Genomic DNA, 115,343 nt, shown 5'->3' on the forward strand with positions numbered 1-115,343 from the left:
TTTAAATTTTCATAGGGGGGAGAAAAAAATGACAGAAAAAAAACAAAATCTAGAAAAGAAATATGAATTGGCTTGGGACAAATACACTAAAGAGGATATGGAGAAATTAAATGCACTATGTGACAGATATATAGACTTCATGTCTAAGTGTAAAACTGAAAGAGAATGTGTAAACGAATGCATAACTATGGCTGAAAAAGCAGGCTACAAGAATTTAGATGAGCTAGTAAAGGAAGGCAAAACTTTAAAAGCTGGAGATAAAGTTTATGCAAACAACATGGGAAAAACATTGGCTTTATTTGTATTAGGTAAAGAACCATTTGAACAAGGTATGAGAATATTAGGAGCACACGTAGATTCTCCTAGATTAGACCTTAAACAAAATCCATTATATGAAGATTCAGATTTTGCAATGTTAGAAACTCATTACTATGGTGGAGTTAAAAAATATCAATGGGTAACAATTCCACTAGCTATACATGGTGTATTTGTTAAAAAAGACGGTTCTATTGTAAACATGGTAATAGGAGAAGATGAAAATGATCCAGTAGTTGGAATATCTGACCTATTAATTCACTTATCAGCTGATCAAATGAAAAAGACTCTTGCTGAAGGTGTAGAAGGAGAAAATTTAAATGTTACATTTGGAAGTATGCCAGTAGAAGATAAAGAAGCTAAAAACAGAGTTAAAACTAATATATTAAGAATGTTAAATGAAAAATATGGTATAGAAGAAGAAGACTTTGTTTCAGCTGAATTAGAAGTAGTTCCAGCAGGAAAAGCAAGACACTATGGATTAGATAAGAGCATGGTACTTGCTTATGGACATGACGACAGAATTTGTGCATATACTTCTTTTGAAGCAATGATGAAAATAGAAAATCCAGAAAAGACTTGCGTAACTTTACTTGTAGATAAAGAAGAAATAGGAAGTGTTGGAGCAACTGGAATGCATTCAAAATTCTTTGAAAATGCAGTAGCTGAAGTTATGAACTTAGCTGGAGATTATAACGAATTAAAGGTAAGAAGAGCTCTTACAAATTCAAAAATGTTATCTTCAGATGTTAGTGCTGCATTTGATCCAAATTTCCCATCAGTTATGGAAAAGAACAACTGCGCTTACTTTGGAAAAGGTATAGTATTTAATAAATATACAGGAGCTAGAGGAAAAGGTGGATGCAACGATGCTAATCCAGAATTTATAGCTCAATTAAGAAGCATAATGGAGAAACACAATGTTTCTTGGCAAACAGCTGAACTTGGAAAGGTTGACCAAGGCGGCGGTGGAACTATAGCTTACATCCTTGCTCAATATGATATGGAAGTTATAGATTCAGGTGTTGCTCTTCACAACATGCACGCTCCATGGGAAATAGCAAGCAAAGCTGATATATATGAAGCTGAAAGAGCTTACTATGCATTCTTATTAGAAGCGTAATTGTAAATTACAAGTTTAATTATAAGTTGAATTTTAAAGTATAATTAGATTGACAATTATATAATAAATACTAGATAAGTTAATCTCCAATTATCAGTCCCTACTCTCTATCAAGTATCATCACTTTTTAGAGAGTAGGGACCGGTGATTGGAGATTTAATTTTAGATAAAGATTTTATTTAAAAAATTGCTTAAATATTCACCTTCAAGACATACATCACCTAATGCCCCATGATTACTGTCTTTGTCATTTATGCCATGGAAATCGGAGCCGGCGGTTATTAGCTTGCCTGACTCTTTTGCTAAGTTTATAAATTCCTTTTCCTCCTGAGGATTATTAAGAGGATATATGGCCTCGATACCATCAAAGGGAAGCTTTAGCATGTGCTTTATAGGGGTTTTTTTTATTAAAACCGGATGGGCAAGAATAACTACAGCATTGAGATTTTTTAATAGATGAATCCCTTCTTCTGTAGATATTTTTTTATTTGGAACATAAGCTGGGCTATCACTATTTATGATATTTGAGAATATGTATTCCCAGCTGTAGTTATACCCATTTTCAATTATAGCTTTAGCAATATGAGGTCTTGCAACAACACCTTTTGCGTCATGAAGAACCTTTTGATAATCTATATCTATGTTAAAAAACTTCTTTAGATTAGATATTATTTTTTTACTTCTTTCAACTCTAAAATCTTTTATATCTTGAAGAAATTTATTAAGCTCTTTATTTTTATATTGTTCATCTCTAAAATACCCTAGTATATGAATAGTTTCCTCATGATGAATAGTAGAAAGCTCTATACCGGGAATAACTTTTACGCCTAAAGCTTCACCTGTTTTAACTCCATTCTCTAAGGAATCCAATGTGTCGTGATCTGTTATAGATATCACATCAAAGCCTTTCTTGCGGACAATATCTACTAACTGCAAAGGTGACAATCCACCATCTGATGCAGTAGTGTGCATATGAAAATCTCCTTTAGTATACATCATTGTGTCATCCTTTCTAAATAAATGTTAAATGTACTATTGTAATTTGATTTAGGCACATTCAAATAAATAATAAGTCAGTATGCTAGTCTATTTTGCGTCATACTGCGTCAGCAGAACCCACCGATAGTCCTACTAGCGGGAACCTGCTTCCTTGTCTGACACAAAATATACCATCATCTTTGACTTGTTATTTATTTTCATGTACCTTATATAATTTATAAATTCTGCATATAGTATGATTAAACCACAAAAGAATACAATGTGTGGTGGAATTATGAAATTTCATAATTCAAGTAATATAATGCTTTCTGTGGGTTAATCACTTTATATATTATTTATTATATTTTTAGAAAACTTATAGGCTTCATGCGTTATATCTTTTACTTTAAAAATTGAGCTAGGGTCGTTAGCTATGGCAGTAAGAGAAAAATATGGTGGTAATCTAAAGCCTTTATTTATATTTAGAGAACCTATAAGTTGTTTAGCCACTGAATCACTGCCAGAATTCCCAGACACTACAACGGAAAAGAAGCATTTATCATAAAAATTTATTTTTCTGTATAATACAGTGAGGCGATTTATAACAGCAGTTAAGTTTGCAGCTATGGAATCATTATAGTTAGGACAAAGCCAAACAATAATATCAGAATCTTCTATGGAAGGTAGTACTTCCTTTATCATTATACCACCGTAAAAACATTTATTTTCTTTACCGTAGTGCATACAAATGTTATAGTTGCATCCTTTGCAGTCTAGTACTTCTCCATTTTCTATTTGAAGCTCTTTAATAGTGTAGTTTTTTAAATGTTTTGACACCATGTGCCATAAATCTAATGTATTAGACCTTTTATGTGGGCTAGAATATAAAACTAAAATTTTAGGATTTTCTGTTTTAGTAAAGCTATAATCCATAAGTCTGTTGGCAGTTCTAGAACACATTTTTAGGCATAAATCCTCAAGGGGAATGTTAATGGTTTTTTGCCAGGTAGAAAAATTTTTTAAAGAGTTAGTTGCTTCTACTAGTGGATGTCCTATGAATGAGCAACCTAAATTATTAGCTAAAAATATTAAATCCTGAGCAGCTCTTTTAGTACCTAAATCTGAAGGACTGTGCACTAATACCATGGCTGTAGAGCCACTCAGACTATTCCTACCTTTTTTATAAAGCTCTGCAAGAAATTTAATAGTACTTATGTCATAGCCTATATTTTCTAGTTCCAATGCAAAAAGTAATTTTTTGTTTTTTAAATTTAGGTTATTACTTATATGGTCTATTATAATATAATTTATCCCATCTACTGCAGAGTTTATCATTTTATTTAGCATAAGGGAGGGGTTTTTATTTGGTTTTATAACATAAAGTTCTATCAAAGAAACACCTTCTTTATGTACCGAAGTAAAGAATTGCTATTAAAAATAAATTTTTATAGAAATTCTTTACAACGGTTGTATTATATTTATTCTAAATAGTATTCTTGGGTTTTTTAGAATCAATAATTTACTATGTGCAGTTATGATTAGAATATTTTAGCTAATTTTTTGTAATGGATGAATATGTATTTTGTAGTAAAACATAAGTTTCTTGAAGTTTTGTGAATATTTCATAAGGAAGTGGAAGAGTTTCAACTTCTAGTCCAGCGTCTGTAAGTCTATTTTTACAGCCAAAGAAATTTCCACCTATGAATGTAGCACTGTAATTCCAGTTTCCCCTTAAGGTGTCTAATATTGAGATGGCACCAGAGGACAGAGCAGGAGCTATGTATGGCTTAAATCCAACAGCTCTAATTTTTAAGTTAGCTTTTTTTGTTTTTTCAGTAAGCAGAAGAGATGATTGCTCATTGTAATTATTTATGCTATTAGCGATAAATAATCCTTCTCCATGGGGACCAAAGGCCCTACCTTCAGTTTTATATTCTGGAGCTATATCTTTTGAGTAGTATAAGGCTCTTCCATTCATTACACCTAATCCATAACCTCTTATTTGTTCAGGAGCTAATCCTTTAAAGTCCCAATAACCATCTGAATTTATATTGCTGAATTGAAAAACAGATTTACAAAGTAAGTCTACAGGATCTGAAACCACTGCAAAAATACCTTTAAAGTTATTTTTTCTAGCGAGCTTAGCGTAAAATTCTATAATATTATGGTTTCCTCTAAATTGAGTTATTCGAACATCTTCTTTTTCATCACCAACTTTAGGAACTCCTACAGAAACGCAAAATACAAATATATCACAGTTAAATAAGTCTTTTTCTTCTAGCGGTATTATAGTTGGAAAGTTTAGGGTAGTGTCAGCAGAAGCTATGGCATTACATTCAAAATCCCATCTCTTTATTTTATTTATATCTTTATCGTAAATTCCAATTTTATTTATAAACTCTCCGCCTAAAAGCCTAAGACCCGTTATTAAAGTGCCTCCAACATCTCCAAGTCCAACTACATTTATATTTAAATGGGATTTATTATTGCATAGAGGTAGAAAATTATAGTTTAATGAGTCATCCCAGTTTGGATATTCTGTATTAATACCAGTAGCCTTACCTTCTTTTATTTTAGAAATTAGCCAATTAGGTGAATTATAATCTTTACTAGATTCCTTTAATATATCCAAGGTTTCTTCTTTTAAATATAATAGTTTTTCATTGTTTATACAAAAACTTCTCCTTGAATTAAGAGGATTAAGTTTAAATAGTACAAAGACCTTCCCATTAAAATTACAACAGTAATCTTCTGAAACCTTTTTGAAATCTGTTGGTTTTATATTATTATAGTAGTTTATATTATGGTGGCAAACTATTAAATTATTTTTAAAACTATAGTAATGCATAACTACACCTCTTTCTATTATTTCTTAATCATAGTGCTAAATCTTTCTAAAGTGTCTAATTGATTTTTCAAGTAATGAGAAGGACTTAAATTTAAATCATAAACTATGTCATTTCCAAGTTCGGGGCATCTGGGAATAGTGAATACTTCACCTAAAGACCATAGAGTTAAATTCCTTTTTTCTAATCTGTGAAATTCTTCTTCCAGTATAGAAAAAATGTATATAGAATTTTCTAGACAGGTTCTAGATAAATTATATATGGCCTCAAAAGATGAATTTTCTATAAAAGATGGATGAGTATAAGGCATTATAGAATTCACTGAGGGAATTAAATTTCGTGTAGGTTTAACTCCTCTCCAGATAGCATCGCCACCAATAAATGGATATAAGGCGGTTTCGTTAAACCATATTTTAAGTCTTGGTATAAAATAAACACTATCCACTTTGTAGCCTTGTATATCCATTAAATCTTTGCCTTTGCCAGACATAATTCCAACTATTATTTTCTGTATATTTATATTTTCATTCTTAAAAAAAGGATATAGTGCTTTTATTCTATGACCCTTGTGAAGAAGATTATCCACTAGTATAACAGGTCTATTAAAGGATTTTATTGTTTTAACTTGATTTTGGAGAGTTAAATAATAAGGAAATTCTCCTATAAAAAAGTTTTTCATATTAGGGTAAAAGTATTTTTCAGTGTGTAGAGATTTAGTTATTGTATTAGGTATTATATATCTATCTAATAAGTCGCCATAGGGAACACACATGGAGTCTCCTAGTTTTTTAACTTTTAGCTGTTCTAATGACACTTTATTTTCATTACATATTTTTTTTACCATACTACTATAAGTCATATGACAGTGGAAAGATAATACAAGTTCTCCAGGATATAATTTTGTTAAGGCTTTTTGAAGAGTTTTTCTACTACTTATTAGGATATTCTTAATTTTTAAGTTATTTCTAAAGGGTTCCTTTAATAGATTTTCCATATCCAAATTTATTATATATGGATTATTCATATTAACCACTAAAGTTGAAGCTTTATTTGAAGAAGAAATTTCTATAAAACCTTGAAGCTTCAAAATATCGTATATATTTTGAGAGAAAGTTTTAGTTGTGACACATCTATATACGGCATACTGATAATCCTTTGATATACAAAAGGCTAAGGTCTCCGTAATTAAAATTTGTTCTAAGTAAGATATTTTGTCTCTATTTTCTACATATATATTATCTATTAAAATTATCCTGCCTAAACTATGTTCTCTTAAGTATTCTGAAAGTTCCATGTCCTTTAAATCCCCATAAAGCATACTTGAGCGAAGCCAATAGAAACTAGAAAATCCCAGAATATTTTTGGTTTTTCTGTCTCTTAAAATAAGTATTCTTGAAGAAGGTTTTTGGAATAAATGGTGAAAATATTTATCTATTTCTTCTGGAGAAAGATTAATAAAATTTTTAAATTCGTCTAATATATGTGCACTTAAGTTTTCAACTATTTCTACATCTATTGAGTAGTATTCCATAAAGTTTTTATCATCAGGTTCCTTTTGATAAAATCCATATTTATATATATACTGCTCTGTTAGGGGATCAACTAATGTAGAAATATCCCTACTTTCATCGATACAACTTCTTATTTGAGTAGAACTTATATTAGAAAATTGTTTTGGTAATTTTAATATAGTAAATTCATCTAAAATATCTTTAGCGTAATTTTCTAATTTTTTAGTATTTCCTCTTAAAAAAATGATGTGAGGAATTTTACAAAGTATACTTTTCTTTTTATAGCTAGAAGCATTTAAAAGTACATCACTACCTATGGCTATGTGAACTTTGGAATTTTTAAAGCTTTCTTTTAAAGTTTTTAGGTTTTCTTTATTAGCTATATTTATTTGAAAATTGTCAGGATAAACATATATATCTAATTCATCTGATATAGACATTTCTATTATTTTTTTTCTAAGTAAATTAGGTAAGGTTCTTTTAGACCAAGAAAATTCATCTACATTTAGATAAACTTCAAATCCCATGTCTCTTATATGTTTTGCTATTTCTTTGTGGCTTAGTGAAAAAGGGTCAAAAGTTCCTGGAAAAAAGGCTATATTATTCTTAATAGGTAGCTCTAAAGAACCATTTTGAAAGATACATTCACTAATAAATCTATATAAATTATTTAGTACAATGGAATTAGTAAAGAATGATAAATCATTTTGGTTATTAAAGTCCATAAGAGTCAATAATTTTTTACTAGTAGATTTAAATATAAAGACTTTTTCCTGTAAAGATAATATTTTGGAATAGAATATATCTGAGCCATATGAAGTTAAAGAAGCTTGTTTTACAAGAGGCTCGTAATCTCCTACACCATTTAATATAATGCAAAGCATTTTTATAAGTCTAGCAGTAAATATACCTTCCTTTTCATTAGATACATCTTTATATAAAGGGTAATTAGAAATAGAAGTGCTTACAGTTTTAATAAGTAATGTTTTTATATTAGGCTTTGCACTTTTTATTTTAAGGCTTAAATCGTCAATTACTTCGTCTAGCTCTTTAGGTTTAAGGTATAATATTGCTATACCTAAATATTTAGGTATGTATTCTGTAAAACGATGTCCTTCTATTTCTAGTGCACGTAAAAGTTCAACACACACTTCATTTTTTTCTGATATAGACAAATAAGGGAGAAGTTTTAAAATAGACTCTCCAGCTTTATTTCTAACTATTTCACTATCACTTACTTTAAGTAAATTACAAAAATGAAGACAGGTATGAAGCCCTTCGGTTCTTATATGTTCTAAAGCTTCTGCAAGCAATATATCTATTTGAATTTTTTTATTTATCCAACTGGTAGCTGTTTTTAAATTACTTAAGAATATATTCTGTATATGTTCACTAGTATAGTGTGGGTTTTTCTTATAAGAATTTCCCCATGAATTTAAGTTAAAAAGTTTTTTCAACTTAAATACTAACAGAGTTTCAGAAGCAGTTTTAAATAAGTCTTTGCTATTTTCTAATTTATTTTTTAAATTATTTTTTAAATTATTTTGGAAAGGCATTTTTACTAGTAGGTTGTAGCAAGCCTCTAAACTGCATAATCTACAAGTTATATCATTATTATTTAAGGAATTTAAAATAAAGTTAAAAAGTATTTCTACATCTTCATCATAGGGTGTTATTGGTATATATTTACTCATTTCTAAAAGTATTATTTGAAGATTTAAATTTTTATTATTAAAATTTTTATAGAAAGATATAATGACTTCTCTATATCTTAGTAACATATTTTCTTTTGAATGTGTGAAAAGAGAATTTACCATAGCTATGGAGCTTTCCATAATCCAATTTTTATGCTTAGGAATAAATTTATATCCAGGATATAAAAGAGAATCCATACATTCTTGTAATATTCCTATACTCCAAGTATAATTTAGCTTAACATCTTCTGGTAGGTCTTTTCTGTACTCTTCATCTAAATTTGAAATTAAAGAGCCTATGAGTTGAGCACAGTGTTTTCTTATGTCATCTTCTACATGTATTAAATTTTCATAAAGAAACTTTATTGTTTGTATCTTTTGGTTTCCCGTTAAATAAGTTGAATATTCCTCTAAAATTCTTATGTATTGTCTTAACTTTTTCCAGTCTTTTTCACTTCGTGCCATATCTAATATGTTATCTAGGGAATACTCATCTCTTAATTTATACATAAGATTTATATTGTGTTCTATAGATAAAAATTTTAATTTTTTACATATATCATTTCCTTGGAGTAATGAATAATTATGGAGCCTTTTTTCTATATAAGGGCTATTCTGATGATCTAGGTTTATATTAACACCTAAGTATATTAAATAAGCTTCAAAGTCTTTTAACTTACCATAGACTTTTTTATATCTTTTTTCTTTAGCTTCATCTAAATTTTCTAATTTATTTAGTATTACATTAAAAGAATCTTTAAGAGAGAGAATACTCATTTTTAGACTATTATTTTCTATAATATTTTTCACTCTAAAATCGCAATAGATTAAGATTAAAGATTCTAAGGATAGATTTTCCAGTTCTAAATCCCAAGTGGAATGATTTATGGCAATGTTTCTTATGTAGTCTATGCCGTGCTTCTTAAACCATATGTCTGTATAATAATAGTGAAGTCTAGGAACTTTTTTTAGTTCCTGTTGTCTGCAGCCATACTTACCTATATCATGGCCAGCAGCAGCACCAGAAACTCTACCTAAATCTATAGGTATGTCTAAATCCTTAAGTTGACGGGCTATATGCAACGATAGATAGTGTACCCCACAGATATGGTCTAATGTATTAAATCCCACTACTTCTTTGTTTAATTTCATCATTTCATATAAGTAATCTTTTTTAAAGGCCTTTAAAAAGGTATTATATTCTTCTGGTCTTTCTAGAGCTTTTTTTTCTTGGGAGGACAAAAATATTAAGGGATAAAGACTTTGAAAAGAATTGTTTTTGCAGTATTTTTCATATTCATTAATAACTTTAAAAATCCTAAGAAATATTCCGCAAAATAGCGAAAAGCCTTCAGAAAAATCTTCATTTACTGCATTTGGAAAAGACTTTTTCAAGGTGAACTTATAAATTTTTTCTAATATAAAATTTTTGTTTTCTAAACTTATACAATCTGTCATCATATTTTCACATAAAACCACAGTAGTTTTGGCAGAAAAGTCCATGTTATCTACCATATATTTTAATGTTTCTAAATATTTTTCATTGTTTGTGCAGTTATATATAATATCTTCTTTTAATCCCATTCTAGTTAACCATCTAGTGCTAGTTAGCTTTTTATTTATATCTGCATATAAAGTGTTAAAAGAAAGTATTTTCATTTATATCCTCCTAAAACATGTATTATAAACAATTATATACTTATGTATTGTTTTTTTATAGGGGATTTTATAAAAATATAATAATACAATGCTCAATGGATGAATGAACAAATATCAGTTTTAAAAAATCTTCATTAAAATCTGTAATGATAATTAAAAATTCATCAATAATAATTGAGTATTGAGCATTGAAAATTTATCATTGCTTCATTCCATGTCATTAGGGAGTAAATATTTGCAAAAATTATATAAATTATACCCTTTGTACATTTTAGTCATGTCTATATAGTCCATTGGATATTCTCCATCCCAAGGAAATACTGAAATATATTGTTCGTTATACACATTTATAACAAATTTATCTTCATCTAAATTAAAAAACATTTTATACTGTGGTTTTTCAGGAAGTCTTAAAGGTTTCTTTATGAAATACTTTTTATCTAGGGAATTCATAAAATTTAGTATAGTACTTATATCTTCTTCTTTTAATTCTTTAACTTTATAAAAATTAGTATCTAGAATGGTTATTTTATATTTATTGCTTAAAGATATGCTGTTTGCAAGTTCAGAAAAATAGTAATCATCTCTGGTTTTTTCATGATTGAGTTTTATATAATTACATGCAGCTAATGTAAATGAAAGTACTACTAATAAACAAAAGAGAAAAGATTTAATAGTATTCTTCATAACAAATTCCTCCTACTATTTCTATGTTAAAATATGATTTAAAAAAATTTTTTATTACATTATGTAGTGCGAATGTATATTTTTTTTAATAAATGTCCATTAATTAAACATATAGAATTATGAGAAAGAGGGGGATAATATTGAGGATAGGTATTCCTAAAGGATTATTGTATTATAAGTATGAAATATTTATGAAAACTTTTTTTGAAGAATTAGGTTGTGAAGTTATAGTATCTCCAAATACTAATAAAGAAATATTAAATTTAGGGGTTAAATATGCAGTAGATGAAGCTTGCGTGCCTATTAAGGTATTTCATGGCCATGTGGCATATATAAAAGATTCTTGTGATTTTATGCTTATACCTAGGATCATGAGACTTTACCCTAGAGAATTTATATGTCCTAAATTTTGTGGACTTCCAGAGATGATAAAAAATAGTATACCGCATATGCCTCCTATAACTGAGGGAGAAATTTATGCTTATGATGAAAAAAAGTTTTTTAAATATTTAAATGACGTTGGAAAGAATATTACTAGGGACAAAAGAAAAATTTATAAAGCTTATGAAAAAGCTGTAGCACTTCAAAAGGATCATAAAACAATTGTTACTAATATTAATCAGAATATGAAAATAGCATTACTAGGTCATCCATATAATGTACAGGATAGTTTTATGAATATGAATATTGTAAAGAAACTTAATAAACTAGGAGTGGGGATTATTACAGAGGAAAATCTTCAAGATGAAGACATTAATAAATACTCAAAGGAACTTCTAAAAAGACCTTTTTGGACATTTGCTAGAAAATCTTATGGCTGTGCAGTTAAGCTGTGGGAAAGTAAAGAAATTAATGGAATAATTTATCTATCATCCTTTGCTTGTGGGATAGATTCTGTAGTTATAGAACTTATAAAAGATAAAATAGGAGAATTTCCTTTCTTGATATTAAAAATAGATGAACAAACAGGAGAAGGGGGATTTAATACTAGAGTAGAGGCTTTTGTGGACATGATAGAAAGGAGAAAGAAATATGAAGATAACATTTCCCCATCTAGGGAACGCTTACATTGCAGCTAATATGAAGATAACATTTCCCCATCTAGGGAACGCTTACATTGCAGCTAAAATGTTTTTTGATGAAATAGGTGTAGATTATGTAGTTCCGCCCCTTAGTAATAGGGAAGCTTTAAAAATAGGAGCACTATATTCACCAGAGGAGATGTGCTTGCCCTTTAAGATAATGATAGGAAATTATATTCAAGCTATAGAAAAAGGAGCAGACACAGTTATAATAGTTGGAAGTTGTGGCCCCTGCAGATTTGGAGAGTATTGTGAGCTTCAGCTAAAACTGTTAAGAAGATTAGGTTATGATATAAAGTTTATAGTACTGGATCATCCAGGAGATATAGGAATGAAGGAGCTTTTAGCGCGAGGAGGTCAAATAATCCAAAGTAGCTCTAAGAGTAACGGAGAAAAGATAAGATTAGGGCTTAAAGCCCTTAGGGGAATAAATTTAATGGATGAAATAGAAGCTAAAGCACACTATTATGCAGGATATGAAGTTAATAAAGGGGAATGTAAAAGATTACTTCAAAATTGCAGAAAACATGTGGTAGAGGCAGAAAATATAAATACAGCGTTAAATACACTTAAGGAATATAGAAATAAAATATGTGGCATAAAAATGGATAAAAATAAAAAACCTTTAAAAATTTCAATTATTGGAGAAATTTATACAGTAATAGAACCATTTTCAAACTTATATCTAGAAGATAAACTCATGGATTATGGTGTTAGCAGCAGCAGAACTTTAACTCCCAGTTGGTGGGTTAAAGATGCAGCTTTAAAAAATTTTAAATTAAATTCTATTAGTATAAGAAAAGCCTCTAGGGAATATCTACCTTTATACATAGGAGGTCATGCTAGAGAATGCATCGGAGAGGCGGTTTTAGCCAGTAGAAATGGATTTGATGGAGCAATTCAATTATTTCCTATGGGGTGTATGCCTGAAATAGTGAGTAAGGCAATACTACCTAATATATCAAAGGATAAAGATTTCCCGATAATGACTTTAGTGCTAGACGAGATGACTGGGCAAAATGGTTATATAACTAGAATAGAAGCTTTTTTAGATCTTTTGGAGAGGAGAAGAGAAAGATGTATCATTTAGGTATAGATGTAGGGTCTGTAAGTACGGACATAGTTATGCTAGATGAAAATATGGAGATTATTGAAAAAATATATTTAAGAACAAAAGGAAGGCCTATAAGGGCTATTCAGCAAGGATTTAATATGCTTAAGGACAAATATGGAAATGAGGAAATTAAATCCGTAGGAACCACAGGTAGTGGTAGAACCATAGCGGGGTTTTTAGTAGGAGCAGATTCAGTTAAAAATGAAATAACTGCTCATGCAGTAGCAGCATTAGAATTGGATAAAGGAGTAAGAACAATTTTAGAAATAGGTGGTCAGGACTCTAAAATAATAATTTTAAAAGATGGTATAGTTACTGATTTTGCAATGAATACTGTATGCGCGGCAGGTACTGGTTCTTTTTTAGATAGACAGGCAGAGAGATTAGAGATACCTATAGAGAGATTTGGAGAATATGCCTTAAAGTCTAAAACACCCGTGAGAATAGCTGGAAGATGTGCTGTTTTTGCAGAATCTGATATGACACATAAGCAGCAACTAGGTTATGATCCTTCAGATATAATAATGGGATTATGTGAGGCATTGGTTAGAAATTATCTTAATAATGTAGGAAAGGGAAAAGAAATAGAATCCAAGATATTTTTTCAAGGAGGAGTGGCAGCAAATATAGGCATGAAGGAAGCCTTTGAGAGAGCTTTGCAGAAGGAAGTTGTTATACCTCCATATTATGATGTAATGGGTTCTATAGGAGCTGCAATTATAGGAAAAGAAACTTTAAACAAGAAAAAAACTAAAACAAATTTTAAAGGATTTAATATAGCAGATAGTAAGGTGGTATCTGAAAGCTTTCAGTGTAAGGGTTGTGCAAATAGGTGTGAAGTGGTTAAAATTTTAGAAAATGATAAGGAAATAGGTTGTTTTGGAGATATGTGCGGAAAATGGACTGAAAGATTAGTAGTGTAGTTGTGCTATAATTATTGCATAATATTACTAGAAGGTGATTATATGCTAAATGTTTCATTATTGGGCACAGGTGGAACTATGCCTCTTCCAGGGAGAAATTTAACGGCTCTTTTGTGTAAGTGTAAAGGCAGTATGATTTTAATAGATTGTGGAGAAGGAACCCAGGTGGCTCTTAAACAATTGGGATGGGGAATTAAAAATATAGATGTTATTTGTTTAACTCATTATCATCCAGACCATATAGTAGGGCTTCCAGGGTTTTTATCCACATTGGGCAATAGTGAGAGAAGGGAAAAGGTTACTATAATGGGGCCAGAAGGATTACATAAGATTATGGAAGCAGTAATGGTTATAGTACCGTATCTACCATATGATATAGAAATTTTAGAAATACCTATAGGAGGATTAGATAAATTTTCCATAGGTAAGTATTCCATAAAATCTGTGTATTTAGAACATAGTGTTCCTTGTGTTGGGTATTCTATAGAAGTAAAAAGAGGAAGAAAATTTGATCCAGATAAAGCTAAAGAGCTGAATATACCAGTAGAACATTGGAATACACTACAAAAGGGAGGCAGCATAGTTTTAAATGGTAGAAAAATAGAAGGAAATAAAGTCTTGGGAGATGAGAGAAAGGGAATAAAAATAAGTTATTGTACAGACACAAGACCAATAGATAGAATTAAAGAACTTTGCTATAAATCTGATCTATTTATATGTGAAGGTATGTATGGCAGTGATGATTATTTGGAAAAGGCGTTGGGAAACAAGCATATGCTTTTTAGTGAAGCAGCAGAAATAGCTAAGAGTTCAGAAATAAATGAAATGTGGCTTACGCACTTTAGCCCTTCACTAAATGAACCTGAAAAGTATTTAAATGATGTAAGAGATATTTTTGAAAATACTATAATTGGTAAGGATTTATTGCAAAAGGAATTAAAGTTTATATAAATATTCATTAATGTAAGGCACATTCAAATAAATAACAAGTCAGTATGCTAGTCTATTTTGTGTCATACTGCGTCAGCAGAATCCACCGATAGTTCTACTAGAGGCGGAACCTGCTGACGCAGTATGACACAAAATATACCAGCATCTTTGACTTGTTATTTATTTTCATGTACCTAAAGTCAAAGTAATTCCAAATTAAGTAAAATAAGTACATTAGTTATCAATATATACGGGTATAAAAGTAAGGCTTTTGTGGAAGAGTATATTTAATAATAATATTTATGTTTTAAATTAATATTATGAATTATTCTACCCAAAGTATTACATTACTTGAATTATGAAATTTCTCTGTAATGACTTGCATAAGAAGCAAAGGAACTATTTAAATTTAATTTTAGAAATTCTTCTTTTAGACAGATAAAATTATCGCTAGCCTGGCAAGGACGCCAGGCTAGCGAACCTGAGGCAGGACGCTGAATGTGAGCGTTAGATAATTTTATATGGCTAAAAGATTAGAATTTCTTAAATTAAATTTATTGTTTTGAGCTCTTATGCAAGTCATGGAGGAGAAATTTCATAATTCTACTGCATTGTACCTTTTGTGGGTTAATCATATTATGCATTCAAAAATAGTGAATATGCTAGAAAGTAGATGAAGTTATGAAGAAAAAAGCCTTATTTTTTGCAATGTATTTATTTTTATTCTTATTTATATTAAACAATTATTTAAATATTAATAAAACCGCATATACAAAAGTTAATGAAAATGATGTAAAAAGTACAGAAAGTAAGAATATATACTTAACTTTTGATGATGGACCTAGTCCTATAGTAACCGATAAAATATTAGACATTTTAAAAGAAAATAATGTAAAGGGTACATTCTTTTTAATAGGCAATAAAGTAGAAGAAAATACAGATGTAGTTAAACGTATATATAAAGAAGGGCATGGTATAGGGTTACATACTTATACTCACAATTATAAAAAAATATATAAAAGTAGAGAAGGTTTTATTCAAGAGATGCTTCAATGTAGTGATGAAGTGTATGAAGTTACAGGAGTTAAAAGCAATGTAATTAGATTCCCTGGAGGAAGTAATAAGCACTTAGATGAGGAGTTTTTAGCACAGCTCCATGGATATGGATTTAAGATATATGATTGGAATATGCAGTTAAGGGATGGTATAGATTATAGAATTCCTGCTCATAAGCTTTATGAGCAGGGGACTAAAAATAGTGATAAGTTTACAAATATATTTTTATTAATGCATTGCGATGCTGTTAATAAAAATACCTATGAAGCATTACCTGACATAATAAAATATTATAAAAATAAAGGATATGAATTTCAAGTTATAACAGAAGATACTCCGGAAAATCATTTTAGAACACGCAGTATCAATAAATAAGAAAATAAAACCCTAACCCTTATAAGAAAATTTGAGGATTAGGGTTTTATGTTATGGTTCAAAATCAATAGTTAGTCTAAAAATCCTTTTGATTTAAGAAGTTCAGCAGTAAGCACAGAACCTCCAGCAGCGCCTCTTAGGGTGTTGTGAGAAAGACAAACAAATTTATATTGGAATAAGTTATCTTCTCTTAATCTTCCAATACTTATGCCCATGCCTTTTTCTAAATTTCTATCTAACTTAGTTTGAGGTCTATTATCTTCCTCAAAATAAGTTAGAAATTGTTTTGGGGCATTTGGCAAATCTAGAAGTTGAGGCTCACCCTTATATTCTTTCCAGAGTTTTATAATTTCTTCCTTTGAAGGTTTATGCTCAAAAGATACAGAGACAGTAGCTAAATGACCATCAGAAACTGGAACTCTTATGCATTGAGCAGAAATTATAGGTGCAGTGGAATTAATTATCTTATTACCTTCAATATGTCCCCATAATTTTAATGGTTCCAATTCACTTTTTTCTTCCTCACCGCCTATAAAAGGAATAACATTGTCCATTATCTCTGGCCAATCTGAAAATATTTTTCCACTGCCTGATATAGCTTGATAAGTAGAAACTAATATTTTAGTTGGATTAAATTTCATAAGGGCATTTATAGCAGGTACATAGCTTTGTATAGAACAATTTGGTTTAGCCACTATAAAGCCTTTCTTAGTGCCTAGACGTTTCTTTTGATCGTATATTATTTCTAGATGCTCTGGATTTATTTCTGGAATTATAACAGGCACATCAGAGGTTCCTCTATGAGCAGAATTGTTTGAAATTACAGGTATTTCTGCTTTTGCATAAGCCTCTTCTAATTCTCTAATTTCATCCTTTGACATATTTACAGCACAGAATACCAAATCCACCTGGTCTTTAATTTTATCAATATCATGTAAATCTCTTACTGTTATGTCTTTAACCTTTTGGGGGATTTCATCTTCTAACTTCCATCTATTTTTTATAGCATCGTAATAACTTTTTCCTTTTGAATTTTTGCTTGCAGCTAAAATGGATATTTCAAAAAAAGGATGATCATGTAAAAGTGTTACAAGTCTTTGACCTACAAATCCTGTGGCACCAAGTATGCCCACTCTTAATTTTTTATTCATTTTAATACCTCCATAATTTTATATAGTCTAAATTTTCGTAATTACCTATTCGACTTTTGTAATTATAAATTTCAATTTAAAATTTATATTATCCCTATTTATATGATATAGAGAAGAAAAATTATTAGCAAAAGTCCAGTTGAATATTTAATTTCTACAATTTCTATTATATTGAATTCTAATTACTAAAATATATTATTCTTATTATTACATCAATACTATTGTAATTCAATAGTATTTTTTACTTAAATAATTGCAATTTGCATATTGAGCAAATTTTCAATTTTTATTTTATAACTGCGAAAGTTGAGTTAGATATAAATAAGAAAATTTATATCATGATTTTATAAATATATCATTTAGTACTTAGACTTTATTAAAGTACTATAAGTAAAATGTTTTTTAAAAACTGGATATTAGGAATTAGTAGTAACTTATAATATTATTATATAAATATTTTTTGCTATATTTATTGTTAATAGTGCTTGAAATATTGCAAAAAGTGCTATAGCATGAAAATATGCAAAATACATATTAGGCACATTCAAATAAATAACAAGTCAGTATGCTAGTCTATTTTACGTCATACTGCGTCAGCAGAACCCACCGATAGTTCTACTAGCGGCGAAACCTCCTTCCTTGTCTGACACAAAATATACCAGCATCTTTGACTTGTTATTTATTTTCATGTACCTTAATTTAATAGAAGGGAGTGAACTTTAGCTGAGAAAAAGATTCTCTGCTAGAGATAATATATGAGTGAAAATAATAAAAGAGGATATTTAAAAGAGGATTTTAAGTTTTTTCACTTGAAAGATAAGAAAAATTTAGACTTAGAATTTCATTATCACGGTTTTAATAAAATAATAATTTTTCTTTCGGGAAATGTGACTTATTTAATAGAAGGAAAAGCTTACAAATTAAAACCTTGGGACATACTTTTTGTAAGTAGTGGGGAAATACACAAACCACTTATTGATGCACATAGGCTATATGACCGAATGGTTATATGGATAAACCATGAATTTATTGAAAGTCACAATAAAAATGGATGTAACCTTCTTAATTGTTTTAGCTTAACCAAAAAGCGAAAAATAAATATTTTAAGATTAGATAGTAATGGCTTAGAGAATATAAAACATACTTTGGATAAATTGGATGGCACTTTCGCTTCACAGGGATTTGGTAATGAAATACTTAAAAATGCACTTTTTTTGGAACTTATGGTTTATTTAAATAGGCTTTTTATTAATACATATATAGGTGAAAATCAGCAAACAAAGGATATTCAATATGATAAAACAGTAAATTCTCTTTTAGAATATATAAATGAAAATTTAAATAAGGATTTAAGCATAGATAAACTTTCTTCTCTTTTTTATGTTAGCAAGTACTACTTGATGCACAAATTTAAAGAGCAAACTGGTTATACCATACACAATTATATACAGAAAAAAAGGCTAATTAAAGCTAGTGAGTTTATAAAAATTGGAAAACCTGTGACACAGGTGTATTTAGAATGTGGTTTTGGGGATTATTCTAATTTCGTTAGAGCATTTAAAAAGAATTTTGGATATTCTCCAAGAGAATATTATAAAAGGCGAAAGGACTCTTATAATACTATAAAAATAGAAGGGTAGAAATAAAAGAGAAAAAACAAAAGATAGAAAGAAAGTAAGAAGTAAAAACATAAGGCAATGAATAGGGAGTAATTTGACAATAAAGTGAAGGAGAAGAGAAATATAGTTGGCATAAAGAGCTTAGGATAAAGGATTAGGATATGAAAGTAAAAGTATGCATTTAAAAGTTGGTTTTAGCATATTATTAAAGGAAATATTTTTTAGGGGAATAGCTGCATGGATTTAAGATGTTATGAAGATTTAATAAACAAGATGGAATGCAATATGTATCATCTTCAGAAACTAAGACATATGAGTATTAATATTTGTGAAAAGATGTTTTATAATAGCCTAATTCACCAAGAGATGTATAAAGTAAATGTGTTAAAAAATTTTATATACAACATGAGGAGTATGGAAAATGTAATGAGGAACTGCAAAAATGTGAGACAACAAAGTTTTACATTGGAAGAGCTTTTAAAATATGACGGAAAAAATGGCAATAAGGCCTATGTGGCTGTAGATGGTGTAGTTTATGATGTAACTTATAATGCAGCTTGGGCTGCTGGTACACATTTTGGACTTAAAGCTGGAAGGGATTTAACCAAAGAAATTAGTAATTGCCATAATAAAGAGCAGATTTTAAAAGGTTTAGAACAAGTAGGTATAATTACTGGTACTTAATTCACATAAAATAATGCAGTGGAATTATGAAATTTCTCCTCCATGACTTGCATAAGAGTTCGGAACAATAAATTTAATTTAAGAAATTCTAATCTTTTAGCCATATAAAATTATCTAACGCTCACATTCAGCGTCCTGCTTCAGGTTCGCTAGCTTGGCGTCCTTGACAGGCTTACGATAATTTTATCTGTCTAAAAGAAGAATTTCTAAAATTAAATTTAAATAGTTTCTTTGCTTCTTATGCAATTCATTACAGAGAAATTTCATAATTCAAGTAATGTAATACTTTTGTGGGTTAATCATAAAATAAATTTTCCTTAATATATTTATCAATTAATAGGAGGAATTGTAAATGACGTATGATATGTGCCCGGTAGCTAAATCTAAAAATGCTACTGCTAGAGCCTTGGTAGAATCAGCAGTTTCTCAAATAAAAATTGGGAATAAAAAAAAGATGAACTTAGTATGGATTGAGGCTGCAGGTTGTTCTGGAAATATAATTTCTTTGCTGGATGGATGTGCTCCAAATGTAGGCTATTTTTTAACAGACCTAGTGAATTTTAAATATAACAACAGTATTATGAAAGCTCAAGGTGAACAGGCGCAGGAACAATTATTAGATACTCTTAATACAGAATTTATTCTTATAGTTGATGGAGCTATATCTACTAAAGATAATGGAGTTTACAACATAGTAGCAAACTATAGGGGAAAAGTTATAACGGGAATGGAAGAGGTAAAGAGAACGGCAATTAAAGCAAAATATATACTAGCCGTAGGTACGTGTGCATCTTATGGTGGAATTTCAGCAGCAAAACCAAATCCTACTGGATGTATAAGTGTTTTTGATTATTTAAAAGAGGAAATTCATCGGGAAGCTATAAGAGTGCCCGGTTGTCCAGCACATCCTGATTGGATTATGGGAACTTTAGCTCATTTAATATTGTTTGGAGATATGGAACTTGATGAAGATAGAAGGCCTATGATTTTTTACGGAGTTACTATACATGATATGTGTCCTAGAAGGTCATATTTTGAAAAAAGAATATTTGCAAAGTCTGTGGGAGGAAAAGGTTGTATGTTTAAATTAGGTTGTAGAGGGCCCGTTACTAGAACAGATTGTCCTACTAGAAAATGGAATGATTATGTAAATTGGCCTGTAGGAGATAACACTCCATGTATAGGTTGTGCTCAAAAGGGTTTTCCAGATGCTATGGAACCATTTATAAATTTTTAATTTAGATAATATACAAGAGATAAATTATATTAATGAAAAATTATTTTATCTTAAAAAGTATAAAGAAATAGGAGAGATTATATGACGGATAAAGTAGTTATTAATCCTGTAACTAGAATAAGCGGATATCTACAAATAACCGCTTATATAGAAAAAAATAAGATTATAGATGCAAAAAGTCAGGGTATGCTCTTTAGAGGTTTTGAAAAAATGCTAAAAGGAAGACCTCCTCTTGATGCTATTTATTTTACTGAAAGAATTTGTGGCATATGTTCTACAGCACATTCTATGGCTTCTTCAAGAGCTTTAGAAAATGCTTTTAAAATACAGCCTGATAAAAATGAAGAAATGATTAGGGACGTACTTCATGGCAGTGAATTTTTGCAGAATCATTTAAGACATTTTTATCAATATGTTATTCCGGATTATGTTAAAGGTTTTGATATAAACCCAATATATTCAGTGACACATGAGGATTTTAGAATACCTAAAAGAGAAAGTGAAAAAATTGTAAAAGATTATTTTCAGTCACTAATTTATAGTAGAAAAGCCCACGAAATATTAGCTGTTTTAGGAGGAAAAGCTCCTCATAATCATGGAGTTTTCGCTGGAGGAGTTACAGTTAACATAACAGCTCAAAAGATTGTTCAGATAAAAGCATTGGTTACAGAAATTAAAAATTTTATTGAAAATAATATGTTAGAGGATTTAGGCATAATAGCAAAATACTATAAAGATTATTTTAATATAGGTACGGGATGTAAAAATCTAATGACTTATGGGGTATTTGATAGCTATGGAAAAGATGTCTATTATGTGACTCCAGGAATTATTATAGATGGAGTGGAGGAAAAACTAAATATAGAAAATATAAATGAAAATGTATATAGATCATGGTATAAGGCAAAAGGTGATACATTGGATATATCAGATAATAATTGGGAGGTAGATCCTTTTAAGCAGCAAGGATATAGTTTTATAAAAGCTCCAAGATATAAAGGGCATGCAGTACAAGTGGGGCCTCTTGCTAGAATGTATATAAGTGGAGAGTATAGAAGAGGTATTTCAACCATGGATAGAATTGTAGCTAGAGCATTAGAAGCTAAAAAAATAGCAAATATTATGATGCAGCTTTTAGAGAGAATAGTTCCTAAAGATAGTACTAATAAAGCCTTTTCTTTACCTAAAAATGCTGTAGGATATGGATTTATAGACACTACCAGAGGGTCGCTGGCTCACTATGTGAATATTCAACAAGGTGAAATAAAAAATTATACAATAATAACACCAAGTACTTGGAACTTATCTCCTAAGGATTCTAATGGGATATCAGGTGCACTAGAGCAATCATTGATTGGCACACAGGTGGATAATCCTAAAAATCCTACAGAGATAGGGAGAATAGTCAGGTCTTTTGATCCTTGTGTTTCTTGTGCAACTCATGTTTTGAGTAAGGATTTTTCTACCATGGATATAAGAGTGGTGTGACTAAAAGGAAAATAAATAGATATGAATTTTGAGTATTATAATTGTAAATAAATTCATAGTCATAGAAAATATTATGCAATAGTAGAGTATAAAAGTACATTCAGAGAAAACTATAAAAGTAATTTTAAATAAAGTTATGACTATGGAAAAGTTGAGGTAGTTATGGGAAAAAAGGTTATAGCCATAGGAAATAGAATAATGAAAGATGATGCTATTGGAATATTAATTGGAGAAGAGTTAAAGGAGGATTTAGACAAACTAGGCTTTGAAGTGATATTAGGGGAAACAGATGTTGACTATTGTTTAAGCTTTATAGATAAAGAGGATTTTATATTTATTTTGGATTGCACTCTTTATGGAATACAGCCAGGTAAAATTACTGTTTTAGATATTAAGGGGAGTAATAATTTTTTTGAAAAGGGCTACTCGCAGCATCAACTAAGCTTAATAAAACTTTTGAATAGTTATAGCATGAAAAATGTAAAGGGATACATTGTAGGAATAGAAGGCGTGGATGTGAATTATGGAACAGAATTAAGCAGAGAACTTTTGGAGAAATTTCATCATATAAAAAAGGAAGTGTACACTAAAATAGTTACCATGGGTTAAGTTAAATTATAAATTTTACGCTTTATTTCACATTTTAAAATCAAAATTCTAGATTTGAAATTAAAAATATTTTAAATATGCAAAGAAAAATTAGAAATAAGGGATGGGGGGAAAATAAATGCATGATTCATTTTTAATGCAAAACATTTCTAGTGCAGTTAAAGAAATTTGCAGTAGAAATGATTTAAAAAAAGTAAGTAATATAGAAATCTCGGTAGATCATAATAGTCATATAACAGAGGAAAATCTTTTGGAACACCTTATAGATTTAAATAGTCAGGTAGTAGATAAAAATACTAAGATAAAGGTAATTTATGAAGATATGGAGGAACTTATGGCTATTATTAGAAAGGTGGAAGGAGACAAAATATAGAGAACTTATCTATGGTTTAATCATAGCATATAAATTGATAATTGCCACTAGGCAATGAATAAAAGTGAAAGTAAGGGATAGAACAAATTGAAAAACAATGTGGGAAATAATAAAGAAAATAAGTTGAAAAATAGTTTGGAAAATCACGTAGGGTGTATGGTAAAAATATATGGAATTGTTCAAGGGGTGGGTTTTAGACCTTATGTTTATAAAAAGGCAAAGGAATTTGAAATAAGAGGATGGGTTAATAATTGTGATGCATCAGTAATTATTAATGCGGAAGGAGAAAGAAAAAAAGTTCAGAGATTTATAAAGGAGGTAGTGGAAAAGCCTCCTAATCTTTCTGAAATTCAAAAGGTAGAGGTAACTGAAAAGAATTTAGAGGGATACAAAAATTTTACTATAAAAAAAAGTATTGTTTCTGATACAAAATTAAAATTTATCCTCCCAGATATTGCAACTTGTGATAGATGTATTGAAGATATATTTGATGAAAAATCTAAGAGATATAGATATGCTTTTACTAATTGTACTTTGTGCGGCCCAAGATATTCTATAATAAAATCTCTTCCTTATGATAGATGCAATACCACCATGAGAGATTTTAAGATGTGTCCTGTATGTGAGAGTGAATATCAAAATCCTGAAACACGAAGATTTCATGCACAACCTACTTGCTGTATAGATTGTGGACCAGAACTTTTTTTAACAGATAATAGGGCAAAAAGAATACAGTGTGAAGATGACATAAAGGAATGCGCACTGCTTTTAAAGCAGGGAAAAATTTTAGGCATTAAAGGTATAGGTGGGTTCCATATAGTATGTAGTGCTTTTAATGAAGAAGCGATTTTGAAAATTAGAAAGAGAAAGGAAAGAATCCATAAACCTTTGGCTGTGATGATGAAAGATATTGAGATAGTTAAAAAATACTGTGAAGTTAACAAAAGAGAAGAAGAAATTCTTATTAGTAATAAGAGGCCCATAGTTCTTTTAACAAAAAAACATAATAATAATATATGTTCATATGTAGCACCAAATATGAAAAGCTATGGAGTAATGCTTCCATACACTCCAATACATCATTTATTATTTGCAGAAGATTTACCACCACTTGTAATGACTAGCGGAAATTTAAGTGGTAGTCCTATAGAATATACTAATGAGGGAGCACTAAAAAATCTGTCTACTATAGTGGAATTTTTTTTATTTAATAATAGGAAAATAAATACTCCTGTGGATGATTCTGTAGTAAAGGTAGTAGAAGATAAAATTATAATGAGTAGACCTGGAAGGGGATTTTCTCCTTATTATTTATATGGAAATATAAATAACAAAATATTAGCACTTGGTGGAGAAGAAAAAAGCACTTTTTCTTTTTCCTTAGATGGTATGGCATATATAAGTCAATACCTTGGAGATTTAAAGGAGCTAAGGGCTTATAAAGAATACTTAAAATGCATAAAAAATATAAAAAATATATTTGAATTTCAAGAGGAAATTGTAACTTTTGATATGCATCCTAATTATATGTCTGCTATTTACGGAAAGAGTTTAAATGCTATTAAAGTGCCCGTTCAGCACCACCATGCTCACATGGTAAGCTGTATGTTAGAGCACAATATATGGGAAAAGGTTATAGGCATAATATATGACGGCACAGGCTATGGGATGGACAGAAATATTTGGGGTGGAGAGTTTTTCATTGGTAATAGAAGAAAGTTTAAAAGAATAGGACATTTTAAGTACACAAAAATTCAAGGAGGAGATTCCGCTCAAAAAAATATATGGAAAATAGGATTAAGTTATTTAAAAAATATTAAAGATAGAGAAATGATGAATTTGGGATTGAATAAAATAAAATCTGCATTGAAAAAAACAAAATTCCAAGTGGAAAATACCGATTACAATTTTTCAGAACAATTGTGGGAAAAAACTATAGAAAATTTATGGTCAGCATTAGATAAGGATTTGAATTGCTATAAAACTTCTAGTATGGGAAGATTATTTGATGCGGTTAGTTCTATTTTAGGATTGAGGGAAAAAATAAGCTATGATGCGCAAGGGGCTATAGAACTAGAAAATATCTTAGATGAAACAGTTAAGGAGAGCTATCCATATGTAATAAATTGTGTAATAGATAAAAAAGATGATGATAGTATGTATGTAGTAGATTATTTACCCATGCTTATAGAGTTGTTAAAAGATATTCAAAGAAATGTAGCAACCAAAGAAATAAGTGCAAAATTTCATAATACAATAATTAATATTACAGTAGAAATGGCTAAGAGACTAAGAGAACAGTTTAAAATAAATATTGTTGTTTTAAGTGGAGGAGTTTTTGAAAATAGATATATTTTAAACAATACGTATGGAGGTTTAAAAGAGCAAGGTTTTCAAGTGTTCTTTAATGAAAAAATACCTACTAATGATAGTGGAATTTCATTAGGACAAGTTGCCATAGCGGATGAAATAGTAAAACATCAAGTATCAAATAAAAATAAATAGCAAAATATAAATAATGTATAATTTAACTTTGTCACATAAATTTCAATATCTACATTAGATGAATAAAGGAATTGGAAATACAGTTTTTAATTTAAAATTATAATATTTGTTAGAAGGTGGATATTATGTGTCTTGCAGTATGTGGGAAAATAAAAACTTTAGATTTGCCCTTTGCTTTAGTGGATGTTAAAGGAATAGAAACTTGTGTTAATGTGGAACTTTTAGAGAATCTTCAATGTGGAGAATGTGTGTTGGTTCATGCTGGTTTTGCCATTGAAAAGATAGAGGAAGAATATTTTGATTATTTAGATTGTGCTTTAGAAGAAATGTTAGAAGAAGATGGGGAATAGAATGGGTATTAAAAAAGTAGATAATTTGCAAAGGGTCATAAATAATATAAACAAATATGCAGGTCTTATAGATGAAGAAAATATAAATATTATGGAAGTGTGTGGTACCCACACTAATTCAATAGCTAAGTATGGAATAAACAGTGTTATTTCTAATAAAATAAATTTATTATCAGGACCTGGATGTCCTGTATGCGTTACTAATGAAGAATATATAGATGAAGCAGTATATCTTTCTTCAAAGGATGTAACTATAGTAACTTTTGGAGATTTAGTTAAGGTGTCAGGAAATAATTGTAGTTTATCTATGGCAAAATCTAGGGGAAGAGACATAAGGATAGTTTACTCCATAAGTCAAGTGGTTTCCATAGCTAAAGACATGTATCCTAAAGAAGTTGTGTTTTTAGCAGTTGGTTTTGAAACTACTGCTCCGGCTATTGCAACTATTATAAAGAAAGTCTATGAGGAAAAAATCAATAATTTGTCTTTACTAACCTCAATAAAGATAATGCCGCCAATACTGCATAAAATTCTCAGTAGCAAACATAAAAAAATTCACGGCATAATTTGTCCAGGAAATGTGGCAGTAATAGGAGGCGTGGATAGATTTAAATTTATTTACCAAAAGTACAAAATACCTGCAGTGATATGTGGTTTTGAAGGAGAGGAAATATTAGCTTCAATATATTTTTTGATTAGAGATATTTATAAAAAAGATGAAAATAAAAGCCAAATTGGATTTGAAAATTTATATAGAAAATGGGCAAGCCCCCAGGGAAATAAGCTTGCTCAAAATTTAATAAGAGATGTGTTTAACATAGAGGATGTGGTTTGGAGAGGTATTGGTAATGTTAGAAATTCAGCCCTAACCATAAAGGATAAATATTCAACTATAGATGCAGCAAAAAGGTTTGGGTTACAAGAGTATTTTAATGAGAAGTCTTATAGGGATAGATATTTGGTGAAGGATTCATTTAGTAATGAGCATAAGGCTTGTACTAATGATTATAAAGCATGCAAATGTAAAGATGTGTTGCTTGGTAATATATATCCATTTCAATGCGGCCTTTTTAGAAAGGTATGTAACCCTGAAAAGCCTTTGGGTCCGTGCATGGTATCAGAGGAGGGAGCTTGTGCTATTTATTATAAATATCATATAGAAGTTTAATAAATTTTATTTACTAATGAATTTTTAACTAAGAAGCCCTACTTCAGCGTAAGCAACTGGAAAGTACGCGTTTAACAGTCTATAGAATGTTATAAAAAATTGTGTTTTGACTATTGTACATTCTAAATTTTAAATTAAAAACCCTTATTAATCTAATGTAGAGTTTGAACTTTATGTGCGAAAGTTGAGTAAGTAATATATATGTTAAGAATTGGGGGAGGATAAAAAATGGCTGAAGATTGTATACAGCTTATTCAAGGAGAAGGAGGAAGGCATACACAAAAGTTAATACAAGATGTTTTTTATAAAAATTTTAACAATAATATTTTATTAAAAAATGATGATTCTGCACTTATAAATATCCCTTCCAAAAAAATTGCATTTACAACGGACTCTTTTGTGGTGAATCCTATATTTTTTAGGGGTGGGGATATAGGAAAATTAGCTGTTGCTGGCACCGTAAATGACTTAGTAGCTTGTGGAGCAGAGCCTTTATATTTAAGTTCAGCTTTTATTATAGAAGAAGGATTTAGCAAAAATGATTTAATTAAAATTGTAGATTCTATGAAGAACACTTGTGCTATTGCGAAAGTATCTATAGTCACTGGAGACACCAAGGTAGTGCCTAAAGGAAAGGGGGATAAAATATTTATAAATACTACAGGAATTGGAGTGGTAGATGAGTATATACCTAAAGATATAGTACCTGGGGATAAAGTTATAATAACTGGAACTGTTGGAGAGCATGGTACTGCCATTGCTGTAGACAGATATAATTTAAAGGTTACAGGAGACATAAAAAGTGATTGTCAGCCTCTTAACCATATTTTAAAATATTTAAAAAATTACTATCCCCACATAAAATTCATGAGAGATCCTACTAGAGGTGGAGTAGGAGAGGTATTAAATGAAATATCTAAAAAATCTGGTTTAGGTATACACCTTTTTGAAAAAGATATTCCTATACGAAAAGAAGTAGAAGCTATAAATAGTATGCTGGGAATAAATCCTCTTTATTTGGCCTGCGAAGGAAGGATGATAATTGTTGTAGATGAAGAAGCTTCTTTGGATTTGTTAGAGGATTTAACAGAGGAGTGTAACTATCAATGTAGTATTATAGGTGAATTTACAGAGGAGAATTCTTTTGTATTTATTGAAAACTATTTTGGTGGTCAGAGAATATTAGGGGAACTAGATGGTCAGATATTGCCTAGAATATGTTAAATAAAAAAAGACTTTGGATTAATTCTCCAAAGTCTTTTGAGCTTCGTAAAATAGGTGATGCCGGTGGCCGGATTCGAACCGGCACGGTGTTGCCACCGGTGGATTTTTTATAGGAAGTATAATAAAAGCCACAAACCAAAGCTAAAGAGTAAAGTTGACTACATTGAGAAGGTCATGAATAAAATACCGGAACTTTATGAAATAGCTTGTACTAAATAAAAAAGACACCTATTTAAGTGTCTAAAAAGAATGGTTATTCCTAATTTTCTTAAGAATTTTAATATCCATTTCATGAGAGCCAGTAGTGTCTTTAATAACATCAATAGCATCTACAACATCATTTACAGATTTAGAAGTATTGGTGATAGCAAGTTCAATAACATCTAATCTTTCACCTAGAGATTTACCATCTTTATCTTTAGCTCTATCAAGTTGATCTGAGAAAGAGGATTGAACTTCAGCAAGAGTTTTAATATCAGTTTGAATTTTTTCAAGCATTAAAGAATTTTTATTTATTTGAGATTTTATTTCAGAATTAGTTTTTTCTAAATTTGTGAAACGCTGATCAAAGTTTGCATACATTTTTTCAAGTAAATCATAGATTTTGTTTTCCATAGTATCAGCTCCTTGAAAATTAATTATAGTACTATTATATACTACTTAATGGATTTTATGAACTTGGAAAGTAATTCTAGTTGTTCTTAAATCTTTAGCACTTTCTAAAAGAGCTTTAAGTTCTTGAGTTAGTGCTATAGGTTCAGACTCAGTATCAGATAAAAACTGTACTAAGGATATATTTAATGCTTTGCATATAGAAGCAAGTTTTTCAATTGTTGAATTTGTTTTATTACTTTCAATATAGCTTAAGTGAGAAGGAGCAATATTTGAAAGCTCAGCTAGTTTTCGTAAAGAAATACAAGAGTTTTCTCTTAAAGTCTTGATTTTAGTACCAATATCCATAGTGAAAGCTTCTTTCTAAATGTTATATATATACAACACTTTATATAATTAATAATAATTCAAATTCTAAGAAATAACAAGTATTTTATAGAAAAGTTTATTGACTAGATTTTAAAATATTAAAAAGACAGAGTATTAGAAACTGAGATACCAAAGGAGCTGCAGCAAGGCACAAAGCTAGTAGGTATAAGTGAATTAAAAGCTAGAATGGAAAGATATTTGGATGCAGCAGCTATAGTGGTGTTTATTAATATTGGTCCTATAAAAGATGTTTTTCAGGTACTACAGGACTATAAATTGAGAAAAGAATATATTGATAGAGTTCCATTAGGGCAAACAGAGTGTACAGAAGAATATATATCAGCATTAGAGGAATTAGATGAGTGGAGTAAGGCTACTAAAGATAAGCCCTCAAAGGTGATTGGTACTAAATTAAGCTTTGTCCAAGGAATATTAAATAGAGTAAATAAACTAAAGAAAAACACAGTGCTGGAGCTTATGGTTAAAAAAGATACTAAGGGCAATATTAATTTAGCCGAAGAAATACAAAAAGGTAAAGCTATCTTTATAAAAATGCCTGAAAATAAATTTGGAACTCCAGAGGAAAGAGATATTATAACTACTTACTGGCTAACTAAGATATGGCTAGCACTTCAAATTAGAGCTTCTCGTATACCTAATAGATATGATAGGACACAGTGAGTATAATTACTGATGAATTGAATCAGTTAAGTTCTGCCCAGGAGTTTGTGGGAATTAAACTGGATCAGTATGCTAAATTTGGAGGAAAGTTTGTTATATCTACCATGTACATTAACCAGTTAAAGATTAGGGAGAAGTTAAGAACGGTCAACACATCATATATAATAATATCAGGTTCAGATAAGGTTAATTATACTGAATTAAAGGAAGAATTAAATGGTTTTGGATTTACACTAGAGTATCTTATGAATTTAAAGAGATTTCACAGTCTTAATTATATTAAATATGAGAAGGGGTATTCTGCTTTTATAAGTAAGTTGCCACCACCAATAAAATAGGACCTTAATGGGTCCTATTTTATTATAAGTATTAATAAGCATTGATAAGGATTATTTATTCTACTGACATTTTACTGACTTTTTGCAAATAAAAAAGACTTTGGATTAATTCTCCAAAGTTTTTTGAGCTTCGTAAAATAGGTGGTGCCGGTGGCCGGATTCGAACCGGCACGGTGTTGCCACCGGTGGATTTTGAGTCCACTACGTCTGCCAATTCCATCACACCGGCATATCTCACGAAATTTATAATACCATAGATTTCATTTATATGCAAGTAATTTTTATGAAAAGTTTGTGTCAAGTTCTAGTGGGCAATTTTATTTTCTAAAATTTTATCCATTATAATATAGTTTTTGAATTTACTTTTACACTTTTTTAAATTTAATATTTCTAGCCTATATAAGGGGCTACGCCCCAGCCCGAAAGGGCGCACTTCACCTACATAATTTTATACTTTTATTAAATAAATCCTAAGTCATTAAACCCTTTATTTTCAACTAAGGCTCTTATTGCCTTGCGACCATTTGTATTGGCGCAGCCTGTAAATGGCATCTTCCCTTGGTGTATTGGGTATACTTTGCCTTTGCCAACTTTCTTATTTACATCAGCTGCTGTTAATGTAATCATTTCTGTTATTTTTTCTAGCTCATCATCTGAAATAACACTAGAACACATTTCATTTACTACATTGTATATTCTTTTACTTGCCTTTTCAGCTAGTATTTTAGCTAAATTATTAGCACCTCTAATTGACCAACTCATTTTTCTTCCTTTCATTCTTTGAGCTAATACATCACAGATATTATGCTCCATTGTGCCTAAATTTCTGTATTCTAATCCTTCCGGCGCCTTCGGCATTTTAATTTCTTTCCTTAGCTTATATGGCTTTAATCCTATCTTGTTATCAAAAAAATACATGTATAGCTTTTCTAATTTCTTAAATTTATTTTCATCGTCACTATACTTAATCATTAGATTTGTTATATACTCAAAGCTTTCTTCTGCTTTTCCTTCATTTAACATTTTTATTAATTTATGAGCTTCTTTTTTATCTTGTATGGCTCTTATTATAGCCTGACTTCTATGAAATGGATCTAGTTGAAAATACACACCTTCTTCTCCTAAACTTTGTTTTATCCATGATGCTCCATCTCCATTTAAAATTCTTGTATCTATTTCATCTATATTATAAATTTCAGCAATACTAGCATCACTAAGCTCTTTAAATTTTTTACTACTATCAAAACTAGCCCAAGCTATTTTATTTTCAACTACATAAGCATCTTTACTACCATTTCTCTTCTTCCAGCCTTCATAGCTTACTCCAAGCTTCAGTTCTTTCTTTTTAGACTTTTTTCCTTTAGGTCTGTCTTTTCCTTGGATGCTCAACCAGATTCCATCCATTTCTTGAAACAAAACTTCAACTTCTTTCTTACCATTTAACTTTCCTATTTTGTTTAATAATATTTTTCTTTCCTCTTTTTCCTCTATTTTAGAACCTAGTTTTTGTACTACATTCCATACTGCCGTATGGCTGATTTCTTGGTTAGTTAGCTCTTTAATATTTTTTGCAGTGTTCCTATAAGAAACATTAGTCACATTATCTACCATCTTTTCTACTAATGTAGTTGAAATATGTCCTATTGTATCCATTTGCAAATATTCATCTAATAAAAATTTATAAGCTATTTTACCATCATCAGTTTCATACTCATATATACGTCTATCAAACTCTATATTTCCCATGATAGTTTTTAAGCAGGTATGTTTAAAACCTTTATTTCTATAAACCTTAGTATCTCTTTCATCCAACAACCTTCGGTCTAGGTGCGTTAGCACCTTTTTCATGAATCTACATGCTTCCTCACATGCATATTTATATATTTTTTTCTCTAAATCATTGAAAGTTATTGCTTTATCATTTAAACTTATAATGTACATAATATCACCCATTTCTGTATAGTCTCTTCAACTTACATTATAATGGATATATTATGTACATGGGAGATACTTTTTGTATCTCCTTTATTTTTTTTAAACAGTAATTACTACTACCTTCGCCTACTAAAATTATACTCTAAGTTATGAAAATCTTAATTTGTTTATTAGTTTTACGTAATAGGCTGCTAAACTAAGAATAAATACTATAATATATTGTGATAGGTTTAAATTTGCAAAACAATATATTTTATGTAAATTCTTTAATAAAACAGTTCTTTCTTTTAGGTTTACGTGCATTTTTTATAAGTAGTTACCTGAATTAATTAAATCAAATATATTCTAGTCACGATAATTTACTTTCAACATTCTCAAAAAGGATATATAATATATATGGAAATACGCAAAAGGAATACTTTTAGGGGGAATCAAAATGAATAGATTACTAAATTCTATAATTGAAAACAATAGGAAATGGACTAAAGAAGGAAATGTAGCATCTTATATACCTGAACTTTCCAAAGTTGATCCAAATTTGTTGGGGCTTTGTATATCCACATTGGGGGGAGAGGAATACTGTGCAGGTCATGGAGAGGTTAAGTTTACAATTCAAAGTATATCTAAAATAATAACATTGATGCTATCTATATTGGACAATGGAAAGGATTATGTATTTTCCAAAGTTGGTATGGAACCAACGGATACATCTTTTAACTCTATAGTAAATTTAGAAATAAAAGATGCGCATAAGCCGATAAATCCTATGATAAATGCTGGTGCCATTGCCACAGTGTCTATGATAGCAGGAAAGGATTCAGAGGAAACTTTTGAAAGAATACTTAAGTTTACTAGAAAAATAAGTAATAATCCTAATATAGGCGTGAATGACAGCGTTTACAAATCTGAAAAAGAAACTGGAAATAGAAATAGAGCTCTAGCATACTTTATGAAGGGCACTGGTATACTAGAGGGAAATGTAGAAGAAATATTAAATGTTTACTTTAGGCAGTGCTCTATAGAAGTAACCTGTAGAGATTTAGCTAGAATAGGAGCAATGCTGGCTAATGATGGTGTAATGCCTTGGAGTGGCGAGAGGGTTGTGCCAAGGGATGTAGCTAGAATAGTAAAAACTATAATGGTTACCTGTGGAATGTATGATGCTTCAGGAAAATTTGCTGTGCAAATAGGTGTGCCAGCTAAAAGTGGTGTAGGCGGTGGAATATTAGCTTGTGTACCAAGGAGAATGGGTATAGCAGTTTTAGGGCCTGCACTAGATGAAAAAGGAAATAGTTTAGCTGGAATAAAAGTTATGGAAGAATTATCTAAACAATTGGATTTAAGTATATTTTAACCAATAAGTTGTTGCTTTAGTATAAGTAAGTGCTAGAAGATTTAGCTATAATTATAATAAAAATATCTATGTCATTAAGAACGTCATGTTTACTATAATGCCATGCAAGAAATTCCCCATAATATATGTAGTATATAAATTTATATTTAGAAATTATATAGGAATTTGCCTTTAAAGAAATAATAAAGTTGTAGAAAGTTTCAATTGACAATTTTTTTATGGATTTGAAGGCAAATTTTTTTATAAATAATAAATTTTTATGAATAATATATTACAAAGTGAATCTTTTTACATATAAGTGTAGAATATTAATATATAGGTATTGTCTTAAAATTAGCAAGTTAAGAGATAAACAGTTTTTGTGATATAATAAAATTATATGTACCATAGAGAGGAGTATCAATATGGATAAAGAGAAATTACTGATTTTAGATGGCAATAGTTTAATGTTCAGATCTTTTTATGCCTTGCCAGAACTTACAAATGCAGAAGGAATACACACTAATGCTATTTATGGTTTTTTAAGTATGCTTTTTAAGATGAAAGAGGAAATAAAACCTAATTATATAGTTTGCGCCTTTGATAAAAAGGCTCCTACCTTTAGACATAAGGAATATAGTGAATACAAAGCAGGGAGGAAAAAGATGCCTCCTGAACTTTCTGAACAAATGCCTATAATTAAGGAAATATTAAATAAATTAGCTATAGATATTTTTGAAATAGAAGGTTTTGAGGCAGATGATTTAATAGGAACTCTTTCGGTATTTGCAGAAAAAAAGGAAATAGAAGTTTATATAGTTACAGGAGACAGGGACGCACTTCAGTTAGCTACAGATAATGTTAAGGTAGTTATAAATAAAAAGGGTATGACTCAAACAGAGGTGTATGATGGAAATAGAATGGTAGAAGAGCTGGGAGTTACTCCAAAGCAGTTTATAGATGTAAAAGGACTTATGGGAGATACTTCTGACAACATACCAGGTGTGCCAGGGGTAGGAGAAAAAACAGCATACAAACTCATAAAAGAATATGGAAGTATAGAAAATGTTCTTATGAATATAGAAAATATCAGTGGAAAGAAACTTAAAGAAAATCTAACTAACTTCAGTGAACAGGCAATTTTCAGTAAAAAACTAGCAACTATAATCACCGAAGTGCCTATAGAAATAGATTTAGATTCCATAAGATCTAAAGAAAATTTTGATATAGAAGGACTTAGAAAGTTATTTATAAAACTTCAGTTTAAGAGTTTTTTAGATAGATTGCCAAAGGGTGAAGAGGAAGAAATTCCGTGTACTTATACAGAGATAGATAATGTAGAAAAACTAGACGAAAATTCTAAGTTTTTTAAGGAAACTATATTTGTGCTATTTAAAATAGAAAATGAAAATGTATATTCTAAATGTAACTTGAAAGATATATATATTCATTGTAATAATGAAAATTTCTTTATACCAGTTAATGAACTTATGGAGGAAAACGGAGAAAAAACTATAGAATTTTTAAAGGATATAATGGAAAATCCTGATGTAAAAAAGGTTTCTCACGGAGTGAAAAATGCTTACATGGCTCTTGGAAAATTTGGTATAGAACTTAAAGGATTAGCAGCGGATACAGAAATACAAGCTTACCTAATTGATTCTTCTAAAGGAGAATATAAATTAGAAGATATGCTAGAACAATATTTATTCAAAAGCCTTAATGGAGAAGAAATTGAGGATAATATTAAAAAAGTGATTCTTTTAGAAGAGTTAAATAAGGTGTTTTATGAAAAAATAGAAGAATTAAATATGCATGAGCTTTTATATAAAGTTGAACAGCCACTGATAGAAGTATTATCTTCCATGGAGACCCTTGGATTTAGAGTAAATAGAGAAATGTTAAATCAATTAGGTGAAAAATTTAGTTTAGAGATTAATGAACTTAAAAAGAATATTTATGAATTATCTGAGGAGGAATTTAATATAAACTCTCCTAAACAATTAGGAAAAATATTGTTTGAAAAGTTAGATTTACCGGTGGTAAAAAAGACTAAAACAGGTTATTCTACTAATGCAGAGGTTTTAGAAAAATTAGAGGATAAACACCCTATTATAGGAAAAATAATGAATTACAGACAAATAACTAAGCTCTACTCTACCTATGTAGAAGGTCTTAAAAATGTAATAGATGAGGATGAAAAAATACACTCTAGTTTCAATCAAACCGTTACTACTACAGGAAGACTTTCCAGTACAGAACCTAATCTTCAGAATATACCTATAAAATATGAAATGGGAAGAGAAATCAGAAAGGTTTTTGTACCTGAAAATGAAGATAGTGTAATTTTATCTGCAGACTATTCACAAATAGAACTTAGAGTTCTTGCGCATATAGCTGGAGATGAAAATATGATAAATGCATTTAAGCATCATAGTGATATACACACTAAAACTGCATCAGAGGTGTTTGGAGTGCCGCTAGATAAGGTTACATCACTTATGAGAAGTAGGGCTAAGGCTGTAAATTTTGGAATAGTATATGGTATAAGTGACTTTAGCCTTTCGAAGGATATAAAAGTATCAAAAAAAGAAGCTAAGGAATATATAGATACTTATTTTGAAAGATATCCTAAAGTGAAGGAATATCTAGATAATATTGTACAAAAGGGGAAAGAAAATTCTTATGTAGAAACTATATTAAATAGAAGAAGATTTATACCAGAAATTAATTCTTCCAATAAAATAGTTAAGGCTTTTGGGGAAAGACTTGCAATGAACACGCCTATTCAAGGAAGTGCAGCAGATATAATTAAAATAGCCATGGTAAATGTGTATAAAAAATTAAAGGGAAAATCTTTAAAAAGTAGATTGATACTTCAAGTACATGATGAACTTATTTTAAATGTATGTAAGGATGAATTAGAACAGGTGAAGACTATGGTAAAAGAAGAAATGGAAAATGTTGTAAAGCTTTCAGTTCCTTTAGAAGTAGATATTAATATAGGAGAAAATTGGTATCAAGCCAAATAAATATAATTTATAATTACACATGAAGAATTGAAAATTCAACTTCCAATTTTCAATTCTCCATTTTTAATTTAAATAATGGGGTGATTTTATGCTTAAAATAGGATTAACTGGAGGCGTAGGTAGTGGGAAAAGTACCGTTTCAAATATCTTAAGGGAAAAAGGCATTAAAATTATTGATGCGGATTTAATCTCTAGAGAAGTTATCAATATATACCCAGAAATAAAAGAAAAAATTAAAGAAACTTTTGGAGAAGTCTTTTTTGATAAAAAAGGTAATTTGAAAAGAAGAGAGCTAGGAAATTATATTTTTAAGCAGAGTGAAAAAAGAAAAGAGCTAGAGCGTATAATAATGCCATATATAAAGAAAGAAATAGATTTAAGATTTGATGATTATGAAAAATCAGGAGAATATCTATGTATATTAGATGCACCAACATTAATTGAACAAGAGATATATAAGTATATGAATAAGAATATATTAGTATGGGTGGATAGAAAAAATCAAATTCAGAGGGTTATGAGTAGAGATAATTTTACGGAGAATCAGGTTTTAGATAGAATAAATTCACAAATGGATTTAGAAGAAAAGAAGAAATATGTAGACTTTATAATAGATAATAGCAAGGATTTAATTGATACAATAAAACAAATAAATAATATAATAGCAATAATTAAAAAGGATGAGGGCCATTGATGAAAAAAAGAAAATTAGTTTTAATTATTATAGTATTTGCAGTAATTTTAGCAATTTTAAATGTAGAAAATATAGCTAAAAACATCTATCCATATAAGCATAGACAATATATAGAAAAATATTCAGCTGAAAACGGGTTAGATCCTATGTTAATAGCTGCTATAATAAAGACTGAAAGTAATTTTGATGAGAGAGCTAAATCTAATAAAGATGCATATGGACTTATGCAGTTAACGCCAGAAACTGCAAAATGGATATCTGAAAAGATGAAAATACAAAATTTTAATGAGCATATGCTGTATGATCCGGAAACTAATATTAAAATGGGATGTTGGTATGTAAAAAATCTTCAAAATGAATTTAAGGATATGGATTTAGTATTAGCTGCTTATAATGCAGGTAGGGGTAGGGTTTCAAAGTGGCTTAAGGATCCTGAACACTCTAAAGATGGAAAAAATCTTCATTATATACCTTTTAAAGAAACAGATAAATATGTGAAAAAGGTAAATGTTAGCCACAATATATACAAAACTTTGTATAACAATCAAAAGAAAAATAAAACTCAGTTAATTAGAGATATGTTTAAAAATTTTCACATAAGTTCTGATTTTTAGTAAATGATTATTTTGCAGTGGCCGCTTTGAAAATATTCTTTTTAAATTTTTAAGGTACATGAAAATAAATAACAAGTCAAAGATGCTGGTATATTTTGTGCAGACAAGGAAGCAGGTTCCGCTGCTAGAGAACTATCGGTGGATTCTGCTGACGCAGTATGACGCAAAATAGACTAGCATACTAACTTGTTATTTATTTGAATGTGCCTAAAGTGGCTATTAATTTTATAAATATAGTGTTGAGTAGGTAAATAATTTATGAAGGTTATACAAAATAAATTATACAGCTGGATTGACTAATTTTCTTGACCTTTTTTTTAGTGGCTGATATAATAATTATGTAAATTTAATATTATGCAGGTGTGGCGGAATCGGCAGACGCGCTATCTTGAGGGGGTAGTGTCCGTATGGACGTATGGGTTCAAGTCCCATCATCTGCACCAAATACTATAGAAAAATCCTAGACTTAATTTAAAGAAGTCTAGGATTTTTCTATGTTAAAATTTTATTTTTTCTTCAGGATTACAATATAAGTACTTAACTTTTGCTTTATGAGTTTTATTAAAAACTTTGTTATCAAAGAGTTTTAATAGAAGATCTACTAACTTAACAGTTACTAAGGCTAGCACAATTCCAGCTATTACGTCTATTACCCAATGTATTTCCATGTACATAGTAGAATAAACTACGCTTAAACAGAAAAATGACCAAGCATATTTGAATATTTTATCTTTTTCATGTAAAACCACTAAGAACATAGCAAAAGCTATGGAAGTGTGCATAGATGGAAAACAGTTTAGAGTCCATCCAGCTGCTTGCTGTGGGGTAAAATTTCTTTGAAGTCTGTCAGGATTGCCAAGCACATACCAAACTTCTTGAAGATGTATAGCGGCATAAAAAGGACTTATTAAAAATATCTGTAGTACATGAGCTGAAAGAATGTATCTTATCATTTTTCTCTTATCCTTACACAAAGCAGCTCTATATATAGGGACAAGCACAGGAACTACAAATCCATTATTATAAACAAATGTGAAAAAAGCATTTAGCCAATTAGTTTGATATATTCTAGTGAAACTAGCATCATTAAAAGGAATATTTTTAAAGGTTTCATTCCAGTTCCAACCTAAACCTTTGGTCATTTGCCATTGCAAAATTTTACCCCATATGGTGTAACCATATTGCTGTATGAAGAATAGAAATGCTATTATAGGTACGCACCATATTAAAAAAGTTTTAGCTTGGACATCTTTTTTTAGATCTTTTTTTGCTGTGAATCCAGCAAGAGCAAGCATTAATGTATATATAATGCTAGTGGTGGATTGTCCATTAAATAAGGCTACGCAAGCACTTACAGTAAAAAAACCTCCAAAAATTAAATAACCATATTTGTTCCAAATATTATCAAAGTAACTCCCTAAATTACTAAATATGTTCCGAATATTATAAAACATGCCTAAACCTCCTGCAAAATAAATGTGAACTTTAAGTTAAATTATAACACAAAGTTAATTAGTTTGTGTATAAAGAAAATTACAATTTAAAATTAAAAAATATATTTATATGATTAACCCACAAAAAGGTACAATGCCATGGAATTATGAAATTTCTCCTCTATGCCTTTCATAGAGAGCTAGAAACAATAAATTTAATTTAAGAAATTTTAATTTTTTAGCCATATAAAATTATCTAACGCTCACATTCAGCGTCCTGCCTCAGGTTCGCTAGCCTGGCGTCCTTCCAGGCTTACGATAATTTTATCTGTCTAAAAGAAGAATTTCTAAAATTAAATTTAAACAGTTCCTTCGCTTCTTATGAAAGTCATTCCAGAGAAATTTCATAATTCTAGTAATGTAATACTTTTTGTGGAGTAATCATTTATATTTATTTTATTCATATAATGTAGAGGTTAAAAATTATATGAGAATGTTGAATTAATATAAAAAATGCAAGAAAAATAAAAATAAATTTCAAAAATATATTTACATGTATATAACTACATGTTATAATCTAATAAAAATTTAAGAAATAAAAACTATGAAGAGAAGAGTAAATATAAAGTTTGAGTTAAAGCGAGCTAATGATGGTGGAAGGTTAGTATGAAACTTGTATGGAAGAACATCTTGGAGTTTCTGACTGAAATTGCATTTAAAAAATGCAAAATTAGGCTCAGACGGAACCAAACCGTTATATAATGGGCAGTATCGAATTTTTATTCCGTACTGTAATTTAGAGTGAACTTGCTTGCAAGTTAATTAGGGTGGTACCGCGAAAATATAGCTTTTCGTCCCTTTGGGGATGAGGGGCTTTTTTATTTGCAAGAAATTAGTTTTTTTATATTTTAACGTAACTATTAGAAATACTGACTTTCAAGAAGACAAAATGGTAATAAATATACAAAAGTTAAGATTAGGAGGAGTTTGTTATGAACAAATGCAAAAAGTTTCAAGTAATGGAAGGTTATAAGTCAAGTTTAAGTTTAAAGGAAACAGAAAAAGCTATAAAAAAAGTAAAAGATTATTTTGAAAAGAGACTTTCAGAAAAATTAAATTTAATTAGGGTGTCAGCGCCTTTATTTGTAAAGAAGAATACTGGACTTAATGATAATTTAAATGGGTATGAAAGACCAGTAGCTTTTGATGCCTTAGATTTAGGGAAAGATGAAAGTATAGAAATAGTTCAATCTTTAGCTAAGTGGAAAAGAACTGCATTGTACAGATATGATTTTACCGTAGGTGAAGGTCTTTATACAGACATGAATGCTATAAGGAGGGATGAGGAATTAGACAATTTACATTCCATATATGTAGATCAATGGGATTGGGAAAAGGTAATAAGTAAGGAAAATAGAAATGAAAAACAGCTTAAGAAAATAGTTAAGGATATATACAGTGTATTTAAAAATACAGAGGAGATTGTTTATAAGGAATATCCTCATATAGAAAAAATATTGCCAGATGAAATAAGTTTTATAACTACTCAAGAACTAGAGGATATGTATCCAGAACTTACTTCAAAAGAAAGAGAAAATGCTATAGCTAAAGATAAAAAAGCTGTATTTATAATGAAAATAGGGGATACATTAAAATCAGGTAAAAAGCATGATGGACGTTCACCGGATTATGATGATTGGAGTTTAAATGGAGATATAATATTCTGGTACCCAGTTTTAAACTGTGCATTGGAACTGTCATCAATGGGTATAAGAGTAGATGAAGAAGCGTTAATTTATCAATTAGAAAAAGAAAATTGTCAACATAGAAAAGAATTAGAATATCATAAAATGTTATTGGAAGGAAAGCTTCCTTATACTATAGGTGGTGGTATTGGGCAATCTAGAATATGCATGTTTTTCCTTAGAAAAGCCCACATAGGAGAAGTTCAGGCATCCTTATGGAAAGAAGATATAATAAAAGATTGCAGGGAGACAGGGATAGAATTATTATAGAAACAATATTTTGTATCAATTTATAATATCCAGTCACTAAGGCGCATTCAAATAAATTTATAAATTATGTATCAAAGAAAGATAACGTGCATATGTTGTTAGTGTAGTATTATTTTGTGGAGGTAAATATATTGGATAAGGATATTATAAATGAAATGGATATTGAGGATGAATATGAAATGGTGCCTATTTCACCTGAAAGAATGAATTTTCATATGAAACCAGAGATGAATAATTATCCTATGGAAAATAATATTGACTACGATGGAATGTATAATATTCCTAACATAAACCGAACGGTTCCAATGAATCCATCGGACATGATTGATCCAATGAATATGGGAAATATGAATACAAATCCTATGGCAATGCCAATGATGCCATGCATGATGCATTGTATGTATTACATGAACTGTATGAATATGCATCCAAAATATATGGATCCTATGATGCCGCAAATGTCACTTGGAATGATGATGAGTCCAATGATGCCAGAGATGATGGAAGGCGCGATTATGCCTAATATGATGCCTGAAATGATGAATACAGAGGACTATGAAATGTCATCAGTAACGGAAAAAAGAACAGAGGAAGATACTGAGGATATCATAAATAATGTTAGAGCAAATGAAGAAGAACTTAGATATAATCCAAGAGATGTGGATGAGATTTTAAGAAAAATACAACGTTATAATCCTGGTGTATTTAGAATGTTAAGAAGCTATGGTGTTCCATATGACGAAGCTAGAAGAATTTGTAGAAGGATCATAAGACTTACATTAACATACTACGAAAAGTAAGAAAATTGTGAAATAATACATTGAAGAAAAATCTGATTTTAATTCCGTAATAAATGTGTAATTTGGGACTGTTCACAATACGCCAAGAACTTCTAAATGTCTTACAGTTAAAGCCCCTAAAGCTTTCAAACTCACTCGTTCCTCGTTCAAACATGAAAGCTTCTTAACGGTTCTTTAACTGTGAGACATAAGAAGTTCTAAGGCTAGTTCAATAGTCCACAATTCCACATTTATTACTACATTAAAATCAGATTTTTAGTTTAATATGTATGTGGTTTGAGAGGAGAAGCCTACTAAAGGATAATTTTCCTCCACTACGTTACGGAAAATCTTTAATTTATAAAATAAATAAAAAGGCTCCTATAATTTTTTTAGGCGTAGCCTTTCGTTCAATCTACAATATTAGTAACTAATATTATTTTGATTAATTGTGAGATAGAATTATTAACTTTGATTATATACTAATGAATAACCAATTATTAAAATAAAATATTGAATAAAATTTAATATATTTTGCAATAAGGCATTGGTTTGTATAAATCTTAGCTTTAATATTTACACTGGCTGCCGCCAATAAAAGATTTTAGAGGCTTAAAAGAAAAAGCTATAATTATTAGATTAATAGTGTAATTATAGTTTTTATTATCAAATTATTGTATTTATATATTTTTTATTTAATTAAAGATTTTCTGTAGCATAGCGGAGGAAAATCATCCTTTAGTAGGCTGTTTTTCCCCCATGAAGAATGTACGTATGAACCGAGAATCTGTCTTTAAGGTAACAATAAATATATTTTTTTAGACTATTGAGCTAGCCTTAGAAATTCTTTGTTTTCAAATTTCAATGCCTGTTAAGAAGCTTTCATGTTTGAGCGCCGTTAGAAGCGAGTTTGAAAGCTTTAGGGTATTGAAATTTGAAAACATTAGAATTTCTTGGCGTATTGTAAGCAGTCTTAAAAAATATATTTATTGTGGACTTAAAGACAGATTTTTCTTATGGCACTTGCTTCACAATATATTATTTAAGTAGGTAGTTTATAAGTGTTCTTGCAGGTTTTCCGTTGGCGCCTTTTTCGTATACATCTGAATGTTCTCTAGAGGAAGCACAGCCAGCTATGTCTAAATGTGCAAAGTTTACATCTTCTGCAAAGCTGTGTAAAAACATACCAGCGACTATTGCTCCACAGTTGTTTCCTGAGTTTTTAATATCTGCACTAGAAGTTTTTAATTGTTCTAGGTATTCATTGTTATTTGGTAATCTCCATATATATTCTCCAGTTTCTTTTCCAGATTCTATTAGTTTTTCTGATAGTTTATTTGAATTAGAGAACAAGCCAATATTAATTTCACCTAAGAAATTAGCACAGGAGCCTGTTAGAGTTGCTACATCTATAATTGTAGTAGCACCTAGCTCTTTAGCATAGGTTAGGGCATCGCATAAAATAAGCCTTCCTTCTGCATCAGTGGATATTATCTGTATAGTTTTTCCACTGTAACTTTTAATTACATCTCCAGGTTTGTATGATTTTGATGAAGGCATATTTTCAGCAACAGGGATTAGGGCTATAACATTTTTCTTAGGTTTTAATTTCCCAATGGCTTTCATAACTCCTAAAACAGAAGCAGCACCAGCCATATCCCCTACCATATCATGCATTCCTTTAGAAGGTTTTAGTGAGATTCCACCACTATCGAAAGTTATTCCTTTTCCAACTAAAGCAGTGATTTCTTTATTATCTAAATCACCTAGATATTGAAGTATTATTAAATATGGTTCGTGAGAACTGCCACTTCCCACGCTTATTATAGAATTCATGCCAAGTTTTTTTAACATATATTTATCATATATAGTTATATCTAAGGAGTTTTCAGAAGCTATAGCTTGAGATTTTTGAGTTAAGTATTTAGGTGTAACAATGTTAGAAGGGAGATTTGTTATTTCTCTAGAGAAATTAATGCTTTCTCCAGAAATTAATCCCATTTGAATAGATTCTTTACAAGAAGATATAACATTTATGCTCTCTAATTTAATTGGATAATAGTTTTCTTTAAACCCTTTAAATTTATATAAGGATAGAGCTATGCTCTCACCAATAGTAAATCCAAAATCATCATTGAAATTGTCTAAAATATCTATAGATTCTATACACTCTCTGATATTTTTAATTGCAGATCCTAAAGCTTTAAATAGTCTAGATGAGTTAAATTCTTCTGTTAGGCCTAATCCAATTATATATATTCTATCATAGTTGGATTTGCCAAGAGTAGTTAGAGTTTCAAATTCCTTAAACTCACCATTGTTTACTGAAAATTTTAAAAATTCTTCTATTTCTTTTGGGTAAGAAAGATTATAGTTTTCAAATTTAAAGATTAATAAATTTGAATAAATACATTTGTTTTCTATACATACCATAAAAGCACCCCCTATTAAGTATACCTAAATATAATATTATCACATTTGTATGAATTGTTTAATAAGTAAGTATATTTATTATAAAATATAAGCTAAAAAAAGGAATTTATTAAATGAATGTAGAAATTTTAAATACTTGGGGGTGCTGATATGTTTCAAGTAGATTTGAAAATTAAAGATATATATGTTGATAGTATAGAGAAGAAAGATTTAATAGAAGTATATAATTGGATAAAAATAAATAATGTATACAATGATGGAGAAAAGAATTTAGACTTTAAAGATTTTTGTGATAGATTTTTAGAGTATTACTTAAGTGAAGGAGAGGTTTTTTTAAAAATAACTAAAAATTCAGAAGTTATAGGACTGCTAAAAGGAAGAATAGAATTTAAAAATCCTAATGAATTCTGGATAAGATATTTTGGAATAAATGAAAATTTTACGAATGAAAATATACGGCAGATTATATTAAGAAAAATAATTAAAATATTTAATGGTTATGGTATAGAAAAAATTTATGTAATAATTTCTAGCCATGAGAAAGATAATTTGAATTTTTGGAATGAAAACGGATTTTTATTAGTGAGAGTGTGTAATGATATTGTAAATGTAAAAGGTAAAGATAAAACATTTATACTTTTAAAGGAAGGAAATAAAATTTAGAATTAAATTGGACAAGATAGCATATATATATAACAAATAATAAAGGAAAAGCTTGAAAAGGGATAAAATGCTAGATTAACTAGAGGACTTGACATATTTTATACACATAAATTATAATTATATAGTGATTAAAACGGGAAAAGGTTAAAAAAAAGTTACATTTTAGGGGGTTTTTTTATGAATTTTAGTAGAAAAAAAGTGATTTTAGCATTAGCGTTAGGGGTACTTTTTTCAATGTGTAAACTTGATGTAGCAAAAGCAGATACTATACTAAAAAATAATGTAAGTTCAAAAATTCGTTCTACTAATATAAAAGTAAACAAATCTATAAATGCTAAAAAAAATGTAGATAGTAATAGAGCTTCGAGAGGCGGAGAATATAGTAGTGTTTATAACAGAGGAACTGGTTTAATAGATTATGCCAAGAACTTTTTAGGAAAACCATATGTTTGGGGAGCAGAAGGACCTCATGCTTTTGATTGTTCAGGATTGACACTATATGTATACAGAAAGATAGGTATAAACCTTCCGCATTATACAGGTTCTCAGGCGGAATATGGAAAGTTAGTTAAAAGAAATGAATTAATGCCAGGAGATCTTATATTCTTTAATACTACAGGTAACTTAGCACACGTTGGAATGTATGTAGGTAACGGTAAATTTATTCATGCATCTTCAGGAGGTCACAGAGTGATAATAAGTGATTTGTCAGGAAGTTACTACAGTTCAAGATATGCAAAAGCTAAAAGAATTTTAAATTAGAAATTTTAAATCTCGAGTATTCGAGATTTTTTTTTGTGTGATAAATCTTCTTTGATTATATTGTTCTATTTGTAGTTTACATAAAGTAATAATAAATATAGTTTAATAACAGGAGGGGATTTTATGAAATACACTAGATATAATATTAAGAAAAAGCCTAATAAGAGTTTTATTGCAATAATATTATTGGCAGTTTCTTTAATATTAATAGTTATAGGAAACGGTAAGGAGAATAAATTAGTTGATAAAAACAAAAAAAATCCATCTAATCAAGTTAGTGTTAAAGAACAAACTAATAAAGATGAAAAAAATTTTTATGCTATTCAATGCGGAGCTTTTTTAAGTAAGGAATATGCAGATACTTTGGTAAAGACGTTGAAACCTTATGGAAATTCTTTTATAGTAAAAATAGATGATAAATATAAAGTTATATTAGGAGTATATAATGAGAAAGATATAAATAAGATAGTTGATACTTTAAATAAGAAGGAAATTCAAAACAATAAAATAAATTATAAAATTAAAGATGAAGATCTTTGCAATAAAGAAATTATTGAACTTATAAATGCTAATTTAGACGTTTTAAGTCGGTTCTCAGATAAAGATGTAAAGGCATATAATACCGAGAGATTAAAAAAATGGAGTAATTCCTTAAAGGCTGTAGATGGTAAAAGTAAAAATATACAGGTGCTAAAATCTCTTAAAGACTATGTGAACAAGCTCCCAGAGAAAATAGTTAGAGAACAAGTTCCTTCAGGATACAATTTAATATATAATTGCCTTAATTCTATAAAATAAATTTTAAAAGTTTTTAAATAAATTTATTGAATACTTGTTTATGATAATATTAAATGGTAAACTATATAAGATGAAATTTGTATGGGGAAAAATGATATAGTTTAAATGTGTTTTAAATGAAAAAAATGGTAATAATATTAATATTGATAATGTTTAGGAAGTGATAAGTTGAATTTAGTTTTAGCATCATCATCCCCAAGAAGAAAAGAAATATTACAGAAAATAACCAAGAATTTTACTGTTATTGTCAGTGATTTTGAAGAAAATGCAGTAAAATATCAAGGTGATATTAAATGGTATGTAAAGGAATTATCTAAGGGCAAGGCGAAAGCTGTAAGTATGGACTTAAAAAATAAAGCTTTAGTAATTGGATGTGATACAGTAGTGTCCCTCCAAGGAAATATTTTAGGTAAACCTAAGAATGAACAAGAGGCTTTTTCTATGCTTAAATCCTTAAGTGGAAAATGGCATGAGGTTTATTCTGGAGTTACTCTTATAGAGACTGAAACTGATAAAATTTTAAGCGAGTGTGTGTGCACAAAGGTTAAATTTAGTAATATATCAGATGAGGATATTCAAAAGTATATACAAACTAAAGAACCAATGGATAAAGCAGGCGCATATGGAATACAGGGATTCGCAGGAGTTTTCGTGGAGAAAATAGAAGGATGCTACTACAATGTAGTAGGGTTGCCTTTAAATAAATTGAATTCTATGATGAGGGATATTGGGGTAAATTTATTATAGGAGGAATAGTTTTGGTCGTTTCTTTAAAAATAATGGATTTACCTGAAAATGAAAGGCCGAGGGAGAGATTATTAAGGTATGGACCAGAAGCATTATCAAATGCAGAATTATTGGCTATAATACTAAGAACAGGCTATAAATCAGAGAATATTATAGCATTAAGCAATAGAATATTAAAAAACAGTAGTGGATTAAATGGCTTGTTGAGTATGGATGCCGAAGAATGCATGACAATGAAGGGAATTGGTAAGGTCAAGGCTTCTCAAATTTTAGCTTTAGCAGAAATTTCTCGGAGATTTAAATCTTACAAATCAGGCGATGAGTATAAAATATCATCACCAAGTGATGTAACGAATTTGCTTATGGAAGAAATGAGATGTCTAAAAAAAGAATACTTAAAAGTTATAATGTTAAACATTAAGAATGTAATTTTAAGTATTAAAGATATATCTATAGGAAGTCTTAATTCTTCTATTGTTCATCCAAGAGAAGTTTTTACGGAGGCTATAAGAAAACATAGTGCGTCTATAATATTATGCCACAATCATCCGTCAGGAGATCCGTCTCCTAGCGCAGAGGACATAAATGTTACTAGACGTATAAAAGAGTGTAGCAAAATACTGGGAATTGATTTCTTAGACCATATAATAATAGGAAATGGGATTTACATCAGTTTAAAAGAAAAAGGAATTATGTAACGAAAGGAGAAAACTTATGGGTTTTTTTGGAATTTCAAAAGATATGGGAATAGATTTAGGAACAGCAAATACTTTAGTTTATATTAAAGGAAAGGGAATTGTTTTGAGTGAACCTTCAGTGGTTGCAATAAACAATATAAATAAAAAGGTTTTAGCAGTAGGTGAAGAGGCTAAACAGATGATTGGTAGAACACCAGGAAATATAGTTGCAATAAGACCACTTAAAGATGGTGTTATTGCGGATTTTGATGTTACAGAAGAAATGCTTAGAAGCTTTATAAATAAGGTTAGTGCTAAAAGTGCATTTTCTACACCAAGAATAGTTGTATGCTTCCCATCAGGAGTTACTGAGGTGGAGAGAAGAGCCATACACGAAGCTACAAATCGTGCAGGTGCTAGAGAAGTTCACCTAATGGAGGAGCCAATGGCAGCAGCAATTGGTGCAGGTCTTCCGGTTAACGAACCAACAGGAAGTATGGTGGTAGATATAGGTGGGGGAACTACAGAAGTAGCAATTATTTCTTTAGGAGGAATAGTTACAAGTAAATCCTTGAGAATAGCAGGGGATGAATTGGATCATTCCATAATTAATTACATAAAGAAACAGTATAATTTAATGATAGGTGAAAGAACTGCTGAAAATATAAAAATAGAAGTTGGTTCTGCTTTTAAAACTTCAGATGAAGTAAGAACTATGGAAATAAGAGGAAGAGATCTTATAACAGGACTTCCAAAAGTAGTTGAGATAAATGAAGAAGAAGTAAGAGAAGCTTTATCAGAGCCAATTGCGTCTATAATAGATTCTATTAAAACTACTCTTGAAAAGACACCACCAGAATTAGCGGCAGACATTATGGATAAAGGTATTATGCTTACTGGTGGAGGAGCACTATTAAGAGGAATTGATGATTTGATAAATCATGAAACACATATGCCAGTAAAAATTGCAGAATCGCCATTAGAATGTGTTGCTATTGGAGCAGGGATGGCTCTTGCCAATATAGACAAAATGAATAAAAGAGGATAAGCATGAAGCTCTTTAAGAAGAAACTGACAGTCGCAATTATTGTGCTGTCAGTTGCATTTTTAGGACTAATAGGCTACTCTGCAAAGAGAGAAAAGATTTCTGCAATAGAAAATGGCGTAGGCGTAACTTTAAATTCTGTACAAAAATTTATATATGATGTTTGCTATGAAGTTAAAAATTCTATTGGATTTTTAAAAAATTTTTCCGAAGTTAAAGAAGAAAATAAAAAACTAGAAAAAGAAAATGGAGAGCTAAAAGATAAACTTACTAGACAATTTATGTTAAAAGATGAAAATGAAAGATTAAAAAAGATGTTAGATTATAAAGATCAAAATTCAGAGTATAGTTATTTGGGATGTAGTATAATAGGTAAAAGCGGAAGTGATTATTTAAATGGCTTCATGATCAATAGAGGTAAAAAGGATGGAATAGAGAGAAGAATGGCAGTAGTAAATTCCTTTGGGTTAGTAGGTCAAGTTACTTCTGTTGCAGATAACTATGCTGTGGTACAAACTATTGAAAATGAAAATATTGCAGTAGGTGGATATGTAGTAGGCACTAAAGAAAACACTGGAATAGTAAAAGGGTATAAGGATAAAAACAACAAGCTTTTTGCAAGATTACATTACTTACCTATGGATTCTAAGGTTAAAGTAGGAGATGAAGTGTTGACAGGACTTGTTGATGTGTCCTCAAAGGATGTACAGCCAGGTGTATACCCAAAGGGAATAAGAATAGGCAAAATAGTAAGTATTGAAACTGATAAGGGTAAAATGATGAAAAATGCTGTAATTAAACCTTATGTAGATTTTAATAAATTAGAAGAATTGTTTATTTTGATTCCTAAAGAGTCCAGAAAGATAAAATAATAAGGTGTGATTTAATATGAAAAGAATAATAACAGTGTTTGCTTTATCCATAGTATTTTTAATATTAGATAATACTTTAATGCCTTTTATTAATATCAGAGGGTTTTATCCTAGTTTACTTTTTGTATTTGCAGTATGCTATTCTATAGCATTGGATGAACATTCTGCTTTAAAAGTAGGTATATTATCAGGAGCTCTTCAGGATATATATTTTCAAGGTGTTTTTGGAATAAATTGCTTTGTAAATATGATTATTTGTTTATTAGTGGCACAAGTTGGCAAAATTATATTTAAAGAAAAGAAGTTTATACCTATTTTATCTATATTTATATCTAGTATATTAAAGGGAGCTTTAATATACTGTTTTGCCTATATATTTAAGTTTCATATGGAGCCTATGAAGATTATATTCACAAGCATTTATAATATGGGAGTAGGTATATTTCTATATGCCTATGTATATAAGCTTTCTACTAAAGAATATATGAGAAAAGATTGGAAGTTTTAGAAAAGGAGAGATTATATGCAAAACAAGAAGAAAAAAAATAAATTTACAAGATATACTGCATTAATAGTTTGCAATATTATGATCATAACTGCAATTGCATCTAGGTTAGTGTATTTGCAAATAGTTAAAGCAGATGAATATAAAGTAAGAGCTGATAGTAATTATATAAGAGATATATCTACTCCAGCACCTAGAGGCGATATTACTGATAGAAATGGTATTATTTTAGCCACTAGTAAGCAAAGTTTTAATTTAACTTATATGGAAACTAAAGAAACTGAGAAAGTTTTTTTTGATACAATGAAGACTGTATTTAAAATATTAGATGAAAATAATGAGATTCAAGAAAATGATTTCCCTTTAAAGATAAATCCTTTTAGATTTGAATTTAATGCAGTAAAAGCTAGAGATAGAGAGTGGCTGGAACTTAGATTTAAAAAGGATATAGGACTTGACGAAAGAGAAGCTAAAACTTTATATAAGAAAAAGTATAGTGAATTAGATAAAGAAAAAGATGCGGATAAAATAAAAAATGTAAATGATAGGGTCATGAAAATCAGTCCCAAAGAAACCTTTGAATATTTAGCGAAAGAATATGGAATAGATAAGCAAAATCTCTCTTTAGAAGAAGGACTTAGATACATGATAGTTAAGAATGCCGTTAAAATGCAGAATTTTTCTGGATACAAGCCTGTAACAATAGCTAAGAATATAAAGAGAGAAACTGCTTTTAAATTTTATGAGAGATTAAATGAATTGCCAGGAATTGATGTAGGAAATGAGCCTATAAGATACTATCCTCATGAGGAATTAGCTTCTTCTGTAATAGGATATATGTCTAAAATAAGTGCTATGGATGAGGATAGATATAAAGAAAAGGGTTATGATCCTAGCGTTGATTATATAGGTACTGCTGGAATAGAAAGTGTCTTTGAAAATAGACTTAGAGGGTCTAAAGGACAGAGAACTGTAAAAGTTAATAAATATGGCAGGATAGTTGAGGAGTTATTTAAAAAGAGTCCTTATCAAGGGGAAAATGTGAAACTTACTATAGACGCTAAAATACAGAATGTTGCTGAAAAGGCAATGGACGACACTTTGAAAGAACTAAGGAAAAATCCAAGACCAGATCCAACAGATTCAGATATATATACAGCCAATGCTACTAGGGGAGCAGCAGTAGCTGTAGATATTAAAACTGGGGAAATATTGGCATTAGTTAGTAGGCCAGGATTTGATCCAAATATATTTACTATTCCAGGAAAATTAAATGATGAAACTATGAAGAGATATTTTAACCCAGATTTGAGTGAATTTGGTAAAGACTATATAAAAAGAATGGGGTTAGCTTCCGGAGAAAGTAATATAGAGAAAAAGTTAAATGAATTGTTTCCTTTAGATAATACTATTAAGGATAATAAAACTATAAGGCAAGATAAGTATGATATAGTTCCTAAATCTTTTTATAACTATGCTACCTATGGATTAACTCCTCCAGGATCTACTTTTAAACCCCTTACTGCTATAGCTGGATTAGAAGATGGAGTTATTGATGTAAACACTACTGTCAATGACACAGGTACATTTGAAAAATATAATGGGAAATGGCATTGTTGGAAACTTAGTGGACACGGTGTTATAGGGGTAGTAGGAGCTTTAAAACAATCCTGTAACTATTTCTTTTATAATATAGGTTCTTTACTATATGAAAAGTATAAGGGGACATCATTAGAAAAAGCATTTAATACATTGCAAAAATATGCCCAAAAATATGGACTAGGAAATTATACAGGAATTGAAATACCTGAGAAAAAAGGGCAGGTATATAATTACAAAGACTCTATAGAAAATAAAACAATCATGCACTATTATAATGCTAGAGATAGACTAAAAGCTGGATATGAGGCTAATAGGAGAATAAAATTTACTCCAATAGATATAAATGTAAGGGAAGAAACTGAGGATGCCAATGTAACTCAAATTAAAAAGGATATAATGAAGACTATAAAAGATGCTGTAGGCTCTGATTACGATTTGAAAGCTAAGGCTCAAAATTCAGTAAAATATACAAAAGAATTGAATAATAACTTAAAGAGACTAGTGGATACTTATGATAAAAATACTAAGAGTAAATATACAAAGGAAGAAATAGAAAAGGCTGCAAGTGCCATTATAGATTATTGTATATGGGATGCAAATACTGAGATTTATACTCCAGGTAATATAATAAATGCTTCCATAGGTCAAGGTGATCATAACTTTACTCCTGTGCAGCTAGCAAGTTATGCAGCCACCATAGCTAATGGTGGTCATAGATATGAGCTACATTTGTTTAAGAATGCTTATGATGAAGAAGGAAATGTGATAGAAGAAAAGAAACCAAAAGTAGTTGACGAGATAAATCTAAAGCCTTCTACAGACCAAGCAGTAAAAGAAGGTATGAAGGCCGTTACTGGTGAAGGCGGAACGGCTACAAAGGCATTTGATGGATTTCCTATTAAGACTGCAGGTAAAACAGGAACAGCGACTTTTTCTGCTAAAGAAAAAGAATTTGGTAGGTCAGCCTTTGCGGTATATGTAGGATATGCACCAGCAGAAAATCCAGAGATAGCTGTTGCGGTAGTTGGATTTGACTCAGGCCATGGTGGTTATGTAGCACCTGTAGCTAGAGCCATATATGAACAGTATTTTTCTGAAAGATTGAAAAAAGAGTATCCATCATATGTTCCAAAACATAATTATCCTTTAAAGATTGATAAAAATGATGTAAATACATTGGAAAAAGATAACAAAAATGATAATTCTAATAGCAAAAATAAGGATAGTAAACAAGATGAAACTGTAAAAAAAGAAGGAAATTAGTATTAAAATAAGTATTCCATGATTTATGGGATACTTATTTTTTGGTAAATATTATTTTATTTTGCCTAGACAACAAATTTTATATTATAGTATTATTAAAAAAATCATTAAAAAGAAGGATTTTATTTGAATATGTTGAAATAATAAAATATGTTGGCTTATGGAGGTCTAATTTAATTATGGTGCGCAATAGTATATTGGTTAAGGGAAATAAAGATGGATTGAATGTAATTATCAATATGGAAGCATTTAAAGATTTTGAAGATATGATAGAATTCTTAATAAAAAAATTATCTAGAGGAAAAAAGTTTTATAAGGGTACTACACTTAGAATAACTACACAACTAAAATACATAAATGAAAGGGAGCTTAGAAAACTTAAGGACATATTATTTGATGAATTCTTAATAAAGGATTGTATATTTGAAGATGTAAATGAAAAGAGTGATAAAGTATTTTCAGGTATATATGAAGGACGTACCAAATTTATTAGGAGGTCTATAAGAAGTGGTCAAATAATTAATTACCCAGGAAATTTAGTTATAATAGGAGATGTTAATCCTGGAGCAGAAGTGTCTGCAGGAGGAAATATAATTGTTCTTGGGGTTTTAAAAGGATGTGTACATGCAGGGAGTAATGGAAATGTAAATTCTGTAATAGCTGCTTTTAAACTTCAACCCCAAATAATACAAATAGCAAATTTGATAACAAGAGCGCCAGAGGATGAGGTTAAGCCTCAATATCCAGAGGTAGCTAAGATAAAGGGAGAAAGTATAGTAGTAGAACCTTATTTGCCAAATAAATTTATTTAATGGAGGTAAAGTATATGGGAGAAGCGATAGTAATAACATCAGGTAAAGGTGGAGTAGGAAAGACAACAACTACTGCAAATATAGGCACTGCATTAGCTGCCATGGGCAAAAAAGTTGTTTTAGTGGATGGAGACACTGGTCTTAGAAATCTGGATGTGCTTATGGGACTTGAAAATAGAATAGTTTTTACCATAGTTGATATAATAGAAGAACGTTGTAGACTTAAACAAGCTTTAATAAGAGATAAGCGATTTGAAGGTTTATTTCTATTACCTACAGCTCAGACAAGGGATAAAAGTGATATAAAGGCTAAAGATGTGTTAAATTTAGTGACTAAATTAAAAGAGGAATTTGATTATGTAATAATAGACTGTCCAGCAGGTATTGAACAAGGATTCGAAAATGCCATAGTTGGAGCAGATAGAGCTATAGTAGTAGTTAATCCAGAAGTTACATCTGTAAGAGATGCGGATAGGGTTATCGGAAAGTTAGATGCAAAGGGTGTTGAAGATCATCAGCTTATTATAAATAGAATAAATTATGAAATGACCAAAAATGGAGATATGTTAGATATAGATGATATACTTGACAGTCTCGCAATAAAATTAATAGGCGTGGTACCTGATGATAGAAATATAACTATATCTACCAATAGAGGTGAACCCATAGTTTTAGATGAGAAGGCTACAGCTGGAAGGGCATTTAAAAATATAGCAAAAAGAATAATGGGAGAGGAAATACCTTTTGAAACTTTAAATGTTGAAAAGTCAGGTTTTTTAGCATCACTTATGAAGCTTTTTGGTAGAAAATAAGGGGGTATTAGGATGGATTTTTTTAAGTTATTTTCTAATAAGCAGACATCCAAGGATATGGCTAAAGAAAGATTAAAATTAATTTTAATACATGATAGAACTGACTTTTCACAAGAGTTTTTAGAAGACATTAAAGAAGCATTACTTAATGTTATATCTAATTATGCAGAAATTGATAAAGAAGGTTTAAATGTAAAATTAGCTAAAACAGATGAAGGCGATGGATGTAAACCTGCATTAATTGCAAGTATTCCTATTAAAAAAATGAAAAATGGATATTAAATAATTATTAAAAATGAAAGTTATGTGTAAATTTATACTAGTTACACGTAGCTTTTTTTTGATTATATTGCTATAATATCATTTGTAGTAATGAATGTAGTGATGAACTTTTTGGAGGTCTATTATATGTTAGATAAACTCAAGATAAACAAAAGACTTTTACGAGAAATTGATTTTTCCATATTAATAATTTCTATAATTATAGTGGTGTTTGGAGCTATAAATATTTTTAGTGCTACTGGTGGCATTAAATTATTTAAACTGCAGCTCATATGGCTTTTATTAGGTTTAATTGTAGTGTATATAATATTAATTATGGATTATAATGTAATTAGAAATTATTCCACTTTAATTTACTGGGCAGGGGTATTTTTGCTTATTTTGAACGACTTCGTTCTAGGTAAAATTAGTGGAGGAGCTAAATCCTGGATAGGTATAGGTAGTAGAGCCATACAGCCCTCGGAATTTGCTAAATTGGGACTAATACTTATGTTAGCAAAAAAGATAGATGATATGGAGGGTAAAATTAATGAGCCTAAGAATTTCTTTACATTAGTATTTTATGCATTAATTCCTATGGTACTTATAGTTATCCAGCCAGATATGGGAATGACTATGGTATGCTTCTTTATAGTTCTTGGAATATTTTTCATATCAGGTTTAGACCTTAAGGTTATATTTGGTGGCATAGCTAGTTTAATAGTATTTATAGCAATAGTGTGGAATTCAGGGCTTATTCATCCTTATCAACAGAAAAGATTGACTTCTTTTTTAAATCCTGAAAAAGAAGCATTGGGCGCTAATCTTCAACTGACACAATCCTTAATTGGTATAGGCTCTGGTGGTATACTTGGAAAAGGATTTAGAAAGGGAACTCAGACAGCTTTGAGTTTTATTCCAGAAGCTCACACGGATTTTGTGTTTGCAGTAGTAGGAGAAGAATGGGGATTAGTAGGAGCAGTAGCTTTACTTATACTATACGGTGTTTTGATATACAGATTTATAAAAATAGCTAGGACTTCTAAGGATTGGTTTGGTTCTGTAATATGTGTAGGAGTTATATCCACATTTTTGTTTTCATTGATTCAAAATATCGGTATGACTATAGGTATAATGCCTGTAACAGGTATAACACTACCTTTAATGAGTTATGGGGGAAGCTCCATACTGTCTAGTTTTATGGCTATAGGCTTAGTGCTTAATGTTTGTATGAGAAGGAAAAAAATAAATTTCTAAGGGGGAATTTATATGAAAATAGCTTTTATTGCCCATGATAATAAGAAAGATGATATTATTGATTTTGTAAAAAGGTACAAAAGTATTTTCATGGAGCATGAACTTTATGCTACAGGAACTACAGGAAGACTTTTGAATGAAATAGTTGGATTAAAAGTACATAGGTTTCTTTCAGGACCTTTAGGTGGGGATCAGCAAATTGGAGCTAAGGTTGCTTTAGGTGAACTGGATTTAATTATATTCTTGAGAGATCCGCTTACAGCTCAACCTCATGAACCTGATGTTACTGCACTTTTAAGATTATGCGATGTGCATCATGTTCCTTTAGCTACAAACGTTGGAACTGCAGAAATATTTGTGAAAGCATTAAAAAGCCACTGCAATAATAATTAAGTTTTTATTGAATACTATTATAAAACTGTTTTTAAAGTATATAACTTTAAAGACAGTTTTTCTTTTTTAAAATTAATGATGTATTTCAATAAAATCTAAAATAAAGAATATTATGAACAATATATTGGGGGTGTGAACTTAGGGCTATAGGTTGCTTTTGAAATTGGTGATTAGGAATTAATAATAGCTATAAAATATATGGAATATTTGTTTATTTATATGTGGAGATATTAAATCTATATGAAAATCTGCATATAAGTTTAATAATATTAATATATATAAACAGTAATAAAAGATAGGAGGAAAAATATGGGTAACTATAATCCGCAGTATAGGGACTATTATAATTCTGTATTGAATAAGGGAGGAATTTATTCTAGGGATTCTAAAAATAAAAAAATGAAAAATGGAGATTTCATTACTAAAAGGATAATAAGAGATTTAGCAGGGGTACTTATATTATTTATCGTAGTTGTCTTCTGTAAAATTATTGTTACACCTACTACTCAGAAAGTTTATGATTATTCTAAAAAAATTGTTAATGAAAACTTTGATTATAAAAAGGCCTGGACTAATATTAAAAGCTTTGATTTTAATAAATTTAAAACCAAAGCTCAAGACTATATAGAGAAGGTTATGAACAAAATAAATAATAAAGAACCAGTGAAAGATTTAGTGAAAAATGATTATGTATTGCCTTGTACAGGAAAAATATCTTCTGAGTTTGGAGAAAGGGTAGATCCATTTACAGGAAAAAAACAAATGCATAATGGAGTAGATATAGCATTAAAGGAAAACACTCCTATAAAAGCTTGTGCTGATGGAAAAGTTAAAGAATGTGGTGAGCATAAGGAAATGGGAAAGTACATAGTAATAGATCATGGTCAAGGAATAGAAACTAAATATGCTCATTTGAATCAAGTACTAGTTAAAAAGGAGCAAAAGATTAAAAAAGGTGACAGCATAGCTAAAAGTGGTAATACAGGAAAAAGTACAGGACCACATTTGCATTTTGAAATAATGTACATGGGTGAAAATAAAAATCCCAAAGAATTTTTTGGTGGGCAGTGGAAAAGTGAGAGTTAGCAATTAGAATGGAGAATGGGGAATGAATGTTTAAATTTAATAAATATTTTCTTTTTATATTTTTATGCTTGTTAGTCATAGGGTTTCGGGGTAGAATTTTAGTGGCTTTTATAATGGCTTTCCTTCATGAATTAGTACATTATATTACAGCTAGAGTTTTAGGATTTTCAGGATTTGATATAGAGATATTACCTATAGGCACTGTGCTTAAACTAAAGGATTTAGATGAGGCAACGCCTTTGGAAGATATAATTATTTCTGTGTCAGGTCCTTTATTTAATATAATACTTGCTTTAATTTTACACATAGTTTTTAACAAATTTAAATTACAACAGCTTAAATTTTTAGAAATAACTAATTTTGCGTTAGGTCTATTTAATCTAATACCAGCTTTGCCTTTAGATGGAGGCAGAATACTTAGAAATTTTTTAAGTATAAAAAAACATTATAAAAGGGCAAATATAATAACAGTAAATGTTAGTTTAGTTATAGGCTTATGTTTTATTCTATATTATTTTATATTGTTTTATAAGAAAAGTACTTTTTTATACAATTTAAATATTGGTCTTATAGGATTATTTATAATTGTTTTTTCAACTAGAGAAAGGGAAAGGATAGTTTATTTAATTATGGGAGATGTTATTAAGAAGAAGATTAAATTTTTAAAGAGGAAGTATTTAGAAAATAGAACTATTTCGGTTTATAGTAAAGAAAGTCTATTATTTATAATGAATCTAATAGATACAAATAGATATAATATTTTTTATGTTTTAGATGAGGAGATGAATGTTATAGATATAATTTATGAAAAAGAAATAATAGATGCGTTAAAGGTGCATGGGAATATAACTATTGAAGAATATATAAAGTTAAGGTAGAATTAAAAAACAGTTTCGACTTTTTTCGGGTGGTGCCTGGCACCTATATGTGATAAAATAATTAGATGTAAAAAACATGAGGAGGAAATATAATGAAGAAAATTTCTGATGATATTTTATATAAAGTTGAGAAGCCTGCAAGATATATAGGAGGAGAAATTAATTCTTTTAATAAAGATAAAAATAAAGTAGACATAAGATTTGCATTTTGTTTTCCAGATGTTTATGAGGTGGGAATGTCGCATTTGGGAATGAAAATACTTTACTATGTTCTTAATAAAAGAGAAGATACATTTTGTGAAAGAGCTTTTGCACCTTGGCCAGATATGGAAAAGTTAATGAGGGAAAATGGGGTTCCTATGTATGCCTTGGAAACAAAGGATCCACTTAAAGAATTTGATTTTATAGCTTTTACCCTACAATACGAAATGAGTTATACAAATATACTAAACATGTTGGATATGAGCGGCATAGCTATAAGGGCCTCAGAGAGAAGTGAAGAAGATCCTATAGTATTGTGTGGAGGACCTTGTGCTTATAATCCAGAGCCACTTCATGATATAGCTGATTTATTCTCTTTAGGAGAAGGGGAAGAACATTTAAATGATGTGCTGGATTTATATAAAGAGATGAAAAAGCAAGGCAAGCCTAAAGATGAATTTTTAAGAGAAGCAGCCAAAATACCAGGAACTTATGTGCCTAAGTTTTATAAGACAGATTACAATGAAGATGGGACTATAAAGGAATTTAAACCAGTTAGTGATGAGTTTCCAGAAAAAATTAGTAAAAGAATAATAAATAATTTTAATGAAGTAGATTATCCAACAGAATTAATAGTTCCTTATACAGAAATAGTGCATGATAGAATAATGTTAGAAACTTTTAGAGGGTGCACAAGAGGATGTAGATTCTGTCAAGCAGGTATGATATATAGACCTGTAAGGGAAAAGAAAACTGATAAGTTGGTAGAACTAGCAGATGAATTAATTAAAAAAACAGGATATGAAGAAATATCTCTTACATCCTTAAGTATATGTGACTATTCTGATATTAAAAATTTAATTTTTTCATTAATAGAAAGATACAAGGATAAAAAGGTAGGAGTATCACTGCCTTCTATAAGAATAGATTCCTTTGCAGTGGATTTAATAAGAGAAATTCAAAAGGTAAGAAAAACAGGTATTACTTTTGCACCAGAGGCAGGAACACAAAGGCTGAGAGATGTAATTAATAAGGGTGTTACGGAAGAAAACTTAATAGACTCAGTAAGTAGCATTTTCAAATCTGGTTGGAGTACTGTTAAACTTTATTTCATGATAGGACTTCCTTATGAAAATATTGAGGATGTTAAAGGCATAGCTGAGCTTGGTGAAAAAGTAGCAGATGAGTATTATAAAGTTCCAAAAGAAGAAAGAAAAAAGGGACTTAAAGTTACTATAAGTACTTCTATATTTGTGCCAAAGCCATTTACGCCTTTTCAATGGACTCCTCAAGATAATATGGAAAGTGTTAAAGAAAAAATACAGACCCTTAGAAAAAATATTAAGAGGAGACAGATTACATATAATTGGCATGAGTCACCGGTAAGCTATATGGAAGCTATATTTGCAAGAGGTGACAGAAGAATGTGCGATGTACTTATAAGAGCATTCCAAAAAGGGGCTAAATTTGACGGATGGAATCAATATTTTAGTTTCCAAATATGGAAGGAAGCGTTAGAGGAATGTGGAGTAGATGGAGATTTCTATGCTTATAGAGATAGGAGTTATGATGAGATACTTCCTTGGGATTTTATAGATGTGGGAGTTTCTAAAGAATTTTTAATTAAAGAAAATGAAAGAGCTAAAAAAGCCCAGGTTACACCAGATTGTAGACAGGGCTGTAAACTATGTGGCATAAATACTAATGATGGTTTTAAAGAAGGGAAGTGTTTTGAAGGTGCGTTATTTAGTTAAATGTACTAAAGAAGATGAAATAAAATTCATAGCACATTTAGATTTTTTAAGAACGGTACAAAGAATAATAAGAAGGGCAGAATTGCCAGCAGAATATTCAAAAGGATTTAATCCTCATTTAACTTTATCTATAGCACAACCTTTAGGAGTGGGAGTTTTTTCATCAGCTGAATATTTTGATTTCAGTCTCACTGAAGAATTAGATGAAAAATATATAAAAGATAAATTAATGAAGTCCTGTCCTTTGGGAATTAAAATATTAGATGTAATAAAGGTTAAAGCAGTAGAAGGAAAGAAGATTCCACCTTCAATGGCTTTAGTAGAGGCTTCAGATTACTGCATACATATACCTTATGAAAAAGATGCAGAAGCTTCTAGTCAGTTAAAAGAATTATTGAATGAGAAACAATGGAATGTAATTAAGAAAACAAAAAAAGGTGAAAAAGAATTAAATATAAGACCTATGATTAAAAAAATAAATTATGAATTTAATGAGGGATATTTAAAGCTTCAGGTTTTAGTTTCATCTGGAAGTAAGGACAATTTATCTCCTCAAATTCTTGCAGAGTATATACAAAATCATACTGAAGGAGCTTGTAAAGATAGATTTGTAAGGATAGAGAGGAAGGAATTATATACTTTTATGGGGAGAAAATTGGTGAGTTTGCAGGAGTATTTTAGAAAATTATAAAAGGTTATGTATAGAATTAAAATTAATAACTTTACATAAAAATATATTACAAGTATTACTTCCACTTTAGTAAACAGCCATCTAAAGTGGAAATGATTAAATGTAAGTTTAATATAAGTAATGCTTGGGTATTATTGAATCGGGATTGACAATAGGGTGGTGAAAATATGAAGAAAATGTACATAGAAAAGCAGGGGTCATGTACGAGAGTAGCAATAAAAAAAGAAGAAGAACTGGAGGAAATATTGATACATGAAGAGGAAAGCGGTCCTCATGTAGGTGAAATATATAAGGGCATTGTAAAAAATATTATAAATGCTAACAATAGTGCATTTGTTGATATAGGAATAGAAAAAAACTGTTACATGCAATTAGGAGATTCGCATGCAAAAGACTTAAAGAATGGGGATCACATAATTGTAGAAATTGTGAAGGAAGCCTTTGGAGAGAAAGGCCCTAAAGTTACTGCAGACATAAGTATTCAGGGCAGATATTGTGTTTTGGCTACTTTTAATAATAGAGTTAATTTTTCTAAAAATATAGAGGATAGAGAGTTTAAGAAAAATATAATAAAGGGCATAAAAAAGCATAAAAGTCTAGGAATAATAATAAGAAGTAAAGCATTAGAAGCTACTGTAAAAGAGATGAATAAGGAAATAGAATATTTATATAATACATATGTTCAGGTAATAAAAGTTGGTACATATGCCCTAAAACCTAAATTGTTGTATAGCAATAGAAGTATTATCAATAGAATTTTAAGAGAGTACATAGATGAAAGCTTTACAGAAATAATTACAAATAGTCAGGAGTATTATAATAAAATACTAGAATATATAAACACTAGAGAGGAATTAAATACGGATGTAAATTTTTACAACAATGAAGAAAATTTATTTAGCTATTACGAAATAGAAAAAAAATTAATTCACTTACGAAGTAAAAAGATTACCCTTCCATCAGGCGGAAATATAGTAATAGATAAGACTGAGGCTATGTATGTGGTGGATGTAAATACTGCAAAAAATACAAAACATGAATCTTTAAGAAAAACTTTTTTAAATACAAATTTAGAGGCAGCAAAAGAAATTGTTAAACAGATAAGACTAAGAAATTTAGCAGGTATGATAGTTATTGATTTTATAGATATGTCTTTAGAGGAAGATAAAGAAGCTGTTATGGATATAGTCCAAAAGGGTTTTAGTGGTGATAAGAATAAAACTAAAATTTATCAATTTACGCCTCTTGGTCTTTTACAAATAACAAGAAAAAGAGTGGGTAAGGATATATATAGCTATTTAGAAGAAAATTGTCAGGAATGTGATGGTGAAGGAAAGAGATTGAAATTATCTTATATAGAATTTCTTATTAGAAATATTATATATAAAATTGAAGACCAGTGTCATGGAAATGCTGTATACATTGAAGTTGATGAGAAGTATAAAAGGAGTATTTCAGAAGATATTTTATCCTTTATAAAAGAAATAGATGCTTTGGATAAAAGTGTTTATTTAAAATATACTAACAATAGTGAGCTATTTAAAGTTGAACCTATTTTGTTCATGAGTCAAATAAAAAAATTAGAAAGTTGCAAAGTTTATGGAGACAATTTAGGATAAATTTTTCCTTTACAAATAAGATTTGTTGTGATAAAATGTCATTTGTAGACCGCTCAGACAAGGTTTTAAACGCATAAAGACGTGCCTTTGATGGCGAGACTGGATAGAGGAGGTGTATTTTAATGTACGCAGTTGTAGCAACAGGAGGAAAGCAATATAAAGTTTCTCAAGGAGACGTTATATTCGTTGAAAAATTAAATGCAGAAGTTGATTCAACAGTTGAATTAACTGACGTTCTTGTAGTAAGCAAGGATGGTAATTTAGTAGTAGGAAAGCCTGTAGTAGAAGGTGCTAAAGTTGTAGCTAAAGTACTTGAACAAGGAAAAGCTAAAAAGGTTATGGTAATGAAATACAAACGTAAAAAGCATTTCAGAAAAAAACAAGGCCACAGACAACCATACACTAGATTACAAATTGAAGCAATAGAAGCATAATTATGATTAGTGTAAAAGCTAAAAGAAAAAAAGAGAAACTAGTTTGCATCAGCTTAGAAGGACATTCAGATTACTCTGAAGAGGGCAGTGACATAGTTTGTAGTGCAGCTACTGCGGTTTCATGTTCTATAGGAGATGGAATTCTTACAGTACTTAATATACAGGCAGATTGTTCTGCAGAAGATGGGTATATAAATATAAACATAGAAGATAATTCTCCAGAGGAAATAGATAGATGTCAGATTTTGATGGAAACATTGCTTTTAGGGTTAAAAAATATCCAAAGCAATTACGGTGGTTATATAAAAGTGCACGAAGAGGAGGTGTAACCCATGTTATTAGTTAACTTACAATTGCTAGCTCATAAAAAAGGAGTTGGTAGTTCTAAGAACGGTAGAGATAGTGAATCTAAAAGACTTGGAACTAAATGTGCAGACGGACAATTTGTTCTAGCTGGAAATATATTAGTAAGACAAAGAGGAACAAAGATTCACCCAGGTCTTAACGTAGGAAGAGGTGGAGATGATACTCTTTTTGCTAAGATAGATGGTGTTGTTAAATATGAAAGATTGGGAAGAGACAAGAAAAAAGCAAGTGTCTACCCAGTAGAAGTAGAAGTTGAAATAGCTGAATAGTAAAGGCACCCTTGAGGGGTGCTTTTTTAAAATTTATATATGTTATAGGTAATTATGAAATGATTAACCTACAAAAAGGTACAATGTGGTGGAATTATGAAATTTCTCCTCCATGACTTGCATAACAGCTTGGAACAATAAATATAATTTAAGAAATTCTAATCTTTTAGCCATATAAAATTATCTAAAGCTCACATTCAGCGTCCTGCATCAGGTTCACTAGCCTGGCGTCCTTGCCAGGCTTACGATAATTTTATCTGTCTAAAAGAAGAATTTCTAAAATTAAATTTAAATAGTTCCTTTGCTTCTTATGAAAGTCATTACAGAGAAATTTCATAATTCAAGTAATGTAATGCTTTTGTGGGATAATCATATGAATAAGTAATTATGGAATTACATAAAAGATATAATATTCCATATAGGGATAAATAGTATAAGAAAATTTGTTTTTAAGTTAATTATTATAAAAAGTTTAATTTAGTAAATAATATATTTAATGAAATAGAAAATAACAATTTAAAATTTGTTTACATAGAAGTAGTGTTGCAATTAAATATTGATTAAGGTAAGGTGAATAGTATGTTTATAGATACAGCTAAGATTTTTGTTAAATCTGGAAAAGGTGGAGATGGAGCCATTTCTTTCAGGAGAGAAAAGTATGTTGCCCTAGGAGGACCAGATGGGGGAGATGGTGGAAAAGGTGGAGATGTTGTTTTAGTAGCAGATTCGCAATTAACCACTTTGCTTGATTTTACATATAGAAGAAAATATGTAGCTGAACCTGGGGAAAATGGATCGAGGAGTAAATGCTACGGAAAAGATGGGAAAGACTTGTATATAAAAGTTCCTACAGGTACAATAATAAAAGACTTTGAAACAAATAAAATAATGTCAGACTTATCTCATGAGGGGGACAAATTTGTAATAGCTAAAGGTGGAAAAGGTGGAAAAGGTAATGCTAAATATGCAACTTCTACAAGACAGGCACCTTCTTTTGCAGAACCAGGTATGCCAGGAGAAGAAAGATTCATTCTTCTTGAATTAAAACTTTTAGCAGATGTAGGCCTAATTGGATTCCCTAATGTTGGTAAATCCACATTGCTTTCTACTGTTTCAAAAGCTAGACCTAAGATAGCTAATTATCATTTTACAACTTTAAAACCTAATTTAGGAGTGGTATCTGTACCAGAGGCGCCGGCTTTCGTAATGGCTGATATTCCTGGAATAATCGAAGGAGCAGCAGAAGGTGTAGGATTAGGTTTGAAATTTTTAAGACATGTAGAAAGAACTAGACTTCTTATACACGTAGTAGATATTTCTGGTGTGGAAGGTAGAGATCCAATTGAAGATTTTATAAAAATAAACGAGGAATTGAAAAAATATAGTGTTAAACTATGGGATAGACCTCAAATTGTTGCGGCAAATAAAAGTGATATGCTTTATGAAGATGAAGCATTTGAAAATTTCAAGAAGAAGTTAGAAGATATGGGATACAAAAATATATTTAAGATATCAGCAGCAACACAAGAGGGAGTAGCTGAGCTTATGAAGGAATGTGCTAGAATGCTTAGTACAATACCAGTTTCAGAATTACAAATACCAGAAGAAGAACTATATGTACCAGAAGAGAAGAAATTTACTTATACTATAAGAATAGATGATGATGGCGCTTATGTAGTAGAGGGAACCTTTGTAGATAGATTACTAAGTGCTGTAAATGTAAATGATCCAGATTCATTAAAATATTTCCATAAGGTCCTAAAAAACAAAGGGGTATTTGATGAGCTTAGGGAAATGGGAATAGAAGATGGAGAGATAGTTAGATTAAATGATTTTGAATTTGAATATTTATTTTAATGGGAGGATATAATTATTATGATAACAAGTAAGCAAAGAAGTTACTTAAGAAGTTTGGCCAATACAATTGTTCCAATATTTCAAGTAGGCAAAGGTGGAATAAATGAGGCATTTTTGAAGCAAATAGAGGATGCGCTAGAGGCTAGAGAGCTTATAAAGATAAGTGTATTAAATAATAGTGAATTTACTGCAAGAGAAGCTTCTGATATAATATGCAAGGAGATTCAGTGTGAAGGAGTTCAATGCATAGGAAATAAGTTTGTTTTATATAGAAAGTCTGAAAAGAAACCTAAGATAGAATTACCATAATAGTTTAATTATTTATTGAAAGAAGAATGCATGATGATTAAGAAAGCTATTTTTGGAGGAACCTTTGATCCTATACATATAGGTCACTTGTATATAGCATATCAGGCACTATATAAGCTTAATCTAGATAAGATAATTTTTGTTCCTAGTGGTAATCCACCTCATAAGAGGGAAAGGATCATAACTGACGGGGAATTAAGATACCAAATGATATGGAAAGCCATCAAAGGGGAAGAAAAGTTTGGATTAAGTCATTATGAAATAGAAAAAAAAGGTCTTAGTTACACCTATGAAACTATAGCACATTTTAAAAATTCTGAGAAAGATACCGAATGGTACTTTATAACAGGTGTAGATTGTTTAATGGAAATTGAAACTTGGAAAAATGTTAAAAACATTTTATCAAATTGTAAATTTATTGTTTTTAATAGACCAGGCTATAATATATGTGATATATTAAAATGGAAACAGTTTATCCAAAATAAGTATGAAGAAAATATCGAATTTTTAAATATACCTTTATTAGATATTTCATCCACTAGAATAAAGCACATGATAAAAAATGGACAAGAAGTTTATTATTTACTTCCAAAAGGAGTAGATGAGTACATAAAACATAAGGGTTTATATATTTAGGAGGATACCGTATGTGGGATGAGGAAACTATATTAAACTACTTAAAAAGCAATTTGAAAGAATCTAGATTTAATCACAGTTTAGGTGTACGAGATATGGCAGAAAAGTTGGCTATAAAATACGATAAAACCTTAGTACAAAAAGCTAGAATAGCAGGATTGGCACATGATAGTGCAAAGAATTTAAGTGATGATAAATTAATAGGAATAGTTAGACAAGAAGGATATGTAATAGATGAAGTGTGTAAAAAACAACCGCAGCTTTTACATGGCCTAGCAGGAGCTATAATAGCTGAAAAAGTTATGAATATAAGAGATAGGGAAATATTGAATTCTATAAAATTTCATACTACTGGAAAGAAAAATATGACCACTTTAGAAAAAATTATATATATAAGTGATTATGTGGAACCTTCTAGAATTTTCAGTGGAGTAGATAAATTGAGAGAAGCAGCTTTTGAAGAGTTAGATAAAGCACTTATAATGGCTTTTGATAATACTATTAATTATGTAGTTTCTAAGGGTGAACTTTTACATGAAGATACCATTTTGGCAAGAAATTACACTATTATAAATAGAAAGTTGAAGGTGGAAGAATAAATGGACAAGAGAAGTAAAAAGAAGGTTGTAAAGAAAAAAAAGAAAAGTGGAATAAAAAAATTCTTTGTAGGACTTTTATTTATAGCTTTATTAGGGGTAGTTGCATTTGGAGCATATTCTTATTATTCTCTATATAAAATGGGTAAAAATATGGATAATAAAAATCTAAAGGATAAAGTAGAAACACCAAAGGTAGAAAAAGATGACCCAGTAAATATACTCGTAGTTGGGGTGGATATTGGAGACCCTAAGCTTAAAGGAGCAAATGTGCCTAAAAGAACAGATACAATGATGGTTATACATTATGAACCTAAAGAGAAAAAAGCTCACATAGTATCTGTGCCAAGGGACACTAAGGTACAAATAAATGGAAAAACACGAAAAATTAATGATGCCCATGTATTAGACGGAATGAAAGGTGCTATTGATTCTGTACAGGATTTATTGGGTATTGATATAAATTATTATGTAAAATTAGATTATGAAGGTTTTAGAAAAGTAATAGATGCTATAGGTGGCATAGATATGCCTATAAAGTATAATATGAATTACGATGACCCTAGTCAAAATTTAAGCATACATTTTCAAAAGGGAACTGTTGCTCATCTAGATGGTAAAAAGGCTGAGGAATTCTTTAGGTGGAGAAAAAACAACAATGGAACAGGATTAGCTGAGGGTGATATAGGTAGAATAAAAAATCAACACTTGTTTATAGAAAAAGTAATAGAAAAAGTAAAAAGCCCAAGTATTGTTTTTAAACTTAAAGACATATTGGATATAGCTTCTAAATATATAACTACTAATATGTCACCTACAGAAATAATATCCTATGGTATGTCTGTAACTAAAGTGGATTCTTCAAACATTAAGATGTCAACTATTGCAGGAGAAGGAAAGTATATAGGTAAAACTTCTTATTTTATATATGATGAGGAAAAGAGTGCAGATTTGCTAAGTGAGCTTAGAGGAAGTAAACCTATGTCCATAGATAGAAGTGCTTTAAAAGTTAAGGTACTTAATACAACTAAAAAAAATGGATTGGCATCAAACTATGCTGAATATTTGAAAAAAAGAGGATATTCTAATATAGAAACAGGTAATGCTGAAAGAGCTGTTGATAGTAAAATAATTTTTAATAAATCTTTTGAAGATAATGTGGTAAGAAATGTTAAAAGCGATTTTAAAATAAATAAAGTAGAACAAGGGTCAAGTTCTAAAGGAAATTATGATATAACGGTTATATTAGGTGAAGACCACGATTACATTAAATAAAATTATTATATTAGGTACATGAAAATAAATAACAAGTTAAAGATGCTGGTATATTTTGTGTCAGACAAGGAAGCAGGTTCCGCTGCTAGTAGAACTATCGTTGGGTTCTGCTGACGCAGTATGACGTAAAATAGACTAGCATACTGACTTGTTATTTATTTGAATGTGCCTTAAAAGGCTGTGTTTAAATGCATAGCCTTTGCTTTTAAGGGAAGAGAGGAGCAACATGGATAATATAATAAAATATACAGTTAAAACAGGAGAAGAAGAAGTTAAATTAAAAGAATACCTAAAATTTACGGTGAAATTATCAAGTAGATTTATAAGATATGCAATAAAAGATGGAAGAATAAAGGTAAATGGGAAAAATGCTAGATTGAATAATAAAGTAGCAATAGGGGATAATATTGAAATAAAAATAAATAAGGAAGAAAACCAAAATATTATTCCAGAAAAAATGGATTTGAACATTGTATATGAAGATTTGGATGTTATAGTTTTAAATAAGGCTCCAGGTATGGTGGTTCATCCCACTAGAAGCTATCCTACAGGTACTTTATCCAATGGGCTTTTGTACTATTTTAGGGAGAAGGGTGAAAATTGTATAGTAAGATTGGTAAGTAGACTTGATATGGATACATCCGGTCTTATATTGATTGCTAAGAATCAATTTTCTCATATGGCACTAGCAAGGGATATGAAAAGTGAATCTTTTCAAAAGGGCTATATGGCAGTGGTTCATGGAAACTTAAAACAAGAATCTGGAACTATTAATAAACCCATATATAGAACAGAAGATGATAGCATAAAAAGAGTAATAGACGTTAGGGGACAGGAAAGTATAACTCACTATAGTGTACTAGAAAGTTACGCTGGTGGTGATTTAGTTAGATTAAATTTAGAAACAGGAAGGACACATCAAATAAGAGTACATTTAAGTAGTTTAGGTCATCCTTTATATGGAGATATACTGTATGGGAAAGAAGAGAAAGAATATATAGAAAGGCAGGCATTGCATGCATTTAAACTATCTTTTCCACATCCTAGAGATGGACGTATAGTAGAATTAGAATGTGAACTACCAGAAGATATGAAGAATTTAATTTTTAAAATAAAAGATATGGATTAGATATATTGGTTATAAATAAAAGATCATATGCTTGAATATATAATTTAAATGATTATCCCACAAAAAGCATTAAATTCCCTGAATTATGAAATTTCTCTGGAATGACTTGCATAAGAAGCAAAAGAACTGTTTAAATTTAATTTTAGAAATTCTTCTTTTAGACAGATAAAATTATCGTAAGCCTGGCAAGGACGCCAGGCTAGCGAACCTGAGGCAGGACGCTGAATGTGAGCGTTAGATAATTTTATATGGCTAAAAGATTAGAATTTCTTAAATTAAATTTATTGTTCCGAGCTCTTATGCAAGTTATGGAGGAGAAATTTCATAATTCCATTACATTGTACCTTATTGTGGGTTAATCATTTAAATGTAAAATTTAAAATTAATGTAGAAATTCTTATGGAATTTTTGCAATTTAACTTAAAAAACTCCCAAAGGAGTTTTTTCTTTTAAATATCAAATAATATTTAAATATTATTAAATGTATTCAAGTATATGGTCTTTCTAATTATCTCACTTATAATAAATATGTATTTTATAATGTTTTAATTTTAAAATTTTCTTTGTGGATAGTTATATTTACGTCTTTTTTTTCTTTTTATAATTGTTCTAAATATGATATAAGCTACTAAAAGTATAATAATTATATAAAATAAATATTTTAAAACTATTTTTCCTTTGCTAGCAGTACTTGATAAAATAGAAGATGCAGTTTTCTTAGGTTTAAAATCTTTACCACTTAATAGGTTTATTTCACCTACAGTTTTACCATTTAATTTTACTAATCCTTTTCCTACAGTTTCTCCTTTTTTTAATGGAGTTTTCCCTATAGTTTTATTAAGTTTAGGCTCTATTTTAAAGGCTGCTTTTGAAACTGAAGATTTTTCTATAGTGTAGTAAAAATTTTCACCTAAAGTTAAAGGAACACTGGAATCTTTATCTACTACATAATTTTGAAGAGTTTGTCCTTTTAAATAAGGTTCAACTAAACCAAAATTATCATATGCGTAATTGAAAAGGGCAACAGAATCATTAAAATATGTTTTATTATTATCGTGAGTTAAAGCAACTATTAATCTGTGGTTGTTTTTTGAAGCGCTAGCTACGTATGAGTGAAGGGATTGTATAGTATAGCCAGTTTTACCGCCTTCACAAGTATTATAATAAAATTTTGAATAAGGTTGTACTAGTCTATTTTCATTCCATAAAGGACGTTCTTCTTTAGATAAATTAGTAGGCGGTATTTTGTAGGAGCTGGTTTTTGCAATCTTTGAGTATTCAGGTTGTTTTACAAGCTCTTTCATTATTAAGGCTAAGTCTCTAGCAGATGTTCTATGTTTATCATTGTAGAGACCGCTGGGATTTACAAAATTAGTGTTTTTGCAGCCTAGTTCCTTAGCTCTTTTATTCATCATATCAGCAAAACCATCTATTGAGCCACCTATATGTTCAGCTAATGCTTCAGCACAATCATTGGCAGAGGCCAGTAGAAGTCCATATAGTAACTGCTCTACAGTGAGTTTTTCTCCTTCAAATATGTATATTTTACTTCCATCAGCTAAAGGAGGTTTTTTTCCTACAATAACCTCATCGTTTAATTTGCAGTTTTCTAAGGTTAATAGGGCAGTCATTATTTTTGTAGTGGATGCGGGTGCATAAGGGGTATCTATATTTTTTGAGTATAGTATTCTACCTGAATTTGCATCTAAAATAATAGCTCCATCTGCAGAGACGGAGGGTGGTTTTGGAGTAGCAGCTTGAGCATAATTGCAAAATATTATACAAAACGAAACTAGTGAAATTATAAACTTTTTCATTTTTGCCTCCTTAAAATGTTTTATATTTTTTAGTATATCAAAAAAAGTGATATTAATCGATACTAAAATATAAAATAATGGTAATAATTTAAAATAAACACTTATAAATTCTCAAAAATATAACATAATTAAATAGCAAAAATGTGTAATATGGTATGATTATGAGATTTATTCTCCATGATTTGCATAAGAGTTGGAAATAATAAATTTAATATAAATGATTAACCCACAAAAAGGTACAGTACGATGGAATTATGAAATTTCTCCTCCATGCCTTTCATAAGAGCTAGGAACAATAAATTTAATTTAAGAAATTCTAATCTTTTAGCCATATAAAATTATCTAACGCTCACATTCAGCGTCCTGCCTCAGGTTCGCTAGCTTGGCGTCCTTGCCAGGCTTACGATAATTTTATCTGTCTAAAAGAAGAATTTCTAAAATTAAATTTAAACAGTTCCTTCGCTTCTTATGAAAGTCATTCCAAAGAAATTTCATAATTCATGTAATGTAATGATTTTTGTGGGATAATCATATAAATAGTTTCTTTGTTTCTTATGCAAGTTATTCTAGAAAAATTTCATAATTCAAGTAATGTAATACTCTTGTTGAATAATCATATCATAATTTTTTTATTTATAATAAACATTGTAAAAGGGGAGAATAATTTGAGAAATAGGGAAAAGTATATAGGTTCTTTAGTAATATTAGCTATATCAATAATATTTTTAATTGTAGGGTATAATATATCAAAGCCACAACAAAAGAAAGTTAATTCAGAGGATATGTTTGTAGAAAGTAATACCGTTAAGAAAAGCAGCTTTAAAACAGAATCATCTAGTTCAAATATAGTAGTAGACATAAAAGGTGCTGTGAAAAAGCCTGGAGTGTATACTTTAAATAAAGAAAGTAGAATCAATGAACTTATTAAAATGGCAGGAGGCTTTAATAAAAATGCTGATTTAAATAGAATACATATGTCTAAGAAATTAAAAGATGAGGATTTAATTTACGTATACAGTTTAGGAGAAGAGGAAAAACAGTTTATGAATTCTAATGGAAATAATAGTAGAGTAAATAATGATGTAAGTGTACAAAATAACCAAAGTTTGCAAGATGAAAATGAAAAAGTGAATTTAAATACTGCATCTGAAGAAGAATTAAAAACTCTTCCAGGTGTTGGTGATGTTACTGCTAAAAAGATAATAGATTTTAGAGAAAAAAATGGAGGGTTTTCTTCAATTGAAGATTTAATGAAAATAGATCGAATAGGGGAAAAAACCTTTAATAAATTGAGGGATAAGGTGGACATATAAGATTTAATATTATAAAATTACTGTATATAATAGGAGGTGTTCATTATGAACAACAAAAGACTAACACAATTAGCTAAAACCTCTGGATGAGCTGCTAAAATAGGGCCGGAGACCCTTTCAAAAATTTTAGATAAGTTACCTAAAATGAGTGATAATAATTTAATAGTAGGCATAGAAACTTCTGATGATGCGGCTGTATATAAATTAAGTGATGATACTGCTATAATACAAACATTGGATTTTTTTACACCAGTGGTAGATGATCCGTATACTTTTGGACAAATAGCTGCAACAAATTCTTTAAGTGACGTTTATGCTATGGGAGGTCAGCCTAAAGTGGCACTTAACATAGTTTGTTTTCCTAATTGTTTACCTATTGATATTTTAGGAGAAATATTAAAAGGTGGTGCTGATAAGGTACTAGAGGCAGGAGCTGTAGTAGTAGGGGGACATTCTGTAGAGGATGAAGAGCCTAAGTATGGATTGTCAGTTACAGGAGTGGTGCATCCAGATAAAGTATTAAAAAACTGTGGATGTAAAGAAGGAGAGGTACTTATATTAACAAAGCCTCTAGGAGTAGGTATAATAAATACCGCTATTAAAGCTGAGTTAGCATCTAAGGAAGCCTATGATAAAGCAGTCAGAAATATGACAACTTTAAATAAGTATGCAGGAGAAATAGTAGTTAAATATCCTATAAGTGCTTGTACAGATATAACAGGTTTTGGGATCATGGGACATGCTTATGAAATGGCTAGTGGTTCAGAAAATGTAACCATTAGATTATTTAAAGAAAGTGTACCTTATATTGAGGAAGCTAAAGAATATGCACAGATGGGATTGGTTCCAGCAGGGGCTTATAATAATAGAGGATACTTAGATGGTAAATACCAATTAGAAGGTTTAGAAGAATGGCTTGAAGATATGCTTTTTGATCCTCAGACTTCAGGCGGACTTTTAGTTTCCATTTCAAAACATAAGGCCAATGAAATGTTAGAGGAATTAAATAAATTAGAAATTAAATCCTCTATAATAGGAGAAGTTATTCCTTTTACAGGAAAGTATATTTTAGTAGATTAGTTTGCTAATGTCTATAATTTTAGAGAAAGGTATGGGAATATGAACAGAGAATTGCTAAGAAATTTACCAAAGATTGATGAACTGTTAAAAGAAGAAATTGTAGAAAAAGAATTGGGAAGCACCATTAGAACTTTAGTTATAGATGCACTTAGAGAGACCATTGATTATTATAGAAATTTAATACTTAAAGGTAAAATTAATAATTTTTCAAAGGAAGACATTTTGAAAACCTTTAGACAATTAATGGATAAGAAAAAATCATCAAGATTAAGAAAAGTTATTAATGCTACAGGTACAGTTATACATACGAATCTTGGAAGATCTTTATTAAGTCATAGTGCAGTAGAAGCTGTTATTAATATATCACAAAATTACAATAATTTAGAATATGATGTGGAAAAGGGAAAAAGAGGGTTAAGATACAGTCATATAGAGGATTTAATAACTAAAATAACTGGTGCAGAGGCTGCAATGGTGGTTAACAACAATGCATCAGCGGTGATGCTTGTATTAAATACCCTATGTAATGAAAAAGAAGCTATAGTATCTCGCGGGCAGTTAGTGGAGATAGGAGGTTCTTTTAGGGTACCAGAAGTTATGAAATTCAGTGGAGCAACTTTAGTGGAAGTTGGAACTACCAATAGAACTCATCTTTATGATTATGAAAATAATATAAATGAAAATACAGGAGTTTTATTAAAAGTACATACTTCTAATTTTAAAATAATGGGATTTACGGAAGAGGTATCTTTAGAGGAACTAGTTAATTTAGGTGAAAAATATAGTGTACCTACCTATGAGGATATAGGAAGTGGAGTTTTAATTGATTATACTAAATATGGTTTGAGCTATGAACCAACAGTCCAAGAAAGCATAAAAAGAGGAATTGATGTAGTTTCCTTTAGTGGAGATAAAATGCTAGGAGGACCTCAGGCAGGAATAATTGTAGGTAAAAAAGAATATATAGACAAAATGAAGAGAAATCAGCTTACTAGGGCTTTAAGAATAGATAAGATGACTTTAGCTGCTCTAGAAGCAACTTTAAGACTTTATTTAGATGAAAATGAGGCTATAGATAAAATACCTACTTTAAATATGCTTTTATCATCTAAAGAAATAGTAAAAAAGAAAGCGGAAAGTCTAAAAAGAAAATTAAGGAATAAGGTTAAAGAATTTAAATTTATATTAGATAGTGATTATTCTATGGTAGGCGGAGGTTCCATGCCTGTAGAAAGAATAGAAACCTATGTAATAAAAGTTTCTAGTGAAGTATTTACTCCAGAACAAATAGAACATAAACTTAGAATGAATAAGATTCCAATAGTAGTGAGAGTTTACAATAATGAAGTTATAATGGACTTAAGAACCATATTCCCAAGAGATTTTGATAGCGTAGTAGAGGCTTTTTTAAATATGAAGTAACATATTACTCAACTTTCGAACATAAATTTTAAGCTTCACATTGCAAATTGACTGAATAAGAAGATACAAATATAGTTTTAAAATAGGAGTGATGAAATGAAGCACCTAATAATAGGAACTGCAGGACATATAGATCACGGTAAAACAACTCTAATAAAAGCTTTGACAGGAAGAGAAACGGATACATTAAAGGAGGAACAGGAGAGGGGAATATCCATAAATATCGCATTTACCTTCTTTGATTTACCTTCTGGAAGAAGAGCAGGAATTATAGATGTACCAGGGCATGAGAGATTTATAAAGAACATGTTAGCGGGTATAAGCAGTATAGATATAGTAGTTTTGGTAATTGCAGCAGATGAAGGAATTATGCCTCAAACTAGAGAACATCTTGAAATACTCCAACTTTTAAATGTAAAAAAGGGAATAGTGGCTCTTACCAAAAGTGACTTAGTAGATGCGGAATGGATAGAGCTTGTTACAGAAGACATCAAGAAAGAGTTTAAAGGTACTTTCTTGGAAAATGCACCTATTTATCCTGTTTCTTCAAAAACAAAAGATGGTTTTAATAATCTTATAGAAGAAATAGATAATGCCACAGAAGAAGTAGAAGCTAAGGATACAGAGGGACATTTTAGACTTCCAGTGGATAGAGTATTTTCTGTAAGTGGTTTTGGAACAGTAGTTACTGGAACAATCATAAGTGGAAAAGTTAAAGTCGGTGAAGAGGTAGAAATATATCCATCTAAGATAAAAACAAGAATAAGAGGACTTCAAGTACACGAAAAGCCTGTAGATGAAGCGGATGCAGGACAAAGATGTGCTATAAATCTGGCAAATGTAAAAGTCAATGAAATAGAGAGGGGAAATGTAATTTCAAAGGAAAATGTCATGGAACCTTCTTATATGATAGATACTAAATTTTATTATTTGAAGAGTGCAGATAGACCACTGGAAAATAGACAAAGGGTTAGATTATATCATGGAACGGAAGAAATTTTATGTAGAGTTGTAATTTTAGATAAGGAAGAAGTTAATCCAGGAGAAGAAGCTTATGTACAGCTTAGATTAGAAAAACCACTATGTGCTCAAAGAAATGATAGATTTGTAATAAGAAGCTATTCTCCTATGCATACCATAGGTGGAGGAAGCATAATAGAACCAGTAGCTATAAAAGCTAAGAGATTTGATGAAAAATATATATCGGAGTTAAAGTTAAAAGAAAGTGGTGAGGTAGGAGGAATATTAGAGACAACTATTAAAAAGTTAAGTTCTAATTTCCCAAATTTTAAAGCGGTTGTAAAGGCATTAGGGAAAAATGAAAAAAGTTTACAGGAAGAAATAGATGCCTTAGTTGAACAAAATAAGGTGGTAAAATTAATTGCACTAGGTGACCCCTTATATGTGCATAAAGAATTTCTACAGAGAAGTATAGATAGGCTTGAAGAAATTTTAGAAGAATACCATTCAAAATATCCTTTAAGACCGGGATTGTCAAAAGAGGAGATAAAAGAAAAGATTTTTGGTAAGGGGTTAAAACAAAAAATATATGATGAGCTACTAGAAATGGTAGTAAAAAATGAAATTATAGATGTAAATGGTAAGTTTATATGTGCTCATGGTTTCCAAATAAAATTTAATGAATTACAAGAAAAATTAAAGAATAAAATATTAAAGGAATACCAAAAGGGAAAATATACTCCACCTAAGTTTAAAGAACTACTGGAAAAAGAAAAAGAAAAAGAGGAGTTTAAAACTGTGTTTGAAGCACTTATACTAAGTGGAGATTTAGTTAAAGCTGATGAGGATTGTATTTTTTCTAAAAGTAATTATGAAGAAGCTAAAAATAAAATAATAGTTTACATGAAAGAAAAGGGAAGTATAACTCCAGGAGAAGCTAGAGAAATTTTAGACACTAGTAGAAAATATGTGGTGGCTCTTCTTGAACGTTTTGATGGTGAAAAGCTTACTAGAAGAGTAGAGAATAAAAGAGTCCTATATAAGGTATAGTAAGCATATGCCACATAGTACATTGAAGAAAAATCTGATTTTAATTCTGTAATAAATGTGTAATTTGGGACTGTTTACAGTACGCTATGAGCTTTGATACTCAAAGTTCTTAGCGTATTTGTTAAACAGGTATAAAAAAATAGTTGAAAAAACGTTTACCCTGTGATATAATAAAACTCGTGATTTGACGAAAAAAGTATATATATGGGGGTAGATAGGTGCTGGTGTGCCTGCCGGTCTTCAAAACCGTGTTGCCGGGGTAGGACCTCGACGGGTGAGTTCGATTCTCACATACTCCCGCCAATAAAGTTAAATAACCTGCAAACAAGTAGAAAAAGTGGTTACGATGTTTGTAGGTTTTGATATTTTTTGAAAGATTATTTATAATTGGTTCAATAGGTGTGCAGTAAATTTATTTAGGAGGTGAAAAAAATTTTATTTCATACACTAGCTAAAATAGCCAAGGAATTAAACAAGGAAAAGATTTTATGGGCAGTAGGGGCATCTTTAGTGTTAAATAATTATGGATTAATAGATAACCCTAATGATATAGACATATTAGTAGACATAAAAGATATAGAAAAAATAGATAAGATTTTACAAACGTTAGGTATAAAAAAATCAAGGGAAAAAACAGATACATATTCAACGAAATATTTTTATGAATATGTTATAGATGGTGTAGATATAGACGTCATAGGTGGATTTATTATTAAACACGGTAATGGGCAGTATGAATATTGTTTTGATAATGAGTCTATAACTGTAATAAAAAATATTGATGAAGTAGATATTCCTCTAACTTCCTTAGAAGATTGGTATATTATATATCAATTAATTCCGGGAAGGGAATATAAAGTAAATATTATAGAGAAGTATTTATTGAAAAATGGGCTTAATAATATTAATTTACTAAATAGTGCACTAGATAAAAATTTGACAGAAGAAGTGAGAATTAGAACTAAAAAATTATTGTGTGATGTTAGAAAGTAATGGCTATGAACTTTAATTGTTCATAGCCATTAGGGTTTAAGCTAGTTCATTATATTTAAGATTTTCTAAAATAATAAAGTCTAAAGTTTTCCACAGAAAAATTTATTAAATCTTTATTATACAGATAAGCTAAAAAGGCAGATACTGTAGAATAAGTTATATGATAAGCCTTAAAGTCTATTTGTAAATCTTTTAGTATGCATAAATTTTCTACTAAATCCTCTTTGGTTAGAGGCTGATCTAATAATTCTAAAAATAAATTTATGTAATCTTCTAGGTTTTTTATATTTCTATGGATTAAATTTAATAATTCTTCTCTAGTTAGAATTTTTTGGCTGTGACTAGGAAGAAAGAAGTCAGCTTCTATAGTTTTTAAAAAGTTTAAGGTATTTAAACTTTCTTCTATACTATTTAAATATGGAAGAGAGTATTTGTCTAAAATTTCATCACTAAATATACTATCTCCGAGAAAACATACTTTTTCAGGTGTTATAATACCTATTTGGTCTACGGTGTGTCCTTTTAGGGAAATTATTTCAAATTTATCATCACTTATTTTATTTATTCCTTCATTTAAAATAAAATCTACACCACAGGGTTTAGATGAATTAGCAAGTGGTTTTATAGCGCTTGCAGTATAAAGTATTGATGAATATATATATGGATTTTCTATGTATAACTTTTCCTTAGGTGAAGAGAATACTTGGCATCCTGGATAATTATCTTTAAAAAATGTATTTCCTCCGCAGTGATCTCCATGACTATGAGTATTTATTATGTATTTTGGATGAAGGTTATTACTTAATAATATATCATTTAATTTTTTTGCCGAAGAATTGTTTATTCCTGTGTCTATAAGTATACAATTTTTGTTTTTGAAAGTGTACACACCTATATTAGTGGGAGAATCTATATAATAAGCATTGCCTTTGATTTTATTTAAATTCATATTATCACGTCCTTTAATTTGGTTAAAAAATCTATAAGGTACACGAAAAGAAATAACAGGTCAAAGATGCTAGTATATTTTGTGTCAGACAAGGAAGCAGGTTTCGCCACTAGTAGGACTATCGGTGGGTTCTGCTGACGCAGTATAACGCAAAATAGATTAGCATACTGACTTGTTATTTATTTGAATGTGCCTAAACAATAATATCATAGGATTTGGAGAAATTCCACTAGATGTCAAAGAAAATATTTTGTTTGTACATATGTAAGGTACACGAAAAGAAATAACAGGTCAAAGATGCTAGTATATTTTGTGCCAGACAAGGAAGCAGGTTCCGCCGCTAGTAGAACTATCGGTGGGTTCTGCTAACGCAGTATGACGCAAAATAGACTAGCATACTGACTTGTTATTTATTTGAATGTGCCTTAATGGGTATAAATTATTATAATGTGTAAAAAATAAGTATATAACTTGGAGGTGATTTTTTTGAAAAAATTATTATACATTCCCGTAAATTCAAAGCCAGAGAATATGTCTACCAGTAAGACTGCAGGAAGATATTTTGTGAATCGTTTTATGTCTGAAAATACTGATTATACAGTTGAGGAATTGGATCTTTATAATGAGTATATACCGGAACCTATTTATAAGTATTTTAAGGGAAGAGCGGAATTAGTTACTGGCGCTGAATATGATTCATTGTCTGAATTTGACAAGAAGGCAGTAGATAGAATGAATCAGTTAAGTGATCAGTTTTTAAGTGCAGATGTTTATGTAATTGCTGCACCAATGTGGAGCGTAAGTTTTCCATCTATACTTAAAAGGTATATGGATTGCATTATAATTAACAATAAACTTATTAAAATTTCACCAGAAAATGTAGATGGACTTTTAGAAGATAAGCAGAGAAATATGATATATATTCAGTCTTCAGGAGGAATTTATCCTAAAATATTAGGAGCTAATGTAAATCACGGTGTGGATTATTTTCATGATATTTTCAAGTTTTTGGGTATAACAAGGTTTCAAAAGGTTTTAATTGAAGGAGTAGATATGCCAGAAGTAGGAAAAGATAAAGCTCTTCAAATGGCTTATGAAGAAATGGAGACAGTGATTAAAAAGTTTTCTAGGGAACCTATATTAAAACAGTAAATATAGGTTTGAAATTTCATAATTAAACCACATTGTACCCTTTTGCGGTTTAATCATAGTAAGGATTGTTCTATATGTTTAGTAGTATATAGAATTTCATGAGCATTTAGGATATTCTAAATAGCATAATAAAAACAAGAAAGGTTATTTGCAGTTACATACTAATAATGGTAATATGAACTTCCTATGAGTTAGTATGGATAGACTAGATTAAAACTTATATTTAATATTGATTAAGAAAAGGCTGTAGATTAGGAAAGTAATTAGTTTGCAGTCTTTTTCTATGATATAATATAATTATTTATAAGATATATGAAAAGAAATAATAAGTTAAAGATGCTGGTATATTTTGTGTCACACAAGCAAGCAGAAACCACCGATAGTAGAACTATCGGCGGGTTCTGCTGACGCAATAGGGCACAAAATAGACTAGCGTACTGACTTATTATTTATTTCAATGTGCCTAAAGAAAATTATAAGGTAAAATACAGTTCATACAGTAATAATTGTAAATTGTGACGGATATAAGTAGTTTGGGTTTTTTTAAAAATTTTTATAAATTTGAAGGGTGAGATTAAACAATTCATGTGTTATGTTTATATTTTAAAGTGCTCCGACGATACGTTATACACGGGATGGACAAATAATTTACAAAATAGGATAAAAAATCATTTAAGAGGTAAGGGAGCTAAATATACTAGATGCAGGTTGCCAGTACAATTGGTATATTTTGAGGAATGCGTGGACAAGTCCTCAGCCTTAAAAAGAGAGTATAAGATAAAACAAATGAGGAGAAAAGAAAAACTAGAGTTAATCCAAAGAAAAAAAATTCAGATTTAAAGGCGTCTATATAAGGGTATGACTACATGTTATTTTTATAAAATATAAAGTAGTTAGATAGCAATGTAATAAAGTCTTTATAGGGGGAAGTAATATGACAATTAGTTCTATTTATGATAGATTTGTAAAATGGAAGCAAAACAAAGTAACTCTTTTAAGTGCAAAAGAATCTAATGAGAAAAACTTATCATTAATAATGAGATTATTATATATAAAAAATAATTATTGTTTTTCTAAAAATGATGAAGTGCTTTTTACATCAGCTACGGATAAAAATTTAGAAAAAATAAATTCATGTTATGAAAATATGGAAAATACAAATAGGCATAGCTATGATACTTTGTTTACCTGTTTATCTAAAGAACCTACTGTAGTTAAAATTGATGATTTAGCAGAGAAATATTTTATTCAATATAAGGCTAAAAATAATTTAAAAATGCAGGTATTAAGTGATGAAAATGTAGAAATAAAAATATTACAGCAATGTGTAGAACAGGTTAAGGATCAGTACAAGAGGATTAAAATATTTAAGGAAAATAAAATACATAACATATTAATGGAGATAAAGTGGATTAAAAATTTAAATTATATAGATTTAGAAAATTATCAAAATGCTCCAAAGCACAACGGACTTAGAAAAAATAGCAAGGCCAGAGAAGGTATTTTTAAGGTTATGAAGTTATACTATAAGGAGCTTCATAGCTTATCATACATAAGCTATGAAGATATGCTTATTTGTGCTACAGTTGAGGCTAAATTAAATCCAAGATTTGTGCATATTTTAGTGGATGAATGTGAAAGACTTACATATTTACAGTGGAATTTTATAAAATCATTGAGAAGAAATGAAGGTTACTCTGGGTTCACTTTAGCATTTAATACAGATAAAGGAGAGTCTATATATTGCCCATTTATGAAAAATGGAAAAGTATATGTGTCAAAATTTCAAGAAAAAATAAAAAGATTTAATATTAAAAATAAGAAAGATATTTCCCAAGTAAAAAGTAATGTTATTAAACGCAAAAATCATAAAGGTATAGATGCTTTTGAAAAATTTCAATACTTTGATTTAAGGCATAAAACAGATTTTACTATGATGAAGGATTATTCTAATTCTGATGAAATTGTAGTTAATCAGAAGGATGAGATTTTAGAATATAATAAAGATGATGTAACTAAAATTCCAGTGTTTACTAATATTGCAGCGGGAGAACCAATATTTATAGACCCATCTCTAGAAGATAATTTTTCTATGCCTAAACAATGGATAAAAGGTCTTAAAGATTGTTTTATACTTAGGGTTAAGGGTGATAGTATGATAAATGCTAATATTAATGATGGGGATTTTGTAGTTATACATAAGCAAACGGATGTAAATAATAATGACATAGTTGCAGCAAATATATCTGGAAGTGCTACATTGAAAAGACTTAATATAAGCAAAAAAGGAGTATTTTTAAATCCTGAAAATGAAAAATATAATCCAATTCCTGTAACAGAAGAGGGTATATTTATTTTAGGTAAAGCAGTAGGAATTATAAGAAGACTTTGAAAATAAGGTACATGAAAATAAATAACAAGTCAAAGATGCAGGTATATTTTGTGTCAGACAAGGAAGCAGGTTCCGCCGCTAGTAGAACTATCGGTGGGTTCTGCTGACGCAGTATGACGAAAAATAGACTAGCATACTGACTTGTTATTTATTTGAATGTGCCTAATATATTAGCTATGGTAAAAATCCAAAATCTTTTTCTTAATAGTTTTTTTAAAATTGCAAATAATAATGAAAAAGGAGGGATTTACTTGGCTAAAAATAAATATAAAGAAAAGTTTATGCCTGTACCTATAGAGAAGCATGATACAGCTGCTTGGACTAATATTGAAAGCATGAAACCAGTATCTAAGGTAATCATACCTAGTGAAACTGGAGTGATAAATGCTAAAGAATGGGTAGATGTGAATCAAAAATAAATAAACTAATAAATCCGCTGGTATTTATAATTTAAAATAAATACCAGCGGATTATTTATATTACTTTGATTTTTAAATTTAAATAGGTCCTTTGCTTCTTATGCAAGTCATTACATAGAAAGTTCATAATTCAAGTAACTTAATACTTTTTGTGGTTTAATCATATTAATATTTTTGTTCAGATAATCTTTTATAGTTTGCATATCTTTCCTTAGCATCTTGCTCTGCTACATCATACATAGCATCTGCTATATCAGGGAAAGTAGTTTTTAAAGACGTATAACGCACCTCTCCTCCAATGAATTCTTTAAAGGACTTATTAGGCTCCTTAGAATCTAGTGTAAATGGATTTTTACCTTCTGCTTTTGTATTTGGATTGTATTTGTATAGATGCCAATAACCCGATTCTACAGCTTTTTTCTCTTCTGCAATGCTGGTACCCATACCGGATTTTATTCCATGATTTATACATGGGGCATAAGCTATAATAAGAGAAGGACCCTTATAAGCCTCTGCTTCAAGTATAGTTTTAATAGTATGATTCAAGTTAGCTCCCATAGCAATTTGAGCTACATATACATATCCATAACTCATAGCCATCATACCTAAATCTTTTTTCTTTATTTTTTTCCCTGCAGCAGCAAACTTAGCTACAGCTGCAGTTGGTGTAGATTTTGAAGATTGCCCTCCAGTATTGGAATATACTTCTGTATCCATGACAAATAAATTCACATCTTCTCCAGAGGCTAATACATGGTCTAAGCCTGAAAAACCTATATCATAAGCCCAGCCATCTCCACCTATTATCCACTGAGATTTTTTAATAAGAAAATCTTTTAGTTCTACTATTTCTTTTAAAGTTTTATTTTTAGATATATCCTCTTTATTTATATACTCTAATATTTTTGATGTAGCTTCCTTAGATTTTTCTCCATTATTTATTCCATTTAGCCAATTTTTAAAGGCTTCTTTTAAATTTTCATTAATTTCACTATTTAAAGCTTCCTTAATTAATTCACTAAGTCGTTCTCTCATTTGTTTTACTGCTAAATACATGCCATACCCATATTCAGCATTGTCTTCAAATAATGAATTACCCCAAGAAGGACCCTTACCTAAAGCATTTGTAGTATATGGTATAGAAGGGGCGCTGCCACCCCAGATGGATGAACAACCTGTGGCGTTGGCAATCATCATTCTATCTCCAAAAAGTTGTGTCAAAAGTTTTATGTAAGGAGTTTCTCCGCAACCAGGGCATGCACCATTAAATTCTAAAAGCGGTCTTTCAAATTGACTGCCTTTTAATGTAGCTGCACTCATTAAACCTTGTTTTTCAGGTATAGTCGTAGTGAATTCCCAATTTTTAGATTCTAATTCTATTTGTTCTTCAGCAGGTTTCATAATTAAAGCTTTACCAGGAGCTGGACAAATATCTGCACAGTTACTGCAACCGGTACAATCAAGAGGACTTATTTGAATTTTATAATGTAATCCATCAAAGGCTTTGCCTCCAGATGCTTCCTTTGTTTTAAAAGTTTCTGGAGCCTTTTTTAGTTCCTCATGAGTTAGAAGTACTGGTCTTATTACGGCATGAGGACAAACATAAGAACATTGATTACATTGTATACATTTATCTCTTTGCCATTCTGGAATCATAACGGCAATTCCACGTTTTTCATAAGCGGTAGTGCCTAGAGGAAAAGTACCATCCTCCATGCCATTGAAAGAACTTACAGGTAGTTCATCACCTTCATGTCTTGCCATAGGTCTTTGAATATTCTTAATAAAATCAGGCTCATCCTTTATAGGTAGTGGATTATCTTTAACATTTGCCCAAGAATTTGGAACAGTTACCTTGTTTAGAGCATCTATACCCTTATCTATGGCAGCTTTATTCATATCTACAATTTTTTCACCTTTTTTACCATAAGTTTTTTCTACAGAGGTTTTTAAGTAGTTTACAGCTTCTTCTATAGGTATAATATTAGCTAATTTAAAGAAGGCTGATTGCATAATCATGTTAATTCTTCCACCTAAGCCGATATTTTGAGCTATAGAAATAGCATCTATAGTATAAAAGCTGATATTATTTTCAGCAATATATCTTTTTACATAAGTAGGAAGATTTTTTTCTAGTTCTTGCTCATTCCAAGGACAGTTTAGTACAAAAATGCCATCTTTCTTTAAACCTTTTAATATATCAAAATTATATAAGAAGGATTTATTATGGCAGGCTATGTAGTCAGCATTTCTAACTAAATAAGGAGATTTTATAGGTTTTTTACCAAACCTTAAATGTGAAATAGTACTTCCTCCAGATTTTTTACTGTCATAAGAAAAATATGCTTGAGCATATAAATCAGTATTATCTCCAATGATTTTTACAGCTGTTTTATTTGCACCTACTGTTCCATCAGAACCCAGTCCCCAAAATTTACAACTAATAGTTCCTTTAGGTGTGGTATCTATATCTTCACCTTCAGGAAGAGAGGTATTGGTTACGTCATCATTAATTCCTATAGTAAATCCATTTTTAGGTTCATTTTCTTTTAAATTATTAAATACAGAAAGTATATGTGAGGGTCTTGTATCCTTAGAACCTAAGCCATATCTTCCACCTACAATTATAGGCTTTTCTTTAGAATTAAGAAACAAGTTGCATATGTCTAAGTATAATGGTTCTCCTAAGGAACCAGGTTCTTTTGTACGATCTAATATGGCAATCTTTTTTACGGTCTTAGGGAATATATTGAAGAAATAAGTAGGTGAAAAAGGACGATAAAGACGAACTTTTATAACGCCTACTTTCTCTCTCTTGCTTATTAAGTAATCCACTGTTTCTTCTATAGTATCGCAAATTGAACCCATGGCTACAATTATATATTCTGCATTGGGGTCTCCATAATAATCAAAAGGATGATATGCTCTGCCGGTTACTTTTTCTATTTCTCTCATATGATGTTCTACAATATCAGCAGTAGCATTATAAAATTTATTTGATGCTTCTCTACCTTGAAAATATATATCTGGATTTTGAGCTGTTCCCTTAAGAGTAGGGTGTTCAGGGTTTAATGCTCGGTTTCTAAAGTCTTTTATTGCGTTAAAATCTACTAAACTTACTATATCTTCCTGATTAATTATTTCTATCTTCTGATATTCATGAGATGTTCTAAAACCATCAAAAAAATGCAAAAAAGGTATTTTAGATTTTATGGAAGATAGATGAGCTATAGTTCCTAAATCCATTACCTCTTGAACATTTGATGAAGCCAAGAGTGCAAAGCCTGTTTGTCTTGTAGCCATTACGTCTTGGTGGTCACCAAATATTGATAGGGCGTGAGTTGCAAGAGCACGGGCACTTACGTGAAATACTCCTGGCAAAAGTTCTCCGGCTATTTTATACATATTAGGAATCATTAAAAGTAATCCTTGAGATGCAGTATAAGTAGTGGTAAGAGCACCACCGGCTAAAGAGCCGTGAACAGCACCAGAGGCACCACCTTCTGATTGCATTTCTACAACTCTCACTGGCTGATTGAATATATTTTTTCTTCCATGGGCAGACCATTCGTCAACCTTTTCTGCCATAGGGGTGGATGGAGTGATTGGATAAATTGCTGCTACTTCTGTAAAGGCATAAGACGCTTCAGCAGCAGCTTCATTTCCATCTAAAGTTTTCATAATTTTTGTCATGGAAAAGTCCTCCTTTATAATAATTTCAAACATAATCATCCAGTTTATTATTTACTAACATCATACACTTAATACGTATTAAGCAGATTTTGTTTTAAAGTGAAATACTAATCATATGATTAAACTACAAAAATGTACAATGTGGTGGAATTATGAAATTTCTCCTTCATGACTTGCATAAGAGCTAGGAATGATAAATTTAAATAGTTCCTTTGCTTCTTATACAAGTTATTCCAGAGAAATTTCATAATTCAAGTAATTTAATACTTTTTGTGGGATAATCATTATATAGGTAGCCAATAGGAATGTCCTAAAAACTTTATATGAAATTTGACTTTTTAGTGTAAAAAATATAAGTTTAATATATAAAATGTATATAAATAAAATTAACCAGTTTAGCGCATGCTATATGGAATATATTACGGGGTGATAAACTATGAAAATTGCAATGCCAAAATTAAATGAAGAATTAAATCAACACTTTGGCAAAAGTGAGAAATTTGCTATAGTAACTACAGAAGAAAAGAAAATAGTAGATATTAAGGAGGTTTCTGCAAAAGCTTTACAACATAATCACGAAGGGCTTGCAGAATTTTTAGAAAGTGAAAAAGTAGAAGTGGTTATTGCTGGAGGAATAGGACAAGGTGCTTATGATCCTTTGATACAAAAAGGGTTTAAAGTTATAAGAGGCGCTTCAGGTAAAATAGAACAGTTAGTAAAAGAATATTTAGAAGGAAGCTTAAAGGATAAAAAAGTTATGTGTAATCATCATCATTCTCATGAACATCATGTGTCAATTAAAAAATTTAAATAAAACAACTTTTATTTAGATATTATAAGTCTAAATACCAACGTAGTGTTTAAGTAGTTATTCGTTAGGTGTTAGGCTATATTAAGGTGCTAGGTTATATTCAAGTATAAGTTATAAGTTCTAGAAATAATACTTAGTGCATGTATTTATACTATTACCTAGCACCTAAAAACTATTACCTAATTAAAGAGTGCTATAGGCAAGTTCTGTTTGTGGCTTGGAGAGTGTGTTTTTTTCGTTTACTTGGTTTCCTTTTTTTCTTTTGTACAGAAAAGCCAAATTTACCTATGGACTTTGATGGCATAGGATAATATTCTCCGTGACAATAACTTATTAAGTTAGCTTTTTCATAGTGAATTTTACCGTTAGAATCTATAATATTGTCTTCTACATGAACAGCCAATACTTCAGCTAAGAAAAGGTCATGAGTTCCTAAAGGAGTTATAGACATTACTTTACACTCTAGAGAAATAGGACAATCTTCTAATATGGGCACATCCACATTTTTAGAATTAGAAAGTTTAAGATTGAATTTTTCTATTTTATCTAAATCCCTACCTGAACGTACTCCGCAGAAATCTACTATATTAACCATATCTTTTGAAGGCAAATTAACCACAAATTCTCTCGTTTCTTTTATGTAATCATAGGAAAGTCTTTCAGGTCGTATGGCCACAGTAATCATAGGAGGCTTGGTACAAGCTGTTCCTATCCAACCTACAGTAAAAACATTAATTTTACCTTCTTTATTTTTACAGGTTATTAATACTACTGGTACAGGATTTAACATAGCACTTCCTTTAAAAATTTCTTTAGTCATTTATATGCATACCTTTCTTAATTTAAAATTTTGTACTCATAATATTATAATTCACATATGAGTAAATTTCTATAGGGTAGTAGCATACATTAGTAAATTTAACTATAAATGAATTAAAGAAAACATCTTTAGAATACGATTATAATTAAGTGATTGCTTTCAAATTGTTTTGAAAAGATTCATCTTATAATGTAAAATGAATTTAGTATATGATTAACCCACAAAAATGTACAATGCCGTGGAATTATGAAATTTCTAAAATTAAATTTAAACAGTTCCTTCGCTTCTTATGAAAGTCATTCCAGAGAAATTTCATAATTCAAGTAATGTAATGATTTTTGTGGAATAATCAGTATATAGATTATTATAAGTTAAAATATGGTAAGATATATATGAAATAATTATAATATATTCAACTTTAGCAATTGTGAAATTAAAAGTTAAGGATATAACTTCTTTAGAGTTTTTGATAAAACATGAATTAAAGAAATTTTCCAGAAATTTCAATCTTTATTTAAATTTAAAAACTATATTGGTATTTTCCTATTTATGTAATGTAAAATTTGAAATTTATGTGTGAAAGTTGAGTTATATATAATTAAAATTATTAAGAAAGTGTGGTATGAATGGACTGGTATAATTACACGTGGAATTATGTAGTAAAAACATTGAATAGTGATATTTATTATGGATTGAAGGAAGAACAAATTTTAAAGTCTAGAGAAGAATATGGAGATAATAGGATAGAAAAACCTATAAATAAGAATATTTGGTTATTGATTTTAGAAGAATTGAAGAATGTCTTTTTAATTATTTTTATAGTAAATATTATAATTTTAATTTATAGTAAAAATTATATTTGGGCAACTTTCATAACATTATGTTTTGTGGTGAACATAGGAATAATAGTAAAATTAGAAAAAGATAGATTTAAGGGATTAAATCAAATAGACAAATTAAATACATACAATGTGCAGACTATTAGAAACGGTAAGGATATGATAATCCCAGCACAAGATTTAGTGGTTGGTGATATAGTTTGTTTAAATAAAGGTAACATAGTACCAGCAGATATAAGACTTATTAAGGGAAATAATTTAAAGGTTAAAGAAAATTCTGTAACTGGTGAAAATTATATAATGGACAAGTATGAAACCAAGATTGAAGAAAGGGATATATCTCTTTCTCAAATGAATAATATATTGTTTAGGTCTTCCTATATAGCACAAGGGGAAGGCATTGGTATAGTAGTTACCACTGGAATGAAAACACAAATTGGTAATATAGTACATATGTCATTTAAAGATGAAAATAGGGAAGTACATTTTAAAAAAGATTTGTTTAATAAACTAAACTCAATTACATATATATGGATTGCATTTATGCTGCTAGAATTATTTTTAGGATTTAAAAAGTATACGGATTTAGAAGGGGTAGTTAGCAACTTAGGAAAAAACTTATCCATATATACAGCTAGTCCCATATTGATAGTTTTAGTTATGGCTTATACATATACTATATTTAAATTGAAAAAACAGGGTATGGTTTTAAAAAATATATCTTCTCTTTATGGAATAGGTAATGTAAATATAGTGGCTTTTGAAAAAATGGGAACATTATCTCAAGAGGCCATGGAGTTTAAAAATATATATATAAATGGAGAACTAAAGGAAGTACCTAGCGTTCAGTTTAAATTTGATGAAGATATAGAAAGACTTATTTCCATAGCTGTTTTATGTAGTAGCGGAAAACATTCTGCTCTAAAGGAAATTGAAAGAGAAACATTAGAAGAAGCAGAGCTTATGGAATTTTGTAAAGTTTATAATATATATAAGACTTCTTTAGAAGTTAAATATCCTAAAATTGCAGAAATACCCATGGATCCTATTAGAAAAACTGTAGTTACAATAAATAAAGTAGATGAAAACTTCAGAGCTAATGTAAAAGGATTTTTAGACTATATATTAGAAAGATGTACACATATAAGGTTAAATGGTGTAGAGAGAGAAATAACTAAAGATGATATCGCTAAAATAAAAAATATAAATTTAAAGTTATGTGGAGAATGTTTGAATGTAGTTGCCTTAGCTTCAAGAGCTTTTAGTTATGAACCTAGTTTAAATGAAAATATTGAAAGTAATTTAGTTTTCGAAGGACTTTTAGCTTTTAATAATCCATTAAAGGATGATTATGAAGATATATTAAATTATTATGGAATGAACTGCATAAAACCTATTTTTTTAACAAAAGACAATAAACTTACAGCTTATTCTATAGGTAGAAAAGTTAAGTTAGTGACAAAAGTAGATCAGGTTTTATCAGGAGTAGAGATAAGTTATATGAATGAAGAACAGCTAGAATACAGCATAGGCAAGGTAAGTATATTTTCAAATATAGATGATAAATCTAAAGCAAGAACAGCAGAAATGCTTAAGCAAAAAGGATATAATCTAGCTATGGTTGGAAAAAATCTTAAGGATTTGTCGTATTTAACACACTGCTATGTATCTATGGCTTTGGGGGAAGGATGTAGTAATACTCTAAAAAAATTATGTCATGTATTTGCTGAAAAGTTTAATTTGGAAAGTTGTAAGGTCTTAATAAATAGCAGCAAAAGCTTTAAAAACTTTTTTAATGATGCCATATTATATTTTACTTATATTTTTATTTGTGAAGGGGTCAATATTTCTCTTTTTAATGTGTTAAATATAAATCATGTATTACCTATATATTTTTATTTATATATAAACCTAGTAACAGTGCCTATTATGGGTATAGCTATTTTAAAAGAAGTTAATTCAGAAGAACATAAGTGGAGAGAGGAAGAAAAATTAAATATTTTAAATAAAAATGTTTTAAAAGCTATAATTGGGGGAGCTTTACCAGTGTTAACTTTTAATGTATTACAATATATATCCAGTGATTTCATTGATGATGTTTATTTAGTACTTTTAAATTTTTTAATAGTATTAATGGGGTTACATTTTAAGGAGAAGGAAAGCAAATTATTTAAAAATAAAATATCTAATATTCTATTTTTAGTATGTATTTTACTTCCGTTTTTAACGTTTCTAGTATAATATTACATAGAGGCTGAACTTTCATATGTTTTTATGTATTATATACTAGATAATATTATTTTATAAAGTTAAAAAAGATTACACCTGCCTATATATGTCAACAATATATAGGGAGGTGTATTTTAATTGTATAATAGGCCGCTTATTTATTATCTATTTTTTATGGTAGTAGGTTCTGTTGCATTTTTGATATCATTAAAAAGCAGTATTTTAAGTGTTATTTTTATTTTTTTAATAATTATTCCTTTTTTCTTTACATTAGACTATAAAAAATTCTTTTTTGTGAATATATGCTTTTTAATTTTAGGAATGATTTGTTTTAATTTATATTTTAATGTGCAAGTATCTAAGGAAGAGTGTTTTAGAGTTACAGAGAAAAAAATGGGTGTTTTTACTGCTAACTTTAAAGGAAGAAGAATTTATTTATGTGGTAATACTGGTGGACTAAAAGAGGGAATGAAGGTTTGTGTACAAGGAGATTATGTGAAGAATATAGATTATGAAAAGGGCATAATAGGCCAGTTTTTTATAAAAAATTATTATGTTAAAAAAACAGATATAATATATAAAATGCATGTGTTTAAAGAGAAGATATATAATAAATACATAGAAATATTGGGGAAAGATAAAAGTTCTATAATGATGGCATTATGCTGTGGTGATAGTAAGTACTTGTCCTACGATAAGAAGAAAGATTATGCTAAATTGGGTATAGTGCATGTACTTTGTGTTTCTGGATTTCACATATCCATAGTATATAAGATGCTTGAAAAAATATTTAAAGAAAAGATTGGGGCAGCAGCCACATTTGTATATGTAATTTTTACTGGAATGAAAGCATCAGCACTAAGGGCATATATAATGATAGTTATATGCAAATTTTCTAAGAAATTGTATAAAAAATATGATGCTTTATCAGCTATTTCTCTAGCTGCTATTATATTGATTTCTATAAGACCTTATTATATATTGGACATAGGCTTTAATCTTTCTTTTTTAGCCACTTTTGGAATACTCCTGTATAGTAAAAAAATAATGAGATGCCTATATAAACTTCCTAGTTTTTTAAATGAAATTATAAGTATATCTCTCAGTGCTCAAGTATTTACTTTACCATATATAGCTTTTACTATAAATGATGTAAGCATTAGCTTTCTACTAGGAAATATATTTTTGATGCCTATATATTCTATAGCTATAATATTAGGTAATTTAGCTATGATTTTTGTATATTTTACAAGGTTATTTAATAGTATATGCTATATTTTATATACAGCACTTACTGCAATACAGGGAGGAAATAAAATACTATTAGAATTGTCACCACCACTATTAAAATTAAATGAATATTACGGGGTAGCAATATTAGTGTTTTACTTACATTATTCATTGATAAAAAACTCCATAAAAGAAGAATTTATTAATTAACTCAACTTTCGCACATAAAGCTTAAACTCTACATTAGATTAATAAGGTTTTTAATTTAAAAATTAGAATGTAAAATAGTAGGTGAGAGGTAAAAAGTAAGAAGTAATAGTGAAAAGGTAATAGTTGTTACTTACAAATTAATTATAAAAAACTCTTTGAGTTTTATCCTTAACTCTTACCTATCACTTACCTGCAAATTTTAAATTATAGTTAATTTCTAAAAGAGCTTTATTCTTCATTTTGAATTTTATATGCGAAAGTTCAGTTAATAATTTAACTTTTATAAATAATTTTTAAGCACTACAGTATATAGATGAAAAAAATACAAAAGTAGAAGGATGTTTTAGAAAGTATAATTAACTGGTATAATAGTTGTGTAAATAGTTAAGTTTGGGAGAGATAGGTATGATTTTAAAATTGTTTGAACTAGAAAAAAAGATAAAAGCTAATGACATAAAAGGTGCATACTTGTTTTGCAGTACTGATAGTAAATTAATAAGAGACACCATAAATAGTATAAAGGATAGAGTTTTAGAAAAGAATTTTATGGAGTTCAACTATATAAAGATAGATGGAAGTAAATTGGAAAGTATGGATTCTATAATAAATGCCTGTGAGACATTGCCTTTTATGAGTGATAAAAAATTAATTGAGATTTATAATTTTAAACTTTTAGGAAAGGATAAAGATGAGGGGATTATAAAAGAGCTTAGAGAATATTTAAAGAATATTCCACCTGAATCAATACTTATAATGTATTATTCTCTAGAAACTGAAAGGGAAAAACCATCTAAAAATTTTAATAAGCTTTCAGGTGTAAGTGGCGTTTGTGGATGCAAACTAGATAAATTAAAAGGTATGGAGCTTCAAAAAAGAACAAAAGAAATGTTTGAGAAGAGAGGAAAAAAGATTGAAAGAAGTCATTTGAGTTTCTTTTGTTCTGTGGTAGATAATAATATAAACGTAGTAGAAAATGAAGTGGAGAAATTATGTGCTTATACAGAAGGAAGAGAGATTACTAAAAGAGATATAGAAGAAATACTTCCTCAAAAAGGAGAAAATGATATATTTAATTTAGTAGATTTTCTTTCTAGAAAAAACATTAATAAAGCGATAGATATATTAAACGAACTTATATATAAGGGGGAAGCTATTACAGTAATTTTAAGCATGATAGAAAGACAGTTTAGGCTTCTTTTAAATTTAAAACTAGGTATAAAAGCAGGAAAGACAAAGGAAGAATTAACTAAAGAATTGAGACTTCATCCTTACGTTTGTGAAAATATGATGAAACAAAGTACTAGTTTCAAAGAGCAACAATTAAAAAATATTTTAAATTCTTGTATAGAATCAGAGAAAAAAATAAAAAGCTCATCTGTAGATAATAAAGTAGAGTTGGAACTTTTAATTATGAATACTTTAATAGCATAAAATAAAAGCAAAAATAATAAACCGGTGTGTACACACCGGTTTAATTATTAAGCAGATAATTGAGCTAATTTTGCTGCTAATCTAGATTTCTTTCTTGAAGCTTTGTTCTTATGTAATATACCTTTAGATGTAGCCATATCTAAAGCTTTAGCAGTAGCTGTATATTGAACCTTAGCTTCTTCAAGATTATTTTTTGCTATTGCAGTCTCAAACTTTTTAATTTGGGATTTTAAAGCAGATTTTATCATCTTATTTCTAAGAGTTTTAGTTTCTAATACTTTTATTCTTTTCTTAGCTGATTTAATGTTTGCCATTCCTTTTCACCCCCTTGTATTTTTGTAGGGTTTGCAGCTTTGGGGAAATCTGCATAAGCGATATATATAAATTTATATATATTTAACAAATGATATTATAGCATTAATTATATAGGACTTCAAGAGTAATTTATTGAGGCTTTTATTTAACAAAATGAATTTCTTGGGAAATGTCTACTCATTTAACTATAAGTTAGTAGTGAAAGATTCCAGTTTTATTTATAAAATTGCAATTATATCATTGGAAAAATTAGTTGTGGGATAAAATAAAAGTATTTGTAGAATACTATAAAATAAATAACAGCGTCAAAATGTAGCATACGGTTTTTGAAAAATGGTAAATCAAAAGGAAAGGAGAAAGTTGAGTAGGTTTTATTCAACGGTGGTTACTATGTTTAGTATAAGAACAGATTTAGCAGTAGAAGCTAGAGAAATATATAAGCAGAAAAATAATAAAGATATGCCAGGAGTAGAGGTAAGAGAATATGAAGAAAACAATGTAAAGGTCACAAGAGTTACGGTAGTGGATGAAACTGGTGAGAAGGCCATGGGAAAACCTAAAGGGGACTACATAACTATAGATATGCCAGAGTTTGCACACTATGATGCAGATACAAAAGATTACATAAGTAAGGTACTTGCCAAGGAACTATCAACTTTAGTTAAATTGGATGACAGTATGACAGCTATGGTAGTAGGACTTGGAAATGAAAAAGTAACTCCAGATGCCTTAGGGCCTAAAGTAGTTTCACAATTAATGATAACAAGACATTTAAAGCAACTTGTTCCTAATGAAATAGATGAAGGTATAAGACCTGTTTGTGCAATGGCACCAGGAGTTTTAGGGACTACAGGTATAGAAAGTAGTGAGATAGTAAGGTCTGTGGTGGATAAGGTAAAGCCCAATTTGGTTATATGCATAGATGCACTAGCTTCTAGAAAACTTCAGAGGGTTAATAGTACTATCCAAATAGGAAGCACAGGTATATCACCAGGTTCTGGAGTTGGAAATAGGCGAATGGAGTTAAGTGAGAAAACATTAAATGTTCCAGTAATAGCTATAGGTGTTCCTACAGTAGTTGATGCAGCTACCATGGCAAATGATACCATAGATTTAGTAGTGGATGCATTAATAAATCAATCAGAAACTGGAAGTAAATTTTATAATATGTTAAAAGATTTAAATAAAAATGAAAAACAGAAACTTATACAAGAAGTATTAGATCCATATGTAGGAAACTTAATGGTAACACCAAAAGAAGTAGATATGGTAGTGGAATCTGTAACGAAGATAGTTGCTAATGGAATAAATATAGCATTGCAACCAGCATTAGAGCTAAAAGATATAAATAAGTATTTAGCATAGAGGGTGAATGCTTAACATAATTTATATGTGAGGTATTTTATATTAAAAATATAGTTTTAAAATAATAGATTAAATATTTTCTATAAAAATAATAATTTTAGTAATATATTTTGCTCTCCATTAATATTCTATAAACTAAGAACAGTATAAACAAAGGGGGAGTAAAATTGGATTACAGAAAAGTAAATAAAAAGATAGATTTGAATTTCAATAAAAGATTTAAGCTCATAATGAGTATATCGTGTATTGTAGTAGTAATGATAATTACTTTATTAAGTCCTCAATTAGTAAATGGATATGAGATAGGAGGAGAAAACAAAAAATCTTCTTTTTATGTGAAAGTGTTTAACTATGCTATTCCAACAGCAAAGGTAGTAAATGATGATCTTTTAAATAATTACTCTTTAAAGGAGAGTTTTTTACAGGCTTTAGGCATTAAGAGTCCTAAATCCATATTAAGGAAAGAAATGGCAATTATAGATAAGGATGAAGCAGAAAAAGTAAAGGAAAATAATAATGATAAGAAAGTTGAAGATAAGATGTATGATAAGGATGGGAAGTTAGTCATAGATCCTTTTAAATTAGATGATAAAGAAGTGTATAAAGACGTGCAGGACAATGATGCTACTGGAAAGGATACTATAAGTCCAGCTTATGATAGTAGTCTTAAAAAGACTTTGGATATGAATAAACCAGAAGTACTTATATATCATACTCATACCCATGAAAGTTATAAACCAGGGAATCCTAGTAGCGAAGATCAAAAAGTGAATGTATGTTCAGTGGGAGATGTGCTGGCAAATGAATTAATGCAAAATTACGGTATATGTGTAATACATGATAAAACTATCCATGATACCATTTACCCAAAGTGCTACCAAAAATCTGGTGAAACTTTAGATAGGTATTTAAAGAAATATGGTAACTTTAAATTAATAATAGATATGCATAGAGATTCTGCATCAGATAAGAGGTTAGTTAGTACAAAATTAAATGGAGAAGAAGTAGCAAGATTTATGTTTGTAATAGAAAAGAGCAATCCTTTAGTGAAAAGTAACCTAGCTTTGACAAATAAATTAGTATCCATAAGTGATAAGTTATATCCAAATCTTTTAAGAAAACAGAAGATATATTATTATAATAGAGGTATGAGACATTTTAACCAAAATAAGAGTAAAAATAGTATTTTAATTGAAATGGGATCTTATGTGAATACAACAGATGAAGCTAAGAAGACAGCAAAATATATAGCAAGAATACTAGCAGAACACCTAAACAGAAAACAATAAGAATATATTGAGACATAATACATTGAAGAAAAATCTGATTTTAATTCCGTAATAAATGTGTAATTTGGGACTGTTCACAATACGCCAAAAACTTCTAAATGTCTCACAGTTAAAGAACCTAAAGCTTTCAAACTCACTCGTTCCTCGTTCAAACATGAAAGCTTCTTAACGGTTCCTTAACTGTGAAACATAAGAAGTTCTAAGGCTAGTTCAATAGTCCCCAATTCCACATTTATTACTACATTAAAATCAGATTTTTAGTTTAATATGTTTATGGTTGGAGAGGAGAAGCCCACTAAAGGATGATTTTCCTCCACTACGTTACGGAAAATCTTTAATTTATAAAACAAATAAAAAGGCTCCCATAATCTTTTTAGGCGTAGCCTTTCGTTTAGAACTTAAATCTCGGTTATTAATAATATTTTCACTAATTGGGAGATACAATTAGTTATTTTAATTAGGTACTAGTAAATACATAATTATTAAAATAAAATATTGGATAAAATTTAATATATTTTGCTATAATGCATTGGCTTGTATAAATCTTAGCTTTAATATTTAGACTGGCTACCGCCAATAAAAGATTGTAAAGGCTTAAAAGAAAAAGCTATAATTATTCGATTAATAGTGTAATTATAGTTTTTATTCAATTAAAGATTTTCTGTAGCATAGCGGAGGAAAATCATCCTTTAGTTAGCTGTCTTCCTCATTTGATAGCTTATGCATGAACCGAAAAATCTATCTTTAAGGTAACAATAAATATATTTTTTTAGACTATTGAGCTAGCCTTAGAAATTCTTTGTTTTCAAATTTCAATACCCGTTAAGAAGCTTTCATGTTTGAGCGCCGTTAGAAGCGAGTTTGAAAGCTTTAGGGTATTGAAATTTGAAAACATTAGAATTTCTTGGCGTATTGCGAATAGTCTTAAAAAATATATTTATTGTGGACTTAAAGACAGATTTTTCTTCAATGCATTACTTCACAATATTCTTATGTCTTGACATAAGTTGCGGTTATTGTGGTATAATTTACTGTGATTTAGTTTACCTTAAAAAATGTATTATTGTAAATACATAAATAATATTGATTTAAAAAAATAGGTTAATAGATACTAATTATGGAAAAATAGTTTTCACATAGGTTAAGTTAAGAAAGGCGGTAGTAGAGATGAAGGGTGAAAGACAAAAGTACATAAGAAACTTTTCTATAGTAGCACATATAGACCATGGTAAGTCTACCCTTGCGGATAGATTGATAGAAGAAACTGGCACATTGACTCGTAGAGAAATGGAAGAACAGGTTCTTGATAGTATGGAATTAGAGAGAGAAAGAGGAATAACTATAAAGTCTAAGGCAGTGAGACTTGTATATAAAAGAGAAGATGGAAAAGAATACATATTAAATTTAATAGATACCCCAGGACATGTAGACTTCAATTATGAGGTTTCAAGAAGTTTAGCAGCCTGTGAAGGAGCTATTTTAGTGGTAGATGCCACTCAAGGTATTCAGGCTCAAACATTGGCTAATTGTTATCTAGCAGTAGATCATGACTTAGAAGTAGTTCCCGTAATAAATAAGGCTGATTTACCTAGTGCAAGACCGGATGAAGTGAAAGAAGAAATTGAAGATGTAATAGGTATAGAAGCTCATGATGCACCAGTTGTATCAGCTAAAACAGGACTTAATATAAAAGATGTTTTAGAATCTATAGTAGAAAAGGTTCCAGCACCTAATGGAGATGAAGAAGCTCCTTTAAAGGCATTGGTATTTGATTCCTATTATGATAGTTATAAAGGTGTTGTTTCATTTATAAGAGTTATGGATGGAACAATAAAACAAGGAACTAAGATGAAGTTTATGTCTACTGGAAAAGAATATGAAGTAACAGAAGTAGGAATTTTTGCTCCTAACTTTTATCCTGTAGAAGAATTAAAAGCTGGAGAGGTTGGTTACTTTACAGCATCTATTAAAAATGTAAGAGATGCTCGAGTTGGTGATACAGTTACAGAAGCTAAAAGGCCTACTGAAGAGGCGCTTCCAGGATATAGACCAGCCATACCAATGGTATATAGTGGAATTTATCCTGTGGATGGAGCTAAATATGATGAATTAAAAGAGGCTTTAGAGAAATTACAAATAAATGATGCAGCTCTTTTATTTGAACCAGAAACATCTATAGCACTTGGTTTTGGATTTAGATGTGGATTTTTAGGACTTTTGCATATGGAAATTATGCAGGAGAGAATTGAGAGAGAATTTGATTTAGACATAATAACTACAGCACCTTCTGTTATTTATAAGGTTCATAAAACTGATGGAACTCATATGGATATAACTAATCCAACTAATTTACCAGACCCATCAGAAATTAAATCTATGGAGGAACCTATAGTAAAAGTTTCTATAATAACACCTTCAGATTTTGTGGGTTCCATAATGGAATTATGTCAAGAAAGAAGAGGAAATTTCATAAACATGGAATACATAGAAACTACCAGAGTAGTTCTTCATTATCAATTACCTCTTAATGAAATAATTTATGATTTCTTTGATGTATTAAAATCAAGAACTAAGGGATATGCATCTTTAGATTATGAATTAGATGGATATAAGGAAACGGAATTAGTAAAACTGGATATACTTTTAAATGGAGATATAGTTGATGCACTTTCTATGATAGTTCCAAAGGAAAGGGCATATAACAGAGGAAGAAACACTGCTGAAAAATTAAAGGAAATTATTCCAAGACAAATGTTCGAAATTCCAATACAGGCAGCGGTGGGTTCTAAAATAATTGCAAGAGAAACTGTAAAAGCTTTAAGAAAAGACGTACTTGCTAAATGTTATGGTGGAGATATTTCTAGAAAGAGAAAACTTCTAGAGAAACAGAAAAAAGGTAAGAAGAGAATGAGGCAGGTAGGTTCTGTAGAAGTTCCACAAGAGGCATTTATGTCTATACTTAAGGTTGACTAGATGCATTTTATGTATTTTAAATAGAGTTATAAATCACCGGGCACTAATCACCAGAAATTGGTCGGTGGGTATTGGTGACTGGAACTAAAAATTAGGGAGGAATTTTAAAGTGAGTAAAGCGGTGGGATTATATATTCATATTCCCTTTTGTAAACAGAAATGTTTTTACTGCGACTTTCCTTCTTTTAGTGGAAAAGAATCTCTTATGATGAATTACGCTAAAGCCTTAAGTAAAGAGATAAGTGGAATTAAAAACGAAATAGATACCATATTTGTAGGTGGGGGAACTCCCACCTATTTATCTTTAGAGGCATGGAAAATTATAAAGAAGGCATTAGATGGTTTGTATAAGAAAAAAGATTTAGAGTTTACTATAGAAGGAAATCCGGGAACTTTCACAGAGGAAAAACTTAAGTTTTTTAAGGAAATGGGAGTAAATAGAATCAGTATTGGACTTCAAGCTTGGCAGGATGATATTTTAAAAACTTTAGGAAGAATTCATGACTTAGATGATTTTAGAAAAAGTTATAAAATGGCTAGAAGTTGTGGATTTAAAAACATAAATGTAGATTTAATGTTTGGGCTTCCTAATCAAACTTTAGGAAAGTGGAAAGAAACTTTAAAAAATGTTATACATATGGAGCCACAACATCTTTCTTGCTATAGTCTTATAGTAGAAGAAGGTACAGTTTTTTATAAGAATTTAGAAAAATTATCTTTACCTTCAGAAGAGGAAGAAAGAAGTATGTATATTGAAACAATAGAATTTTTAAGAGAAAATGGATATGAGCAATATGAAATATCTAATTTTTCTAAGGAAGGCAGGCAATGCAGACATAATTTAATTTATTGGAATTTAGAAGATTATATAGGTTGTGGTTCAGGTGCTCATTCATATTTAAATAGTGAAAGATATTGTAATGTGGAGGATATATGTAAGTATATTAAGCTTATGGAGAAAAGCAATAGTGCTCAGATAGAAAGGCATAAAAATACTTCAAAAGAAGATATGGAAGAATATATTTTTATGGGTCTTAGAAAAATAGAGGGTATTTCTAAAAAAGAATTTAAGGAAAAATTTAATAGAGATATTTATATTATATATGGAGATATTATAAATAAATATAAAGCTATGAATTTAATTATTGAAAATGAAGATAGAATGTTTTTATCTACAGAAGGTATACAGGTGTCTAATGTTATAATGAGTGATTTTATATTAGATTAGACAGCTATATTGTCTATAATATGTTAATACCTTAAATTAAAAACATATTAAACAGGAGTAATAAGTAGATATATTGAGAAAAATATGGATAAACAATATTAAATAGTATTAACTGAAATTTATATTATGTATCATATATTGACAAAAAAAATTTAGAGTGATATGTTTAAAACATAGTCGTTAGCACTCAATGCTAATGAGTGCTAATAAAAGAGGTGATATTTATGAATATAGATGAAAGAAAAATAAAAATACTTCAAGCTATAATTCACGACTATATAAACACAGGAGAACCTGTTGGATCAAGAACCATAGCGAAAAAATATGATTTGGGAATAAGCTCAGCAACTATAAGAAATGAAATGTCTGATTTAGAAGAAATGGGTTATTTAGAACAACTTCATAGCTCTTCTGGTAGAAAACCTTCAGATAAGGGATATAGATTATATGTAGATGAGTTTATGCAGTTACCTACAATATCACCTGAAGATGAATTTGCAATACAAAAAAGCATTATGGATTTAGCTATTTTTCAAATGGACAAAACTATTCAAGAAATTACAGAGTTATTATCACAGCTTACAAAGTTAACATGCATTATAAAGGCACCTTCTTTAAGGCAGAGTTATATAAAGCATATTCAGTTAACACCAATAGATAACTGGAATTTACTTTTAACTATTGTTACTGATACTGCTTTGGTGAAAAATGCAATAGTAAGATTAGATATAGAAATAGATGATGATTGGATTTTGAAATTTAATAATTATATTAATGAAAAGCTAAGATATAAAACTGTAGAAGAATTTTTTCATAAGATAATTTATGAAATAGAGAGTGAACTTCAAAATAGTTATAAAGTCCTAGAGGTTATTATAAGCACATTAGCGGAGGCTTTAAGAGAAATCGATGATGCTCAGTTTTATTTAGGAGGAGCTACGAACATATTTAATTATCAAGAATACAATGACATAGATAGTGCTAGAAGATTTTTAAATCTTTTAGATGACAAAGAAAAGGTAAAATTGTTATTAAATGAAGGACTTAACCCTAATGAAGTATCCATAAAGATAGGAACTGAAAATTTCATAGAAGGTGCAGAAGATTGTAGCGTTATATCTGCTGTCTATAGTATAAACAATAGGCCTTTAGGAGCTGTTGCCATTATAGGACCTACAAGAATGCACTATCCTAAGGTGATATCTATATTAACAGAAGTTATAAAAACTTTAAATGATAATTCTTCAGATAACCTTCATAAATAAGGTTATAAAAATATTAAGGCGGTGGTAAATTTGACAAGTGAGGAAAAAAATTTAAAAGAAGATCTGAGTGATGAGGAAATATTAGAGGATAAGGTAGCAGAAAAAGTAGAAAACTCAGACAATAAAAATATTTCCCTAGATGAAGAAGAAAGAAATGAAAAAGAAGATTTAATAAAAAAATTGAAAGAAGACAAAGAAAATCTTGAAAAGGAAAATAGATGTTTTAAAGATGAAGAAACTAAATTAAACAATGAAAATAAAGCATTAAAAGATAGATTAGAAAGAATAGTTTCTGAGTATGATAACTATAGAAACAGAACATCTAAGGAAAAAGAAGCTATTTATGATGATGCTTGTGAAGATGTACTTAAGCACATGCTTCCTGTTTTAGATAACTTAGAGAGAGCTATGGAAGTAGAGGGATGTGTGGAAGACATTAAAAAAGGCATAGAAATGACTATAAAGCAATTTAAAGATAGTTTTGAGAAAATTGGTGTAGAAGAAATATCTACAGAAGAAGGTTTTGATCCTAACTTCCATAATGCAGTAATGCATGTGGAGGATAACAATTATAAAGAAAAAGAAGTAGTTGAAGTATTTCAAAAGGGATACAAAAAAGGAAATAAAGTTTTAAGATACAGTATGGTTAAAGTTGCAAACTAACCAGTATATATAGGAGGTAATAAAAATGGGAAAAATAATAGGAATTGACTTAGGAACAACAAACTCTTGTGTTGCAGTTATGGAAGGTGGAGAACCAGTTGTAATACCAAATGCAGAAGGTGCTAGAACAACACCATCAGTTGTATCATTTCAAAAGGATGACAGCAGACTTGTAGGTCAGGTTGCTAAAAGGCAAGCAATAACTAATCCAGATAAAACAATAATATCTATAAAGAGACACATGGGTACTGATTATAGAGTATCAATTGATGATAAGAAATATTCACCAGAAGAAATATCAGCAATAGTACTACAAAAAATGAAGGCTGATGCTGAAGCATATTTAGGAGAAAAGATAACTCAAGCAGTTATAACTGTTCCAGCTTACTTTAATGATAGCCAAAGACAGGCTACTAAAAATGCTGGTAAGATAGCTGGTCTTGAAGTTTTAAGAATAATAAATGAGCCAACAGCAGCTTCACTTGCTTATGGTCTTGATAAAATGGATACAAATCAAAAAATATTTGTATATGACTTAGGTGGAGGTACATTTGATGTATCTATACTAGAATTAGGCGATGGAGTATTTGAAGTTAAAGCAACTAATGGTAATACAAAATTAGGTGGAGATGACTTCGACAATAGAATAATAGATTTCATTGCAGAAAACTTTAAAAATGAAAATGGTATAGATTTAAGAGAAGATAAAATGGCACTTCAAAGATTAAAAGAAGCTGCTGAAAAAGCTAAAATAGAATTATCTTCAGCTATGCAAACAAATATTAACTTACCATTTATAACTGCAGATGCTACAGGCCCAAAACATATAGATATGGATTTAACAAGAGCTAAATTTAATGAATTAACTGCTGATTTAGTAGAAGCTAGTATAGAGCCTATGAGAAAAGCACTTAGTGACTCAGAACTTTCAATAAATGATATAGATAAAATAGTACTTGTAGGTGGTTCTACTAGAATTCCTGCAGTTCAGGAAGCAGTTAAGAATTTTACAGGAAAAGAGCCAACTAAAGGAGTTAACCCAGATGAATGTGTTGCACTAGGAGCAGCTATACAGGCTGGTGTACTTTCAGGAGATGTTAAGGATGTACTTCTTCTAGATGTTACTCCATTAACTTTAGGAATAGAAACATTAGGCGGAGTTGCAACTCCATTAATAGAAAGAAATACAACTATTCCAACTAAAAAGAGTCAAATATTCTCAACAGCAGCAGATGGTCAAACATCCGTTGAAATTCACATAGTTCAAGGTGAAAGAAAAATGTCTTCAGACAATAAGACTTTAGGAAGATTCCAACTTTCAGGAATACCAGCGGCTCCAAGAGGAATACCTCAAATAGAAGTTACATTTGATATAGATGCTAATGGTATATTAAATGTTTCAGCTAAGGATAAGGGAACAGGAAAAGAAGCAAAAATAACAATAACAGCTTCAACTAACCTTTCTCAAGACGAAGTTGAAAAAGCTATGAAAGAAGCAGAGCAAAATGCTGAAGCAGATAAGAATAAAAAGGATTTAATAGAAGCAAAAAATAATGCTGAACAAGTAGCTTACCAAACAGAAAAAACATTAGAAGAGCTTGGAGATAAAGTAACAGATGCTGAAAAATCAGACATAAAAGCTAAAGTAGAGAATTTAAAGAAAGTTAAAGATACAGATGATTTAGAAGGAATTAAAAAAGCACAAGAAGAATTAACAACAGCTTTCTATGCAATATCTTCTAAAATGTATGAGCAACAAGCTGGTGCTCAGGGCGCAGGTCCAGACATGGGTGGTGCTTCAGCAGAAAATGCAAATACTAAAGGATCAGATGACAATGTAGTAGATGCAGATTATAAAGTAGAAGACGATAAATAATAGGTTAAAGTAAATAAGGGGAGGATTTATTGCCTTCCCTTAATTTGGGTTATTAGGTGGTGAAATAAATTTGGCTAGTAAAGATTATTATGAAATCCTGGGACTGCAAAAGGGAGCCAGTGATGAGGAAATAAAAAAGGCTTTTAGAAAGATGGCGTTAAAATACCATCCAGATAGAAATCCAGACAATAAAGAAGCTGAAGAAAAGTTTAAAGAAGTAAACGAAGCATATCAAGTGCTTTCTGACCCTAATAAGAGAAGTCAATATGATCAATTTGGTACTACAGACTTTAATGGTGGTGCTGGAGGCTTTGGAGGATTTGATTTCTCAGACTTTGGCGGTGGAGGCTTTGGTGGATTTTCAGATATATTTGAAAACATCTTTGGAGGCGGAGGTGGCTTTTCTGGAAGAAGAAGGCCAAATGGACCTCAAAGAGGTGCTGATTTAGAATACACATTGAGGTTAAAATTCGACGAAGCTATTTTTGGAGTAGAAAAAGAAATTTCTATAGATAAAAATGAGAAATGTGAAAAGTGTAATGGTACAGGTGCAAAATCAGGTACTTCTCCAGTAACCTGTGACAAATGTGGTGGCTCTGGACAAGTGAAAGTTCAAAGAAATACTCCACTAGGAAGCTTTGTAAGCGTTGGAACTTGTGATAAGTGCGGAGGTCAAGGTACCATAATAAAAGAAAAGTGTGTTCATTGTGGCGGAAAAGGAACTATAAGAAAGAGAAAGAAAATAAAGATCAATATACCTGCAGGAGTAGATACTGGAAATGTACTTCCTATAAGGGGTCAGGGGGAGCCAGGAAAGAATGGAGGCCCTTCTGGAGATCTTTATGTAAATATAATGGTAGAACCACATCCAAACTTTAAAAGAGAGGGAATCAATATATATATAGATACACATATAAGCTTTGGAAAAGCTACTTTAGGAGCAGAAATAAAAGTTCCTACAGTGGATGGGTCTGTAAAATACAAAGTGCCAGCTGGAACTCAACCGGGTACAGTATTTAGACTTAAAGGGAAAGGTGTTCCTAGAGTAAATAGTAAGTCTAGAGGAGACCAATATGTGAAGGTCGTAGTAGATGTACCTAAGAATTTAAATGAGGCACAGAAGAAGGCTATTTTAGACTTTATGGAAGCTAGTGGTGAAAAATACGAAGGTGACAAAAAAGAGTCTTTTGTAGATAAATTAAAAAACTCATTTAAATAAATTTGGCCGCTTAACTTAAATAAGAGTTAGGCGGTTAGTTTTTTGCCAATGAATTATAGGTGCATACAATTAAAGAAATTCCCTATGAATTTCAACCTTAATTTTAAATTAAAGTATACATAGTGAAATATTATGTGATAATATATTATAAGAAAATAATTAGTATGGGGGAAACGATATGGTAGATAAAGAATGGATTGAAGTTACAGTTATAACTAGTAGTGAGGCTGTAGAAGCAGTTTCAGGTATTTTATATAATACAGGAGTTAAAGGTGTAGCTATACAGGATTCCCAAGATGTAGAGTTTAAAAAGAAACACCCAGGAGATTGGGATTATTTTGATGAAAAACTTTTAGATATAGAGGACGGAGCAGTAATAAAAGGATACTATAAGGAAGATGAAAAATTCCAATCCTACATTAAGTACATAGAAGAAGGAGTAAATTCCTTAGAAGAATTTGGTATAGATAAAGGTAAAGGAATTGTTGTATATAATAAAGTAAATGAACAGGATTGGGAAAATAACTGGAAAAAGTATTATAAACCTACAAAAGTGGGAAATAAAATAGTAGTAAAACCCATTTGGGAAGAGTATAGTAAAAAAGATGATGAAATAATTTTAGAATTAGATCCGGGAATGGCTTTCGGAACAGGAACTCATGAAACTACTAGAATGTGTATAAAAGCTTTAGAAAAGTATGTGAAAGACGATTCTACAGTATTTGATATAGGAACAGGTTCAGGAATATTATCTATAGCAGCAGCAAAGCTAAAGGCTAAAAAGGTAATAGGCGTAGATTTAGATCCTGTAGCTGTAGATTCTGCTAAACAAAATGTAGGATTTAATAAATTAAATAATATTGAAATATTACATGGTAACTTAATGGAAGTAGTTAAAGGAAAAGCTGATATAGTAATTGCCAATATAATAGCAGATATTATATTGTTCCTTACTAAGGATGTTAAAAACTTTATAAAAGAAGATGGTTATTTTATATCATCAGGAATAATATTAGATAGAAAAGATGACGTAGTTAAATGTTTAGAAGAAAATGGCTTCACCATTGAAGAATTAAATATAGATGGTGAGTGGTGCTGTATAGTAGCTAAAGAAGGGAAGAATTAGATTGCATAAGTTTTTTGTATCTAATGAAAATATTGTAGATGAATGGGTTAATATAATTGGTGATGATGTAAAACATATATATAAAGTTTTAAGATTAAATATTGGTGATAAAATTTGTATAAATAATTGCTCCGGACAGGAATACTTAGCTGAGATAAAAGAAATAGATAAAAAAGAAGTAAAAGCTCAAATATTGAAAAAAATGGACACTGACAATGAGAGTTCTATAAATGTCACTATATATCAAGGACTTCCTAAGGCATCAAAAATGGATTTGATAGTTCAAAAGAATACGGAACTGGGAGTTAAAGAAATAACCCCTGTTATTACAGAGAGAGTAGTAGTTAAGGGTGAATTAAAAGAATATAAAAAAGTTGACAGATGGAATAGAATTGCCCTAGAAGCTTGTAAACAAAGCAAAAGAAGCTATATTCCAAAGATAAATAACCCTTTGGAGTTTCATGAAATGTTAAAGGAGTTGTCTAATTTTCAACTGATAGTGGTGCCATATGAGAATAAGGAAGAATATGGCATAAAGAAATTAATTCAGGATATAAAAAATCTGCAAATTAAAGATGTTGCTATTGTTATAGGACCAGAAGGTGGATTTGAAGAGGAAGAAATAGTTAAGCTGCAGGAAAAGGGAGCTTATATAATTACTTTAGGTCCTAGGATTCTAAGGACAGAGACTGCAGGATTTACTTGTTTGAGCTTAATAATGTATGAATTAGGAGATTTAGGAGGAAATATGTAATGAAGGTTGCTTTTGCTACTTTAGGCTGTAGAGTAAATCTATATGAGACAGAAGCTATGATGGAAAAATTTATAAAAGAAGGATATGAAGTAGTGGAATTTGAAGACTTCGCAGATGTATATGTAATAAACACATGTACTGTTACTAATACTGGAGATAAAAAGTCAAGACAAATGATAAGAAGGGCTAAAAAGAAAAATGAAGAATCTATAGTAGCAGTTGTGGGGTGTTACGCTCAAATTGCACCAGAAGAGATTTCTAGCATACAAGGGGTAGATGTGATTCTAGGAACTAGAAATAAGGGAGAAATAATTTACTGGGTAAATAGAGTTAAAGAAGAAAAAGAGCAAATGATAGTGGTGAAGGATGTATTAAAAAACAATAGTTTTGAAGATTTAAATATACAAGAATATCAAGATAAAACTAGAGCTTTTCTTAAAATTCAGGATGGCTGCAATAGATTTTGTTCCTATTGCTTAATACCTTTTGCTAGAGGAGCTGTATGTAGTAAAAAACCAGAGAGAGTTTTAGAAGAAGTTAAAAAACTTTCAGAGCATGGTTTTAAAGAAATAATATTATCAGGAATTCATATAGCATCTTATGGAAATGATTTGGAAGGCAATTGGGATTTGACAAGGATATTGGAAGAAATAAACAAGGTGCATGGAATACAAAGAATAAGAATAGGCTCTATAGACCCTACGTTCTTCACAGAAGAAGTTATAAAAAAAGCAGCATCTATAGAAAAGTTATGTCCACATTTTCATTTATCACTTCAAAGTGGATGTGATGAGACTTTAAAAAGAATGAACAGGAGATATACTGCAAAAGAGTATGAAGAAGCTGTTGATAATTTAAGGAAGTATATAAAAGATGTATCTATAACTACGGATGTTATAGTGGGATTCCCAGGAGAAACTGAAGAGGAATTTAGTGACACATATAATTTCTTAAAACATATAGAATTATCAAAGATGCATATATTCAAGTATAGTCCAAGAAAGGGAACTAAAGCTGCTCAAATGCCAGATCAAGTAGATGGAAATATAAAAGAAGAAAGAAGTAGTAAGTTAATTTCTCTAGACAAGGAATTAGAAAATAAATTTATAAGTAGATTCATAGGAAGAGAAATGAATGTTTTGTTTGAACAAAATGTACATGGAAATGATAATTTATATGAAGGATACACAGAAAATTATATAAAAGTATTGATGGAATCAGAAGAAGATATAAAGGGTAAAATAGTAAGAGTAACAATAAATTCAGCAGAAGGAGAACACGCATTAGGTAAGGAGATTAAGCCTAAGGAATAGAAGTTGTAATATAAATATTTTTATTTCATAAAGAAGGAATTAATAAAAATCTGTTGAAATATAATAATAAATAGAGATGAGCATAATTGATAAAAAATCAAATGATTAAAGTAAAATAGTTCCAAATTTTCTTGAGCGGAGCTTGTTGAGAAGAATTTGAAGTAGAGATTAATAATAAAAAAAGCAAAAAGGGCAGACTACTCCCATAGTAAAAAACAATGTTAAAAAATGTATTTTGATTAAGCTGTTCTTTTAAATCCCGATAGGGATTTGGATTTATCTATACAATCAGATTTTATAGCAGCAAGTGCAACGGTTAAAAGGCAAATGTGTCCAATAGTATTTAGATTAGTAACAGAGTTAATATTTCTAACATGAGCTTGTTCAGTATTGAGATTTTTCCATCTTGAATTGTATCTTTCAGATTCAGTTCTTAAGCTATATATTTTCTTGAAAAATATAGAATTACGATTGATAGAAGCTCTATAATCAGTTCCAATGCTTATGTATTTTACACAACCTCTGTTTTTCTTACCATTAAAATATTTTTTATGCTTACATGGACATAATGAATCATCTTTTGATTTTCTATAAGGACAACAGAATTTTTGCTTAATATAGGAATCAAAGTATTGTTTGCCATCTTTATGCATGGCTAAACCGCCATTGCATATAACATTACCTGTAGATGTTAAACTATTTTTCTTAGTGCCACGCTTATTTAAGGCAATGAAAGCAAGCCCTTTAAGGGTGTTACGAATAAAATCATGATTTTGCTTTGAATCATATCCTTTATCAGCAATAATGTAACTGTCTTTTAGTGAAAACCATTCATTTGTAGCAGTAAGAATTTCTATAAAATTAGAAATTTCATTGATATCGGCAGTTGTAGTAAATTCAGCAATAGGAAGACCCGATATAGCATCACAAATAACATGATTTTTGTATCCCCAGTAAAATTCATAATTTTTCTTTGATTTATTGGGTTTATCCTCTGAAACTTGAACATTCAAGGAGTTATTAGCAGTATGAACTCCTAGTTTACAATCTTTATCAGAAGATGGAGGATTCTTTTTAGAAAACTTGTTACTTGAAAAAGATTTGGGATTATTAAATTTAGTATTAGCTTTAACAGGAGTGGCATCAACAGATACAAAATTGTTATCAATAAAACCTAACTCCTTAAGAACATTAACTTGATTTTTCATGATTTCTTTAAGATAAGAGTTAGATAAATTTTTAATAAATCTCTGAAAAACCCAGTATGAAGGTAAAGATTTAAGAATGTTAAAACCACAAAGTTGGGCTATAATTAAATTATTTTCTAAAAAATCTTTAAGATCAGTAATTTGGGCAAACTTCTCACATTTCATGACGATGAAAGCTCTAAAAAGAGCATGGCGTGAAAATCCAGTAGGGCCATATTTAGAAGGAACCCTATCGGGTAATGGAGATAAATCAAGATTATCAAAGATTTTTGTATAAAAATTGATAAGCTTTTGAGAAGTAAAAAGTTCAATTATGTTAAAGATTTCTTGACGTTGGTACATAGAGGTTTCCTCCTTATTGTTTTTATATTATGTGTGGTAATATAGTATAATTCGACAAAAATGTGAGGAAATCCTATGATATATATTTGAGTGATTAAAAAAAATAGCCCTACGTGGCTAGTGATATCAAGGCCTTAGAGTTATGCTCAAGGCTAATAATAAATGGTGAGGAGGTGATATTAAGTGGACGATTGTATATTTTGTAAAATTGTAAATGGAGATATACCATGTAGTAAAGTATATGAAGATGAAAAAATATTGGCATTTAAAGATATAGAACCTCAAGCACCTACTCATATATTAATAATACCTAAGAAGCACATAGAGAGTTTGAACTCATTAACTGAAGAAGATTCTAATATAGTCACTTACATCTTTATGAAAGCTAAAAAGCTGGCTAAAGAGTTAGGTGTGGCTGAGGATGGATATAGAATAGTAAATAATTGCGGTAAAGACGGTGGACAGACTGTTCAGCATTTACATTTCCATATGCTTGCTGGAAGAAATCTTCAATGGCCACCAGGTTAATGTAAAAAAGGTTATTGACACAAGCAGAAGGGCTATTGTATAATTAACAATGTGCTATTTATGCCCAACATCAGCTGTTTAAAATTAAAATAAATCAGCTAGCGGAGGGAGGGAAAATACATGTCAGAAATAAAAGTAAGAGAAAATGAATCACTTGAAAGTGCTTTAAGAAGATTTAAAAAAGAATGCGCTAAGTCTGGTGTTCTTTCTGAAGTAAGAAAAAGAGAGCACTACGAAAAACCAAGCGTAAAGAAAAAAAAGAAATCTGAAGCAGCAAGAAAAAGAAAACATAGATAGATTTTTAAAATTTGAAAGAAGGTACGAGTATGTCCCTTAAAGAGAGATTACAACAAGATTGGAAAGATGCATTAAAAGGAAAAGAAAAGTTTAAAGCTAATGTTATTAGCATGGCTAAGGCGGCAGTTTTGCAAGTCGAAAAGACAGATGGTTCTTCCCTTGATGATCAGCAGATTGTTGAAATCTTGGCTAAGGAAGTAAAACAAAGAAGAGATGCGATAGAAGAGTTTAAAAAGGGAAATAGACAAGATCTTATTGATGAATCTGAAGAAGAAATAAGGATCTTGATGAATTACCTTCCTCAGCAGTTAACTCAGGAAGAAATCTTTAAAATTGTCAAAGCATCGGCTGATGAGGTAGGGGCTAATAGCATAAAAGACATGGGAAAGCTTATGTCAGCAGTAATGCCTAAGTTTAAAGGTAGAGCTGATGGTAAACTTGTTAATAAAATTGTAAAAGAATATCTTAGTAGATAAAGGTTCAGCATTGCTGGACCTTTTTTATTTCTCCATTTTTATCATTTATTAAATTTTTCATTCATAAATTTAATATGAAGGGGATGAAAGAGAAGGTGATTGTATGGAGAAAAAAATGTATTCTGCCAAGGAGAGGTTTGCAGATAAATTAGAACTTCCTAGGGATGTAGTTTTAAATTTACCTAGGATAACTGTATTAGGAAATAGTGAGATAACTATAGAAAATCATAAAGGTATTGTACTTTTTGAAGATGAAATTATTAAAATAAACACTACTATTGGAGTGATAACTATAGAAGGTAGTAATTTTGAAATATTATTTATAGGTGGAAATACTATAAGCTTAAGTGGAAAGTTTAAGAATATAGTGTATGGAGGAAATGAGTAATATGGATTTTAGTAAGTATAAAAAAGGTACAATACTATTAGAAATTCAGTGTTTAAGTCCAGAAAGATTTATTAACTTATTATGGAAAAATAATATATATGTAAAGGATATAAAGAGGATAAATATAACTACAGTTAGAATGATTGTAAACTTAAAAGATTATTCTAAAATAACGGAAGTATCTAAAAGAACTGATACAAAAATAAAAATATTAAAAAGAAAAGGAATAGATTTTTTATTAATAAGAAAAAATAAAGTGGTTGCCATTTCCACTGGAATTATATTATTCATGTGCATAACATACTATTTATCTGGTTTTGTATGGAAAGTAAATATAGAAACGGAAAAATATCTTTCGCCCTATGAAATAAGAACCCAAATGCTAAAGTATGGTATAAAAGAAGGAGAAAAAAAATCTAGTATAGATGTGCATAAACTAGAAAAACAAATACTGAAGGATAATAGCAATGTAATGTGGGTCAGGGCTAGAATAGAAGGAGTAAATTTAAATATTAGTATTTTTGAAAATCAATCCCCACCTATAATAGTAAAGAATGATGAACCTTGCGATTTGGTAGCTAAACAAGATGGAGAAATAGTTAGAGTATATACTAAGGCAGGTACGGCAGTGGTAAAGGAAGGTGCTGTGGTGAAAAAAGGAGAGTTATTGGTAAAGGGAGAGCAAGGTACAGAAGAGTCAACTTATGAGGTTCATGCTACAGGTCAGGTTATAGCAAAAACTTTTTATGAAAAAAGTAAAGAAGTGCCTATTACAGTTAAAAGTAGAGAAAGAACAGGAAATAAGGTAGAAAGAATTTATATTATGTTAAAAGGAAAGAAAATTTATTTAAAAAATGATTTAAATAAATTTTATAAGTATGATAGAATAGTAGATAATAAAGGGCCTATAACTAAAGAAACATATTATGAGATTAAAGAAAAGCAAGTGGTAAATAAAAAAGAGGATATAGTTAAGAAAACAGTAGAAGAATTGACTAAAGATATAACAAAGGATATAGATAAATCTGTTAAAATAGTTGATAAAATAGTTGACACAAAAATTGTGGAAGACAAATACCAAATAAGACTTCTTTTAGTAGGTGAAGAGAATATAGCTATACCGCAGAGTTTAGAATATGATGTGGATAAGGAAAAGTAGTTATATGGTTTATTTAATACAAAAGGGTATGAAGGTGAGAATAAAGTAAAGATAAAACAGTATGTAGTTTGATTTTATTTAACATAAGAGGGTGGGGATATACATGAACAGAAATAAGTTTAAAGGAATTTTTAATAAAAGAAAATATAAAAGAAATATGATATTTTTATTGGCTTTTATATTTATTTACTCTGTTATGGCTACTTCTCTG

At 29.8% G+C, this 115,343-nt stretch carries 99 protein-coding genes, 3 tRNA genes and 1 other annotated feature (1 of these 103 only partly in view); of the genes, 84 read left to right on the plus strand and 18 right to left on the minus strand.

All coding sequences use genetic code 11. From position 1 onward, the window contains the following. The first annotated feature begins 28 nt into the window (after nucleotides 1-28). Nucleotides 29-1,438, plus strand: coding sequence for an aminopeptidase (locus tag C1715_RS08420; RefSeq protein WP_102400068.1), 1,410 nt, complete (start codon nucleotides 29-31; stop codon nucleotides 1,436-1,438). 162 nt (nucleotides 1,439-1,600) lie between these two features. On the opposite strand, the gene C1715_RS08425 is transcribed toward C1715_RS08420, so the two are convergent. From C1715_RS08425 to C1715_RS08445, 5 genes are all read right to left on the minus strand, one after another. Further along, entirely contained in the window at nucleotides 1,601-2,434 is an 834-nt protein-coding gene (locus C1715_RS08425; RefSeq protein WP_102400069.1) for a PHP domain-containing protein, read from the minus strand. A gap of 327 nt (nucleotides 2,435-2,761) precedes the next feature. Continuing rightward, nucleotides 2,762-3,808: a flavodoxin family protein gene (locus C1715_RS08430; RefSeq protein WP_102400070.1), complete on the minus strand. Its 1,047-nt coding sequence runs from the start codon at nucleotides 3,806-3,808 to the stop codon at nucleotides 2,762-2,764. A gap of 160 nt (nucleotides 3,809-3,968) precedes the next feature. Continuing rightward, nucleotides 3,969-5,264 (minus strand): Rossmann-fold NAD(P)-binding domain-containing protein, encoded by a 1,296-nt coding sequence (locus tag C1715_RS08435; RefSeq protein WP_102400071.1) that lies wholly within the window; start codon nucleotides 5,262-5,264, stop codon nucleotides 3,969-3,971. Nucleotides 5,265-5,281: 17 nt separating this feature from the next. Next, entirely contained in the window at nucleotides 5,282-10,126 is a 4,845-nt protein-coding gene (locus C1715_RS08440) for a cytidyltransferase (protein ID WP_102400072.1), read from the minus strand. Nucleotides 10,127-10,333: 207 nt separating this feature from the next. After that, entirely contained in the window at nucleotides 10,334-10,813 is a 480-nt protein-coding gene (locus C1715_RS08445) for a DUF4883 family protein (RefSeq protein WP_102400073.1), read from the minus strand. Nucleotides 10,814-10,953: 140 nt separating this feature from the next. Here C1715_RS08445 and C1715_RS08450 point away from each other — a divergent pair, with 140 nt between their 5' ends. The 5 genes from C1715_RS08450 to C1715_RS08470 all read left to right on the plus strand — a co-directional run bounded on the left by C1715_RS08450 (nucleotide 10,954) and on the right by C1715_RS08470 (nucleotide 16,293). Further along, complete coding sequence (locus C1715_RS08450; RefSeq protein WP_102400074.1) at nucleotides 10,954-11,892, plus strand: acyl-CoA dehydratase activase-related protein; 939 nt, start codon at nucleotides 10,954-10,956, stop codon at nucleotides 11,890-11,892. 1 nt (nucleotide 11,893) lies between these two features. Continuing rightward, nucleotides 11,894-12,985 carry an acyl-CoA dehydratase activase-related protein gene (locus C1715_RS08455; RefSeq protein WP_102401911.1) on the plus strand — a complete coding sequence of 364 codons (1,092 nt, stop codon included), beginning with the start codon at nucleotides 11,894-11,896 and terminating at the stop codon, nucleotides 12,983-12,985. Then, nucleotides 12,973-13,932 carry an acyl-CoA dehydratase activase gene (locus tag C1715_RS08460; protein ID WP_102400075.1) on the plus strand — a complete coding sequence of 320 codons (960 nt, stop codon included), beginning with the start codon at nucleotides 12,973-12,975 and terminating at the stop codon, nucleotides 13,930-13,932. The genes C1715_RS08455 and C1715_RS08460 overlap by 13 nt, the downstream gene beginning before the upstream one ends. 42 nt (nucleotides 13,933-13,974) lie before the next feature. Then, nucleotides 13,975-14,883: a ribonuclease Z gene (locus C1715_RS08465; protein WP_102400076.1), complete on the plus strand. Its 909-nt coding sequence runs from the start codon at nucleotides 13,975-13,977 to the stop codon at nucleotides 14,881-14,883. 660 nt (nucleotides 14,884-15,543) lie between these two features. Further along, nucleotides 15,544-16,293 carry a polysaccharide deacetylase family protein gene (locus tag C1715_RS08470; RefSeq protein WP_102400077.1) on the plus strand — a complete coding sequence of 250 codons (750 nt, stop codon included), beginning with the start codon at nucleotides 15,544-15,546 and terminating at the stop codon, nucleotides 16,291-16,293. Between the two features lie 71 nt (nucleotides 16,294-16,364). On the opposite strand, the gene asd is transcribed toward C1715_RS08470, so the two are convergent. Next, entirely contained in the window at nucleotides 16,365-17,444 is a 1,080-nt protein-coding gene (asd, locus tag C1715_RS08475) for an aspartate-semialdehyde dehydrogenase (RefSeq protein ID WP_102400078.1), read from the minus strand. A gap of 755 nt (nucleotides 17,445-18,199) precedes the next feature. On the opposite strand from asd, the gene C1715_RS08480 reads away from it, so the two are divergent. From C1715_RS08480 to hypE, 10 genes are all read left to right on the plus strand, one after another. Further along, nucleotides 18,200-19,084, plus strand: a complete 885-nt coding sequence (locus C1715_RS08480) for an AraC family transcriptional regulator (RefSeq protein ID WP_102400079.1) — start codon at nucleotides 18,200-18,202, stop codon at nucleotides 19,082-19,084. A gap of 216 nt (nucleotides 19,085-19,300) precedes the next feature. Continuing rightward, complete coding sequence (locus C1715_RS08485; protein ID WP_102400080.1) at nucleotides 19,301-19,747, plus strand: cytochrome b5 domain-containing protein; 447 nt, start codon at nucleotides 19,301-19,303, stop codon at nucleotides 19,745-19,747. Nucleotides 19,748-20,099: 352 nt separating this feature from the next. Then, entirely contained in the window at nucleotides 20,100-20,984 is an 885-nt protein-coding gene (locus C1715_RS08490) for a hydrogenase small subunit (RefSeq protein WP_102400081.1), read from the plus strand. 81 nt (nucleotides 20,985-21,065) lie between these two features. Further along, on the plus strand, nucleotides 21,066-22,472 hold the full coding sequence (locus tag C1715_RS08495) for a nickel-dependent hydrogenase large subunit (protein ID WP_102400082.1): 1,407 nt from the start codon (nucleotides 21,066-21,068) through the stop codon (nucleotides 22,470-22,472). A gap of 162 nt (nucleotides 22,473-22,634) precedes the next feature. After that, nucleotides 22,635-23,081, plus strand: coding sequence for a hydrogenase maturation protease (locus C1715_RS08500; protein ID WP_102400083.1), 447 nt, complete (start codon nucleotides 22,635-22,637; stop codon nucleotides 23,079-23,081). A gap of 118 nt (nucleotides 23,082-23,199) precedes the next feature. Beyond that, nucleotides 23,200-23,454: a hypothetical protein gene (locus tag C1715_RS08505; protein WP_102400084.1), complete on the plus strand. Its 255-nt coding sequence runs from the start codon at nucleotides 23,200-23,202 to the stop codon at nucleotides 23,452-23,454. A gap of 87 nt (nucleotides 23,455-23,541) precedes the next feature. After that, a complete protein-coding gene (gene hypF, locus C1715_RS08510; protein ID WP_242971928.1) occupies nucleotides 23,542-25,959 on the plus strand; it encodes a carbamoyltransferase HypF in 2,418 nt (805 codons plus the stop codon). A gap of 125 nt (nucleotides 25,960-26,084) precedes the next feature. Beyond that, on the plus strand, nucleotides 26,085-26,309 hold the full coding sequence (locus C1715_RS08515) for a HypC/HybG/HupF family hydrogenase formation chaperone (RefSeq protein ID WP_102400085.1): 225 nt from the start codon (nucleotides 26,085-26,087) through the stop codon (nucleotides 26,307-26,309). Between the two features lies 1 nt (nucleotide 26,310). After that, nucleotides 26,311-27,477, plus strand: coding sequence for a hydrogenase formation protein HypD (hypD, locus tag C1715_RS08520; RefSeq protein ID WP_102400086.1), 1,167 nt, complete (start codon nucleotides 26,311-26,313; stop codon nucleotides 27,475-27,477). 228 nt (nucleotides 27,478-27,705) lie between these two features. Then, a complete protein-coding gene (hypE, locus tag C1715_RS08525; protein WP_102400087.1) occupies nucleotides 27,706-28,701 on the plus strand; it encodes a hydrogenase expression/formation protein HypE in 996 nt (331 codons plus the stop codon). 240 nt (nucleotides 28,702-28,941) lie between these two features. Here hypE and C1715_RS08535 read toward each other — a convergent pair whose 3' ends face one another. Further along, the gene (locus tag C1715_RS08535; protein WP_102400088.1) at nucleotides 28,942-29,316 is read right to left on the minus strand and encodes a hypothetical protein; all 375 of its coding nucleotides are present in this window, start codon (nucleotides 29,314-29,316) and stop codon (nucleotides 28,942-28,944) included. Nucleotides 29,317-29,361: 45 nt separating this feature from the next. Beyond that, nucleotides 29,362-29,661 (minus strand): helix-turn-helix domain-containing protein, encoded by a 300-nt coding sequence (locus C1715_RS08540; RefSeq protein WP_102400089.1) that lies wholly within the window; start codon nucleotides 29,659-29,661, stop codon nucleotides 29,362-29,364. Nucleotides 29,662-29,868: 207 nt separating this feature from the next. Between C1715_RS08540 and C1715_RS08545 the strand changes: the two genes are divergently transcribed. Continuing rightward, the gene (locus C1715_RS08545; RefSeq protein WP_242971929.1) at nucleotides 29,869-30,363 is read left to right on the plus strand and encodes a hypothetical protein; all 495 of its coding nucleotides are present in this window, start codon (nucleotides 29,869-29,871) and stop codon (nucleotides 30,361-30,363) included. After that, nucleotides 30,360-30,701 carry a hypothetical protein gene (locus C1715_RS08550; protein WP_242971930.1) on the plus strand — a complete coding sequence of 114 codons (342 nt, stop codon included), beginning with the start codon at nucleotides 30,360-30,362 and terminating at the stop codon, nucleotides 30,699-30,701. The genes C1715_RS08545 and C1715_RS08550 overlap by 4 nt, the downstream gene beginning before the upstream one ends. Nucleotides 30,702-30,843: 142 nt before the next feature. On the opposite strand, the gene C1715_RS08555 is transcribed toward C1715_RS08550, so the two are convergent. Both C1715_RS08555 and C1715_RS08560 read right to left on the minus strand, forming a co-directional pair. After that, a tRNA-Leu gene (locus C1715_RS08555) sits at nucleotides 30,844-30,930 on the minus strand. Between the two features lie 230 nt (nucleotides 30,931-31,160). Then, nucleotides 31,161-32,654 carry an ISLre2 family transposase gene (locus C1715_RS08560; protein ID WP_242971931.1) on the minus strand — a complete coding sequence of 498 codons (1,494 nt, stop codon included), beginning with the start codon at nucleotides 32,652-32,654 and terminating at the stop codon, nucleotides 31,161-31,163. Between the two features lie 418 nt (nucleotides 32,655-33,072). On the opposite strand from C1715_RS08560, the gene glsA reads away from it, so the two are divergent. The 5 genes from glsA (at nucleotide 33,073) to C1715_RS08585 (ending at nucleotide 38,752) form a co-directional block, all read left to right on the plus strand. After that, a complete protein-coding gene (gene glsA, locus C1715_RS08565) occupies nucleotides 33,073-33,990 on the plus strand; it encodes a glutaminase A (protein WP_102400090.1) in 918 nt (305 codons plus the stop codon). Nucleotides 33,991-34,394: 404 nt separating this feature from the next. Then, complete coding sequence (polA, locus tag C1715_RS08570) at nucleotides 34,395-37,001, plus strand: DNA polymerase I (protein ID WP_102400091.1); 2,607 nt, start codon at nucleotides 34,395-34,397, stop codon at nucleotides 36,999-37,001. Nucleotides 37,002-37,089: 88 nt separating this feature from the next. Next, a complete protein-coding gene (coaE, locus tag C1715_RS08575) occupies nucleotides 37,090-37,695 on the plus strand; it encodes a dephospho-CoA kinase (RefSeq protein WP_102400092.1) in 606 nt (201 codons plus the stop codon). Next, nucleotides 37,695-38,309, plus strand: a complete 615-nt coding sequence (locus C1715_RS08580) for a lytic transglycosylase domain-containing protein (protein ID WP_102400093.1) — start codon at nucleotides 37,695-37,697, stop codon at nucleotides 38,307-38,309. Before coaE ends, C1715_RS08580 begins: the two co-directional genes overlap by 1 nt. Nucleotides 38,310-38,665: 356 nt before the next feature. Further along, a tRNA-Leu gene (locus C1715_RS08585) sits at nucleotides 38,666-38,752 on the plus strand. Between the two features lie 54 nt (nucleotides 38,753-38,806). Here the strand turns inward: C1715_RS08585 and C1715_RS08590 are convergent. Then, entirely contained in the window at nucleotides 38,807-39,763 is a 957-nt protein-coding gene (locus tag C1715_RS08590) for a phosphatase PAP2 family protein (RefSeq protein ID WP_102400094.1), read from the minus strand. Nucleotides 39,764-40,337: 574 nt separating this feature from the next. Beyond that, nucleotides 40,338-40,604 (plus strand) — a binding site (T-box leader). A gap of 130 nt (nucleotides 40,605-40,734) precedes the next feature. Here C1715_RS08590 and asnA point away from each other — a divergent pair. Next, on the plus strand, nucleotides 40,735-41,757 hold the full coding sequence (gene asnA / locus C1715_RS08595) for an aspartate--ammonia ligase (RefSeq protein WP_102400095.1): 1,023 nt from the start codon (nucleotides 40,735-40,737) through the stop codon (nucleotides 41,755-41,757). Nucleotides 41,758-41,888: 131 nt separating this feature from the next. After that, nucleotides 41,889-42,557: a hypothetical protein gene (locus C1715_RS08600; RefSeq protein ID WP_102400096.1), complete on the plus strand. Its 669-nt coding sequence runs from the start codon at nucleotides 41,889-41,891 to the stop codon at nucleotides 42,555-42,557. 1,017 nt (nucleotides 42,558-43,574) lie between these two features. Here C1715_RS08600 and C1715_RS08605 read toward each other — a convergent pair. Continuing rightward, nucleotides 43,575-44,969 carry a M17 family metallopeptidase gene (locus C1715_RS08605; RefSeq protein WP_102400097.1) on the minus strand — a complete coding sequence of 465 codons (1,395 nt, stop codon included), beginning with the start codon at nucleotides 44,967-44,969 and terminating at the stop codon, nucleotides 43,575-43,577. A gap of 150 nt (nucleotides 44,970-45,119) precedes the next feature. Here C1715_RS08605 and C1715_RS08610 point away from each other — a divergent pair, with 150 nt between their 5' ends. The 28 genes from C1715_RS08610 to C1715_RS08745 all read left to right on the plus strand — a co-directional run bounded on the left by C1715_RS08610 (nucleotide 45,120) and on the right by C1715_RS08745 (nucleotide 70,538). Then, entirely contained in the window at nucleotides 45,120-45,632 is a 513-nt protein-coding gene (locus tag C1715_RS08610; RefSeq protein ID WP_102400098.1) for a GNAT family N-acetyltransferase, read from the plus strand. A gap of 177 nt (nucleotides 45,633-45,809) precedes the next feature. Beyond that, nucleotides 45,810-46,394, plus strand: a complete 585-nt coding sequence (locus C1715_RS08615) for a C40 family peptidase (protein WP_102400099.1) — start codon at nucleotides 45,810-45,812, stop codon at nucleotides 46,392-46,394. 123 nt (nucleotides 46,395-46,517) lie between these two features. Further along, complete coding sequence (locus C1715_RS08620) at nucleotides 46,518-47,192, plus strand: SPOR domain-containing protein (protein WP_102400100.1); 675 nt, start codon at nucleotides 46,518-46,520, stop codon at nucleotides 47,190-47,192. Nucleotides 47,193-47,360: 168 nt separating this feature from the next. Beyond that, nucleotides 47,361-47,939, plus strand: coding sequence for a Maf-like protein (locus C1715_RS08625; RefSeq protein WP_102400101.1), 579 nt, complete (start codon nucleotides 47,361-47,363; stop codon nucleotides 47,937-47,939). Between the two features lie 32 nt (nucleotides 47,940-47,971). After that, entirely contained in the window at nucleotides 47,972-48,637 is a 666-nt protein-coding gene (gene radC / locus C1715_RS08630) for a RadC family protein (protein WP_146005417.1), read from the plus strand. A 16-nt stretch (nucleotides 48,638-48,653) separates the two neighbouring features. Further along, nucleotides 48,654-49,664: a rod shape-determining protein gene (locus tag C1715_RS08635; RefSeq protein ID WP_102400103.1), complete on the plus strand. Its 1,011-nt coding sequence runs from the start codon at nucleotides 48,654-48,656 to the stop codon at nucleotides 49,662-49,664. Nucleotides 49,665-49,666: 2 nt separating this feature from the next. Beyond that, nucleotides 49,667-50,533, plus strand: a complete 867-nt coding sequence (mreC, locus tag C1715_RS08640; RefSeq protein ID WP_102400104.1) for a rod shape-determining protein MreC — start codon at nucleotides 49,667-49,669, stop codon at nucleotides 50,531-50,533. Nucleotides 50,534-50,549: 16 nt separating this feature from the next. Then, the gene (gene mreD / locus C1715_RS08645) at nucleotides 50,550-51,041 is read left to right on the plus strand and encodes a rod shape-determining protein MreD (RefSeq protein WP_102400105.1); all 492 of its coding nucleotides are present in this window, start codon (nucleotides 50,550-50,552) and stop codon (nucleotides 51,039-51,041) included. Nucleotides 51,042-51,056: 15 nt separating this feature from the next. Beyond that, entirely contained in the window at nucleotides 51,057-53,903 is a 2,847-nt protein-coding gene (locus C1715_RS08650; protein WP_102400106.1) for a penicillin-binding transpeptidase domain-containing protein, read from the plus strand. Nucleotides 53,904-54,082: 179 nt separating this feature from the next. Further along, nucleotides 54,083-54,715 carry a septum site-determining protein MinC gene (minC, locus tag C1715_RS08655; RefSeq protein WP_102400107.1) on the plus strand — a complete coding sequence of 211 codons (633 nt, stop codon included), beginning with the start codon at nucleotides 54,083-54,085 and terminating at the stop codon, nucleotides 54,713-54,715. A 14-nt stretch (nucleotides 54,716-54,729) separates the two neighbouring features. Next, nucleotides 54,730-55,527, plus strand: coding sequence for a septum site-determining protein MinD (minD, locus tag C1715_RS08660; protein ID WP_102400108.1), 798 nt, complete (start codon nucleotides 54,730-54,732; stop codon nucleotides 55,525-55,527). Nucleotides 55,528-55,539: 12 nt separating this feature from the next. After that, nucleotides 55,540-55,809, plus strand: a complete 270-nt coding sequence (minE, locus tag C1715_RS08665; RefSeq protein WP_102400109.1) for a cell division topological specificity factor MinE — start codon at nucleotides 55,540-55,542, stop codon at nucleotides 55,807-55,809. 126 nt (nucleotides 55,810-55,935) lie between these two features. After that, a complete protein-coding gene (gene rodA, locus C1715_RS08670; RefSeq protein WP_102400110.1) occupies nucleotides 55,936-57,045 on the plus strand; it encodes a rod shape-determining protein RodA in 1,110 nt (369 codons plus the stop codon). 12 nt (nucleotides 57,046-57,057) lie between these two features. Next, the gene (gene mgsA, locus C1715_RS08675; protein WP_102400111.1) at nucleotides 57,058-57,438 is read left to right on the plus strand and encodes a methylglyoxal synthase; all 381 of its coding nucleotides are present in this window, start codon (nucleotides 57,058-57,060) and stop codon (nucleotides 57,436-57,438) included. A gap of 309 nt (nucleotides 57,439-57,747) precedes the next feature. Next, nucleotides 57,748-58,524 carry a M23 family metallopeptidase gene (locus C1715_RS08680; RefSeq protein WP_102400112.1) on the plus strand — a complete coding sequence of 259 codons (777 nt, stop codon included), beginning with the start codon at nucleotides 57,748-57,750 and terminating at the stop codon, nucleotides 58,522-58,524. Between the two features lie 101 nt (nucleotides 58,525-58,625). Further along, nucleotides 58,626-59,402: a M50 family metallopeptidase gene (locus C1715_RS08685; protein WP_341457744.1), complete on the plus strand. Its 777-nt coding sequence runs from the start codon at nucleotides 58,626-58,628 to the stop codon at nucleotides 59,400-59,402. Between the two features lie 92 nt (nucleotides 59,403-59,494). Beyond that, a complete protein-coding gene (locus C1715_RS08690; RefSeq protein WP_102400114.1) occupies nucleotides 59,495-61,357 on the plus strand; it encodes a TIGR03960 family B12-binding radical SAM protein in 1,863 nt (620 codons plus the stop codon). Then, nucleotides 61,341-62,048: a TIGR03936 family radical SAM-associated protein gene (locus C1715_RS08695; RefSeq protein ID WP_242972001.1), complete on the plus strand. Its 708-nt coding sequence runs from the start codon at nucleotides 61,341-61,343 to the stop codon at nucleotides 62,046-62,048. Before C1715_RS08690 ends, C1715_RS08695 begins: the two co-directional genes overlap by 17 nt. A gap of 167 nt (nucleotides 62,049-62,215) precedes the next feature. Next, nucleotides 62,216-63,667: an Rne/Rng family ribonuclease gene (locus C1715_RS08700; protein ID WP_102400116.1), complete on the plus strand. Its 1,452-nt coding sequence runs from the start codon at nucleotides 62,216-62,218 to the stop codon at nucleotides 63,665-63,667. Nucleotides 63,668-63,789: 122 nt separating this feature from the next. Continuing rightward, entirely contained in the window at nucleotides 63,790-64,101 is a 312-nt protein-coding gene (gene rplU, locus C1715_RS08705; RefSeq protein WP_102400117.1) for a 50S ribosomal protein L21, read from the plus strand. Between the two features lie 2 nt (nucleotides 64,102-64,103). Continuing rightward, the gene (locus C1715_RS08710; protein ID WP_102400118.1) at nucleotides 64,104-64,430 is read left to right on the plus strand and encodes a ribosomal-processing cysteine protease Prp; all 327 of its coding nucleotides are present in this window, start codon (nucleotides 64,104-64,106) and stop codon (nucleotides 64,428-64,430) included. A 3-nt stretch (nucleotides 64,431-64,433) separates the two neighbouring features. After that, nucleotides 64,434-64,736: a 50S ribosomal protein L27 gene (gene rpmA / locus C1715_RS08715; RefSeq protein ID WP_102400119.1), complete on the plus strand. Its 303-nt coding sequence runs from the start codon at nucleotides 64,434-64,436 to the stop codon at nucleotides 64,734-64,736. A gap of 579 nt (nucleotides 64,737-65,315) precedes the next feature. After that, nucleotides 65,316-66,593 carry a GTPase ObgE gene (obgE, locus tag C1715_RS08720; protein WP_102400120.1) on the plus strand — a complete coding sequence of 426 codons (1,278 nt, stop codon included), beginning with the start codon at nucleotides 65,316-65,318 and terminating at the stop codon, nucleotides 66,591-66,593. Between the two features lie 18 nt (nucleotides 66,594-66,611). Then, complete coding sequence (yhbY, locus tag C1715_RS08725) at nucleotides 66,612-66,902, plus strand: ribosome assembly RNA-binding protein YhbY (RefSeq protein ID WP_035288220.1); 291 nt, start codon at nucleotides 66,612-66,614, stop codon at nucleotides 66,900-66,902. 33 nt (nucleotides 66,903-66,935) lie between these two features. After that, complete coding sequence (nadD, locus tag C1715_RS08730; RefSeq protein WP_102400121.1) at nucleotides 66,936-67,538, plus strand: nicotinate-nucleotide adenylyltransferase; 603 nt, start codon at nucleotides 66,936-66,938, stop codon at nucleotides 67,536-67,538. Nucleotides 67,539-67,549: 11 nt separating this feature from the next. After that, complete coding sequence (yqeK, locus tag C1715_RS08735) at nucleotides 67,550-68,137, plus strand: bis(5'-nucleosyl)-tetraphosphatase (symmetrical) YqeK (protein WP_102400122.1); 588 nt, start codon at nucleotides 67,550-67,552, stop codon at nucleotides 68,135-68,137. Then, nucleotides 68,138-69,409 (plus strand): LCP family protein, encoded by a 1,272-nt coding sequence (locus C1715_RS08740; RefSeq protein ID WP_102400123.1) that lies wholly within the window; start codon nucleotides 68,138-68,140, stop codon nucleotides 69,407-69,409. A 226-nt stretch (nucleotides 69,410-69,635) separates the two neighbouring features. Further along, on the plus strand, nucleotides 69,636-70,538 hold the full coding sequence (locus C1715_RS08745; protein WP_102400124.1) for an RluA family pseudouridine synthase: 903 nt from the start codon (nucleotides 69,636-69,638) through the stop codon (nucleotides 70,536-70,538). A 551-nt stretch (nucleotides 70,539-71,089) separates the two neighbouring features. Here the strand turns inward: C1715_RS08745 and C1715_RS08750 are convergent. After that, the gene (locus C1715_RS08750) at nucleotides 71,090-72,355 is read right to left on the minus strand and encodes a D-alanyl-D-alanine carboxypeptidase family protein (RefSeq protein WP_102400125.1); all 1,266 of its coding nucleotides are present in this window, start codon (nucleotides 72,353-72,355) and stop codon (nucleotides 71,090-71,092) included. Between the two features lie 665 nt (nucleotides 72,356-73,020). Between C1715_RS08750 and C1715_RS08755 the strand changes: the two genes are divergently transcribed. The 6 genes from C1715_RS08755 (at nucleotide 73,021) to C1715_RS08775 (ending at nucleotide 79,173) form a co-directional block, all read left to right on the plus strand. After that, nucleotides 73,021-73,668, plus strand: coding sequence for a ComEA family DNA-binding protein (locus tag C1715_RS08755; protein ID WP_102400126.1), 648 nt, complete (start codon nucleotides 73,021-73,023; stop codon nucleotides 73,666-73,668). A 45-nt stretch (nucleotides 73,669-73,713) separates the two neighbouring features. Continuing rightward, nucleotides 73,714-74,748 carry a selenide, water dikinase SelD gene (gene selD / locus C1715_RS08760; RefSeq protein ID WP_102400127.1) on the plus strand — a complete coding sequence of 345 codons (1,035 nt, stop codon included), beginning with the start codon at nucleotides 73,714-73,716 and terminating at the stop codon, nucleotides 74,746-74,748. Nucleotides 74,749-74,787: 39 nt separating this feature from the next. After that, nucleotides 74,788-76,170 (plus strand): L-seryl-tRNA(Sec) selenium transferase, encoded by a 1,383-nt coding sequence (selA, locus tag C1715_RS08765; RefSeq protein ID WP_102400128.1) that lies wholly within the window; start codon nucleotides 74,788-74,790, stop codon nucleotides 76,168-76,170. A gap of 96 nt (nucleotides 76,171-76,266) precedes the next feature. Further along, the gene (selB, locus tag C1715_RS08770; protein WP_102400129.1) at nucleotides 76,267-78,180 is read left to right on the plus strand and encodes a selenocysteine-specific translation elongation factor; all 1,914 of its coding nucleotides are present in this window, start codon (nucleotides 76,267-76,269) and stop codon (nucleotides 78,178-78,180) included. 206 nt (nucleotides 78,181-78,386) lie between these two features. Then, nucleotides 78,387-78,483: transfer RNA gene (locus tag C1715_RS19365), tRNA-Sec, on the plus strand. Between the two features lie 120 nt (nucleotides 78,484-78,603). Further along, complete coding sequence (locus tag C1715_RS08775; RefSeq protein ID WP_242971932.1) at nucleotides 78,604-79,173, plus strand: nucleotidyltransferase domain-containing protein; 570 nt, start codon at nucleotides 78,604-78,606, stop codon at nucleotides 79,171-79,173. Between the two features lie 55 nt (nucleotides 79,174-79,228). On the opposite strand, the gene C1715_RS08780 is transcribed toward C1715_RS08775, so the two are convergent. Further along, complete coding sequence (locus C1715_RS08780; RefSeq protein ID WP_102400130.1) at nucleotides 79,229-80,122, minus strand: MBL fold metallo-hydrolase; 894 nt, start codon at nucleotides 80,120-80,122, stop codon at nucleotides 79,229-79,231. Between the two features lie 486 nt (nucleotides 80,123-80,608). Between C1715_RS08780 and C1715_RS08785 the strand changes: the two genes are divergently transcribed. From C1715_RS08785 to C1715_RS08800, 4 genes are all read left to right on the plus strand, one after another. Next, nucleotides 80,609-81,274: an FMN-dependent NADH-azoreductase gene (locus C1715_RS08785; protein WP_102400131.1), complete on the plus strand. Its 666-nt coding sequence runs from the start codon at nucleotides 80,609-80,611 to the stop codon at nucleotides 81,272-81,274. Between the two features lie 585 nt (nucleotides 81,275-81,859). Continuing rightward, nucleotides 81,860-82,114: a GIY-YIG nuclease family protein gene (locus C1715_RS08790; RefSeq protein WP_102400132.1), complete on the plus strand. Its 255-nt coding sequence runs from the start codon at nucleotides 81,860-81,862 to the stop codon at nucleotides 82,112-82,114. A gap of 94 nt (nucleotides 82,115-82,208) precedes the next feature. Next, nucleotides 82,209-83,666, plus strand: a complete 1,458-nt coding sequence (lexA, locus tag C1715_RS08795) for a transcriptional repressor LexA (protein ID WP_102400133.1) — start codon at nucleotides 82,209-82,211, stop codon at nucleotides 83,664-83,666. A 281-nt stretch (nucleotides 83,667-83,947) separates the two neighbouring features. Next, nucleotides 83,948-84,085: a CDIF630_02480 family spore surface protein gene (locus C1715_RS08800; RefSeq protein WP_479724089.1), complete on the plus strand. Its 138-nt coding sequence runs from the start codon at nucleotides 83,948-83,950 to the stop codon at nucleotides 84,083-84,085. Nucleotides 84,086-84,250: 165 nt separating this feature from the next. On the opposite strand, the gene nifJ is transcribed toward C1715_RS08800, so the two are convergent. After that, nucleotides 84,251-87,778, minus strand: coding sequence for a pyruvate:ferredoxin (flavodoxin) oxidoreductase (gene nifJ, locus C1715_RS08805; protein ID WP_102400134.1), 3,528 nt, complete (start codon nucleotides 87,776-87,778; stop codon nucleotides 84,251-84,253). A 436-nt stretch (nucleotides 87,779-88,214) separates the two neighbouring features. Here nifJ and C1715_RS08810 point away from each other — a divergent pair, with 436 nt between their 5' ends. Next, nucleotides 88,215-88,592: a NifB/NifX family molybdenum-iron cluster-binding protein gene (locus tag C1715_RS08810; protein ID WP_102400135.1), complete on the plus strand. Its 378-nt coding sequence runs from the start codon at nucleotides 88,215-88,217 to the stop codon at nucleotides 88,590-88,592. Nucleotides 88,593-88,782: 190 nt separating this feature from the next. Here C1715_RS08810 and C1715_RS08815 read toward each other — a convergent pair whose 3' ends face one another. Continuing rightward, nucleotides 88,783-89,409 carry a flavin reductase family protein gene (locus C1715_RS08815; RefSeq protein ID WP_102400136.1) on the minus strand — a complete coding sequence of 209 codons (627 nt, stop codon included), beginning with the start codon at nucleotides 89,407-89,409 and terminating at the stop codon, nucleotides 88,783-88,785. Between the two features lie 626 nt (nucleotides 89,410-90,035). On the opposite strand from C1715_RS08815, the gene C1715_RS08820 reads away from it, so the two are divergent. The 3 genes from C1715_RS08820 to holA all read left to right on the plus strand — a co-directional run bounded on the left by C1715_RS08820 (nucleotide 90,036) and on the right by holA (nucleotide 95,348). Further along, nucleotides 90,036-92,489 (plus strand): P-type ATPase actuator domain-containing protein, encoded by a 2,454-nt coding sequence (locus tag C1715_RS08820; protein ID WP_102400137.1) that lies wholly within the window; start codon nucleotides 90,036-90,038, stop codon nucleotides 92,487-92,489. A gap of 126 nt (nucleotides 92,490-92,615) precedes the next feature. Further along, the gene (locus C1715_RS08825) at nucleotides 92,616-93,917 is read left to right on the plus strand and encodes a ComEC/Rec2 family competence protein (protein ID WP_102400138.1); all 1,302 of its coding nucleotides are present in this window, start codon (nucleotides 92,616-92,618) and stop codon (nucleotides 93,915-93,917) included. A 405-nt stretch (nucleotides 93,918-94,322) separates the two neighbouring features. After that, on the plus strand, nucleotides 94,323-95,348 hold the full coding sequence (holA, locus tag C1715_RS08830) for a DNA polymerase III subunit delta (RefSeq protein ID WP_102400139.1): 1,026 nt from the start codon (nucleotides 94,323-94,325) through the stop codon (nucleotides 95,346-95,348). A gap of 47 nt (nucleotides 95,349-95,395) precedes the next feature. On the opposite strand, the gene rpsT is transcribed toward holA, so the two are convergent. Then, on the minus strand, nucleotides 95,396-95,662 hold the full coding sequence (rpsT, locus tag C1715_RS08835; protein ID WP_102400140.1) for a 30S ribosomal protein S20: 267 nt from the start codon (nucleotides 95,660-95,662) through the stop codon (nucleotides 95,396-95,398). Nucleotides 95,663-96,053: 391 nt separating this feature from the next. Between rpsT and gpr the strand changes: the two genes are divergently transcribed. From gpr to mtaB, 11 genes are all read left to right on the plus strand, one after another. Next, on the plus strand, nucleotides 96,054-97,028 hold the full coding sequence (gpr, locus tag C1715_RS08840) for a GPR endopeptidase (RefSeq protein ID WP_102400141.1): 975 nt from the start codon (nucleotides 96,054-96,056) through the stop codon (nucleotides 97,026-97,028). A 167-nt stretch (nucleotides 97,029-97,195) separates the two neighbouring features. Next, a complete protein-coding gene (locus C1715_RS08845; RefSeq protein WP_102400142.1) occupies nucleotides 97,196-98,317 on the plus strand; it encodes a stage II sporulation protein P in 1,122 nt (373 codons plus the stop codon). Nucleotides 98,318-99,484: 1,167 nt separating this feature from the next. Then, nucleotides 99,485-101,290, plus strand: a complete 1,806-nt coding sequence (gene lepA / locus C1715_RS08850) for a translation elongation factor 4 (RefSeq protein ID WP_102400143.1) — start codon at nucleotides 99,485-99,487, stop codon at nucleotides 101,288-101,290. Nucleotides 101,291-101,399: 109 nt separating this feature from the next. Then, a complete protein-coding gene (gene hemW / locus C1715_RS08855) occupies nucleotides 101,400-102,518 on the plus strand; it encodes a radical SAM family heme chaperone HemW (RefSeq protein WP_102400144.1) in 1,119 nt (372 codons plus the stop codon). A 224-nt stretch (nucleotides 102,519-102,742) separates the two neighbouring features. After that, nucleotides 102,743-103,783 (plus strand): heat-inducible transcriptional repressor HrcA, encoded by a 1,041-nt coding sequence (gene hrcA, locus C1715_RS08860; protein ID WP_102400145.1) that lies wholly within the window; start codon nucleotides 102,743-102,745, stop codon nucleotides 103,781-103,783. A gap of 30 nt (nucleotides 103,784-103,813) precedes the next feature. Continuing rightward, nucleotides 103,814-104,446, plus strand: coding sequence for a nucleotide exchange factor GrpE (gene grpE / locus C1715_RS08865; protein ID WP_102400146.1), 633 nt, complete (start codon nucleotides 103,814-103,816; stop codon nucleotides 104,444-104,446). A gap of 25 nt (nucleotides 104,447-104,471) precedes the next feature. Then, complete coding sequence (gene dnaK / locus C1715_RS08870) at nucleotides 104,472-106,322, plus strand: molecular chaperone DnaK (protein WP_102400147.1); 1,851 nt, start codon at nucleotides 104,472-104,474, stop codon at nucleotides 106,320-106,322. A 70-nt stretch (nucleotides 106,323-106,392) separates the two neighbouring features. Continuing rightward, a complete protein-coding gene (dnaJ, locus tag C1715_RS08875; RefSeq protein WP_102400148.1) occupies nucleotides 106,393-107,541 on the plus strand; it encodes a molecular chaperone DnaJ in 1,149 nt (382 codons plus the stop codon). Nucleotides 107,542-107,719: 178 nt separating this feature from the next. Next, nucleotides 107,720-108,667 carry a 50S ribosomal protein L11 methyltransferase gene (prmA, locus tag C1715_RS08880; RefSeq protein ID WP_102400149.1) on the plus strand — a complete coding sequence of 316 codons (948 nt, stop codon included), beginning with the start codon at nucleotides 107,720-107,722 and terminating at the stop codon, nucleotides 108,665-108,667. Nucleotide 108,668: 1 nt separating this feature from the next. Next, entirely contained in the window at nucleotides 108,669-109,421 is a 753-nt protein-coding gene (locus tag C1715_RS08885) for a 16S rRNA (uracil(1498)-N(3))-methyltransferase (protein WP_102400150.1), read from the plus strand. Beyond that, nucleotides 109,421-110,734, plus strand: coding sequence for a tRNA (N(6)-L-threonylcarbamoyladenosine(37)-C(2))-methylthiotransferase MtaB (gene mtaB / locus C1715_RS08890; protein ID WP_102400151.1), 1,314 nt, complete (start codon nucleotides 109,421-109,423; stop codon nucleotides 110,732-110,734). The genes C1715_RS08885 and mtaB overlap by 1 nt, the downstream gene beginning before the upstream one ends. Before the next feature lie 239 nt (nucleotides 110,735-110,973). Here the strand turns inward: mtaB and C1715_RS08895 are convergent, their stop codons facing one another. Next, entirely contained in the window at nucleotides 110,974-112,284 is a 1,311-nt protein-coding gene (locus C1715_RS08895; protein WP_102400152.1) for a transposase, read from the minus strand. A 183-nt stretch (nucleotides 112,285-112,467) separates the two neighbouring features. Between C1715_RS08895 and C1715_RS08900 the strand changes: the two genes are divergently transcribed. From C1715_RS08900 to C1715_RS08925, 6 genes are all read left to right on the plus strand, one after another. Next, on the plus strand, nucleotides 112,468-112,812 hold the full coding sequence (locus tag C1715_RS08900) for a histidine triad nucleotide-binding protein (RefSeq protein ID WP_102400153.1): 345 nt from the start codon (nucleotides 112,468-112,470) through the stop codon (nucleotides 112,810-112,812). A gap of 120 nt (nucleotides 112,813-112,932) precedes the next feature. After that, nucleotides 112,933-113,109, plus strand: a complete 177-nt coding sequence (gene rpsU / locus C1715_RS08905; RefSeq protein ID WP_035288167.1) for a 30S ribosomal protein S21 — start codon at nucleotides 112,933-112,935, stop codon at nucleotides 113,107-113,109. Between the two features lie 29 nt (nucleotides 113,110-113,138). After that, complete coding sequence (locus C1715_RS08910; RefSeq protein ID WP_102400154.1) at nucleotides 113,139-113,585, plus strand: GatB/YqeY domain-containing protein; 447 nt, start codon at nucleotides 113,139-113,141, stop codon at nucleotides 113,583-113,585. 103 nt (nucleotides 113,586-113,688) lie between these two features. Next, nucleotides 113,689-113,973, plus strand: coding sequence for a sporulation protein YqfC (yqfC, locus tag C1715_RS08915; RefSeq protein WP_102400155.1), 285 nt, complete (start codon nucleotides 113,689-113,691; stop codon nucleotides 113,971-113,973). Between the two features lies 1 nt (nucleotide 113,974). Then, entirely contained in the window at nucleotides 113,975-115,132 is a 1,158-nt protein-coding gene (yqfD, locus tag C1715_RS08920; RefSeq protein WP_102400156.1) for a sporulation protein YqfD, read from the plus strand. Nucleotides 115,133-115,235: 103 nt separating this feature from the next. Next, nucleotides 115,236-115,343: the 5' portion of an HD family phosphohydrolase gene (locus C1715_RS08925; RefSeq protein WP_102400157.1), read on the plus strand. The gene runs 1,995 nt beyond the window's last position; the window shows 108 of its 2,103 coding nt (coding positions 1-108); the start codon lies at nucleotides 115,236-115,238; the stop codon falls past the right edge of the window.

The sequence above is a fragment of the Haloimpatiens massiliensis genome (genome assembly GCF_900184255.1).
Taxonomy (GTDB): domain Bacteria; phylum Bacillota; class Clostridia; order Clostridiales; family Clostridiaceae; genus Haloimpatiens; species Haloimpatiens massiliensis.

Coding starts and splice junctions, on each gene's coding strand:
- C1715_RS08420 (WP_102400068.1), top strand. CDS start 29: ATGACAGAAAAAAAACAAAATCTAGAAAAGAAATATGAATTGGCTTGG.
- C1715_RS08425 (WP_102400069.1), bottom strand. CDS start 2,434: ATGTATACTAAAGGAGATTTTCATATGCACACTACTGCATCAGATGGT.
- C1715_RS08435 (WP_102400071.1), bottom strand. CDS start 5,264: ATGCATTACTATAGTTTTAAAAATAATTTAATAGTTTGCCACCATAAT.
- C1715_RS08440 (WP_102400072.1), bottom strand. CDS start 10,126: ATGAAAATACTTTCTTTTAACACTTTATATGCAGATATAAATAAAAAG.
- C1715_RS08445 (WP_102400073.1), bottom strand. CDS start 10,813: ATGAAGAATACTATTAAATCTTTTCTCTTTTGTTTATTAGTAGTACTT.
- C1715_RS08455 (WP_102401911.1), top strand. CDS start 11,894: ATGAAGATAACATTTCCCCATCTAGGGAACGCTTACATTGCAGCTAAA.
- C1715_RS08460 (WP_102400075.1), top strand. CDS start 12,973: ATGTATCATTTAGGTATAGATGTAGGGTCTGTAAGTACGGACATAGTT.
- C1715_RS08465 (WP_102400076.1), top strand. CDS start 13,975: ATGCTAAATGTTTCATTATTGGGCACAGGTGGAACTATGCCTCTTCCA.
- C1715_RS08470 (WP_102400077.1), top strand. CDS start 15,544: ATGAAGAAAAAAGCCTTATTTTTTGCAATGTATTTATTTTTATTCTTA.
- asd (WP_102400078.1), bottom strand. CDS start 17,444: ATGAATAAAAAATTAAGAGTGGGCATACTTGGTGCCACAGGATTTGTA.
- C1715_RS08480 (WP_102400079.1), top strand. CDS start 18,200: ATGAGTGAAAATAATAAAAGAGGATATTTAAAAGAGGATTTTAAGTTT.
- C1715_RS08485 (WP_102400080.1), top strand. CDS start 19,301: ATGGATTTAAGATGTTATGAAGATTTAATAAACAAGATGGAATGCAAT.
- C1715_RS08490 (WP_102400081.1), top strand. CDS start 20,100: ATGACGTATGATATGTGCCCGGTAGCTAAATCTAAAAATGCTACTGCT.
- C1715_RS08495 (WP_102400082.1), top strand. CDS start 21,066: ATGACGGATAAAGTAGTTATTAATCCTGTAACTAGAATAAGCGGATAT.
- C1715_RS08500 (WP_102400083.1), top strand. CDS start 22,635: ATGGGAAAAAAGGTTATAGCCATAGGAAATAGAATAATGAAAGATGAT.
- C1715_RS08505 (WP_102400084.1), top strand. CDS start 23,200: ATGCATGATTCATTTTTAATGCAAAACATTTCTAGTGCAGTTAAAGAA.
- C1715_RS08515 (WP_102400085.1), top strand. CDS start 26,085: ATGTGTCTTGCAGTATGTGGGAAAATAAAAACTTTAGATTTGCCCTTT.
- hypD (WP_102400086.1), top strand. CDS start 26,311: ATGGGTATTAAAAAAGTAGATAATTTGCAAAGGGTCATAAATAATATA.
- hypE (WP_102400087.1), top strand. CDS start 27,706: ATGGCTGAAGATTGTATACAGCTTATTCAAGGAGAAGGAGGAAGGCAT.
- C1715_RS08535 (WP_102400088.1), bottom strand. CDS start 29,316: ATGGAAAACAAAATCTATGATTTACTTGAAAAAATGTATGCAAACTTT.
- C1715_RS08540 (WP_102400089.1), bottom strand. CDS start 29,661: ATGGATATTGGTACTAAAATCAAGACTTTAAGAGAAAACTCTTGTATT.
- C1715_RS08545 (WP_242971929.1), top strand. CDS start 29,869: ATGGAAAGATATTTGGATGCAGCAGCTATAGTGGTGTTTATTAATATT.
- C1715_RS08560 (WP_242971931.1), bottom strand. CDS start 32,654: ATGGGTGATATTATGTACATTATAAGTTTAAATGATAAAGCAATAACT.
- glsA (WP_102400090.1), top strand. CDS start 33,073: ATGAATAGATTACTAAATTCTATAATTGAAAACAATAGGAAATGGACT.
- polA (WP_102400091.1), top strand. CDS start 34,395: ATGGATAAAGAGAAATTACTGATTTTAGATGGCAATAGTTTAATGTTC.
- coaE (WP_102400092.1), top strand. CDS start 37,090: ATGCTTAAAATAGGATTAACTGGAGGCGTAGGTAGTGGGAAAAGTACC.
- C1715_RS08580 (WP_102400093.1), top strand. CDS start 37,695: ATGAAAAAAAGAAAATTAGTTTTAATTATTATAGTATTTGCAGTAATT.
- C1715_RS08590 (WP_102400094.1), bottom strand. CDS start 39,763: ATGTTTTATAATATTCGGAACATATTTAGTAATTTAGGGAGTTACTTT.
- asnA (WP_102400095.1), top strand. CDS start 40,735: ATGAACAAATGCAAAAAGTTTCAAGTAATGGAAGGTTATAAGTCAAGT.
- C1715_RS08605 (WP_102400097.1), bottom strand. CDS start 44,969: ATGGTATGTATAGAAAACAAATGTATTTATTCAAATTTATTAATCTTT.
- C1715_RS08610 (WP_102400098.1), top strand. CDS start 45,120: ATGTTTCAAGTAGATTTGAAAATTAAAGATATATATGTTGATAGTATA.
- C1715_RS08615 (WP_102400099.1), top strand. CDS start 45,810: ATGAATTTTAGTAGAAAAAAAGTGATTTTAGCATTAGCGTTAGGGGTA.
- C1715_RS08620 (WP_102400100.1), top strand. CDS start 46,518: ATGAAATACACTAGATATAATATTAAGAAAAAGCCTAATAAGAGTTTT.
- radC (WP_146005417.1), top strand. CDS start 47,972: ATGGATTTACCTGAAAATGAAAGGCCGAGGGAGAGATTATTAAGGTAT.
- C1715_RS08635 (WP_102400103.1), top strand. CDS start 48,654: ATGGGTTTTTTTGGAATTTCAAAAGATATGGGAATAGATTTAGGAACA.
- mreC (WP_102400104.1), top strand. CDS start 49,667: ATGAAGCTCTTTAAGAAGAAACTGACAGTCGCAATTATTGTGCTGTCA.
- mreD (WP_102400105.1), top strand. CDS start 50,550: ATGAAAAGAATAATAACAGTGTTTGCTTTATCCATAGTATTTTTAATA.
- C1715_RS08650 (WP_102400106.1), top strand. CDS start 51,057: ATGCAAAACAAGAAGAAAAAAAATAAATTTACAAGATATACTGCATTA.
- minC (WP_102400107.1), top strand. CDS start 54,083: ATGGTGCGCAATAGTATATTGGTTAAGGGAAATAAAGATGGATTGAAT.
- minD (WP_102400108.1), top strand. CDS start 54,730: ATGGGAGAAGCGATAGTAATAACATCAGGTAAAGGTGGAGTAGGAAAG.
- minE (WP_102400109.1), top strand. CDS start 55,540: ATGGATTTTTTTAAGTTATTTTCTAATAAGCAGACATCCAAGGATATG.
- rodA (WP_102400110.1), top strand. CDS start 55,936: ATGTTAGATAAACTCAAGATAAACAAAAGACTTTTACGAGAAATTGAT.
- mgsA (WP_102400111.1), top strand. CDS start 57,058: ATGAAAATAGCTTTTATTGCCCATGATAATAAGAAAGATGATATTATT.
- C1715_RS08680 (WP_102400112.1), top strand. CDS start 57,748: ATGGGTAACTATAATCCGCAGTATAGGGACTATTATAATTCTGTATTG.
- C1715_RS08690 (WP_102400114.1), top strand. CDS start 59,495: ATGAAGAAAATTTCTGATGATATTTTATATAAAGTTGAGAAGCCTGCA.
- C1715_RS08700 (WP_102400116.1), top strand. CDS start 62,216: ATGAAGAAAATGTACATAGAAAAGCAGGGGTCATGTACGAGAGTAGCA.
- rplU (WP_102400117.1), top strand. CDS start 63,790: ATGTACGCAGTTGTAGCAACAGGAGGAAAGCAATATAAAGTTTCTCAA.
- C1715_RS08710 (WP_102400118.1), top strand. CDS start 64,104: ATGATTAGTGTAAAAGCTAAAAGAAAAAAAGAGAAACTAGTTTGCATC.
- rpmA (WP_102400119.1), top strand. CDS start 64,434: ATGTTATTAGTTAACTTACAATTGCTAGCTCATAAAAAAGGAGTTGGT.
- obgE (WP_102400120.1), top strand. CDS start 65,316: ATGTTTATAGATACAGCTAAGATTTTTGTTAAATCTGGAAAAGGTGGA.
- yhbY (WP_035288220.1), top strand. CDS start 66,612: ATGATAACAAGTAAGCAAAGAAGTTACTTAAGAAGTTTGGCCAATACA.
- nadD (WP_102400121.1), top strand. CDS start 66,936: ATGATTAAGAAAGCTATTTTTGGAGGAACCTTTGATCCTATACATATA.
- yqeK (WP_102400122.1), top strand. CDS start 67,550: ATGTGGGATGAGGAAACTATATTAAACTACTTAAAAAGCAATTTGAAA.
- C1715_RS08740 (WP_102400123.1), top strand. CDS start 68,138: ATGGACAAGAGAAGTAAAAAGAAGGTTGTAAAGAAAAAAAAGAAAAGT.
- C1715_RS08745 (WP_102400124.1), top strand. CDS start 69,636: ATGGATAATATAATAAAATATACAGTTAAAACAGGAGAAGAAGAAGTT.
- C1715_RS08750 (WP_102400125.1), bottom strand. CDS start 72,355: ATGAAAAAGTTTATAATTTCACTAGTTTCGTTTTGTATAATATTTTGC.
- selA (WP_102400128.1), top strand. CDS start 74,788: ATGAACAGAGAATTGCTAAGAAATTTACCAAAGATTGATGAACTGTTA.
- selB (WP_102400129.1), top strand. CDS start 76,267: ATGAAGCACCTAATAATAGGAACTGCAGGACATATAGATCACGGTAAA.
- C1715_RS08780 (WP_102400130.1), bottom strand. CDS start 80,122: ATGAATTTAAATAAAATCAAAGGCAATGCTTATTATATAGATTCTCCC.
- C1715_RS08790 (WP_102400132.1), top strand. CDS start 81,860: ATGTGTTATGTTTATATTTTAAAGTGCTCCGACGATACGTTATACACG.
- lexA (WP_102400133.1), top strand. CDS start 82,209: ATGACAATTAGTTCTATTTATGATAGATTTGTAAAATGGAAGCAAAAC.
- C1715_RS08800 (WP_479724089.1), top strand. CDS start 83,948: ATGCCTGTACCTATAGAGAAGCATGATACAGCTGCTTGGACTAATATT.
- nifJ (WP_102400134.1), bottom strand. CDS start 87,778: ATGACAAAAATTATGAAAACTTTAGATGGAAATGAAGCTGCTGCTGAA.
- C1715_RS08810 (WP_102400135.1), top strand. CDS start 88,215: ATGAAAATTGCAATGCCAAAATTAAATGAAGAATTAAATCAACACTTT.
- C1715_RS08815 (WP_102400136.1), bottom strand. CDS start 89,409: ATGACTAAAGAAATTTTTAAAGGAAGTGCTATGTTAAATCCTGTACCA.
- C1715_RS08820 (WP_102400137.1), top strand. CDS start 90,036: ATGGACTGGTATAATTACACGTGGAATTATGTAGTAAAAACATTGAAT.
- holA (WP_102400139.1), top strand. CDS start 94,323: ATGATTTTAAAATTGTTTGAACTAGAAAAAAAGATAAAAGCTAATGAC.
- rpsT (WP_102400140.1), bottom strand. CDS start 95,662: ATGGCAAACATTAAATCAGCTAAGAAAAGAATAAAAGTATTAGAAACT.
- gpr (WP_102400141.1), top strand. CDS start 96,054: ATGTTTAGTATAAGAACAGATTTAGCAGTAGAAGCTAGAGAAATATAT.
- lepA (WP_102400143.1), top strand. CDS start 99,485: ATGAAGGGTGAAAGACAAAAGTACATAAGAAACTTTTCTATAGTAGCA.
- hrcA (WP_102400145.1), top strand. CDS start 102,743: ATGAATATAGATGAAAGAAAAATAAAAATACTTCAAGCTATAATTCAC.
- dnaK (WP_102400147.1), top strand. CDS start 104,472: ATGGGAAAAATAATAGGAATTGACTTAGGAACAACAAACTCTTGTGTT.
- prmA (WP_102400149.1), top strand. CDS start 107,720: ATGGTAGATAAAGAATGGATTGAAGTTACAGTTATAACTAGTAGTGAG.
- mtaB (WP_102400151.1), top strand. CDS start 109,421: ATGAAGGTTGCTTTTGCTACTTTAGGCTGTAGAGTAAATCTATATGAG.
- C1715_RS08895 (WP_102400152.1), bottom strand. CDS start 112,284: ATGTACCAACGTCAAGAAATCTTTAACATAATTGAACTTTTTACTTCT.
- rpsU (WP_035288167.1), top strand. CDS start 112,933: ATGTCAGAAATAAAAGTAAGAGAAAATGAATCACTTGAAAGTGCTTTA.
- C1715_RS08910 (WP_102400154.1), top strand. CDS start 113,139: ATGTCCCTTAAAGAGAGATTACAACAAGATTGGAAAGATGCATTAAAA.
- yqfC (WP_102400155.1), top strand. CDS start 113,689: ATGGAGAAAAAAATGTATTCTGCCAAGGAGAGGTTTGCAGATAAATTA.
- yqfD (WP_102400156.1), top strand. CDS start 113,975: ATGGATTTTAGTAAGTATAAAAAAGGTACAATACTATTAGAAATTCAG.